The sequence below is a fragment of the Variovorax dokdonensis genome (assembly GCF_030316895.1).
In the GTDB taxonomy this organism is placed as follows: domain Bacteria; phylum Pseudomonadota; class Gammaproteobacteria; order Burkholderiales; family Burkholderiaceae_C; genus Variovorax; species Variovorax dokdonensis.
In genome coordinates this window covers 1-90,453 of sequence record NZ_JASZYV010000007.1, presented here as the reverse complement: position 1 = coordinate 90,453, position 90,453 = coordinate 1, and the positions used below count along the sequence as shown (strand labels likewise).

Here is a 90,453-nt window from a genome sequence, read left to right as displayed (position 1 = left end):
CCAGCCGCTGGGCGTGGTGGCGGGCATCACGCCCTTCAACTTCCCCGTGATGGTGCCCATGTGGATGTTCCCGGTGGCCATCGCCGCGGGCAACACCTTCATCCTCAAGCCCAGCCCGACGGACCCGAGCCCTTCGCTGCTGATGGCGCAGCTGCTCAAGAAGGCCGGTCTGCCCGATGGCGTGTTCAACGTCGTGCAGGGCAACAAGGTGGCCGTCGACGCGCTGCTGGAGCACCCGGACGTGAAGGCGGTGAGCTTTGTGGGCTCCACGCCCATTGCCAACTACATCTACGAGACCGGCGCGCGCCATGGCAAGCGGGTGCAGGCCCTGGGCGGCGCGAAGAACCACATGGTGGTCATGCCCGACGCGGACATCGAGCAGACGGTGGATGCGCTGATCGGCTCGGGCTACGGCTCGGCCGGCGAGCGCTGCATGGCCATCAGCGTGGCGGTGCTGGTGGGCGATGTGGCCGACAAGGTGATCCCCAAGCTCGTCGAACGCGCCCGCAGCCTGAAGGTGCTGGACGGCGAGAACCTGGCCGCCGAGATGGGCCCGATCGTCACGCGGGCGGCGCACGAGCGCATCACCGGCTACATCGAGCAAGGCGTCCAGGAGGGCGCGAAGCTGCTGGTGGACGGGCGCGAGTTCGACGGTGCGAAGGCCGGCGAGGGTTGCGCGGACGGCTTCTGGATGGGTGGCACGCTGTTCGACCATGTGACGCCCGAGATGCGCATCTACAAGGAGGAGATTTTCGGGCCGGTGCTCTCGTGCGTGCGGGTGCACGACCTGAAGGAGGCGGTGGAGTTGATCAACGCGCACGAGTTCGGCAACGGGGTGAGCTGCTTCACGCGCGATGGCAATGTGGCGCGCGAGTTCTCGCGGCGCATCCAGGTGGGCATGGTGGGCATCAACGTGCCGATCCCGGTGCCGATGGCCTGGCATGGCTTTGGCGGCTGGAAGCGCTCGCTGTTCGGCGACATGCACGCCTATGGCGAAGAAGGTGTGCGCTTTTACACCAAGCAGAAGTCGGTGATGCAGCGCTGGCCGGAGAGCATCGGCAAGGGGGCGGAGTTCGTGATGCCGACGGCAAAGTAGGCCGTCGCCGGATCAGTCTTGCGGATCGCCAGCGTCCGACGCGCGCTTGCCGCTGCGGCGCGCCTTGCGCTCGGCTTGCTCGGCCGCGCGGCGGGCGTTGCGTTCGGCTTCCCTGGCATTGCCTTCGGCAAGCCACTGGGCGTACTCCTCGGGCGTCTCCAGGCTGATGCGTCCGATGCCGCCGGAGCGCAGTTCGGTCAGCACGATCTCGGCCGCCTTCTGCAGGTTGACGCGCCCACCGGGCAACAGCGCGCCGCGTCGGCGGCCGATGGCCTCGAGCAGCTCGTCGTCGCTCAGCTCGGCGATCGGCGTCTTCAGCTGAAAGCGCCCTTCCAGCAGCGCGGCGTAGTGCTTGCGCAGGTAGGCCAGCAGTTCGAGCGCGACCTCTTCCTCGTCGTACGCATTGCGGCCCACCGCCCCGCTCGCGGCCAGGTTGTAGCCGCTCTGGTCGACGATGATGCGCGGCCACAGCATGCCGGGCGTGTCCCACAGATAGAAGTCGTCGGCCAGCACGATGCGTTGCTCATCGCGCGTGACGCCGGCCTCGTCGGCCGCCTTGGCCTGCCGCTTGCCCTTGAGCGTGTTGATGAGCGTGGACTTGCCCACGTTGGGCACGCCGCAGATCATGACGCGCATCGGCTTGGCCATGCCCACCCGCGTCGGCGCGAGCGCATAGCACGCGCGCACGATCTGCTGCGCGGGCGCCCGCTCTCCCGCATCGAGCGAGATGGCCTGGGTGTCCGGTTGCGCGTTGTAGTGCGCCAGCCAGCGGGCGGTGACGGTCGGATCCGCCAGGTCCTGCTTGTTGAGCACCTTCAGGCGCGGCTTTCGCGCGCTGAGTGCCTGCAGCATCGGATTGGCGCTGGAGCCGGGCAGGCGTGCGTCGAGCAGCTCGATCACCACGTCGATCAAGGCGAGCCGCTCGGCAATCGCCTTCTTGGTCACATGCATGTGACCGGGGAACCATTGAATCGGCATGTTGAGAAGGCTCGGATGCGCCTGGATTTCTAGATGGACTGCGCTGCCTTGGCGCCCTGATAGGCGCTGTACAGGCGCTGGAACACGGGGCCGGGTTTGCCTTCTCCGATGGGTCGTCCGTCGAGGTGGACCACCGCCAGCACTTCCTTGCTGGCCGAGCTGAGCAACAGTTCATCGGCACCGTGGACCTGCGCCGCGCTGATCGGCTGCAGTGAGAATGCGATGCCTTCCTGTTCGCAGAGCTCGCGGATCAGCTCGTAGCGAATGCCTTCGAGCACGTGCTGGCTCCTGGGCACGCCGAACACCGCGCCGCTTTGCACGACCCACACGTTCGACGCAGCGGCCTCGGTCAGCAGGCCGTCGCGAAACAGGATGGTCTCGGTGGCGCCGACGTCGGCCGATATCTGCCGTGCGAGCACATTGCCCAGCAGCGAGGTGCTCTTGATGTCGCCGCGTTCCCAACGAAAGTCGTCCGCGCTCACGCAGGCCACGCCTTCGCGTACCGCGCGGGTGCCGGGTCTGCGCATGGTCGAGGCCATCATGAAGACCGTCGGATCCACATCGAGCGGCATGACGTGATCGCGTGGCGCAACGCCGCGCGTGACCTGCAGGTAGACGGTCTGGTCGTCGTCAGGGTGCGCCTCGATCAGGGTGCGGCAGCGCTCCAGCCATTGCTCGCGCGTGTGGGGGTTCGAAATGCGCACCTTGTCCATGCTGCGTGCAAAGCGAGCGAGATGCTCGTCGAAGCGAAACAGCTTGCGGTCATAGACGGGCACGACGTCGTAGACACCGTCTCCGAACAGAAAGCCCCGGTCGAGCACCGAGACCTTGGCTTGGTTCAAAGGCAGATACTGGCCATCGAGATAGCACAGGGTCGCGGGCAAGGCGCTCATGTCGCGGGACGTCTGGAAGAAATGGCCGGACGCCGTCGGCTCAGCGGCGTGCCGCCGCCATGCCTTTGGCGACTTCGTTGCTGCCCTGGGCGGCGCCACTTTGCGGCACCTGCTCGCCCGTGCGGTCGGTTACCTCGGCCAACCGTGCGGCCAGGGCCTCGGGCACCTGATCGCCGATGCCGATGTAGCGGCCTTCCGTCAACGTGATGTGCGCCGCCTCGAAGGTGCCGGCGCCGGCACACAGGATGGTGCGATTGGGCGCATCCTGCCCGGCGAGCACCAGCATGGCCGGAACGACCGCCTCGGGGCGGAAAGCCTCGAGCATTTCCTTCGGGAACAGGTCTTCGGTCATGCGCGTCGCGGCGGTGGGCGCCAGGCAATTGACGCGAATGTCGTTCTTCGCACCTTCGATGCTCAGCGTCTGCATGAGTCCCACCAGCGCCAGCTTGGCGGCGCCGTAGTTGCTCTGCCCGAAGTTGCCGTAAAGGCCGGACGACGAGGTTGTCATGACGATGCGCCCGTACTTCTGCTCGTTCATCAGCGCCCAGACGGCCTTGGTGCAATGCACCGCGCCCATGAGGTGCACGTCGACCACCGAACGAAAATCTTCCAGCTCCATCTTCGCGAAGCTCTTGTCCCGCAGGATGCCGGCGTTGTTGACCAGGATGTCGACGCGGCCGAAGGCTTCCACGGCCTGCGCAACCATCGCCTGCACCGCCGCGAAATCGGTGACCGATGCGCCATTGGCGATCGCCTCCCCGCCAGCGGCCTTGATCTCGTCGACCACCGCCTGCGCGGCCACGGGCGATCCACCCGTGCCGTTGACGGTACCGCCCAGATCGTTGACCACCACCTTCGCGCCACGAGCGGCCAGCGCCAATGCATGCTGGCGACCCAGGCCGCCGCCGGCACCGGTCACGATGGCCACGCGGCCCTTGAAGTCGAGGATGGGGGAGTCGTTGCTCATGCGAATGCTTCCTTGGATGGCTGAGTTGCGCCCGCCGCGGCGGGCGAACCCCCAACTTTAAAGGGCGGCGGCCAGTGGCCGGCGGCGCAGGCCCAGGCGGCTTGGCGACACGTACTGCTGTCGATAGACCTCGAAGGGCATCGTGTCGTTCGCCTCGATCTCTTTCTGTGCCTCGATCGATTCGCGGGTGGCCTCTTCGAAGCGCGCCTGCTCCTCGGACGACCAGGGCAGTTGCATGAGTGCCTGCCGGGTCTGTTCGGAACGCTCGCGCACGAACGAGACGAACGAATCGCCGTGCTGCGCCGACATGTCCGCCAGCACCCTCGCCGAAGGCAGTCGCTCGGGCGAGCGCAGCGAGGCTTGCGCGTCGCGCACCGCATCGGCATGCAGCGTGCCGCCATGGACCGCGTCGAGCGCATCGGCAATCGGTGCGCATTCCTGAAGCAGTTCCTGCGCCCAATCGGCCAGCAGCACATCGCGCCCATTGCGACGCAACTGGAGGCCGGGCTCGCGCCCGCGTGCCGCCGTGAGCTGCTGGTTCTCTCGCAGGTCGGCGATTTCCGCGGGCGTGTCGTTCGGGCTGTCGCTCAGCAGGCAGTGCAGCAGGAAGACATCCAGAAAGCGCATCGTCTGGGCGCGGATGCCGATCGTCTCGAACGGGTCCAGATCCATCAGCCGCACTTCGAGATATTCCACCCCGCGTTCGCGCAGCGCGTGCAGCGGCCGTTCACCGGACTTGATGACACGCTTGGGGCGAATGGTGCCGTAGAACTCGTTCTCGATCTGCAGCAAGGTGGTGGCCAGCTGGTTGTACTCGCCGCCCGGGTTGTTGATGCCAATGGCTTCGTAGGCCGGCCAGGGCCTGGTGAGCGCATCCTCGAGCGAGGCGCCATAGCCTTCCAGGCTGTTGTAGCTCACCGCCAGCGATGCCTGCGCGTCGCTCTGATAACCCAGGCGCCCCATTCGCAATGACGTGCCGTGCGGCATGTACATGCTGCCTTCGCCCAGCGCCTGAAGCTCGTGCTGGCGACCGGCCACGAAGGTGGAACACAAAGCGGGCGACGCGCCAAACAGCACCAAAAGCAGAAATGCGTGGCGCCGGAAATTGCGGATCAGCGCGAAGTGCTGATCGTTGTTCAGCCCAGGCAGGGACCAGTTGTAGTGAATGCCTGAAATGGTCTGCATGCGCCGGCCATAGCGATGCGCCAGGCCCATGCGGTAGACGCTCTTGGCGCGGCCCACGTTGGAGGAACCGTAGCGGCCGATCGGAATGGTCTCGTCGGTCGGCAGACCGCAGGGCATGCTCGACACCCACAGCCGCTCATCATTCGACGCGAGCGTGCGATAGACGAACTGGTGGATGCGGGTGAGTTCGGCCAGGCATTCCTCGACGTCGGCATGCACGCCGGTGATGAGTTCGACCTGCGACTCGCTGAAGTCGGTCGTGATGTGCGGATGCGTGAGGGCAGATCCCAAGGCTGCCGGATGCGGTGTGAGCGCGAGCTTGCCATCGGGCTGAGCGCGCAGGCTTTCCTTCTCGATGCCGCGTCGGATTCCTCGCAGCCGCTCGGGCGAGAGCGCTCCGAGTCGCTCCTCCAGTGTGCTCTTGTCCATAGGCTGTTGCGTCTCTGTTCCGAAGACGGCCGAGCCGCCCCGTCGGAGTTGTGTGGGGCCGGAAGTTAGCACGCCCGCGCAAGACTTGCTTGCCCACGGACAAGCCGCCTCGTGGCAGGCAGGCGCACCGCGAGACGGGACGGGCGGCCCGCGCTCAGGCCGCGAGCACGCGCAGCAGGAAGGCGTTGATGTCCGCCACTTCTTCCATGCAGACCGAATGCGGCATCGGGTACTGATGCCATTGCACGTCGTAGCCCAGTGCCACCAGTGCGTCACGGGAAGCGGTGGCGCGGTCGATCGCCACGACGGGGTCGGCAGTGCCGTGGGCCAGGAAGATGGGCACGTCCTGGTTGGCGGGGCTGCGTTCCGCCGCCAGCATGCCCGCAAGCGGCAGGTAGCCGGACATGCCGACGATGCCCGCCAGGCGCTCGGAGTGGCGCAGGCCGGTCATCAGCGCCATGGCACATCCTTGCGAGAAGCCGGCCACGACGATGCGCCCGGCCGCGATGCCGCGCGCTTTCTCGTTGGCGATCAGGCCTTCGATGATGGCTTGCGAATTCCGCAGGCCCGCTTCGTCCTCGCGCTTGGCCAGGTCCGTACCCAGGATGTCGTACCAGGCCGGCATGCGATAGCCGCCGTTGATGGTGACGGGCATCACCGGCGCGTTAGGAAACACGAAGCGCACCGGCCCGACGCTGCGCAGGTCCAGTTGCTGGGCGATCGGCACGAAGTCGTTGCCATCGGCGCCCAGTCCGTGCATCAGCACGATCGAGGCGGTCGGATTGGGGGCGGTTTCGATCTCGATGGGCGGCAAGGACATGAGGGCTCCGGACAAGGGTGGTGAATCTGGAAGGAAAGGGACCGCGCCGGCGCTCAGCGCTTCTGGCTGCGCTGGCGCGCGCGCCGCACCTGCCGGCTTTCGGCGGCCTCGCGCTCGGCGCGGCGCTTGGCATCCTTGCGGGCGCGCCAGCGCGCCGACAGCTTGCGGCCGATGAAGAAGCTGAACGCGCCGGTGACCAGGATGATCAGCAGGCCAAGAGCTTGCGCGTCCATGGCTTACAGCACCCGGTGGATGGCCGCGGGCTTGAAGCCCAGGTCGGCGGCCTTGCCCTTGCGGCCACGCGCCGCCTTGGCATTGTTGAGCGAGCGGATCTCCAGGGTCTCATCGCGCTCCTTGCCACCGCGGCCGATGCCTTCGATGCGCACACTGCGCGTATAGGCGGCGGCGCCTGCCAGCGTGTCCTTCGCATCCAGGTCGATCAACGTGAGGCCGCGCCCACCCTTGGGCAGCGACTTGAGTTCGCTGATGTCGAAGCACAGGATTCGGCCCAGCGACGACGCGCAGGCCACGTGCGTGGCGACCGGCAACGGCTCGGCACCGCCCGCCCCGCCCACCATCGAAGGGCGATTGATCTGCCCGCCTTCGCCCACGTCGACGAAGGCCTTGCCGCCGCGCTGGCGCGAGATCATGTTCTCGACGCTCGCGATGAAGCCATAGCCGCCGCTGCTCGAAAGCAGCAGCGTGGCGCCCATCGGCCCGGCGAAGAAATGCATGACGTGCGTGCCGCTTTCCAGGTCGATCAGCGAGGTGACCGGCTGGCCGTCGCCGCGGCCGCCGGGCAGCGAAGCCACCGGCACCGAATACACGCGAGAACCGCCATCCTTCGCGCTGCCGAACACGAGCAGCGTGTCGACGGAGCGGCATTCGAAGGCGCCGTACAACCCGTCGCCCGACTTGAAGCTGTACTCGGGCGCAGCCGCGCCACTGGCCGCACGCTCGCTCGCCCAGCCCTTCTGCGTACGCACCCAACCCTTTTGCGACACGATGACGGTCACCGGCTCGTCGATCACCTTGACCTCGGCCACGGCGCGCTTCTCGGCCTGGATGAGGGTGCGGCGCTCGTCGCCGAAGCTCTTGGCATCGGCCTCGATCTCCTTGACCAGCAGGCGGCGCAGTGCAGCCGGGCTGCCCAGGATCTCCTCGAGCTTCTTCTGGTCTTCTCGCAGGTTCTTCAGTTCCTGCTCGATCTTGATCGCCTCCAGGCGCGCCAGTTGGCGCAGGCGGATTTCAAGGATGTCCTCGGCCTGCCGGTCCGACAGGTTGAAGCGTGCGATGAGCGCCGCCTTCGGATCTTCGGCCGCACGGATGATCGCGATCACTTCGTCGATGTTGAGCAGCACCAGCTGCCGCCCTTCGAGGATGTGGATGCGGTCCAGCACCTTGTCGAGCCTGTACTGCGAGCGCTTCTGCACCGTCTGGGCGCGGAACTCGACCCACTCGTCCAGCATTTGCCGCAGCGACTTCTGCACCGGCTTGCCGTCGATGCCCACCATCGTCAGGTTGATGGATGCCGAGGTCTCCAGCGACGTGTGGGCCAGCAGCGTCGTGATGAACTCGTCCTGGCTGATTCGGCTGGTCTTGGGCTCGAACACCAGGCGCACCGGCGCGTCCTTGCTCGACTCGTCGCGCACCACATCCAGCACCGAGAGCACCGCGGCCTTGAGCTGCGTCTGCTCGGCCGTCAGGGCCTTCTTGCCGGTGCGCACCTTGGGATTGGTGAGCTCCTCGATCTCTTCGAGCACCTTCTGCGTGCTTACTCCCGGCGGCAGCTCGTTCACCACCAGCTGCCACTGCCCGCGCGCCAGGTCCTCGATCTTCCAGCGGGCCCGCACCTTGAGCGAGCCACGGCCGGTGCGGTAGGCATCGGCAATGTCCGAGGCACTGCTGATGATCTGTGCCCCGCCCGGGTAATCCGGCCCGGGGATCAGCGCGAACAGCTCTTCGTCGCTCAGCTTGCCGCCGGACTTGACCAGCGCCACGCATGCGTCGGCCACTTCGCGCAGGTTGTGACTGGGAATCTCGGTGGCCAGGCCAACTGCGATGCCGCTCGCGCCGTTGAGCAGCACGAAAGGCAGCCGCGCCGGAAGCAGCGCGGGTTCTTCGGTGCTGCCGTCGTAGTTGGGCACGAAATTGACCGTGCCTTCGTCGATCTCGTCGAGAAGCAGGCTGGTGATGCGCGCCAGACGCGCCTCGGTGTATCGCATGGCGGCAGCGCCGTCGCCGTCGCGGCTGCCAAAGTTGCCCTGGCCGTCGACCAGCGGATAGCGCTGCGCAAAATCCTGCGCCATGCGCACCAGCGCGTCGTAGGCCGCCTGGTCGCCATGAGGATGAAACCGGCCGAGCACGTCGCCCACCACGCGGGCGCTCTTCACCGGCTTGGCGCCGACCGTGCCGTTGGCCCCGCCAAAGCCCAGGCCCATGCGCGACATGGAATAAAGAATGCGCCGCTGCACCGGCTTCTGCCCGTCGCTCACGTCAGGCAGTGCGCGACCCTTGACCACCGACAGCGCGTATTCGAGGTACGCCTGCTGCGCATAGTCGGCCAGCGTCAGGCCGTTCGGGTCTTCGGGCTCCTGCAGGTCAAGAACCGGTTGATTGTTGTCGTCCATCGGAATTCGTCGGAAATTGGGTGGGAAGCGGTTCGCGTGCTTTGGCGGATCACGCTCCCGGTTTGCTTGGGCTGCGCCTTGCGCCGGCTCAGACGTCGATCTCGACGTCTTCGGCGCGCAGCTCCATCAGTTCGCGCCGGGCGGCTGCCTCGCCCTTGCCCATGAGCTTGGTGATCTCGCCGCTGGTCTGGTCGAAATCGAGCCGGCCCAGCCGCACCTGCAAGAGTCGTCGGGTGTCGGGGTTGAGCGTGGTTTCCCAGAGCTGTTCGGCGCTCATCTCGCCCAGGCCCTTGAAGCGCGAGATGGTCCACTTGTTCTCGGAGACACCGTCCTTGCGCAGCTTGTCGAGGATCGCCGTCAGCTCGCCCTCGTCCAGCGCATAAAGCTTGGCCGCCGGCTTCTTGCCACGCGCTGGCGCGTCGACGCGGAACAGCGGCGGCTTTGCCACGAAGACATGGCCCGTCTCGATGAGCTTCGGAAAATGGCGGAAGAACAGCGTCAGCAGCAGCACCTGGATGTGCGAGCCGTCCACGTCGGCGTCCGACAGGATGCAGATCTTGCCGTAGCGCAGGCCTGAGAGGTCGGGCGAATCCTGTGGCCCGTGCGGATCGACGCCGATGGCCACCGAGATGTCGTGGATCTCGGTGTTGGCGAACAGGCGATCGCGTTCCACCTCCCAGGTGTTGAGCACCTTGCCGCGCAGCGGCAGGATGGCCTGGCTTTCCTTGTCGCGGCCCATCTTGGCACTGCCGCCCGCCGAGTCGCCCTCGACCAGGAAGACTTCGTTGTGCGCGATGTCGCGGCTTTCGCAATCGGTGAGCTTGCCCGGCAGCACCGCCACGCCCGAGCCCTTGCGCTTCTCGACCTTCTGGCCGGCACGCTGGCGCGTCTGCGCCGCCTTGATGGCCAGTTCGGCGAGCTTGCGGCCGTAGTCCACATGCTGGTTGAGCCACAGCTCGAGCGCCGGACGCACGAAGCTGGACACCAGCCGAACCGCGTCTCGCGAGTTGAGCCGCTCCTTGATCTGCCCCTGGAACTGCGGATCGAGCACCTTGGCCGACAGCACGTACGAGGCACGCGCGAACACGTCCTCGGGCAGCAGCTTGACGCCCTTGGGTAAGAGCGAGTGCAGTTCGATGAAACTCTTGACTGCATTGAACAGACCGTCGCGCAGGCCGCTCTCGTGGGTGCCGCCGGCGCTCGTGGGAATCAGGTTCACGTAGCTCTCGCGAACCGGCTGGCCTTCCTCGGTGAAGGCCACGCACCAGTTGGCACCCTCGCCTTCTGCAAAGCTGTCGGCGTTCTTGTCGGCATAGCCCTCGCCTTCGAACAACGGGATCACGGGATCGCCGTGGAGCGTCTGCATGAGGTAGTCGCGCAGGCCGCCCTTGTAGAGCCACTGTTGCTGGTCCTTGGTTTTCTCGTTGACCAGGGTGACGGTGACGCCGGGCATCAGCACGGCCTTGCTGCGCAGCAGATGCGTCAGCTCACCCAGCGGCAGCGCGTTCGACTCGAAGTACTTGCCATCGGGCCAGGCGCGCACCGTGGTGCCTTGCTTGCGCTCGCCTGCCTCCAGGGCCCGCAACTGCAGGGGCTCGATCACGTCGCCGGCCGAGAACGCAAGGCGCGCGACCTGGCCTTCTCGGTGCGACTGCACCTCCAGCCGCTTCGACAGCGCATTGGTGACGCTCACGCCCACGCCGTGCAGGCCACCCGAGAAGCTGTAGGCGCCGCCGGCCCCCTTGTCGAACTTGCCGCCTGCATGGAGCCGGGTGTAGACCAGTTCGATGACCGGCGCCTTCTCTTCCGGATGCAGCCCGAAGGGGATGCCGCGGCCGTCGTCTTCCACGCTCACGGAGCCATCCGCGTGCAGGATGACCTTGATCTTCTTGCCAAAGCCCGCCAAGGCCTCATCGGCCGCGTTGTCGAGCACTTCCTGAATGATGTGCAGCGGGTTGTCGGTGCGGGTGTACATGCCCGGCCGCTGCTTGACGGGCTCCAATCCCTTGAGGACTCGGATCGAGCCTTCGCCGTAACTGCCTGGTTCCTTGCTTGCCATGGCGGCGCATTGTAGACACGTCAGCCCGCGATTACTGGATGGGCATACAGACGGGACGGGACGCCTTTGCGCACGCTGATGACGTTCACGCATCAATGCTCAATCGCGAATTCAAGAATGAAGCGGCGTCTGCGCCAGCAAGCGCGGCAACTTTTCAGTACATTTGCCCGCACCATGCAATCTCCCCCCTCCCTGAGCCTGCGCCAGGTGCTGCTGTGCGGCGCCATGGTCGTCACCCTGTCCATGGGCATTCGCCACGGCTTTGGCCTGTGGCTGCAGCCGATCACGCAGGAACAGGGCTGGACGCGCGAGACCTTCTCCTTCGCGCTGGCGATCCAGAACCTGGCATGGGGATTTGCCGGTGTCTTCGCGGGCATGCTGGCCGACAAGGTCGGGGCGTTTCGCGTCCTCGTGATGGGCGCGCTGCTGTATGGCGCGGGCCTGGCGGGCATGGCTCTGTCTCCCACGCCGCTGATGTTCACGCTCACCGCGGGCATCCTGGTGGGCGTGGCGCAGGCAGGCACCACCTATGCCGTCATCTACGGCGTGATCGGTCGGCAGATCAGCGCCGAGCGTCGGTCATGGGCGATGGGCATCACCGCCGCTGCAGGCTCGTTCGGCCAGTTCTTCATGGTGCCGGTGGAAGGACAACTGATCTTCCAGTTGGGCTGGAAGAACGCGCTGCTGGTTCTGGCGGCCATGGCGCTGGTGATCATTCCGCTGGCCTACGGGTTGCGCGAGCATCGTGCGGCGGGCGTCGCCGCCCGGCGCGAGCAAACCATCATGCAGGCGCTGTCCGAGGCTTTCGGCTACCGCAGCTTCGTGCTGCTGATGGCCGGCTACTTCGTCTGCGGCTTCCAGGTCGTCTTCATCGGCGTGCACATGCCCAGCTATCTGCGCGACCACGGCATGGCCCCCGAAGTGGCCAGCTACGCGCTGGCGCTGATCGGCCTGTTCAACGTGGTCGGCACCTACATCGCAGGCTCGCTGGGCCAGCGACTGGCCAAGCGCAAGATCCTCGCCTTCATCTACATGGGGCGTGCGCTGGCGATCCTGGTCTTCATCCTGGCGCCGCTGTCGCCGATGTCGGTGTACCTGTTCTCGGCCGTGATCGGCGCGCTGTGGCTGTCCACGGTGCCGCCGACCAACGCCATCATTGCGCAGATCTTCGGCGTGGCCCACATGTCGATGCTCAGCGGCTTCGTCTTCTTCAGCCACCAGATCGGCTCCTTCCTGGGCGTCTGGCTCGGCGGCTACCTTTATGACCGCACCGGCAGCTACGACGTGGTGTGGTGGATCGCCATCGGCCTGGGCGTGGCCTCGTCGCTGGTCAACCTGCGTGTGAGCGAGGCGCCGATCGTGCGGCACGCTCCGACGCCTCAGCCCGCCTGATCGACCCGATCTCGAAGCATGGACACGCGCCACCGCCACATCCGGATCGAACGCGCCGCCTGGCTGGTGGCGGCGGTCGCGGCGCTGGGCGCGACCTTCGCGCTCTATGCGCGCCCGGCGTTCCTCGTCACCCTGATCGACCAGATCTGGTCATGCTTCTGAGCCCTTCCGCATCGCCAGCGGCCCACACCGCCCTGGCGCCTTCCCCATGGATCTGCCGCTGGACTCATCTCGTGCCGGACGGTGGCACGGTGCTGGACGTGGCCTGCGGCAGCGGACGCCACATGAGGTGGTTCGCGCAGCATGGCCATCCCACCCTTGGCGTCGACCGTTCGCCGGAGGCCATTGCCGCCGCCGGGGCGTTCGGCCAGACGCTGCAGGCCGACATCGAATCCGGACCCTGGCCGCTCGATGGGCGGCGCTTTGCCGGCGTGGTGGTCACCAACTACCTCTGGCGCGAACGCCTGCCCGACATCGTCGCGGCAGTGGCGCCGGGCGGGGTGCTGCTCTACGAAACCTTCGCGCAGGGCAACGAGACCGTGGGCAAGCCTTCGCGCCCCGACTTCCTGCTGGCGCCCGGCGAACTGCTTGCGGCCTGCGCCGATGAACTGCGCATCGTCGCCTACGAGGACGGCTTCCTGGCAGAGCCCGATCGCTTCGTGCAGCGCGTGGCCGCCGTGCGGCCGTTGCAGCCCCCCGTTTCCGCCGCTTCTGGCCCCATGCCGCCTGCCCCGGCGCGCCATCTTCTGAAACCCTGAGTCTGCGCGCCTTCGGGCGCAGCCGGAGCACCGCGCCGGCTCCTCCCCCAGTCTGATGGTCGGAGGGTGCCGGGGTCGGTAAAATGCAGACTTTTCGTCCAAAAGAGACACCCCTTGCAGCAACTGACAGGCAGCATCGTCGCTCTGGTCACGCCCATGCACGCCGATGGCAGCGTCGACTATCCCGCCCTTCGCCGGCTGATCGACTGGCACATCGAAGAAGGTACCGATTGCCTGGGCGTGGTCGGCACCACGGGCGAATCGCCCACGGTCAACGTCGAGGAGCACCAGGAGATCATCCGCGTCTCGGTCGAACAGGCCCGCGGGCGTGTTCCCGTCATGGCCGGCTGCGGCGCCAATTCCACGGCCGAGGCCATCGAACTCGCTCGCTTCGCCAAGAACGTCGGCGCCGATTCGCAGTTGCAGGTGGTGCCCTACTACAACAAGCCGACGCAAGAAGGCCAGTACCAGCACTTCAAGGCCATCGCCGAAGCGGTGGGCGACCTTCCGATGGTGCTCTACAACGTGCCTGGCCGTACGGTGGCCGACATGGCGCACGACACGGTCATGCGCCTGGCCGAGGTGCCCGGCATCGTCGGCATCAAGGAAGCCACCGGCAACATCGAGCGCGCGCAGTGGCTCATCCGCGAGAAGCCCGCCGACTTCGCCATCTATTCGGGCGACGACCCGACCGCAGTGGCGCTCATGCTTTGCGGCGGCCAGGGCAACATCAGCGTGACGGCCAACGTCGCGCCGCGCAAGATGCACGAGTTGTGCGTGGCGGCCGTCGCCGGCGACGCGCGGCGCGCCATGCAGATCCAGATGGAACTTATGCCCTTGCATCGTCATCTGTTCGTAGAGCCGAACCCCGTCCCGGTGAAGTGGGCCATGGAGCGGCTCGGTCTTTGTGGCGGCACCATGCGCCTTCCGATGACCGAACTGTCCGAAGGGGCTCGTCCCGTCGTCGAAGCAGCACTGCGCCAGTGCGGCCTGCTCAAGAATTGAGCGATCGCCAGCCAAAGTGCCGTTCGCGATCTGGCAGCAACATGGGCGGCCGTGCGGCTTGAAGGCCACACGCCGACCCGGCATCCCGCCAACCGCGTCCTATTTCTTCCAGGAAGCTAGATCTTGAAAACCTTTTCGCGTCTCGCCCTGCTGGCTCTTGTTGCCAGCCTCGCGGCCTGCTCCGTCCTCGAGAGCGACAAAATCGACTACAAAAGCACCGGCAAGGCACCTTCGCTGGATATCCCTCCCGACCTGACGCAACTGTCTCGCGACAACCGATACGCCATCCCCGGGAACGGCACGATCTCGGCCAATGCGATGCAGGCCGCGCAAACCAACGCGCCCGGCGCGCCCACGGCCGTCACCTCGGTCGGTGACGTGCGCATGGAGCGCAGCGGCTCGCAGCGCTGGCTCAGCGTCAACCGCCCGCCAGACAAGATCTGGGATTCCGTGCGCGACTTCTGGCAGGAGAACGGCTTTCTGCTGACGACCGACCAGCGCGACCTCGGCATCATGGAAACCGACTGGGCCGAGAACCGCGCCAAGCTGCCGCAGGACATCATCCGCTCCACGCTCGGCAAGCTCGTCGATTCGGTCTATTCCACCGGCGAACTCGACCGCTTCCGTACGCGCCTGGAGCGCACGCCCAGCGGCGGCACCGAAATCTACGTGACGCACCGCGGCATGGAAGAGGTGTATTCCAACAGCCAGAAAGACCAGACCGTATGGCAGCCGCGCGCCGCCGACCCGGCGCTCGAGATCGAATTCATGCGCCGCATGATGGTCAAGCTGGGTGTTTCTCAGGAACAGGCGAAGGCCATGGTCGCGGCCACCGGCACGCAGCCCGCTGCGCAGCGCGCCACCATCACCAGCATCGACGGCCAGCCCGCCGTTCGCATCAACGACAACTTCGACACCGCCTGGCGCGTGGTCGGCCTGTCGCTCGACCGCACCGGCTTCACCGTCGAGGACCGCGATCGCAGCGCCGGCACCTACTTCGTGCGCTACGTGCCGCCGGACCGCAAGGCGCCGAGCACCTGGGCCAAGATCATCAGCTTCGGCACTGCGGGTGGCGACACCAAGCCGCTCAAGCTGCGCGTGGTCGTCAAGGGCCAGGGTTCCACGAGCACGGTCACGGTGCAGAACGAGCAGGGCGCGCCCGACAGTTCCGACAACGCCAAGAAGATCGTCCAGGTCATCGCGGACGACCTGAAGTAAGGCCCCTGGCATGCTGCGCTTTCGCAGCCTCGGCAGCGGAAGCGCGGGCAATGCCACCCTGGTCGAAGCCCGCGACGGCACCCACTGCACGCGGGTGCTCGTCGACTGCGGGTTCGGCCTGAAGCAGCTTGAAGAACGCCTGGCACGCGCCGGGCTGGCGCCGACCGACATCGACGCCGTGTTCATCACCCACGAGCATGGCGACCATGTGGGTTGCGCCCACGGCTTTTCGCGCCGGCACGGCGTGACAGTCTGGATGAGCGAAGGCACCTGGCGCGCGACCGGCGAACGCGACTACGAAGATCGCCTGCGGTTCGCGCGCGACGGAGAAGCCATCGAGATCGGCGCCGTGTGCCTCTCGCCGTTCACCGTCCCTCACGATGCGCGTGAGCCGCTCCAGCTTCGATGCACCGACGGCTCCCGCCACCTCGGCCTGCTGACCGACCTGGGCCACGCCACGCCCCATGTCATCGAGCAGTTGGCGGGGCTCGATGCATTGATGCTGGAGTTCAACCACGACATCGATCTGCTGGCCAACTCGCGCTACCACCCGGCCTTGAAGCGGCGCGTTGGCGGAGACTGGGGGCATCTTTCGAACGCCACCGCGTCGTCCATCGCATCGGCGCTGGTGCATCCGAGGCTGCGCCACCTCGTGGCGGCGCACCTGAGCGAGCAGAACAATCGACCGGACATCGTGCGCGAGGCGCTGGCCCGCGTCCTGGACGCGCGCGCCGACGAGATGCTGACCGCGGATGCCGCGAACGGCACCGACTGGTTCGATCTGTAGACGGCTGTGCGTCGGCGGCTTCAGGCCGCGCTCAGAGCCCTAGCGTCGTCACTGGAAAGCCCGCGCGCGAATGCCGCAGGCACTCGTCCAGATTTTCGCGAAGCTGGCGACGGCCGAGTGCGTCGCTGCCGCTCACGCCATGGCAACGCTCGATATCGAGCCGACGCAAGTGCCAGTCGGGCGTCCAGATGCCGCTGGGTACTTCGGGCAGGCCTGGCCCTTTGCACACGCGGGCTTCGACGATGTGAGACCACATGCGCCGCCAGGTCACGAAACGCGCATGGTGGCGCTCGAAGACGCCATAGTCCTGCGCCACCAGGACGAGGCGCCGCCCTGCCCCGGCCCAACGCTGCAAGGCGTCGGCCACGGCGCGCTCACCCAGCGGCCAATCGACGAAGTCCGGGTCGGACCAGTAAACCTCGCGCCAACCGGCGCCGGCCGATGCCTCGATCGCATCGCGGATGCGCTGCGCAAAGGCTTGGGGACCGCTGAATGAGCCTTCGGGCAGGTCAGCGCCCGCGACGACTGGCAATGAGGGATCAGCGGGCATGGGCCCAACCCGCATCGCACCAGTCGCGCAGCAGTTCGAGCGCCTCCTCGCTCACCGCGGACAGTTGCCGGGCGTCGAGCTCGCGCTGGTCGGCAAGACGGCGCATCAGCGTCGCATCACGGCCGCCGGCCCTGAAACTCTCGCCATTGATGTACACGTGGCGCTCGTCGTAGAGCATGCGGGTGCGCCTGTCCAGCGTCAGGTGTTGCCAGCCCGTGTCGGGCACGGTGTCGTTCAGGTCGAACCAGACGTCGGGCTTGGGCTCCGTCATCGACTCGCCCAGCGCGCGATCGATGGCCAGCGGGTCGCGCAGGGCGCGGGCGATCGCCTCGCGCGCGAACGCCTGCAGGGCTGGCGGAATGGCGCCCGGGTTTTCGACCGCCGCCTGGGCTGGATCACGATAGTGCGCATCGGTGCCGGGAGCGCGGTCAGAAAGCTCGTCCGCCTGCGCCTCGGCGACGCGCGCCAGCAGGTCGGCGCCCAACGCAGCGCGCGCGGGCGAGCGCAGGCCGATGGAATAGGTCATGCAGTCGCCGCCTTCGGCGATGCCGTCGTGCGCATAGCGCGGCGGCAGATACAGCATGTCGCCCGGCTCCAGCACGAAGCTTTCCTCCGGCTCGAAGCCGTCGATGATCTTCAGCGGAAGGCCTTCGACCAGGCGTGCGTGGGGCTGGCGCCCGATGGACCAGCGCCGCCGCCCCGACGCCTGCAGCAGGAAGACGTCGTAGCTGTCGAAGTGCGGGCCGACACTACCCTGGTCGCTCGCATAGCTGATCATGAGGTCATCCAGCCGGGCATCCGGCAGGAAGCGGAACTGCCGCAATATCTGGTGAACACGGTCGTCATGCAGGTCGACACCTTGCACCAGCAGCGTCCATGCAGCCTGCGATGGCGACGGCAGCTGCCTGCGCGTGAAAGGCCCATGGCGCAACGACCAGCCGGGCGCCGCGCTCGTGCGCCGGACGAGTCGCGACTCGACGCTCTCCTGTCCCGCAAGGTCGAACAACTGCGAACGCGGGATCGGTGGCACCATATTCGGCACGGCAGCACGCACGAGAAGTGGCTTTTTCTGCCAATGGCGGCGCATGAACTGTTGCGGGCTGAGTCCGCCCAGTAGCGCCAGGGGTGTTCTTATGTCCATGGGAGAATTCTCGTATGGAAATCTCAAGACAATGCGTGGTGGCGCTAACGTGGACGCTGCAGGACACGCTGGGCGAAGTGCTGGATGTGCTCGAAGAGCCCGTGGAATTCCTGGTGGGCGGAGACGACCTGCTGGGCGCCATCGAGGATGCGCTTCAGGGACATGAGCCAGGAGCGACGCTGCAACTTCACCTGGAGCCCGAGCAGGCCTTCGGCGACTATGACGAAGACCTGGTCTTCCTGGAGCCGCGCGCCGCGTTCCCTAAGGAACTGGAAGAGGGCATGACCTTCGACGGCACGGCCCTCCCCAAGGGCACGAGCGAGATGCCTGCCAACCTGTTCTACACGGTGACCGAAATCTACCCGGAACATGTGGTGCTCGACGGCAACCATCCGCTGGCCGGCATTGCGCTGAGGCTCAGCCTGAAGGTGGCCGCCGTCCGTGAGGCCACCGAGGAAGAAGTGGGCACCGGAACCACCGGGTCGGGCTTCTTCAAGGTGCAAAGCACCTCGCCAGGAAGCGACCTGCTGCACTGAAACCCAGCGCCGCAGCGCCCCCCAAGACCCAAAAAAAGGCCGGGATTCACCCGGCCTTTTGCTTTTGGGGCGCCAGCTTCAGCCGCGCGCCTGCGCCCTCGAAATCTGGCCATTGGCATCGACGCGGACCCGATCGCCCTCGCGAAGGTCTCCGGGGCTGGGAACGTCGAAGGCCCGGTAGTTGCCGTCATCCATCTGCACCGAAACGCGGTAATTCTGGTACACGCGCGGCGCGTAGTTGTTCGACTCGATCGTGTTGCCCAACACCGCACCGCCAATGGTGCCGGCAATCGTGGCCGCCGCACGACCGCCGCCATGTCCGATCTGGTTCCCCAGCAGCCCGCCCGCGACCGCGCCGATGACGGCCCCGGCGCCGCTGGGCGCCGCACCGGAACTTTGCGTCTGCACCATCTCGATCTGAACCACGCGGCCATAGGCCGCATATGGCACGGGCGCAGGATACGGCGCGGCCCGATAGGCCGGCTGGTAGGGATAGGTGGTCGTCTGGTAGTACTGGGGCGGCGCCGCCACGCAGGCGGTCAATGCGGCCACGGCGCCGGCGGCCAGGCCAAGGCGGCTGAAGCGACCCAGCTTCTCGAATTGCTGCTTTGAGGGGATGTTCATGATGGATGTTCCTCTTGTTCCTCCGGGGCCGCGCGGCGCCATGCACACCAGCCGCGACGCTCCTGCGAACTCAACGTTCACGCCCCTGAATTCGAGCACAGCAAGAGGCACGCGGTTCCCACCTTTACCTGGCGGAAACAGGCGCAGCGAATGGCGACGTCAGTGCTTGCCCGTCGAGCCGTAACCGCCTTCGCCGCGCTGCGTCGACGCAAACTCGCTCACGACATTGAAGCTGGCCTGCACGACGGGAACGATCACCAGCTGTGCCAGCCGCTCCATGGGCTGCAGCACGAAGGGCACATTGCTGCGGTTCCATGCACTCACCTTCAGTTCGCCCTGGTAGTCGCTGTCGATCAGGCCCACCAGGTTGCCAAGCACGATGCCATGCTTGTGACCCAGCCCCGAGCGCGGCAGGATCATGGCCGCATAGCCCGGGTCGGCCAGGTGGATGGCGATGCCGGTGCCCACCAACTGCCAGCCATTGGGCTCCAGCGTGATAGGAGCATCGAGGCAGGCGCGCAGGTCCAGCCCTGCACTGCCGGGCGTGGCATAGGCAGGCAATTGATCTTGCATGCGGGGATCGAGGATACGGACGTCGACTTTCATGGCTTCTTGCGTTGTTGGGCGTTGCGGGCGCTGCGTTCGAGCGATTCGCGCAGGGCGCCCAGTGCGGCCGTGAGGCCGCTTGTCAAAGATTTCTGAGGAGGCATCTGGCCGGGCGAAAGCGTGCGGCCGAACTGGGCGCTTGCGCCATCCGATCTTGACGCCTGTTGTTGATCGTTCTCGTCATCGCCCGGATCGAATTCCTGCGAAGGCTGCACAACAGGCGACAAGACCGCCCGCTCCGAACGGGCCGTGAGCCGCTCCACATAGGCAGCGAAATCGCCGCCTGGCGGTGTGTCCCAATTCTTGTTCATGCCCACCTCCACTCAGGTTGCATATCAGGCTGGCTTGCGCCCGCTGGCTCGCGCGCGGACTGCGATCTCGGCGACCAGTTCGCGCGCCAGCACCTGCTTGGCGGCGCGTGGCAGCTCTCGCACGCCGTCGGCGTCCACCAGCAGTAGCGCGTTGTCGTCCTGCCCGAAGGTCAAGGGGCCGATGTTGCCGACCAGCAGCGGAATGCCCTTGCGCTCGCGCTTGGCCTTGGCATGGGCCACCAGGTTCTCGCTTTCGGCGGCAAAGCCGACGCAGAACAGCGCGCCGCTGCGGGCACGTTCGCTCTGCGCCATGGCCAAGAGGATGTCGGGGTTCTCGACGAAGGCGAGCGTGGGCGCCTGGCCGCTACCGTCCTTCTTGATCTTCTGGTCGCTGTGGTTGGCCGGCCGCCAGTCGGCGACGGCGGCGGTCGCCACGAAGATGTCGGCATCCTTGGCGGCCGCCTCGGTGGCCGCCAGCATCTGGCGGGCCGATTGGACATCGACCCGGTCGACCCCGCGCGGCGTGCCCAGGTGCACCGGTCCCGCCACCAGCGTGACGCGCGCCCCCGCCTCACGCGCCGCACGGGCGATGGCAAAGCCCATCTTTCCGGAAGAGTGGTTGGTGATGCCGCGAATCGGGTCCATCGCCTCGAACGTCGGCCCCGCGGTGACGAGCACATGCCGACCGGCCAGCACCTTGGGCTGGAAGAATGCGACGATGTCTTCCATCAACTCCGCAGGCTCCAGCATGCGTCCGTCGCCGGTTTCGCCGCAGGCCTGCCAGCCCTTGCCGACGCCCAGCACGTGCGCGCCGTCGGCCGCGACCTGCTGCAGGTTTCGCTGGGTCGCCGGATGGGCCCACATTTCGCGATTCATGGCCGGCGCCACCAGCAAAGGCACACGCTCCATCGGCCTGGCAAGGCACATCAGGCTGAGCAGTTCATCCGATCGCCCCTGCACCAGCCGTGCGATGAAGTCGGCGCTGGCCGGCGCCAGCACGATCGCGTCGGCCTCGCGGCTGAGGTTGATGTGCGGCATGTTGTTGGGCTCGCGCGTGTCCCACTGCGAGGTGAAGACGGCGCGACCCGACAGCGCCTGCATCGTCACCGGCGTGATGAACTGCGCTGCAGCCTCGGTCATGACCACCTGCACCGTGGCGCCGGCCTTGACCATCAGCCGGCACAGCTCGGCCGACTTGTAGCAGGCCACGCCACCCGTGAGGCCCAGGACGATGTGCTTTCCTGCCAGATCTTGCATGGTGTGCAAGTGTAAGAGGCGCCGCAGGCCCCGTCTGCAAAGCCTTGGAACACCCGCGCAAGACGGCCCGGATGCCGCAGCCCATCCCCGGGGCATCCGTGGCCCTCTATAATTCCAATTTCCCACTGCCCGAATCACTCGCATTCGGTACAGGCATGACCAAATTCGTCTTCGTCACCGGCGGTGTGGTGTCTTCCCTCGGCAAGGGAATCGCCTCCGCCTCCCTCGCGGCACTGCTCGAGTCCCGCGGCCTCCAAGTCACCCTGATCAAGCTCGATCCGTACATCAACGTCGATCCCGGCACGATGTCGCCGTTCCAGCACGGCGAAGTGTTCGTCACTGAAGACGGCGCCGAGACCGATCTCGATCTGGGCCACTACGAGCGCTTCATCAACACCCGGATGCGCCGGGCCAACAACTTCACCACCGGCCAGATCTACAAGTCGGTGCTCGAGAAGGAACGGCGCGGCGACTACCTGGGCAAAACGGTCCAGGTGATCCCGCACATCACCAACGAGATCCAGGAATTCATCAAGCGCGGCGCCGGCATCGGCACGCCGCACGAGGTGGACGTGGCCATCGTCGAGATCGGCGGCACGGTGGGCGACATCGAGTCCCTGCCCTTCCTGGAAGCCGTGCGCCAGATGAGCCTGCGAGCCGGCCCGAACCAGGCCGCCTTCGTGCATCTGAGCTATCTGCCGTGGATCGCCGCGGCGGGCGAACTCAAGACCAAGCCCACCCAGCACACCGCTCAGAAGCTGCGCGAGATCGGCATCCAGGCCGATGCATTGCTGTGCCGCGCCGACCGGCCCATTCCCGACGAGGAACGCGCCAAGATTTCGCTGTTCTCCAACGTCCCCGAGTGGGGCGTCATTTCGATGTGGGACGTGGACACCATCTACAAGGTGCCCCGCATGCTGCACGAGCAGGGTCTGGATGGGCTCATCTGCGACAAGCTTCGCATCAACACGCCACCCGCCAAGCTCAAGCGCTGGGACGACCTGGTCTACGAGGTGGAGCATCCCAAGCAGGAAGTGACCATCGCCATGGTCGGCAAGTACGTCGACCTGTCGGACAGCTACAAATCGCTCAACGAGGCGCTGCGCCACGCGGGCATGAAGAACCATGCGCGGGTGAAGATCGAGTACATCGACTCCGAGACGATCGAGGCCGACAACGTAACGCGCCTGTCTAAATACGACGCCATCCTGGTTCCGGGCGGCTTCGGACAGCGCGGTGTCGAAGGCAAGATCTGCGCGGCGCGCTATGCCCGCGAGAACAAGGTGCCCTACCTGGGCATCTGCCTGGGCATGCAGGTGGCCACCATCGAATACGCGCGCCACGTCGCCGGCCTGAAGGACGCGAACAGCACCGAATTCAATCCCGACACGCCCTGCCCCGTGATCGCACTGATCACCGAGTGGAAGGACGCCGACGGCAGCATCAAGAAGCGCAGCGAGCAGTCCGACCTGGGCGGCACCATGCGCCTGGGCGCGCAAAGCTCGGACGTGCAGCCTGGCACGCTCGCGCACAGCATCTACGGCGACGTGGTGACCGAGCGGCACCGCCACCGCTACGAGGCGAACGTGAACTATCTCGACCAGCTGCGTCAGGCGGGCCTGGTGATCTCGGCGCTCACGCAACGCGAGCAGCTCACCGAAATCGTCGAACTGCCGCGTACGGCGCATCCCTGGTACATGGGCGTGCAGTTCCACCCCGAGTTCAAGTCCACGCCGTGGGCCGGGCACCCGCTGTTCAACGCATTCGTCGAAGCGGCCCTGCAGCACCAGAAGGCCGAGAACAAGCAACCCCTGAAGGTCGTGGCCTGAAAAGCGCCCGAGGAGCCAGCAGCATGAAACTGACCGGATTCGAAGTCGGCCTCGACAAGCCCATCTTCCTCATTGCCGGCCCTTGCGTGGTCGAGTCCGAGCAACTGCAGATGGACACGGCCGGCGCGCTCAAGGAAATCACCGGAGCGCTGGGCATTCCGTTCATCTTCAAGAGCAGCTTCGACAAGGCCAACCGTTCGTCCGGCACCAGCTTCCGCGGACCGGGGCGGGAACGGGGCCTGGAGATCCTGGCCAAGGTCAAGCGCGAGCTGAACCTGCCGGTGCTGACCGATGTCCACAGCATCGAGGACATTGCCGAGGCCGCCAAGGTGGTCGACGTGCTGCAAACGCCGGCATTCCTTTGCCGCCAGACCGATTTCATCTACGCAGCCGCACAGTCGGGCAAGCCGGTCAACATCAAGAAGGGCCAGTTCCTGTCGCCTCACGAGATGAAGAACGTGATCGACAAGGCCCGCGACGCCGCCCGCGAAGCCGGCCTGCCCGAAGACAACTTCATGGCCTGCGAACGCGGTGCCAGCTTCGGCTACAACAACCTCGTCTCGGACATGCGCAGCCTGGCCATCATGCGCGAGACCGGTGCGCCCGTGGTCTTCGACGCCACGCACTCGGTGCAGCTGCCGGGTGGGCAAGGCACCAGCTCGGGCGGCATGCGCGAGATGGTGCCGGTGCTGTCGCGCGCGGCCGTGGCCGTGGGCGTGGCGGGCCTGTTCATGGAAACTCATCCCGATCCCAACAAGGCGCTGAGCGACGGCCCCAACGCCGTGCCGCTCAAGCACATGAAGGCGCTGCTCGAGACGCTCATGGCGCTCGACGCCGTGACCAAGAAGACACCCTTCCTCGAAAACAACTTTGGAGCCTGAATGAGCAGCGGATACGTCATCGCCCACGTCGAAGTCACCAACCCGACGCAGTACGAGGAATACAAGAAGTGGTCGTCGGCCGCCATGGTCGCGCACGGCGCCGAGGTGTGCGTGCGTGGCGGCCAGGTCGAAGTGCTCGAAGGCGACTGGTCGCCCTCACGCCTGGTCGTGCTCAAGTTCCCCAGTTTCGAGGCGGCCAAGGCCTTCTACGAAACGCCCGAATACCACAAGGCGCGCGAGTCGCGCGCTGGCGCCGCCGTGATGCGCATGGTCGCGGTCGAAGGTCTTTGATTTTTGTTTTAGGAAGCTGATTACATGAGCGCAATCGTTGACATCGTCGGCCGCGAGATTCTCGACAGCCGCGGCAACCCCACCGTCGAATGCGACGTCCTGCTGGAATCCGGCACCATGGGCCGCGCAGCCGTGCCTTCGGGCGCATCGACCGGATCGCGCGAGGCCATCGAACTGCGCGATGGCGACAAGGGCCGCTACCTCGGCAAGGGCGTGCTCAAGGCCGTCGAGAACATCAACACCGAGATCTCCGAGGCCGTGCTGGGCCTGGACGCCAGCGAGCAGGCCTTCCTTGACCGCACGCTGCTCGACCTGGACGGCACCGAGAACAAGAGCCGCCTGGGCGCCAACGCCATGCTGGCCGTCTCGATGGCCGTGGCGCGCGCCGCGGCCGAAGAGTCCGGCCTGCCCCTGTATCGCTACTTCGGCGGCATGGGCGGCATGCAGATGCCGGTGCCGATGATGAACGTCATCAACGGCGGCGCGCATGCGAACAACAGCCTCGACCTGCAGGAGTTCATGATCATTCCGGTGGGCGCACCGACCTTCCGCGAAGCCCTGCGCTACGGCGCCGAGGTGTTTCACGCACTCAAGAAGATCCTGCACGACAAGGGCATCAGCACCGCCGTGGGCGACGAAGGCGGCTTTGCCCCCAGCGTCGAGAACCATGAAGCGGCGATCCAGATGATCCTCGAGGCCATCGACAAGGCCGGCTTCGTGGCCGGCGAGCAGATCGCGCTGGGCCTGGACTGCGCCGCCAGCGAGTTCTACAAGGACGGCAAGTACGTGCTCGAAGGCGAAGGCGGCCTGTCGCTCGACGCCGCCCAATGGACGGACATGCTGGCCACCTGGTGCGACAAGTACCCGATCATCAGCATCGAAGACGGCATGCACGAAGGCGACTGGGACGGCTGGAAGCTGCTCACCGAGCGCCTGGGCAAGAAGGTGCAACTGGTGGGCGACGACCTGTTCGTCACCAACACCAAGATCCTGCAGGAAGGCATCGAGAAGGGCATCGGCAACTCGATCCTGATCAAGATCAACCAGATCGGTACGCTGACCGAAACCTTCGCCGCCATCGAGATGGCCAAGCGCGCTGGCTACACGGCCGTCATCAGCCACCGCTCGGGCGAGACCGAGGACAGCACCATCGCGGACATCGCGGTGGGCACCAATGCAGGCCAGATCAAGACCGGCTCGCTGTCGCGTTCGGACCGCATGGCGAAGTACAACCAGTTGCTGCGCATCGAGGAAGACCTGGGCGACATCGCCACCTACCCCGGCCGCGCTGCGTTCTACAACCTGCGTTGAGCGGCGCCGGTACCCAGCGGCACCTTAGAACCCCAGAAGAGCCCGACGCTTCATGCGCTTTCGCATCGTTCCGATGGTGATGGTGGTGCTGCTGATCATTCTGCAATACCAGCTCTGGAGTGGCCGGGGCAGCATTCCTGATGTGGCGCGCCAGCGCGACCAGCTGGATGCAGCCATGGCCGCCAACGCCAAGGCAGCGGCCGCCAACGAGCGGCTGGCCTCCGAAGTGCGCGATCTTCAGGAAGGCCTGGAAATGGTCGAAGAACGTGCACGGACCGAGCTGGGCATGGTCAAGCCCAACGAGGTCTTCGTCCAGTCGGCCAAGTAAGCTCTTCACGACGTCGCCCGGCCTGCGCGCCGGGTGAATGCGTGCCATGCGTCCCCAACTCACGATCGTTCTGCTGGGCGGAGCCGAGGAGGCTCGCGGCGAGTTGGCGCGCGCGCTGGAGCGTCTTGCGCGCCAGGCCGATGCCACGATCACCGTGCGTCAGCAGGTCGCTTCTGATGAAGCGGCGCATGGGCAGAGCCTTCATCTGCTGCTGCATTCCGCAATTGAGGATGGGCCATGGCGCGAGCAACTGGCACGACTCGGCCTGCCTTTTTCAGTGCTGCACGGCGATATCCGCGCGCAAATAACAGCGGCATGGACACTGGCAGCGCTGCGCCTGGGCATGTTGCCGACGGAGGCGAGGACGTTGCAGCCCGCCGAATCCCGAAGCTCTCCAGTCGGGCCGGGCACACTCTGGCGGTGCGACAAATGCTCCGACCCGGAATGCGAGCATCGCCTTTTTCGCGACCTGCTCGCAAAGCGCGAGGGCGATGTGGCCTGACGCTGCGCCCCGCTCAAGCCGTCACTGGCTGATGTAAGGCTCCGGGTCCACCGCCACCGAATTGCGCCGGACCTCGAAATGCAGCTTCACGCGGTCCGAATCGGTCTTGCCCATCTTGGCGATCTGCTGGCCGCGAGTGACCTTCTGCCCCTGCTTGACCAGGATCGCGCTGTTGTGCGCATAGGCCGTGAGGTAGGTGGCATCGTGGTCGATGATGACCAGCTGCCCATAGCCACGCATGCCGTTGGACGCGTAGACCACCGTGCCCGCATCCGCGGCGCGCACCGGATCGCCCACTGCCCCGCCGAAGTCCATGCCCTTGTTGCTGCGGCCATCGAAACGGGCGATCACGTTCCCGTTGGCCGGCCGGGCGAAGCTGCGCGAGACGTTCCCTGCGCCGTTCGAGTTCGACCCGGGCCTTCTCTTGGACACGGCCTCGGGCTTGCTCGAACCCCGATCGGAAGAATGGCCAGACGACTTGCCGCCGCCCGATGCGCCCGGGTCGCTCGCACACCCCGCCAGCGCCAACACCATCACGACCGCCGAAACCGGGAGCCACTTCCCGGCGCTGACAACACGACTCAATTTCGACAAACCCGCACCCCCGCTACTGGACCGTTCCGCTGCCAGGCAACTGATCGCCCGCCGCGGTGAAGATCTGCGCCACGTCCACCGAATCGAAGCGGTATTGCTTGCCGCAGAAATCGCAGCCGACCTCGATGTCGCCGCGCTCGGCGACGATCTCGTCGGCCTCGGTCTCGCCCAGGCCGCGGATCATGCCGATCACGCGCTCGCGGCTGCAGGTGCAGCGGAAGTGCGGCCCCAACATGCCGGCCTGCGGCGGAAAACGCAGCACCTTCTCTTCCCAGAACAGGCGGCGCAAGACCGTTTCGACATCGAGCCCGAGCAGTTCCTCGCGCGTGAGGCTGCTGGCGAGGATGGAGATGCGGCGGTAGTCTTCGTCAGGATCGGCGTCGCCCTCCAGCGAAATGCCTTCCGGCGCGGATGCGCCCTGCCCGGCCAGATTGCCGCCGCCTTCGGTGGGAAGGCGCTGGATCAACAGGCCCGCGGCCACCTTGTCGTCGGCCGCCAGCACCAGCGTGGTCTCGAGCTGCTCGCTCTGGCGCATGTAGTGCTGCAGCACCTCGGCCATGCTGTTCATCGGCCGGTTCTGGGCATCCACGAGCGGCACCACGCCCTGATAGGGCTGCTGGCCAGGCTGGCGGTCCGCCGGATCCAGCGTGATGGCGCAGCGGCCCTTGTGGACCGCGTTGACCATGTCCTGCAAGGTCGCGTCGTCCGCCACCGCCCCGGCCACGCTGGCGGTGGAGCGCAGACTCAGGTCAGGCCGGGCTTCGGCCACGGCAACGCGCACAGGCCCGTCGCCGAAGATCTGCAGGATCAACTGCCCCTGGAACTTGATGTTGGCCTGCATGAGCGCCGCCGCCGCGGTCATCTCGCCAAGCAGCTCGGCCACCGGCTGCGCATAGGCCCCGGTGTGGGTGTTCGACGCGCGACGCGCCAGGATTTCCTGCCACGTGTCGGTCAGTCGGACGATCATGCCGCGCACCGGCAGACCGTCGAACAGGAATTTGTGAAGCTCGCTCAAAGTCGTTTTCCTTGGCGGGGTTGCCGCATTCAGGATCTGTTTTTAGGAGATGCGCCGCAAGCCCTTGGCAAAGCGCTGGCTGTTGCGGACATAGTGTTCGGCATTGGCGCGCATGCGCTCGGCAGCCGCATCGTCGAGCGTGCGGACCACCTTGGCCGGGACGCCGATGATCAGCGAGTTGTCCGGAAACTCCTTGCCCTCGGTCACCACGCTGCCGCTGCCGACAATGCAGTTGCGGCCGATGCGCGCATTGTTCAAGACCACCGAGCCGATGCCGATGAGGGAGTTGTCGCCGATGGTGCAGCCATGCAGCATCACCATGTGGCCGACCGTGACGTTGTCGCCGATGGTCAGCGGCACGCCCGCATCCGAATGCAGGGCCGACAGGTCCTGGATGTTGGTCGCACGGCCGATGTGGACGGTTTCATTGTCGCCACGGACCACCACGCCAAACCACACGCTGGCGTCTTCGCCCAGGTGTACGTTGCCGATCACCTGGGCGCTGTCCGCCACCCAGGCGCCCGCTTCCAACTTCGGCGCCACGCCATCGAGTTCGTATACGGCCATTGGGGATCCTTTCGCTGCTGATGATCGCGTCGCCCAGGATCGAGCGGACGCCTGCCTAGAATTGTAGGGATGCACCCACGCCTGCGCGCCCTGGAGGCCTTGCGCCTCGCCGACTGCGATGCCAAGGTCGCCGCCACGCGCGCCCTGGCGGCGAGCGACGACCTGCACTTGATGGGCGACGGCAGCGCGATCCGATCGCCCGGCGACGATGCCGGCGTGCCCGGCCGGCCCGAGAAGCCGGCACGCGTCGCGGCGACCGCCGTACCGCGCCGCTCGCCGTTCACCGCCGACGGCCGTGCGGCGCTGGTGCACAGCATCTGCCACATCGAATTCAACGCCATCAACCTCGCGCTCGACGCGCTGTGGCGCTTCGACGGCATGCCGCCCGACTACTACCGCGACTGGCTTCGCGTGGCCGACGAGGAGGCCCAGCACTTCACGCTCCTGCATGCGCACCTACAGGCCATGGGCCATCGCTATGGCGACTTTCCCGGCCACGACGGCCTGTGGACCATGTGCGAGCGCACCGCCGGCGACGTGCTGGCCCGCATGGCGCTGGTGCCGCGAACGCTCGAAGCCCGCGGGCTCGATGCCACGCCGCTCATCCAGGCCAAGCTGCGGCGCGTGAACACGCCGGACGCCCATGCGGCCGTGGCCATCCTCGACATCATCCTGCGCGACGAAGTGGGGCATGTGGCCATCGGCAATCACTGGTATCGCTGGTTGTGCGAGCGCACGGGCCAGGACCCGGAGACGCTCTACCCGCAACTCGTGGCCCGCTACGAGGCGCCGCGCCTGAAGCCGCCGTTCAACCACGAGGCGCGAGGCCGCGCCGGCTTCAGCGAGGCCGAACTGCGCGCGCTCGACGCCCAGGCCCCTATTCGGCCTTGATGCCCGCTGCGCGAATAATGCGTTGATTGGCCTCGCGCTCGCGGTTGATGGAGCGCACGAAATCGGCCGCGCTGCCGCCCACCGCCTGGTTGTCGGTGGCCTTGAGCTTGGCGGCGATCTCCGGGCTGGCCAGCGCCTGGTTGAACTCGCTGTTGTAGCGCTCCAGCAGCGGCGCGGGCAGGCCGGCGGGAGCGAAGATGCCGAAGCGTGACGACAGGTTGGCCGCCACGTAGCCCAACTCGTCCAAGGTCGGCACGTCGGGCAGGCTCGCCAGGCGCGCAGGTGCGCCGACGGCCAGCGGGCGCAGCTTGCCGCTGCGAATGTGCGGCGCCAGCGTCGGCCCGGCATTGACCGACAGGATCTCGAACTGCCCGCCCAGCGCGTCGTTCATCTGCTGTCCACCGCCTTTGTACGGCACATGGGTGATGTCCACCTTGGCCGCCGCGCGCAATTGCGCCAGCAAGATGTGGCCCAGCGAAGCCTGGCCCGAGGTCGCCCAGCGGATCGCGCCCGGAGACGCCTTGGCTTCCTTGATCAGGGTGGCGAAGTCGGCGCCCTTGTAGGCTGGCGTGGCCAGGATCAATACGGGCGAGACCATCACGTCGATCACGGGCGCGATGTCCTTCTTCGGATCGAAGGGCGACGGATGCAGGAAAGGGTTGAGCGCCAAAGGGCTGACCGCCGAGAACCCGAGCACGCTGCCGTCGGGCGCGGCCTTGGCGACGGCGTCCATGCCGATGGTGCCGCTGGCGCCCGCCTTGTTTTCCACCACGACGGCCATGCCGGTCTGCAGCGCCAGCTTGTCGCCCAGGGCGCGTGCCACCACGTCGCTCACGCCGCCGGTCGGATAGGCCACGATCAGGCGCAGCGTCTTCGGCAACGCGGGCGCCGCGGTCTGCGCCTGCGCGTGGACACCAGCGCTCCACAGCGCCGCGCTGGCCAGGGGAAGACCCACGAAGGCACGGCGGGAAAGGACGGGTTCGTTCTTGCTTGAAGTCGTTCTCATGATGGTCCGCATGCCCTTCAGGCATGCCTGCGTTGCTGTTGGCTTGGCCGGTATGTTCAGCCGCGCGGGTGATGCTGTTCGTGCAACTGGCGCAATCGCTCACGCGCGACGTGGGTATAGATGGTGGTCGTGGAAATGTCCGCGTGGCCCAGCAGCATCTGAACGGCGCGCAGGTCCGCGCCGTGATTGAGCAGATGGGTGGCGAACGCGTGCCGCAGCGTATGCGGCGACAGCGGCACGCGGATGCCTGCCGCCGATGCGTGCTTCTTGACGATGATCCAGAACATCACGCGCGTCATGCCCGCGCCGCGCGCCGTGACGAAGAGGTCGGCCGTCTGCTGCCCGGCCAGGATCTCCTCGCGCGCCTCTTTCAGGTAGCGATCGATCCAGCGCCGTGCCTCGGCGCCGAAGGGCACCAGCCGTTCCTTGCTGCCCTTGCCCATCACGCGCAGCACGCCGTCGGCCAGACTCAGCTCGAAGACCTTGAGCAGAACGAGCTCGCTCACGCGCAGTCCACTGGCGTACATCAGCTCCAGCATGGCGCGGTCGCGCAGGCCCAGAGGGGTCGACAGGTCGGGCGCGGCTAGCAGCTGCTCCACCTGCGACTCCGTCAGCGTCTTGGGCACGCGCAGCGCCTGGCGCGCAGGCACCAGGCGCAAGGTGGGATCGACGGCAACGCGCTTCTCGCGCAGTGCCCAGCGGTAGTAGCGCTTGAACACCGTCAGGCGCCGGTTGGCCGATGTGGCCTTGCCCTTTTCCGCCAGTCGCGCGCCCATGTAGCCGTGCAGGTCGTGCTCGCGCGCAGCGTCGAGCGTGCCCCCGCGCTCGCCCAGCCATTGGGCCAGCAGGACCAGGTCGCGTCGATAGGCCGCCAGCGTGTTGCTGGACAAGCCATGCTCCAGCCACAGCCCGTCGATGAACTCATCGATGCCGGGCTGCGTGGGCGCAGCCTGAGCGCGAACAGTGGCCGATCGCCTCACTTCCCCGTCCCGCACTCGCTGGCTGCCGCGCGCAAGTTACTCGACGCTCAGCTTCTGCTTGGCAACGACGTCCTTGTAGACGCCGTACTCGGCCTTGATCTGCTCGGCGAATTCCTCGGGGCTGTTGCCGATCACCAGCGAACCCGTGTCTTCGATGCGCTTGCGCGTGGCCGGGTCGTTGAGCGCCTGCTTGGCCGCTGCGCTGATCTTGTCGACCACGTCCTTGGGCATGCCCTTGGGTCCCAGGATGCCGTAGTAGGCCATGCGGTTCACCGGCTCCAGGCCCACTTCCTTGAAGGTCGGGACGTTGGGCAGATCCTTCAGCCGCTGTGGGGCCGCCACGACGATCGGGACCAGGCGGCCGGTCTTGATGAAGGGCAGCGCGGAAGGCAGGTTGTCGAAGATGATCGGCACCTGGCCGGCCACCACGTCATTGAGAGCGGGGCCGGCACCACGGTAGGGAATGTGCGTGACGAACGTGTTCGACAGGCTCTTGTAGAGCTCCATCAGCAGGTGGCCGATGCCGCCCGTACCCGAGCTGCCGTACGAATACTTGCCCGGGTTGCGCTTGAGCTCGGCGACGAACTCGGCGTAGTTCTTGGCCGGAAAGCCCGGGTTCACGGCGATCACGTTGGGCGTGGCGGCCAGGTTGATGATGGGCGTGAAGTCGGTCACCGGGTTGTACGGCACCTTTGGATTGATGGCCGGGTTGGCCGCCGTGCTCGAGACGGTCGCCACGCCCAGCTTGTAGCCGTCGGGTGCGGCTTTGGCCGTCTCGTTGGCGCCGACGATGCCGCCGCCGCCCGCCTTGTTGATCACCACCACGGGCTGGCCGAGCGCCTTGCCCAGCGGCTCGGAGATGACGCGGGCCACGATGTCCGTCGTTCCGCCGGGCGCGAATGGCACCTGCAGTTCGATCGGCTTTTCAGGATAGGCCTGGGCCAGGCTGGAGCCGGCGGCACCCAGCAAGGTCGTTCCGGCGGCGAGGGCAATCAGCGTACGGCGATGAAGCATGTTCGGGGGACTCCAGAAGGTGTCGTAGTTTGTGGATGAAAGGTGAATGCTAGCCGCAAGCGGCGTGCCTTTCGCGCCGGCGCGAGGTCGCGTGCACGCATCGACGTGCGAGCCGCACCCCGTATGCTCGGGGCGGTGAACTACGCGCAACTGCTCTTTCCCGATTTTTCCCTCATCGCATGCGGCTGGGCGCTTTGCCGCTACACGGCACTCAATCGGCGCGTTTGGGACCAGGTCGAAAGCCTCGTTTACTACTTTCTCTTTCCAGTCCTGCTGTTCCATTCCATCGTCCGCAGCCCGCTGGACTTCGGCGCGACATCCAGCCTGCTCGGCGCGGGCGTCACGATGAGCCTGATCGGCATCGGCCTGTCGTACAGCCTGCCCTGGCTGCCCTGGCTGCGCCATTACATCAGCCGCGCGGACCATGCCGCCAGCGTGCAGGTGGCTTTTCGCTTCAACTCCTTCATCTGCCTGACGCTGTCCGAGCGCCTGGCCGGCGCGCAAGGGTTGCTGCTGATCGCGGTGCTGATCGGCGTGTGCGTGCCGCTGCTCAACGTCGCATCGGTCTGGCCCATGGCACGCCACGGCAATACCGGATTCCTGCGGCAACTGGTGCGCAACCCGCTCATCATCGCCACCGCGTCGGGCCTGCTGGCCAATGTGCTGGGCTTGACCGTGCCCAACTGGCTGACGCCCACGCTGACGCGCATCGGCGGCGCATCTCTGGCCCTGGGCCTGATGGCGGCCGGCGCGGGCATGCAGTTCGCGACGCTGGGGCGCGGCAAGGCGCTGGCCGTGTCGGTGCTGTCGATCCGACACTTCATCCTGCCGCTGGTGGCCTGGGGGCTGGTGCATGCGCTCAAGCTCGACGCGGCGCAGGCGGTGGTGCTGATGGCGTTCTCCGCCGTGCCAACCGCCTCCAGCGCCTACGTGCTGGCTTCGCGGATGGGCTACAACGGGCCGTTCGTGGCAGGGCTGGTCACCTTGTCCACGCTGCTTGCCGCGGCCAGCCTGCCGTTCGCGCTGGCCCTGCCGAGGTAGCCCGGAGGGCGGCCTCGACTCAGGTGGCGCCGTGCGCCTCGAAATACATGGCGTACAGCGAATGGCTGCTCGCCATGTACAGGCGGTTGTTCTTCGGGCCGCCAAAGCACAGGTTGGCGCACCGTTCAGGCAGTTGGATGTGTGCCAGCGGCTTGCCCTCGGCATTGAAGACGCGAACGCCGTCCAGGTCTTCGGAGCGCCCCTTCAACTGGTACACCTTGCGCCCGACGATGTCGGTGGGCTCGGCATTCAGCGCCCCGTTGCTGCCCCAGCCGCACCACAGGTTGCCGTCTCGATCGACCTTGAAGCCGTCGAGCGCGCCGAAGTCCGCCGCATCGATCAGCTTGGTCTTGTTCGACACGGTGCCATCGGCGCCGACGTCGAAGCTCCAGATGCTGCGGTTGGGCGTGCCCTTCCACTCGACGACGTAGAGCTTCTTCTCATCGGGCGAGAAAGCCAGTCCGTTGGGATTGACCAGGTCGGTGATGACCGCGCTGATCTTGCCGTCGGTGCCCACGCGGTACACATTGGTGGTGGCCTGCTCGGGCTTGGCGCGACTGCCTTCCCATTCGCCGTTGATGCCGAAGGTGGGATCGGTGAACCAGACGCTGTCGTCCGACTTGACGACGATGTCGTTGGGCGCATTCAGGCGCTTGCCCTCGAAACGGTCGGCCAGCACGGTGATCTTGCCGTCCTTCTCGGTGCGCACCACGCGCCGGGTGACCGAATGCTCGCAGGTCAGCAGGCGGCCCTGCCGGTCGCGCGTGTTGCCGTTGGCGTAGTTCGCGTTCTGGCGAAAGACGGTGAAGCTGCCGTCCTTCTCGTTGAACTTCATGATGCGGTTGTTGGGAATGTCGCTCACCAGCAGGTAGCCGGGCGCCCCACCCGCTGCCGGGAAGTACACCGGGCCTTCCGCCCAGCGCATGCCGGTGGCCACCTGCTCCAGCGTGCTGCTGTAGATGCGGTACTTGGCAAAGCTTGGGTCGAGGATCTGCACCACCGGGTCGGGGTAGCGCTGATTGGGCTTGAACGCGAAAGCCTGTGCGGCAGCGCTGCCGCCCAGGGTCGCGAATGCACTGGCGGTGCTCGCCTTGATGAGGAAGTTGCGGCGTCCGTTCCCGCTGTCCTTCTGCTCCATGTCTCGTCTCCTTCTTGTTGATGCCTGCCGATAAAAAAAAAGGGCGCCGAACCCGTTGTCCGACGCCCTTGCTTGCCGCTTTGGCTTCTCGCTCGCTCTACGCCAGCGTGTAGGCCGTCTTCACCGTGGTGAAGAACTCCTGCGCATAGCGACCCTGCTCGCGCGGGCCGTAGCTCGAACCCTTGCGCCCGCCGAACGGCACGTGGTAGTCCACGCCCGCGGTGGGCAGGTTGACCATGACCATGCCGGCCTGGCTGTGGCGCTTGAAGTGCGTGGCGTACTTCAGGCTGGTCGTGGCAATGCCGGCGGACAAGCCGAACTCGGTATCGTTGGCCGTGGCCAGCGCTTCCTCGTAGTTCTTGACCCTGATCACGCTGGCGACAGGGCCGAAGATCTCCTCGCGGTTGATGCGCATGTCCTTGCCGCTGTCGCTGAACAGAGCCGGCGCCATGTAGTAGCCCTCGGTGCCCAGCGTGAGCCGTTCGCCACCCACGGCCAGCGTGGCGCCTTCGCTCTTGCCGATCTCGACGTAGCCCAGATCCTGCTCGAGCTGGCTCTGGCTCGACACCGGCCCGACGTCCGTGCCCTGTGCCAGCGCATCGCCCACCTTGATCTTCGCCATGCGCTCCTTCATTGCCTCGATGAACTTCGGGTAGATGCCCTCGGTCACGATCAGGCGGCTCGACGCCGTGCAGCGCTGGCCAGTGGAATAGAAGGCGCTTTGCACGCTCAGCTCCACGGCCTGGGCCAGATCGGCGTCGTCCAGGACCACCTGCGGGTTCTTGCCGCCCATTTCCAGCTGCACCTTCTTGCCGCTCTTGACGCATTCGACCGCAATGCCGCGACCCACGCCCACCGAGCCGGTGAAGCTGATCGCATGCACGTTGGGGTGCTGCACCAGCGCATTGCCGATGACACTGCCGCGGCCCATCACAAGATTGAACACGCCCGGCGCGATGCCCGAGCGGCTGATGATCTCGGCCAGCGCCCAGGCACAACCCGGCACGAGGTCCGCCGGCTTGAGCACCACGCAATTGCCAAACGCCAGCGCTGGCGCGATCTTCCACGCCGGAATGGCGATGGGGAAGTTCCAGGGAGTGATGAGGCCCACGACGCCGACCGGCTCGCGCGTGATCTCCACGCCGATGTTCGGGCGCACCGAAGGCAGCACCTCGCCCGCCAGGCGCAGGCATTCGCCGGCGAAGAACTTGAAGATGTGGCCTGCGCGCGTCGCTTCCCCGATGCCTTCGGGCTTGGTCTTGCCCTCCTCGCGAGCCAACAACGTGCCCAGTTCTTCCTTGCGCGCCAGGATCTCGTTACCGATCTTGTCGAGCGCGTCGGAACGTGCCTGCACGCTGCCGGTGGCCCAGGCGGGGAACGCGGCCATCGCGGCAGCCACGGCGGCTTCCACATCCGCGGCATCGCCTTGCGCGTACTCCGCGATGGTGTCGCCGAGGTTGGACGGGTTGAGGTTCGGGCTGTAGCGCTTGCCCTTGACCCATTCGCCGCCGATCAGGTTGTCGTGTTGTTGCATGTCGAATCTCCTCGCGATAGGGCGCCCGGCAAGCCGGGCGGCTGTGGATGCGGCGTTATTGCGGACCGAGCTTGTCGATCAGCGCCTTGAGCATCTCCACCTCTTCGGGCTTCAGATCGGTCAGCGGCGCGCGGACCGGGCCGGCGCCATGGCCGACGATCTTGGCGCCCGCCTTGACGATGCTGACCGCATAGCCCTGCATGCGGTTGCGGATGTCCAGGTAGGGCATGAAGAAGTCCTTCAGCAGACGGTGCTGCGTCTTCATGTCGTCGTCGCGCACGGCGGCGTAGAACTCCATCGCAGTCTTGGGGATGAAGTTGAAGACCGCGGACGAATAGACCGGCGTGCCCAGTGCCTTGTAGGCCGCGGCATAGACCTCCGCCGTCGGCAGGCCACCGAGGTAGGCGAAGCGGTCGCCCATGCGCTGGTAGATCGAGACCATGGCCTCGATGTCGCCCACGCCGTCCTTGAAGCCGACCAGGTTGGGGTTGCGCTCGGCCAGTCGTGCCAGCGTCTCGGGCTTGAACTTGCTCTGCGCGCGGTTGTAGACCACGACACCGAACTTCACGCTCTTGCAGACCTCTTCCACATGCGCGGCCAGGCCGTCCTGGCCGGCTTCGGTGAGGTAGTGCGGCATCAGCAGGATGCCGTGCGCACCGGCCTTCTCGGCGGCCTGCGCGCATTCGATGGCGAAGCGGGTGGGACCGCCTGCGCCGGCGATGATCGGCACCTTGCCGCGGCAGGTCTCGACGGCGGTCTGGATGATCTGCGGATATTCATGGCCCGTGAGCGAGAAATATTCGCCCGTGCCGCCGGCCGCGAACAAGGCGCTGGCGCCGTAGGGCGCGAGCCATTCGAGGCGCTCGACATAGCCCTTCTTGTTGAAGTTGCCTTCGGCATCGAAGTCCGTCACGGGGAAGGACAGCAGGCCGGAGCCCATGATCGTCTTGAGTTCTTGCGGATTCATTTTTCTGCGATGTTCCGGAAAAAGGGGTCAGGGGAAAAACGTGGTGACTGCGGGCTTGATAGCGCTATCAAATCGGATCGACCCGCGCCGACATGGCGAAAGTCGGAGCGCCGGCTTGCAGCGCCCGCGCCCGTCAGTCGAGTCGGATGTCGGCGGCGCGCACGACCTGGGCCCAGCGCGCACGCTCCTTGTTGAAGAACTGCTCTTCCTCGGCCGGCGTCATCGTCACGACCTCGGCGCCCTGGCCGGCGAGTCGGGAGCGGATGTCGGGCGTGCGGATGGCTTCGATCAGCGCCTTGTTCAAGCGCTGCACGATCGCGTCAGGCGTGCCGCGCGGCGCTTTCACGCCTTGCCATGTGCCGGACTCGAATCCAGGCGCGCCCTGCTCCGCGATGGTGGGCACTTCGCCGATCAGCGGCATGCGGGTTGCCTTGGAAACGCCCAGCACCTTGAGCTTGCCGGATTGCACGTGCGGCAGCGTGGCCAGCATGCCGTTCATCAGCACCTGGGTCTGGCCGGACACCGTGTCCTGGATGGCCTGGACCCCACCCTTGTACGGCACGTAGGTCCACTTGGCGTCGACCGCGCGCTGCAGCGCCACACCTGCCAGGTGTGGCGCGCTGCCGGTAGCGGTCACAGCGAAGTTCAGGTCGCTGGTCTTGGACAGTGCGACCAGTTCCTTGAGGTTGTTGGCCTTGACCGACGGATGCACGACCAGCAGGTGCGGCGAATAAGCCAGCATGGTCACGCCGCGCAGGTCCTTGCTCGGGTCGAAGCTGAGCTTGGTGTAGACGGACGGGCTGATCGCCAGCGCGCCTACATCGCACAGCAGCAGCGTGTAGCCATCGGCCGGCGCCTTGGCCACGAAGTCCGCGCCCAGGTTGCCATTGGCCCCCGGCTTGTTCTCGACGATGACCGACTGGCCGAGCGCAGCCGAGAGCGGCACGCTGATGGATCGGGCGATGATGTCCGACGACCCGCCCGGCGGATAGGGAACGATGAGCTTGATCGGCCTGGTGGGCCAATCCTGCGCGGCATGCGCCATTCCGCCTGCCAGGGCCGCCGCGCCGAGGGCGCCGGCAACGAACACACGCCGATTCAAGGCCATTGTCTGTCTCCGAGTGAGAGTGGAAGAAAGATCGTCAGCGGCTCTGTGTCCCGCTTTTTCGATCTATGTCATCAGTCATCGTACAACATAGAACAACAGAAATCCATCGAATTGATCAAAAGATTCGTGAAAGGCGGGCTGAAGACGCTGCCCGCGGCGCGGCCTCGCCCGCGATGCCTCAGGCTGGCGTGCCGCCCTCGGTCGCCTCGCGCTGGGCAGCCTCTCGCGCAAGGCGCAGGCGTTCGCGGCTGTTGGTCAGGTGGATGCGCATGGCGGCGCGGGCCGATTCCGGATCGCCTCGGGCGATGGCCGCATAGATTTCTTCATGCTCGCGATTGACGCGGCTGAGGTACTCGCCCCGGCGATCGATGTTGCGAATGGCATTGACACGCGTGCGGGGAATCAGCGTCGTCCCCAGGTGGCTCATGATGTCCGCGAAGTAGGGATTGCCGGTGGCCTGGGCGATCTGCAGGTGGAAGCGAAAGTCCGGCGACACCGTGTCGCCGGCGACGCTGACATTGCGCTCGAAATCGTCGAGCGCGGCGCGCATGGCCGCCAGATGCTCTTCCGTCCTTCGCGACGCGGCCAGCCCGGCCGATTCGGTCTCCAGGCTGATCCGCAGTTCCAGTACCGCCAGCACGTCCACGCTGGTGGCAATGTCGGAGGGATCGAGCCGGAACATGCCGGCCACCCGCGGCTCCAGCACGAACGTACCCACGCCGTGATGGGTTTCGACCAGGCCCGCCGCCTGCAGTTTCGACAGCGCCTCGCGCACCACCGTGCGGCTCACGCCGAAGGCCTGCATGATGGCCGACTCGGTCGGCAGCTTGTCCCCCGGTTGCAGCACCTTGCTTCGGATCTTTTCGCCCAGATCCTCGACCAGCCCGTTGGCCAGTCCCCGCGCACGCTGCCTGGGCCGACCGACAAAGGCGGCGCGCACCTTCGACGCCCCGTCCACACCTGAGACGGCAGCAGGCGGAGGATCGATGACTGCGGGATTACCCGAATCGGCTGGAGGCATCTCCACATCATAATCCCGCTCAGGTTGTACGACAACCGATAACTTCCCTCCCGCTACGAATGTCACAAACAGCGCCAACTCTTTCCGCCCCCGTCGAACGCCTGCTGCTCACCGGTGCCGCCGGCGGCCTGGGCAAGGTCCTGCGCGACCGGCTGAAGCCATTTGCAAAGGTCGTCCGCCTTTCCGACATCGCCGACATGGCGCCTGCGCGCGACGCCAGTGAAGAAGTCGTGGTGTGCAACCTTGCCGACAAGGGTGCCGTCGACGCGCTGGTGGCCGGCTGCGACGCCATCGTCCACCTGGGCGGCGTCTCGGTGGAGCGCCCCTTCGAGGAAATCCTCGAAGGCAACATCAAGGGCATCTTTCACATCTACGAAGCAGCCCGCCGCCATGGCGTGGGCCGCGTGGTGTTCGCCAGTTCCAACCACGTCATCGGCTTCTACAAGCAGGACGAGAAGCTGGACAACACGGTGGCCCGCCGACCGGACGGCTACTACGGCCTTTCCAAGTCCTTCGGCGAGGACATGGCGCAGTTCTACTTCGACCGCTATGGCATCGAGACCGTGTCGATCCGCATCGGCTCTTCGTTCCCCGAGCCGGCCAACCGCCGGATGATGAGCACCTGGCTCAGCTACCGCGACCTCACGACGCTGATCGAGAAGTCGCTCTTCACGCCCGGCGTCAAGCACACCGTGGTGTACGGCGCTTCCGCCAACCGCGACGTGTGGTGGGACAACGCCGGCGCGGCGGTTCTGGGCTTCGTGCCGCAGGACAGTTCCGAAGTGTTCCGCGACAAGGTCGAGGCGCAGCCTCCCGTCGCGCCCACCGATCCCAACGCCATCTACCAGGGCGGCGCCTTCACGGCCCAGGGCCCGTTCGAATGACTGCGGCGCCATCCTGTCGCCCGCTGCCATCCAAAACCGATTCAACACCACAGCAACCCAGGAGACCTAAGATGACCCTTCGCAGAAACCTCATCGCGCTCGCATGCGCTGCCACCGCACTTGGCGGCATCGGCTTGAGCATGTCCGCCAGCGCCGCCGACAAGATGGTGCTCAAGGCGGCCGACGTGCACCCGGCCGGCTACCCGAACGTCGTGGCCATCGAGCACATGGGCGAGAAACTGTCCAAGGCGACCAACGGACGCATCAGCCTGAAGATGTTCCCGGGATCGGTCCTGGGCGGCGAGAAGGAAATGATCGAGCAGACCCAGGTCGGCGCGATCGACATCCTGCGCACCTCGCTGGGCCCCGTCGGCCCGGTGGTGCCGGAAGTGAACGTGTTCAACATGCCTTTCGTCTTCCGTGACGAGGCACACATGCGCGCCGTGATCGACGGCCCGATCGGCCAGGAAATGCTCGACAAGATTTCCGCCTCGCCGGCCAAGCTGGTGGCGCTGGGCTGGATGGATGGCGGCTCGCGCAGCCTCTACACCAAGAAGCCGGTGCGCAAGCCCGAAGACCTGAAGGGCATGAAGATCCGCATGATGGGCAACCCGCTGTTCGTCGACACGATGAACGCCATGGGCGGCAACGGCATCTCGATGGGCTACGGCGAAGTGTTCACCGCCATTCAGACGGGCGTGGTGGACGGCGCGGAAAACAACCCACCCACGCTGTACACCGCCCACCACTACCAGGCCGGCGCCAAGTACTACACGCAGACCAACCACCTGATCATCCCCGAGATCTTCGTGATGTCGAAGGTCACGTGGAACAAGCTTTCGCCGGAAGACCAGGCACTGGTCAAGAAGCTGGCGCGTGAAGCACAGTTCGAGCAGCGCGCGCTGTGGGACAAGAGCGTGGCCGACTACACGGCCAAGCTCAAGGCCGAAGGCGTGGAATTCATCAAGATCGACAACAAGGCCTTCTATGACGACACCGCCCCGGTGCGCGCCAAGTACGGCGCCCAGTTCGCCGACCTGATGAAGCGCATCGAAGCCACCAAGTCGAACTGACGCGCTACAGAAAGGCGTTGCGCCTTCGGGGCCCTTCGGGGCCTTTTCAAGTTCAGCCGACAGGCGTCAGGGAGCGACGCCGGCGGCCCCAGCCCCTCTCCAAGGCACCCATGGACCCCCTCTTCGTTCGTCTGTGCGACCGGATCTACCTCGCTTGCGTGTGGTTCGCCGGCCTCGCCATCTTCCTGATGTCGGTGATCATTCCGTACGGCGTGTTCACCCGCTACGTGCTCGGCACCGGCTCCGCCTGGCCCGAGCCCATCGCCATCCTGTTCATGATGGTGTTCACCTTCATCGGCGCGGCTGCCGGCTTTCGTGCCGGCGCGCACATCGCTGTCACCATGCTGACCGATCCCCTGCCCGCCGCACTGCAAGGCGCCTGCCGCGTGCTGGTCGATGCGCTCATGGTTCTGGTGTGCCTGTTCGTGTGCTGGTACGGCACGCGCCTTTGCATGGAAACCTGGAACCAGTCGATCAGCGAGCTCGACTGGCTGCCCGTGGGCCTCACCTACGCGCCCATTCCGCTGGGCTCGCTGGCAACGCTGCTTTTCGTGATCGAGCGCATGGTCTACGGCAGCCAGGCGAATCGCGACGTGGTCCGCTACGAAGAAGCATCCAACGAACAAGCCGAGGGAGCCCGCTGATGGACGCACTGGTTCTTCTGGGCAGCTTCGTGCTGCTGATGGCGGTGGGCATGCCCATCGCCTATTCGCTGGGCCTCGCATCGCTGATCGGGGCTTTCTGGATCGACATTCCGCTCGACGCCGTGATGATCCAGCTGGCCTCCGGGGTCAACAAGTTCTCGCTGCTGGCCATCCCATTCTTCGTGCTGGCCGGCGCCATCATGGCCGAAGGCGGCATGTCGCGACGCCTGGTCGCATTTGCCGGGGTGCTGGTGGGCTTTATCCGAGGCGGTCTGTCGCTGGTGAACATCCTGGCCTCGACCTTCTTCGGCGCCATTTCGGGCTCTTCGGTGGCCGACACCGCCTCCATCGGCTCGGTGCTCATCCCCGAGATGGAGCGAAAGGGCTATCCACGGTCGTTCGCCACCGCCGTGACCGTCAGCGGTTCGGTGCAGGCGATCCTGATTCCGCCGAGCCACAACGCGGTGCTCTATTCGCTGGCAGCCGGCGGCACGGTGTCGATCGCCAGCCTGTTCATTGCCGGCGTGCTGCCCGGCCTGCTGATGGGGCTGACACTGGCCGTGCTGTGCCTGATCATCGCCAAGCGCGAGAACTACCCCAAGGGCGAGGTCATCCCGCTCAAGCAGGCGCTCAAGATCTGCCTGGATGCCATGTGGGGCCTGATGACGATGGTCATCATCCTGGGCGGCATCCTGTCGGGCGTCTTCACGGCCAACGAGTCGGCGTCGATCGCGGTGGTGTGGGCCTTCTTCGTGACGATGTTCATCTACCGCGACTACAAGTGGCGCGATCTGCCCAAGCTGGTTCACCGCACGGTCAAGACGGTGACCATCGTGATGATCTTGATCGGCTTCGCGGCCTGCTTCGGCTACCTGATGACGCTGATGCAGATTCCGCTGAAGGTCACCACCTTCCTGACCGGCGTGTCCGACAACAAGTACGTGATCCTGGCGATGATCAACGTGCTGCTGATCATTCTCGGCACGCTGATGGACATGTCTCCGCTGATCCTGATCCTGACGCCGATCCTGCTGCCGGTGGTGAAGATGCTGGGCATCGACCCGGTGCACTTCGGAATGATCATGATGGTCAACCTGGGCATCGGCCTGATCACGCCACCGGTGGGAACCGTGCTGTTCGTCGGCAGTGCGGTGGCCAAGCTGCCGATCGGCGTTGTCACCCGCGCCTGCGCACCGTTCTTCGTTGCACTGTTCCTCGTGCTGATGATGGTGACCTACGTGCCCGCACTGTCGCTGTGGTTGCCGCGCATGCTGGGCCTGTGATCGCAAGACACTGCACGACATGACGAACGCGGTCTACGTCTCCAACGCCCAGAGCGGGAGCATTTCGGTCTTCACGCTGGACGAGCATGGCGGCCGGCTCGACCCGGTCCAGGAAGTGACGCTCGGCGGCATGCTCATGCCGATGGCCCTCAGCCCGGACCGTCGCCTGCTGTACGTGGCACGCCGCTCCGAGCCGTTGGCCGTCGTCACACTGGCCATCGATGCGGCAAGCGGTCACCTGAGCGTGCTGGGCGAGGCCGCATTGCCGCACAGCATGGCGTACCTCGCCACCGACCGCAGCGGCCGCTGGCTGTTCAGCGCTTCCTACGGCGGCAACCTAGTGGCGATCAGCCCCATCGCAGCCGATGGGTTGCCCAAGCCGGCGCAGCAGGTGATCGAGACGGGCCCCCATGCGCACTGCATCCAGGCCAGCCTCGACAACCGGCACGTCTATGCCACCAGCCTTGGCGGCAACGTGGTCATGCACTGGCACTTCGACGCAGAGACCGGCGCGCTGACGAACGCCGAGCCTTTCGCATTCGAAGCGCAGGCCGGGGCCGGCGCGCGGCACTTCGTGTTCGATGCTGCCGGCCAGAAGGCCTATCTGCTGGGCGAGCTCGACGGCTCGGTCACGGTGTTGGACGTCGACGCCCACACGGGCACGATGACGGCACGCCAGACGCTGTCCAGCCTGCCTCCGGGCTTCGCCGGCCAGCCATGGGCCTCGGACATCCACCTGCATCCGAGCGGACGCTTCCTCTACACCAGCGAGCGGCATTCGAGCACGCTGGCCATCTTCTCGGTCGATGGCGCCGACGGGACCCTCCGGCGTACCGCGCATGTCGATACCGAAACGCAGCCCCGCGGCTTTGCCATCGACCCGGGCGGCCGCTTCCTGATCGCCGCCGGCCAGCTTTCGAACCGCGTCAGCGTGTACCTCATCGACGGCGAGACTGGCTTTCTAGCGCCCTGCGCTTGCGCGCCGGCGGGCCAGGATCCAAACTGGGTCGAGATCCTTCCTCTTTCCAACTGACGCTGCAGCCCGCGCATCGCCATCTTTCCGCCCATCTGCCATGGCCGACTCCGCCCCCCTTCACATCCGCATGCATGCCGACGACAACGTCGCGATCGTCGCCAACGACGGCGGCCTGCCGGCCGGCACCACCTTCCCGAGCGGACTGAAGCTGATCGAGAAGGTGCCGCAGGCTCACAAGGTCGCGCTCGTCGACATCGCCGAAGGCGCGCCCGTGATCCGCTATGGCGTGGTGATCGGCCGTGCGCTCAAAGCCCTGCCCGCCGGCAGTTGGGTGCATGAGCGCCTGCTGGCCATGCCCGAAGCCCGCTCGCTCGAAGGCCTGCCGATCTCCACCGTTCGCCCAGCGCCGCAGGAGCCCCTGTCGGGCTACACCTTCGAGGGCTATCGCAATCCCGATGGATCGGTGGGCACGCGCAACATCCTGGCGATCACGCAGACTGTGCAGTGCGTGGCCGGCGTCACCGACTTCGCCGTGCAGCGCATCAAGTCAGAGCTGTTGCCCAAGTACCCCAACGTAGACGACGTCGTGGCGCTGGCGCACACCTACGGCTGTGGCGTGGCCATCGACGCGCCGGACGCGATCGTGCCGATCCGCACCCTTCGCAATATCAGCCTGAATCCCAACTTCGGCGGCGAGGTGATGGTGGTCAGCCTGGGCTGCGAGAAGCTGCAGCCCGAGCGCCTGCTGCCACCTGGAAGCATTCCCCTCGTGGACGAACGCAACGTGGCGGACGTGGGTGAGAACGCCACCAGCCAGCTGGACGTGGTGTGCCTGCAGGACGAAGCGCACGTGGGCTTCATGTCGATGATCGACTCGGTGATGCGCCAGGCCGAGGAGCATCTGGAGCGCCTGAATTCACGCCGGCGCGAAACCGTGCCCGCCAGCGAACTGGTGGTGGGCGTGCAATGCGGCGGCAGCGATGCGTTCTCCGGCGTCACCGCCAACCCCGCTGTGGGCTTTTGCACCGACCTGCTGGTGCGTGCCGGCGCCACGGTGATGTTCTCCGAGGTGACCGAGGTGCGCGACGGCATCGACCAGCTCACCGCCCGCGCTGCCACGCCCGAGGTGGCGCAGGCCATGATCCGCGAGATGGCCTGGTACGACGCCTACCTGCAGCGCGGCCAGGTCGACCGCAGCGCCAACACGACGCCGGGCAACAAGAAGGGCGGGCTTTCGAACATCGTCGAGAAGGCGATGGGCTCGATCATCAAGAGCGGTTCGGTGCCGATTTCCGGCGTGGTGCCGCCTGGCGAGAAGGCCAGGGCCAAGGGACTGCTGTACGCCGCCACGCCCGCATCGGACTTCATCTGCGGCACCTTGCAGGTGGCGGCCGGCATGAACCTGCATGTGTTCACCACCGGCCGCGGCACGCCCTATGGCCTGGCCGAAGTGCCGGTCATCAAGGTGGCCACGCGCAGCGACCTGGCGCGCCGCTGGCACGACCTGATGGACATCAACGCCGGGCGCATCGCGGACGGCGAGGCCAGCATCGAGGACGTGGGCTGGGAAATGTTCCGCCTGATGCTCGACGTGGCAAGCGGGCGCAAGAAGACATGGGCCGAGCAATGGAAGTTGCACAACTCGCTGGTACTTTTCAACCCGGCCCCGGTCACGTGAAGGCGACCCGAACCTGGGCCGAACCTCCAACGAAAGGATCGAGCAGATGATGGATCTCAAGGGCAAGACCGCACTCGTCACCGGTGCCAGCACCGGTATCGGCGCCGCCGTCGCCGCAGGCTTTGCGGCGCAAGGCATGCGCGTGGCGGTGCACTACAACAGCTCGGCCGACGCGGCCAACAAGGTCGTGGCCGACATTGCCGCCGCCGGCGGCGAGGCCTTCGCACTGCAGGGCGACGTGCGCGACACCGCCGCCATCGCTCGCGTCGTCAAGGAAGCAAACGCGCGCCTGGGCCGCATCGATGTCCTGGTGAACAACGCCGGCGGGCTCGTCAAGCGCGTGCCGATCGGCGACATGCCCGACGAACTGTTCGACGAGGTGCTGCACCTGAACGCGAGATCGGTGCTGGCCTTCTGCCGCGAAACCGTGCCCCTCATGAGAGCTGGCGGCCAGGGCGGCAGCATCATCAATGTCAGCTCGGTGGCAGCGCGCCACGGTGGTGGCCCCGGCGCCTACCTGTATGCCGGCGCCAAGGGTTTCGTCAGCACCGCCACGCGGGGCCTTGCCAAGGAACTGGTGGGCGACAAGATCCGCGTCAATGCGGTGGCGCCCGGCGTGATCCAGACGCCCTTCCATGACCAGTTCTCGACGCCGCAGATGCTGGAGTCGTTCCGCGCCACGATCCCGATGGGCCGCATTGGCACGCCGGACGAATGCGTGGGCGCATTCCTGTTCCTGGCCTCCGAAGCGCTGTCGGGCTACGTGACGGGCCAGATTCTCGAAGTCAACGGCGGGCAGTACATGCCCTGAAAACGGGCTCTTGCCGATCCACCTGCATCGATCACACAAAAGGAGACTCACCATGCAACGCCGCACCATCATCCACAGCGTCCTCGCTGTCTCAGTGGCCGCCTTCGGCCTGCCTGCCATCGCGCAGGGCAACTGGCCCACGGGCAAGCCCATCAACTACATGGTGCCGTTTCCCGCCGGCGGCACGACCGACGTGCTGGCACGCCTGATCAGCCAGAAGCTCGGAACGGCGCTGGGCACCAGCGTGGTCGTGGAAAACCGGGGCGGCGCCGGCGGCAGCGTCGGCTCAGAAGTCGCCTCGCGCGCGGCGCCGGACGGCTACACGATGCTGGGCGGCACCATCAGCTCGCACGCCATCAACGTCAGCCTGTACGCCAAGATCGGCTACGACCCCATCAAGTCCTTCTCGCCGGTGACGTTGATCGGCACCAACCCGACCGTGCTGGTGGTTCCCGCGAGCAGCCCCTACAAGACGCTCAAGGACATCGTCGAGGCCAGCAAGGCCAAGCCGGGGGGCCTGTCGTCGGCCTCGGCCGGCATCGGTACTTCTCAGCATTTGTCGCTGGAGTTGCTGGCGTTCAAGTCGGGCGTGAAGTTCAATCATGTGCCCTACAAAGGCAGCGGCCCGGCCATCCAGGACGTGATCGGCGGGCAGGTCGACATGATGTTCGACACCACCGTGGTCGCAGCGCCCCACATCCAGAGCGGCAAGCTGCGCGCCATCGCCGTCACCTCGGCCAAGCGCCTGCCCTCCATGCCCGACGTGCCCACCGTGGCCGAGTCAGGCATTCCCGGCCTGGCCGACTACTCGGTGCTCTCGTGGCAGGCCATCTTCGTGCCGGCCGGAACGCCCGCGCCGATTGTCGACCGGCTGCACACCGAGATCCGCAAGATCCTGGCAGAGCCCGAAATGCAGGAGAAGCTCAAGAACTTCGGCATGACGCCCGCCGACATGAGCACCACCGAGATCGCCGCCTTCCAGAAGGCCGAGGTCGAGAAGTGGGCGCAGGTGATCAAGGCGGCCGGCATCAAGGCCGAATGACGCTGCGGCGCGGGGCGGTCCAGAATGGGGCGGGGACCTAGAATCCCCAGCCCGATCCATGCCACTGCCACGAGGCCGCATCTCTTGAGCTTTTCAGAACGCCTGTCCGTCTCCTCGCAGTACCTCCTGCCCAAGCAGGCCCTGACTGCATTCGCCGGCTGGGTAGCGGGCCGCCGCCACAGCTTCACGCCCTGGGTGATCGAGCGCTTCATCGCGAAGTACGCGGTCAACATGGGCGAGGCGCTCGAGTCCGACCCGCTGCGCTACGACACCTTCAACGACTTCTTCACCCGCGCGCTCAAGCCGGGCGCACGGCCGATCGCCGACGCGGCGTTGGTCTCGCCGGTGGACGGCACGATCAGCCAGTTCGGCGCGATCGAGAAGGACCAGATCTTCCAGGCCAAAGGCCATCACTACAGCACCACCGCCCTGGTGGGTGGCGACGCGCAACTGGCCGCACAGTTCGCCGACGGCAGTTTTGCCACGCTGTACCTGAGCCCGCGCGACTACCACCGCATCCACATGCCCTGCGACGGTCGGCTGATACGGATGATCCATGTGCCGGGTGACCTTTTCTCGGTCAATCCAGCCACGGCGCGCGGCGTGCCCGGTCTGTTTGCCCGCAACGAACGCGTGGTCTGCGTGTTCGAGGCGGCGCACGGCCCGTTCGTGCTGGTGCTGGTGGGCGCCACCATCGTCGGCAGCATGGCCACCGTGTGGCACGGCGTGGTCAATCCGCCCCGCGTGGGCCAGATCCGCGAATGGCGCTACGACAACGAGCGCATCGCGCTGCGGCGCGGCGAAGAAATGGGCCGCTTCATGCTGGGCTCGACGGTCGTCATGCTGTTTCCCAAACCTAGATTGAGCTTCAACCCGCTCTGGATCCCTGGCGGACCGGTACGCCTGGGCGAGGTCATGGCACCGACCTGGCCAGCCCGCGGCACTTGAGTCGCCTGCCTGCGTTGTTTGGAAACAACTATGGCATTGTTTTGATCTCTCGGAGACCGCGCCCAGCCTGACTTCTCAGCTACAAAAGTCGTAGCAGGGCCCATTCTTTCGGGATATAGTCGCGGCCCCACCCTCTCGGCACCGGATGCCTCAGGAGTCGCCGCGCATGAGCACCAAGGAAACTGCAGCCATCAGCCAGTTGCTGGCGCTGCTGGAAGCTCGGTACGCCATGCGAGTCCTGTGGGCTCTGCGTGACGGTCATGCGCAAACCTTCCGCCTGCTCCAGGACAGCGTGGGGGGCGTCACGCCCAACACGCTCAACACCCGCATCAAGGAACTGCGAGAAGCCGGCATCGTCTCGCACGGCGGCGAGGGCTACTGCCTCACGCCAAGCGGCCTCGACCTGTTCAAGCGTCTGTCCGACCTGCAAGCCTTTGCCGTCCGCTGGCAGCAGGGCCAGACCCGAAAGAGCGCCGAGGCGCCCAGCCCGCCCCACGCCGCGTCGGTCAACTGAGACTGGCCGGAAGACGCTGTGCGGCGCCGCTTCGCCGCGCGCCCGGACGCCTGAAAAACGCCTTCCCGCCCCGGCCTTAGACTTGGAGGCTTGCCGTCGCTTCGCGAACGCCACTTAGGGCATCGAAGAATCGACGCCAAAGCGCATCCCAGATACACGAGAGGACTCAACATGCAAACCAACCCTTCCGGCCTTCAATACGAAGACACCCAAGTCGGCACCGGCGACGAAGCCAAGGCCGGCCAGCACGTGCAAGTCCACTACACCGGCTGGCTCTACAACGACGGCGTCCAGGGCGCCAAATTCGATTCCAGCCGCGATCGCAACGACCCCTTCGTCTTCTCGCTCGGCGCCGGCCAGGTCATCCGTGGCTGGGACGAGGGCGTGCAGGGCATGAAGGTGGGCGGCCAGCGCACCCTCATCATCCCGGCCGATCTGGGCTACGGCAGCCGCGGCGCCGGCGGCGTGATTCCGCCCAATGCCACGCTGAAGTTCGACGTCGAACTGCTGGCTGTGCGCTAAAGCACGACCAACCCGCTTGATATTCGGCTCCCCAGCGCCCAACTGGGAGGAACGGCCCATCCGGCCTGCCGGCACTCAAGACAGCGGCTTTCGGGCCGCTTTTTTTCTTCTTGCGTGCCACTTGGCGCCTTGAAAGCCGAGTACCCACCCCCATCTGGTGGGCAATTGTTTGCAAATCACCCGTTGACCGACATTTGCCTCGACTCTTGTCCCGACATTTCTGCCAGCCAATCGATGATGTCTGACCGCCAAAATCCCGCACAAAACCCCGCTTCGGAAGACGAAGCTCAACGCACGCAGTCCCTGGGCGACATGAGCCCCGAGGAAGCCGAGGCCGCGCAGGCCGCGAACGAGGCCGAGTTGCAGCAGGTTCTGGCGAGCCTGCAGGAAGAAGTGGCCGCCCTCCAGGCCAAGAATGCCGAGCTTTCCGAACAGGTGCTGCGCGCGCAGGCCGACATGCAGAACACCCGCCGCCGCGCCGAAGAAGAATCGAGCAAGGCCCGCAAGTTCGCCATCGAGTCCTTCGCCGAATCGCTGCTGCCCGTGACCGACAGCCTGGAGGCCGGCCTGGCCGTGCAGGACGGCACGATCGAACAGATCCGCGAAGGGGCCGAAGCCACCCTGCGCCAGCTCAAGAGCGCGCTGGAGCGCAACAAGGTGGTCGAGATCGCCCCGCCCGCCGGCGAGAAGTTCGACCCCAACCTGCACCAGGCCATCTCGATGGTGCCGGCGCCCGGCCAGGAGCCCAACACGATCGTGGGCGTGCTGCAGAAGGGCTACACCATCGCCGACCGCGTGCTGCGCCCGGCGCTGGTCACGGTCAGCGCACCCGCCTGAGCCGCACAACGCAACCCGGCACACAAATACCCACAGCCCGTCCCCAGTTCATCCCTTGAAACCGCACGGGTTATCCACAAGTTCAGCACAAGAAATTCTCTAGAAAGCAGGAGCACACAACATGGCCAAAATCATCGGCATCGACCTCGGCACCACCAACTCGTGCGTGGCGATCATGGAGGGCAACACGACCCGCGTGATCGAGAACTCCGAAGGCGCGCGCACCACCCCTTCGATCATTGCCTACCAGGAAGACGGCGAAGTGCTGGTCGGCGCCTCGGCCAAGCGCCAGGCCGTCACCAACCCCAAGAACACGCTGTACGCCGTCAAGCGCCTGATCGGCCGCAAGTTCGAGGAAAAGGAAGTGCAGAAGGACATCGACCTGATGCCCTACACCATCACCAAGGCCGACAACGGTGACGCCTGGGTCGAAGTGCGCGGCAAGAAGCTCGCCCCGCCGCAGATCAGCGCCGAAGTGCTGCGCAAGATGAAGAAGACCGCCGAGGACTACCTGGGCGAGCCCGTCACCGAGGCCGTCATCACGGTGCCGGCCTACTTCAACGACAGCCAGCGCCAGGCCACCAAGGACGCCGGCCGCATCGCGGGCCTGGACGTCAAGCGGATCATCAACGAACCCACCGCTGCGGCCCTGGCCTTCGGCCTGGACAAGCAGGACAAGCACGACCGCAAGATCGCCGTGTATGACCTGGGCGGCGGCACCTTCGACATCTCGATCATCGAGATTGCCGACGTGGACGGCGAAAAGCAGTTCGAAGTGCTGTCGACCAACGGCGACACCTTCCTGGGCGGCGAGGACTTCGACCAGCGCGTGATCGACTACATCATTGCCGAGTTCAAGAAGGAACAGGGCGTCGATCTGTCCAAGGACGTGCTGGCCCTGCAGCGCCTGAAGGAAGCGGCCGAGAAGGCCAAGATCGAGCTGTCCAACAGCGCCGCCACCGACATCAACCTGCCCTACATCACCGCCGATGCATCGGGCCCGAAGCACCTGAACATCAAGCTGACCCGCGCCAAGCTGGAAAGCCTGGTCGAGGAGCTGATCGAGCGCACCATCGCCCCCTGCCGCATCGCCATCAAGGACGCCGGCGTGTCGGTCAACGACATCAGCGACGTGATCCTGGTGGGCGGCATGAGCCGCATGCCCAAGGTGCAGGAGAAGGTCAAGGAGTTCTTCGGCAAGGAGCCGCGCAAGGACGTCAACCCTGACGAGGCCGTGGCCGTCGGCGCCGCCATCCAGGGCCAGGTGCTCTCGGGCGATCGCAAGGACGTGCTGCTGCTCGACGTCACCCCGCTGTCCCTGGGCATCGAGACCATGGGCGGCGTGATGACGAAGATGATCACGAAGAACACGACCATCCCGACCAAGTTCGCGCAGACCTTCTCCACCGCCGACGACAACCAGCCGGCCGTGACGATCAAGGTGTTCCAGGGCGAGCGCGAGGTGGCGGCCGGCAACAAGCTGCTGGGCGAGTTCAACCTCGAGGGCATTCCACCGGCACCACGCGGTACGCCGCAGATCGAAGTGAGCTTCGACATCGACGCCAACGGCATCCTGCACGTGGGCGCGAAGGACAAGGCCACCGGCAAGGAAAACAAGATCACCATCAAGGCGAACTCCGGCATCTCCGAAGAAGAGATCCAGAAGATGGTGAAGGACGCCGAGCTCAATGCCGCCGAGGACAAGAAGAAGGTCGAACTGGCCCAGGCGCGCAACCAGGGCGAGGCCATGGTCCACAGCGTGAAGAAGTCCGTCACCGAGTACGGCGACAAGCTGGAAGCCGGTGAGAAGGAAGCCATCGAATCGGCCATCAAGTCGCTGGAAGAAGCCTTGAAGGGCGAGGACAAGACAGCCATCGAGGAAAAGACCGCGGCCCTGGTCACCGCCAGCCAGAAGCTCGGCGAAAAGATGTACGCCGACCAGGCCGCCGCCGCAGGCGCCGCGCAGGGAGCAGCCGGCAATGCCGGTGCGGCCAATGAGGCTCCCGCGGGCGACGACAACGTGGTCGACGCCGAAGTCAAGGAAGTGAAGAAGGACTGATCCTTTCGCCTTCTTCGAGGCTGGACGACCGACAAACGGGTGTCCAGCCTCTTTCCGTTTCCTGACCCCTGCATTGAATTGCCCACCGCGCGAAGACCATGGCCACCAAACGCGACTACTACGAGATCCTTGGCGTTCCCAAGAACGCAACCGACGATGAACTGAAGAAGGCCTATCGCAAGCTTGCGATGAAGTACCACCCCGACCGCAACCATGGCGACGGGGCCAAGGATTCGGAGGCGAAGTTCAAGGAGGCCAAGGAAGCCTACGAGATGCTGTCGGACGCGCAGAAGCGCGCCGCCTACGACCAGTACGGCCACGCCGGCGTCGACCCCAACATGCGCGGACCGGGGGCGGAAGGCTTCGGTGGTTTTGCCGAGGCCTTCGGCGACATCTTCGGCGACGTCTTCGGTGGCGCTGCAGGCCGCGGACGCGGCGGGCGCCAGGTGTACCGCGGCAACGACCTCAGCTACGCGATGGAGATCACGCTGGAAGAGGCCGCCGACGGCAAGGACGCCCAGATCCGCATTCCCAGCTGGGATGATTGCGGCACGTGCCACGGCACCGGCGCCAAGCCCGGCACCAAGCCCATCACCTGCACCACCTGCCATGGCCAGGGCGCGGTGCAGATGCGCCAGGGCTTCTTCAGCGTGCAGCAGACCTGCCCCCAATGCCGCGGTACCGGCAAGATCATTCCCGAGCCGTGCGCCACCTGCCACGGCCAGGGCAAGATCAAGAACAACAAGACGCTGGAAGTGAAGATCCCGGCCGGCATCGACGACGGCATGCGCATCCGCTCCACCGGCAACGGCGAGCCAGGCACCAACGGCGGCCCGCCGGGCGACCTGTACATCGAGATCCGGCTCAAGAAGCACGACGTGTTCGAGCGCGACGGGGACGACCTGCACTGCGTCGTGCCGGTCAGCATGACCACCGCGGCGCTCGGCGGCGAGATCGAGGTGCCGATGCTCAAGGGCAATGCCACCATCGACATTCCCGAAGGCACGCAAAGCGGCAAGCAGTTCCGCCTGCGCGGCAAGGGCATCAAGGGCGTGCGCGCCAGCTATGCGGGCGACTTGTATTGCCACGTCCGCGTGGAAACGCCGGTCAAGCTCACCGAGCACCAGCGCAAGCTGCTCAAGGAACTGGACGACTCGCTCAAGAAGGGCGGCGGAAAGCACAGCCCCAACGACAAGGGCTGGCTGGACAAGGCGAAGGAGTTCTTCAGCTAGCCTGGTTCGCCACAAGCTGTTTCGCTGACTTGAAGAGCCGCGCACCTTTCGGGGTGACGCGGCTTTTCTCTTTTTGCGAGGGGCTGCGCAACACATTTGCCTTGGGAGCGAAGAGTGGGGAAGAATCGCGGCAATGCCGTTTGTCACCGCTGCTCGAAAGCCGTCCCTTCGTCCCCTCATGGCCATGCTCTTGCTCGTGGCGGCAACGGGGGCGCAGGGCCAGGGCGGCGCAGCAGGCGCGAGCTACAGCTTTGTCGCCGCTCAGGACCGGCTGTCTTCCACCTCCAGCGCCTTGACCGCCGCGCGCGCCGGGGTGGATGCCTCGCAGAACTCGGCGCAGGCTGTCTCGGGGCTGAACCTGCCGATCCTGTCCATCGACGCGCAGTACTTTCGCTACCAGAAGACGCTGGAGGTCTCGCTCACCGCAGCCCGCAACCTTGTGGAGTCGTCGATCAACGGCTTCCTGGCCTCGCTGCCCGTCACGCCGACGGTTCCGCCTGCCGTCAGTGGGCTGGTCGCGGGCGCGCTCAAACGGATCCCCGATTCGCTGTCGACGAAGGTGCAGCAGAACATCTGGCGGCCGACGGTCACGCTGCTTTGGCCAATCTATACCGGCGGGATGTCCGGCGCCACGCAGGATGCCGCGCAGGCCAGCGCACGGCAGGCGCAGGCGGAGCTGATGTCCGTCTCGGACCAGCTCGGGCTGCAACTGGTCGCGGCCTACTTCGGCCAGCAGCTGGCTGCGCAGGTGGTCCAGACCAGCCAGCAGAACCTCGATCGGTTCCAGCGCCATCTCGACAACGCGCTGAAGATCGAGCGTCAGGGCATGCTCAGCAAGGCGCAGCGCCTGCAAGTGGAAGTGGCGCGCAACGCCGCCGAACGGCAACTGCTGCGTGCCCGCAATGACTACGAGACGGCGCAGGCGGTGCTCACCCGCCTGCTCAATGAAAGCGGCAAGGTGCAGCCGAGCACGCCGCTGTTCGCGCAGTCGCGGCCCTTGCCACCAGCGCAGCAGTTCGTCGACGAAGGCCGTGCGAACTCCCCCGCGCTGATGCGCCTGGCGGCATTGCGCGACATCAGCAAGAGCGGGGTGAAGGCCGCGCAATCGCTGGCCATGCCGCAGGTCTACGGCTTTGGTTCCTACAACTTCAATTCCGACAATGCGGTGCTGCCCGACCCCGACTGGATCGTCGGCGTGGGGGTGCACTACACGCTCTTTTCCAACGTGGACCGCCAGGCCACCGAGAGCGCCGCCCGGGCGCGCGAGCAGCAGGCCGAAGCCGCCTGGGCGCAAGCGGGCAACGACGTGGCCACGCTGATCGAGCGCAGCTGGCAAGGCGTGGAGACGGCGCGTCAGCAGTTCCTGCTGCTCGCGACCAACATGACGGCTGCCGAAGAAAACGTGCGCGTGCACGACCTGGGCTTCCGCGAGGGGCAGGCCAACGCCACCGAGTTGATCGACGCCCAGGTGGCGCTGAGCGTGGCGCAGACCCAGCGCGCCGCAGCGGCCTACGAATACGACCTGGCCCTGGCCCAGTTGCTGGCGGCCAGCGGCCGCATGCAGGAATATGCGCAGCACGTGGCCCGAGCCGACCAGACCTTGTCACTGCCATGAACACGCCCGAATCCGATGCCCCCCCTGCCCCGCTGCGACGCCCGCTGCGTTGGGTGCTCATCGCGGCGGGCGTGGCGCTGCTGGTCTTCATCGCGGTGGGACTGTGGCTGGCCTACAAGCCCGCACCATTGCAATTCCAGGGCATGGTCGACGCCGAGGAATACACGGTGGCCACGCAGGTTCCGATCTCACGCGTCGAACGATTGCTGGTGAAGGCGGGAGACCACGTCAAGGCAGGCCAGGACCTGGTGATATTGCGCAGCCCCGAGCTGGACGCGCGGCGCGAGCAGGCCGCAGGTGCCCTGGCCGGTGCGCAGGCCGTGCAGGCACGCACCTTGGCCGGATCACGCCAGGAGAACATCGACACGCTGCGCGCCGCCGCATCCAGCGCCCAGGCGGCGCTCAAGCTGGCCGAGCAGACCTATCGGCGCACCCGGAACCTGCATCAGGAAGGCGTGGTCTCCACCCAAAGGCTGGACGAGGCGCTGGCCGCGCGCGATGCCGCGGCCGGTCAGGTCAAGGCGGCGCAGGAGCAGGTTCTTCGTGCCACGCGCGGCCTGCCGCAGGAAGACAAGGACGCGGCCGCGGCGCAGGTCGAGGTGGCGGCCGCAGGCCTGAAAGCCGTCGAGGCGCTGCAGAAGGAAACACGGCTTAAGGCCCCGGCCGATGGCGAAGTCGGGCACACCATGGTTCAGCCAGGCGAGGTGGTCGCGCTCGGCTTTCCCATCCTCACGCTGGTGGCGGTCGACGAGCCCTGGGTCTCGCTCAACGTCCGCGAGAACCAGTTGCACGGCCTGTCAGCCGGTCGCGAGCTGGTGGGTCATCTGCCGGCGCTGGACGGCAAGGCGGTGCGCTTCAAGGTACGCAGCATCGGCGTCCAGGGCGAATTCGCGACCTGGCGTGCCACGCGCCAGTCCAGCGGCTTCGATGTGCGCAGCTTCGAGGTGCGCCTCACGCCCGCAGAGCCGGTGCCGCAACTGCGACCAGGCATGAGCGTGCTGTTCGACTGGCCGCAGTCATGAGCGGTGTCGGTCCTCGGCCACGGACGCGCAATGCTTTCGTCGTGGCCCTGGGTCGCGAAATCGCCTGGCTCGCGCGAAGCCCCTGGGATCTCGCGCTGCTGACCATCGCGCCTTTGCTCACGCTGGTGGTGTTGGGCGCCATGTTCATCCAGGGCAGTGCGCGGGACCTGCCGATCGCGGTGGTGGATGCCGACCATTCGCCGATCAGCCGGCAGCTCGTGCGCAATCTTCGTGCGTCGGCGCAGGTGCAGGTCGTGGCCGAGCCGGATCAATTGGAGCAGGCCTGGACGATGGCGCGCCAAACGAAGGTGTGGGCGGTGGTGCTCATTCCCGAAGGACTTCAGCGCGACGTGCTCGCCGGCCGGCAGGGGCAGATCTCGCTCTACCAGAACGCCTCGTTCTATTCCGTCGGCGCGCTGGCCGGTCGCGGCGTGGACGCCGCCGTCTCGGCGCTGCAGCAGCAGGTGCTGCCCGAACTCGCGCGTGCCCACAACGTGCCGGCCGCGCTGCGCGTGCAGGTGCCGCGCATCCAGGCGACCATGCTGTTCAACCCTCAGCTGAGCTACGAGTGGTTCCTCGAGGCCCTGCTGCAACCCGGCATCCTGCATGTGCTGCTCAGCTGCGCCGTCGCAGTGGCCATGGGGCGCGCGATGAAGGCCGATGGACAGGCCGCCGGTCGTGGTTTCGGAGCCAACACCCTGGCGCTGGCCGGCATGCTCGCGCCTTACGTGGTGGCGTTCACGGCTTGGCAGATGGCCGGAACCGCATGGCTGTGCGGTTGGCGCGGCTGGGGCGTTCATGGCAGCCTGGCCATGCTGCTGGCTGGCCAGGTGGCGCTGTACGCCTGCTATGCCGCCATCGCCGCGGTGGTCGCACTGCTCCTGCGCGACACCTACACGACGCTGTCGGCCGTCGCGCTGTACGGTGGGCCGGCCATGACCTTTTCGGATGCCACGCTGCCCGTCCTGGGCGCGCCGGTGTTCACCCAGGTCTGGAGCCAGGTCCTGCCCTTCTCGCACTATGTACGGCTACAGATGGAGCAGATGTTCATGGGGGCGCCGGCAGCCGATTCACTGCCTTCGCTGGGTGTGCTGGTGGGCGTCGCGCTCGGGATGTTTGTCCTGGCAGCGGGCTTGCTGTGCCGCAGGCCGGTCGGCGCGACGGGCCCGGCGCCCAGTTCCGCGGGCGAGCCGTCATGAATGCGCTCGACGGCGTCCTGGCCGGCGCGGCCGATACCTTCCGCTCGGTCCTGCGCACGCGCCCTGCCCTGATGATCCTGGTGCTGGCGGGCTTCCTGTATGGCTTCTACTATCCCGCCGCCTACCAGCACCAGGTCGCCAGCGCGCTGCCGGTGACGGTGGTCGACCTGGACCAGAGCTCGGCCAGCCGCCGCATCACCGAGCATCTGCTGGCTGCGCCGCAAGTCAGCGTGCAAACGGTGTCGCAGGATTTCGAAGGCGCGCGGCGCCAGCTCGAGCGGCGCCAGGTCGACGCGATCGTGCTCATTCCCCGCGACTTCGAGCGCGGCGTGCTGTCAGGCACCCGGCCCGATGCGCTGGCCTTCTATCTCAACGGCGCCTACATCGTGCGGGCAAGCGCCATCGGCACGGCCTTGCAAGGCGTGCTGTCGGCTGCACTGGCGGAAGCCCTGGAAGGCCCGGCCCGCGCGCTGGGCCTTCAGACCCTCATGCCCGTGAAGGCGGTTGCGCATCCGCTGTTCAACACGCGCGAAGGCTATGGCAGCTATGTGGTTCCGGGCGTGGCGGTGGTCATCGTCCACCAGACGCTGCTGATGGGCGTGGTGCTGCTGATGGGCGAGCGGCGTCGAACGGCCCAGCACTTCGCGGGTGGCGCACAACTCGTTGGTGCCGGCCTGGCGTTCTCGCTCATCGGCCTGATGACCGCCTTCTTCTATTTCGGCTTCGTGTTCTGGTTCCAGGACTACCCGCGCGGCGGCCCCTTCCTCGCCATGTGCCTGACCACCCTTCTTTTCGTGATCGCCACCGTGGCCTTTGCGCTGTTCATCGGCAGCTTCTTCGATCGCGGAGAACGCTCGGCGCAGGTGCTGGCCGCTTCGTCGGCATTGATCTTCTTTCTGAGCGGCGTGCCTTGGCCGTTCGAAGCCATGCCGGCCCTGCTGGCCAACCTGGCGCACCTGCTTCCGTCCACGGCCGGCGTGCAAGGTCTGGTCAAGGTCAACCAGATGAGCGCGGGTTTGGCAGACGTTCGGCCCGAACTTCTGCAATTGCTGGGGCTGGGTGTTTTTTACGGCGCATTGGCGTGGTGGCGCTGGGTGCGCCAGAGGCCGAAGCTGTCACCGACTTGATGCACCAAGTCGCGGCGCATTCGGCCAGATGTAAATGCGCGGTCAAACGAGAAAAATGCCAGATTGCAAAGTCGTATGCACTCTGGCAGGGGGCCGTTATTTCTGCTACGTAACGCAATGCAACAGCGTATCCAGCCGGAATCCGCAATTCACCCTTTTGAGGGCACGGAAATAGCTTTTCATAAGGTTTACGGAATTGCTTATGGGCCGCAGGAATGAACGGCCATCGACCAGCCTTCTCCAGTGAAGCGACCGTGGCGCGAAGGCAACTACGCTTGCGGCGCCCGACATTCGCCTCCGTTGCCCCAACAGCCGCGCCACGCTTGGTCATTTAAGTCGTCCGTAGGATAAAACCGTGTCGATTTGTAGGGAACTTTGGCGACACAGTTGGTTCCTAAATTGAAAAATCAATTCCAAGGTTTCGTTTTGTTGACTAGGATGCGTACAAGGGGTTTTCAGGCTTAAAAGGGTTTCCCGAAGGCATGCAAACAACGCTGAGCACAGTTCTTGCGGAAGCAGTTTCGGCGTGCTGCACGGAGGTCCCGGAGGTCGCCCGCCATTGACTGTCGTTGGAGGTGTGAACATGGACGTCATCAGCAACTTCGCAGCGCGCTACGAGCGCACCCGTGAAGAGGTCCTTTCGCTGCAGGAATACCTGGAAATCTGCAAGCGAGAGCCGATGGCCTACGCCACCGCTGCCGAGCGCATGCTCGCCGCGATCGGCGAGCCGCAGTTGATCGACACGCGCAACGATTCGCGCCTGTCGCGAATCTTCTCCAACAAGGTCATCAAGCTTTATCCGGCCTTCAAGGAGTTCTACGGCATGGAGGACGCCATCGAGCAGGTGGTGTCGTACTTCCGCCATGCCGCCCAGGGCCTGGAAGAGAAGAAGCAGATCCTCTATCTGCTCGGTCCTGTGGGCGGCGGCAAGAGCTCGATCGCCGAACGGCTCAAGCAGCTCATGGAGCACGTGCCCTTTTATGCGATCAAGGATTCGCCGGTGAACGAGTCGCCGCTCGGCCTGTTCAACGCCGAGGAAGACAGCGAGATCCTCGAGAAGGAATACGGCATCCCGCGCCGGTACCTGCAGCGCATTCTTTCGCCTTGGGCCGTCAAGCGGCTCGAAGAGTTCGGCGGTGACATCCGCCAGTTCCAGGTGGTCAAGCGCTACCCGTCGCAGCTCAAGCAGATCGCGGTGGCCAAGACCGAGCCGGGCGACGAGAACAACCAGGACATCTCTTCCCTGGTCGGCAAGATCGACATCCGCAAGCTCGAGACCTATGCCCAGAATGACCCGGACGCCTACGCCTATTCCGGCGGCCTGTGCCTGGCCAACCAGGGGCTGCTGGAGTTCGTCGAGATGTTCAAGGCGCCGATCAAGGTGCTGCACCCCCTGCTGACTGCCACGCAGGAAGGCAACTACAAGGGCACCGAAGGCTTCGGCGCCATTCCGTTCGACGGCATCGTGCTGGCCCACAGCAACGAGAGCGAGTGGAAGGCATTTCGCAACAACAAGAACAACGAGGCCTTCCTCGACCGCATCTACATCGTCAAGGTGCCCTACTGCCTGCGCGTGTCGGAAGAGATCAAGATCTACGACAAGTTGGTGCGCAATTCGTCGCTCGCGCACGCTCCTTGTGCACCGGGCACGCTGCGGATGATGTCGCAGTTCTCGGTGCTCACGCGTCTGAAGGAGCCGGAGAACTCGTCCATCTTCAGCAAGATGCAGGTCTACGACGGCGAGAACCTGAAAGACACCGACCCCAAGGCCAAGTCGATCCAGGAGTACCGCGACTATGCGGGCGTGGACGAGGGCATGGCGGGCGTGTCGACCCGCTTCGCGTTCAAGATCATCTCGAAGGTGTTCAACTTCGACAGCTCCGAGGTTGCGGCCAATCCGGTGCACCTGATGTATGTGCTGGAGCAGCAGATCGAGCGCGAGCAGTTCCCGCCCGAGACCGAGCAGAAGTACCTGTCCTACATCAAGGAGCTGATCGCCCCGCGCTATGCGGAGTTCATCGGCAAGGAGATCCAGACGGCGTACCTGGAGAGCTACTCGGAGTACGGCCAGAACATCTTCGACCGCTACGTCACCTACGCCGACTATTGGATCCAGGACCAGGAGTACCGCGATCCCGACACCGGCGAGGTCTTCGATCGCGGTTCGCTCAACACGGAACTCGAGAAGATCGAGAAGCCCGCGGGAATCAGCAATCCCAAGGACTTCCGCAACGAGATCGTCAACTTCGTCCTTCGCGCCCGGGCCGGCAACAACGGCAAGAACCCGCAATGGACGAGCTACGAGAAGCTGCGCACGGTCATCGAGAAGAAGATGTTCTCGAACACCGAGGAACTCCTGCCCGTGATCAGCTTCAATGCCAAGAGCAGCGCGGACGAGTTGAAGAAGCACGAAGACTTCGTCAATCGCATGGTGAAGAAGGGCTATACCGCCAAGCAGGTGCGCCTGCTTTGCGAGTGGTACCTGCGCGTTCGCAAGAGTTCGTAGTCGTTTTTTGATGCGGGCCGCGCCCGGTCCGCCAAGGAGAGTGCTTCTTGTCCGTGCTGCAGCAGATCATCGATCGCCGCCTGTCGGGAAAGAACAAGTCCATCGGTAACCGCGAGCGCTTCCTGCGCCGCTACCGCGAGCAGATCGGCGAGGCAGTCAAGCGCGCCGTCAGCGGTCGCGGCATCCGCGACCTCGAGCGCGGGGAAGACGTCATCCTGCCCAAGCGCGATGTGTCCGAACCCGTATTCGGGCACGGCATGGGCGGCAACCGCGAATACGTCCACCCCGGCAACCGTGAGTACGTCAAGGGCGACCGGATCGAGCGGCCGCAAGGCGGCGGCGGTGGCAGCGGCGGTTCGCAAGCCTCGGACAGCGGCGAAGGCGAGGACGATTTCGTCTTTCGCCTGACCAAGGAGGAGTTCATGCGGGTCTTCTTCGAGGACCTGGCGCTGCCGCACCTGATCCGTACGCAGCTGGCCGAAGTACCCGAGTGGAAGAGCCACCGGGCAGGCTTCGTCACCGACGGCATGCCCTCCAACCTGCATGTGGTGCGCTCCATGCGCGGTGCGCTGTCACGCCGCATCGCGCTCGGCGGTGCGCCCAGGCGCGAACTGCGCGAGCTGGAAGAACACCTGCTCAAGCTCAAGCGCAATCCGCGCGCCGATGATGCCCTGGTGCAGCGCGAGATCAAGGAAACCGAGCTGTTGATCGAGGAGATGAAGAAGCGCGCCAAGCATGTGCCCTTCATCGATCCGATCGACCTGCGCTACCGCAATCGCGTGCGCGTGCCGGTGCCTTCGGCCAAGGCGGTGATGTTCTGCCTGATGGACGTTTCGGGCTCGATGGACGAGGCGCGCAAGGACATGTCCAAGCGCTTCTTCATGCTGCTCTATCTGTTCCTCACGCGGCACTACGAGAAGATCGAGCTGGTGTTCATCCGGCACCACACCCAGGCCACCGAGGTGACGGAAGACGAGTTCTTCCACACCACCGAGACCGGCGGCACGGTGGTCAGCAGTGCGCTCAAGCTCATGCACGAGATCGTGCGGGCGCGCTATCCGAGCAACGAGTGGAACATCTACGGCGCCCAGGCCAGCGACGGCGACAACTGGCACCAGGACAGCGGCCAGTGCCGCAAGATGCTCAGCGAGCAGATCCTGCCCCTCGTACGCTACTACGCCTACGTGCAAGTGGCCGAAGCCGAGCAGAACCTCTGGGAGGAATACACCCAGCTGGTGGACGACCATCCCAACTTCGCCATGCGCAAGGTGTCCGACGCGACGGAGATCTACCCGGTCTTCCGCGACCTGTTCAAGAAGGAGGGCGCAACGACATGAACGGCCCGCACGACGAGATCACGCTTCCCGCAGCCGCCCTCCATGACCGCGACCGCGATCGCGAACCGCTGCCCAGCCCATCGGACTGGACCTTCGACCTGATCGAGAAGTACCACACCGAGATCGCCCGTGTGGCGGCAGGCTACAAGCTCGACACCTACGCGAACCAGCTCGAGATCATCACGGCCGAGCAGATGATGGACGCCTATGCGTCGGTGGGCATGCCCGTCATCTACCGGCACTGGTCCTATGGCAAGCAGTTCATCTCGACCGAGAAGAACTATCGCCGCGGACACATGGGCCTGGCCTACGAGATCGTCATCAACTCCGACCCCTGCATCGCCTATCTCATGGAAGAGAACACCATGGCCATGCAGGCCCTGGTGATCGCCCATGCGGCCTATGGCCACAACAGCTTCTTCAAGGGCAACTACCTCTTCAAGATGTGGACCGATGCGTCGTCCATCATCGACTACCTCGTCTACGCTCGTAACTACATCGCCGAGTGCGAAGAGAAGCACGGGCTGGCCGCGGTGGAAGACGTGCTCGACTCCTGCCACGCGCTGATGAACCACGGCGTCGACCGCTATCGCAGGCCGCAGAAGCTGTCACTCGCGCAGGAACAGGCGCGCCGCGAAGAACGCGAGTACTACCTCCAGCAGCAGGTGAACGACCTCTGGCGGACCCTTCCCCGGCGCTCCGGCCAGGAAGCCAGCGAGGAAGCCACGCGCCGCTTTCCCGCGGAGCCTCAAGAGAACCTGCTGTACTTCATCGAGAAGAACGCGCCGCTGCTCGAGCCCTGGCAGCGCGAGGTGGTGCGCATCGTGCGCAAGGTGGCGCAGTACTTCTACCCGCAGCGCCAGACCCAGGTCATGAACGAAGGCTGGGCGACCTTCTGGCACTACACGCTGCTCAACACCCTGTACGACGAAGGCCTGCTGGCCGACGGCTTCATGATGGAGTGGCTGCAGTCGCACACCAACGTGGTGTATCAGCCGCCGATCGACCACCGCGCCTACAGCGGCATCAACCCCTATGCGCTGGGCTTCGCGATGTTCACCGACCTGCGGCGCATCTGCGAGAAGCCAACCGAGGAAGACCGGCGCTGGTTCCCCGACCTGGCGGGCACCGACTGGCTCACCACGCTCGACTACGCCATGCGCAACTTCAAGGACGAGAGCTTCATCGGCCAGTTCCTGAGCCCGAAGCTGATGCGCGACTTCCGCCTCTTCGCGATACGCGACGAGGAGGACGAACCGGAGCTGGAGGTCTCGGCCATCCACGACGACAGCGGCTATCGCCAGTTGCGCGAGGCGCTGTCTCGCCAATACGACCTGAACCATCGCGAGCCGAACATCCAGGTGTGGAGCGTCAACCTGCGTGGCGACCGGTCCCTCACCCTTCGCCACACGCAGCACAACGATCGGCCGCTGCACGAGACGGCCAGCGAAGTGCTCAAGCACGTGGCTCGCCTTTGGGGATTCGACGTCCATCTGGAAAGCGTGGACAGCCGCGGACACATCACACGGTTCAAGGCCGTCGCGTCGCAAGGCGCCTGAACCGCTGGTCAGGCTGGCGGCGAAGGCCGCAGCTTCAAGCGCAGGGCTGGCGGTACTGAGCCCAGGCCTCCTGGGTGGGCGTGGTGCCTGCTCCAGGCAGTGACGGCAACACGAAGAAGCCATCCTCCACCCTGGCCGGATCGGTGAAGCAGTGCGCGATCCAGGGGATGTACTCCAGCACCTCGCAGGCCGGATGGGCATAGTTCAGGTGGACGTGCACCTGACTCATCTCCCCGGCATGCGGCGCCACCGGAAGACGGAAGCCATGGGCCATCTCGCACACCTGCCACGTCTCGGTGATTCCGCCCAGGCGCGTGACATCGGGCTGCACCCAATGGATGGCACGCTGCGCAATGAATTCCGAAAAAGCGTCCGCGGTGTAGAGCTGCTCGCCAAGGGCGACCGGAATCGATGAGGCGCGAGCCAGCTCCGCATGACCGGCGACATCGTCATACCAGAGCGGCTCCTCGAACCAGAACACATCGTGCTCCTGCGCGCCGCGGCAAAAGCGCAGGCAGTCCGCCAGGCTCCACTTGCCATTGCCATCGACCGCCAGCGTCACCGACGAACCGATGGCCTTGCGCACGGCGGCGAGGCGGCGCAGGTCTCGGTCCACGGTCGAGCCCACCTTGATCTTGATGCCGGTGAAGCCATCCTCGACCGCGCGCTGCGCGCCCCTCACCAGCGCCTCATCGTCGATGCTGAGCCAGCCGATGTCGGTGTTGTAGGCACGCACCTTGTCGCGCACCTGGCCGCCCAGGAGCTTCCACAGGGGCACCCCGGCAGCCTTGGCATTGAGGTCCCACAGCGCGATGTCGATCGCCGCCAGCGACAGGGTGGTGACACCGGCGCGGCCGATCCATTGCAGCGCGGGATGGCGTGCCAGCTTGAGCCAGAGGCGCCGCCGGTCGCGCGCGTCCTCGCCCAGCAGCAGCGGCGCATGCGCATCGCGGATGCAGCTCGCGATGAGTTGGTCGCCCGGAAGGTGCGCATGGGTGCCGGCGAACCCGAAGCCTTCCAGCCCGTCCTCGCTGACGATCCTGGCGCCCACGACGCCCCAGTGGCTGATGGTGTGCGTGCTGTCGGCAATCTGGTTGCCGGTGACGGGCACGTGCAGGATGAATGGGCTGACCTCGGTGATTTTCACGGCGCGATGTCTCCTGTTTTTTCTGGATCCGACCGGCAGGGCCGGCGGCGGGCGCCGCTCAGGCCTTGGGCGTGCTGACCCGCAGCAATGCCTCGATGGCCAGCGGATATCCCTGCACGCCGAAGCCGACGATGATGCCGCGCGCCGCCGGCGAGATGTAGGAGTGATGGCGGAAGGACTCGCGCGCATGCACGTTGGAGATGTGCAGTTCGATCAGCGTGACGGAGGCGCCCTTGATGGCGTCATGCAGCGCAATCGAGGTGTGCGTGTAGGCGCCAGGGTTCATCACCACGCCGAGCAGCGTGCCGGCCGCCTGGTCGCGACCCGCTTGGTGGAGCCAGTCGATGAGTTGGCCTTCGTGGTTGGACTGTCGGCATTCCACCTCCAGGCCCAGTTGGGTGCCGGTTTCGCGGCACATGCGCTCCACATCGTCCAGTGTCTCGTAGCCGTAAGTGGCTGGCTCGCGCGTGCCGAGGAGATTGAGGTTGGGGCCGTTGAGAACCAGGATCTTCTTCATGGGTTGCAGTCGGTAGGTTGAGCAACGCCGGCCACGCAGGCCGGCGGCTCCCCGACTTTATCGCCGCCTGGCCGACCTCAGTAGGCCAGTTGCGGATTGCGCTTCTGCTCGACCAGTCGCTGCTGCTCCAGCACAGGCCCGCATTCGGACCGCCGTCCGTTGCCAGGCTTCATGCAGATGTCCACCTGGCAGCGGGAGCGCGAGATGAAGTTCAGCGCTTCGCACGCGGCGAAGAGCGACCCGCTTTCAGGCGCCCTTGCGACCGGCGCCTGCTTTGCGACCGGCGCTTTTGCCGGCTCGTGAGTCGCCTTGGCTGGCCGGGGCGCCGGAGCGTTCGCAACCGCCTTGACCTCGGGCGCATGCGGCGAGGCCGGTTCAGGTGCGCTGGCTGGCGAAGCCACCATGGGCGCGGCAGGCTCGGCGGACGCCACGGGCTCGGCAGGCACAGGTTCCACGCGATTCTTGGTCGCCATCGGCTCGACCGCGGCAGCCTCGGAAACCATCGAACCACCCCCGGGCCCGTCTTCGCTCGAAGCGACAAACCAGCCTGCGGCAGCCGCCAACGCGAAGCCACCCGTCAAGACGAGAAAGGCGCGCATCTTGCCCACGGGCCTTCCGGCATTGCGCGATTCGGGCGCGTGGAACGCAGTGTCCGGAAGCGGTGCGGCGGGCGCACTGCTTGGCCCGCCTGCAAAGACGGCCAGCGCTTCTGGCAGATCTTCGGAAGACGACGTTCCGGCGCGCAGTGGCAACTGCTGCGTCGGCGCAAAATCCACGGGCAGGGGCAGCACGCATTCGATGCAGAACCTGGCCGCCAGACGATTCTCTGTCCCGCAGGACGGACACAACAACGCCATCAGACTTCGTCGCGCTGGGTGATGAGGATGCCGCCCTGTGCGGACACGACGTGGCTTTCGGTGGCCAGTTGCAGCGCGGCCTGGTGTGCCGTGCGGCTGGCGCCCTTGGCGTGCGCGATGATCGTGCGCCACTGGCCGGTCAGTGCTTCGGGCGTTTCGTGCTGCGGTTCGGCCAGCAGCGCCTGCGCCACATCGATGAGCGTGGCAGCCGCCGACAGGCATTGGGTGGCGGCTTGATGGGCTGTGGTCCCGACGGGGACGCCCCAGCCGAGCGTGGCATCGCGCTTGCCCATGACGGCATCGAGCGCGACAAGAGCGCGTTCCAGGTGAACGACATCTGAGAGATTGGGCATGGTCTGCCAATCCTGCCAGTCACCGTGGCAAACCGAATGCGCATTAAGACACAAATAGAAACAAAATCATCACGCCGATCACAATTTTGAGGATGACGCCTGCCGGCGCCTTCAAAGCCCTCGCTCACGCACCCCGTGGAAGCTGCGACGCCATCGTCGATGTGGCACGATCGAAGGCACATTCATTGCAGCGCCACTGCGCCACTTCGCCACTTACGGCGTGGCTCGGCGCGCGCCCTTTTTTCACCATCCACAGACCGACCCCATGAAATCCAAAGCCGCCGTTGCCTTCGAAGCTGGCAAGCCCCTGCAGATCGTCGAGATCGACGTCGAACCGCCGCGCAAGGGCGAAGTGCTGGTCAAGATCACGCACACGGGCGTGTGCCACACCGACGCTTTCACGCTGAGCGGCGATGACCCGGAAGGCATCTTCCCGGCTGTCCTGGGCCACGAGGGCGCGGGAATCGTCGTCGAAGTGGGCGAGGGCGTGACCAGCGTCAAGCCGGGCGATCACGTCATTCCGCTCTACACCGCCGAGTGTGGCGAGTGCCTGTTCTGCAAGTCGGGCAAGACCAACCTTTGCGTGGCCGTGCGCGCCACGCAGGGCAAGGGCGTCATGCCCGATGGAACCACGCGCTTTTCTTACCAGGGCAAGCCCATCTATCACTACATGGGCTGCTCCACGTTCAGTGAGTACACGGTGGTGGCCGAGGTCTCGCTGGCCAAGGTCAACCCGCAGGCCAATCCCGAACAGGTATGCCTGTTGGGCTGCGGCGTGACGACCGGACTGGGCGCCGTCAAGAACACCGCCAAGGTCCAGGAAGGCGACAGCGTGGCTGTCTTCGGCCTGGGCGGCATCGGGCTGGCGGTGATCCAGGGCGCCAAGCTGGCCAAGGCCGGCCGCATCATCGCGATCGACACCAATCCCGGCAAGTTCGAACTGGCGCGGACCTTCGGCGCCACCGACTGCGTCAATCCCAAGGACTACGACAAGCCCATCCAGCAAGTGGTGGTCGAGATGACGGGCTGGGGCGTCGACCACTCGTTCGAGTGCATCGGCAACATCAACGTGATGCGCGCCGCGCTCGAATGCGCGCACCGCGGCTGGGGCCAGTCGGTCGTCATCGGCGTGGCCGGCGCGGGGCAGGAGATCTCCACGCGCCCGTTCCAACTCGTGACCGGCCGCCGCTGGCTGGGCACGGCCTTCGGCGGCGTGAAGGGCCGTTCGCAGCTGCCGGGCATGGTCGAAGACGCGATGGCTGGCCGCATCCAGCTGGCGCCTTTCGTCACGCACACGATGCCGCTCACGGAAATCAACGAGGCCTTCGACCTGATGCACGAAGGCAAGTCGATCCGCAGCGTCGTTCATTTCTGATCGGATCCGGAGCCTGCGCGTGAGCAACCCCTTCCGCACTCTGTCCGAACACGCCTGCTTCGGCGGCATTCAGCGTTTCCTGGAGCACGACTCGAGCGAGATCGGCCTGCCGATGCGCCTGGCGCTCTACCTGCCGCCGCAGGCAGCGTCGGGGCCCGTGCCTGCAGTGCTGTATCTCGCAGGCCTGACGTGCAACGAAGAAACCTTCGCGATCAAGGCCGGTGCTCAACGCATGGCAGCCGAGCTCGGCCTGGCCCTGATCGCGCCCGACACCAGCCCACGCGGCGCCGCGGTCGAAGGACTGCCCGGTGCCACCGCGAGTTGGGACTTCGGCATTGGCGCCGGCTTCTACCTCGACGCCACCCAGGCGCCCTGGTCCAAGCACTGGCGCATGGAAAGCTGGCTGATGAACGAACTGTTGCCGCTGACGACTGCGCAGTTCGGCATCGACGCCTCGCGCCTCGGCATCTTCGGTCATTCGATGGGCGGGCACGGCGCGTTGACGCTGGCGCTGCGGCATCCGGGACGGTTCCGCTCGCTGTCGGCGTTCGCACCGATCAGCGCGCCGACGCAGTGCCCCTGGGGCGAGAAGGCGTTCACGGGCTACCTCGGGCCGGATCGAGACGCCTGGGCGGCGCATGATGCGAGCGCACTGATGTGCTCGCAGGAAAGCGCGCCCTACCCAAGCGGCATCCTCGTCGACCAGGGCCTGGCCGACAAGTTCCTCGCCGAGCAGCTTCATCCAGAGCAGTTCGAGGCCGCCTGCCGGCAAGTGGGACAAGCGCTCACGCTGCGCCGCCACGAAGGCTACGACCACGGCTATTTCTTCATCCAGAGCTTCATGGCCGATCACCTCGCGCACCACGCGCGGGTGCTTGCGGGCTGAGCCGCCGTTCAACTGGAATCTAGAAAAGACTGCCCTGCCCCGCCGCTCCCGGCGGTCTGAAGGCAGTCAGGTCCATCTCGAAGCGCTCGCGGTTGAAGCCCAACCGACGAGTCGCTTTGGCAAAACGCTGCGCGATCAACTGCGCCCAAGGCCCACTGCCCTTCATTCGCGTAGCGAAGTCGGCGTCGTAGTCCTTGCCACCACGCATTTCGCGAATGCGTGCCATCACGCGATCAGCGCGTTGCGGGTAGTGCAGCGCCAGCCACTGATGGAAGAGGGGCGCCACCTCCCACGGCAGGCGCAGCACGGTATAGAACGCCGAACGGGCGCCGGCGGCCCAGGCGGCTTCGAGAACCTGCTCCATGTCTTCGGTGACGAACGGAATCTGCGGCGCGACGCTCACGCCCACCGGCACGCCGGCCGCCGCCAACGTTGCGATCGTCCGCAAGCGCCGCTGCGGCGAAGCTGCGCGAGGCTCCAGCTTGCGGGCCAGTTCGCCGTCGAGCGTGGTCACGGTGACGTACACGGCCGCGAGGCGCTGCGCCGCCATCGGCGCGATCAGGTCGAGGTCGCGTTCCACCGCGCTCGACTTCGTGACCAACCCGAAGGGATGCCGGCATTCCTGCAGCACTTCCAACACCGAACGGGTGAGCCGCAATTCGCGCTCGATGGGCTGATACCCGTCGGTGGCGGTGCCAATGGCAATGCTGCTGGGCCGGTAGGCGCGCCGGCCAAGCTCCGTGCGCAGGACCTGTGCGATGTTGCGCTTGGCGATCAGTCGCGTTTCGAAGTCCAGCCCGGGCGACAGGTTCAGGTAGCTGTGCGTGGGACGGGCAAAACAATAGATGCAGCCGTGCTCGCAGCCGCGATACGGATTGAGCGAGCGCTCGAAGTAGATGTCGGGCGATTCGTTGCCGGTTAGAACCGACTTCACGTCTTCGAAGCGCACCTCGGTGGCCACAGGCGGCAGGTCTTCGTCCTCGGCCTGCGTCTCGTGCAGCGTGCCCCAGCCGTCATCGAAGGCGCTGCGCTCGTCCTTGGCGAAGCGGTGCGCCAGACGCGTGGCGGCGCCGCGGCCCTTGATGGCGTGGACAGGAACGAAGGCATCTTCGGACATAACTGTATTTTCATACAGTATTCGTTGTCTTGCAGGACGGCCACAATGGGCGCATGGTTCGCCGCCCAGAAAACGTCTACGACCGCTATCACGCGCATGTTTACTTCGGCCCGGAGACGGCCACGCTGGCCCGACTGATCTGGGAGCGTGCCCCTGCCGAGTTGCCCGACGGAACGCCCGTCGGACGCTTTCATGAAAAGCCGGTGGGTCCGCATCCGCACTGGAGCTTCCAGATCGCCTTCGACGCCGCGCATTTCGACGAGGTGATCGGCTGGCTTGCCTCGCAGCGCAAGGGCCTGGACGTGCTGGTGCACGGCGATACCGGCAACGACTACGCGGACCACACAGACCACGTGATGTGGCTGGGCGATCCGGCCGTGCTGGACCTGAGCGTGTTCAGGTCTTGAAGATCGCCTCGAGGTCGACCTGCTCCTCGTTCGCGTCGAGCTTCATGCTCGACTCGATGTGCTCCAGATGCTCGAGCATGAGCTGTTCTGCGCGCGCGGCGTCGCGCTTGGAGATCGCCTCGATGATCTGCGAATGCTCATCGGCGCGGCAACTGGCGGTGGTGGGCGAGTCGTAGAGGAAGATCATCAGGCAGGTCAGCACCGACAGTTCGCGCATGCTGCGCGTGAGGGCGCTATTGCCGGCCAACTCAGCCGCCAGCGAATGGAATTCGCCCGACAGTCGAATGACGGCGCGCTTGTCGTCGCGACGGCGCGCCTCCTGCTCCAGGTCCTGATGCAAGCGCAGCTTGGCCAGCTTCTCGGGCGTCAGCGTTTCTATCAGGCGGCGCAGCACTGCCGGCTCGATCAGACGACGTGCCTCGAACACATCCAGCGCCTGCTCGATGGTGGGACGCGCCACGAACGCGCCGCGCTGCGGGTACAGCTCCACGATCTGCTCGTGAGCCAGCCTGGCCAGCACTTCGCGAATGCGAGCGCGGCTGACATTGAAGATTTCTGCCAACCGCTCTTCGACCAGCTTGGTGCCGGGGTGCAGGCGATGCTCGAGGATGGCGACGTAGATCTTTTCGTAGATTTCGTCGTTGGCGTTTTCACGCGCCAGTCGAGCCTGGTTGGCGGTGCCGCGTCGGGCGGGTCGTGTAGGCGGCATGTGCGCGTGCTTGTGCGTCGGGGTGGGTTTGGCGTCGAGCGGCTTGGCCTCCGAAACGCCGGTTCGCCCGGCATGCGCGGAAGCGCCGGCGATTGTACGAAGGTGTCCAACACCTTCGAGGGCGGTGCGCAATGCGTCGGGGCCGCCGCTCATTTCCAGCCGAACAGTTGACCCCAGCCTCGAACGACCGAGGGGTCGACGCCGGCGGCACGCAATTGGCCCCAAACGGTCGCACTGACCGTGTCCAGCAAGGGAATGCCCAGCTCCGCCTCGATCTGCTCCGCCATCTGCGCCGCGCGCAGGTTGGTGCAGTAGGTGACGATCGCCTGCGGCCGCGCGGCGCTCACCTCGCGCATCATGGCGTGCAGCTGATCGGGTGTCACCAGCGCGAAGTCGTGATTGACGCGGATGTCCAGGTGACGCTCTGCCACGACCTCAACGCCGATGGCTGCATAGTTTTCGATGATGCGTTGCTGCACGTCGCCCGTGTAGGGAGAGACCAGCGCCAGCCGCGTGACGCCGCGAAGCGCAAGCAGTTCGTTGAGCGCCAGCACCGCTGTGGTGGCCACGATGCCTGTACGGCCATGGATGCGCTCGACCAGGCGCCGGTCGGAATCGAAGCCCAGCCAACCGGCCGCAGTGCCGCTCCATCCGATCACGCTCACCTTCGCATCGGCCAGCAGTTCAGCGGCCACCAGGATCTTGCTGTCGTCGAACTGGCCCAGGGCCTGGTCGGACAGCGCGATCTCCGTGACCTTGAACCGCGAGAAGTGCGCGCTGCAGTTCGGTACGGCTGCGGCCAGGGCGCTGGTCAGCGGCTCGAGCGCCGTATTCGACGAGGGCGTGAGAACGCCCAGGCGCAGACCGTTCGAGGAAGACGTCATGGAGCGGTTCCCGTTTCTATGTGTTAGTCGACAGTAGTGTTAACACTATTCCCAAGATATGCCATTGTCAACGATTCTGTCGACATCGCGGTCAGCATATTTTTCAACATTGGCCCGAAGGTTGCATATATCGCTCTTGCTAGGGAATTCTCATGCAAAACATCACTTTCCCGCACCAGATTTTATCGTCGACATATTTGTCAACAGTAATGGCTACAATATCGCACACATGTGGTGCAAAAGGCAGCACCAAATGAGCACATTCAACTTGGTGGTGCGCAACGCCCGCGTGGCCACCGCCGCAGACACCTTCAGCGCCGACATCGGCATCCAGGCCGGCCGGATCGTGCAACTCGGGCACGGGCTGGCCAAGGGCGCGCGTGAAATCGACGCCGCAGGCCGCGTGGTCACGCCGGGCGGGGTCGATGCGCATTGCCATCTTGACCAGCCGATGGCCCCGCCGGTGCGTATGGCCGACGATTTCGACACCGGGACCCGCGCCGCCGCTTGCGGGGGCACGACCACCGTCATTCCCTTTGCAGCCCAGGAAAAGGGCCAATCGCTGCGTGCCGCCGTGGCCGACTATCACCAGCGTGCCGAGGGCAAGGCCCACGTGGACTACGCGTTCCACCTGATCGTGAGCGACCCGACGCCGCAGGTGCTCGAAGAGGAATTGCCGGCGCTGATCCGCGAGGGCTACACCTCCTTCAAGATCTACATGACCTACGACGATCTGAAGCTGGGCGATGGGCAGATCCTCGACGTGCTGGCCGTGGCACGCCAACACGGGGCCATGGCCATGATCCACGCCGAGAACGCCGACTGCATCGAGTGGCTGACCAAGCGTCTGGAAGCTGCCGGGCGAACCGCACCGCGCTTTCATGCCCATTCGCGCCCCATGCTGGTGGAACGCGAAGCCACGCACCGCGCCATCGCGCTGGCCGAACTGGTGGACGTGCCGATCCTGATCGTGCACGTTTCCGGACGCGAGGCGGTCGAGCAGATTCGCTGGGCGCGCGCGCATGGCCTGTCGATCTTTGCCGAAACCTGCCCTCAGTACCTGTTCCTCACCGCCGCGGACCTGGGCCTGGACGACAGCTATCTCGGTGCGCGCTGCGTCTGCAGCCCGCCACCGCGCGACAAATCCAACCAGGAGGTGATCTGGGCCGGCCTCAACGACGGCCTGTTCACGGTGTTCAGCTCGGATCACGCACCCTTCCGCTATGACGACCCGCAGGGCAAGAAGCCCGGCGGTGAGGAAGTGGCCTTCCGCCACATTCCCAATGGCATTCCCGGCATCGAGACGCGCATGCCGCTGCTCTACTCCGAAGGCGTGCTGGGCGGACGCATGACGTTGAACCGCTTCGTCGAACTGACGGCCACCAATCCCGCCAAGACCTACGGCCTTCACCCACGCAAAGGCACGATCGCCGTGGGCAGCGACGCCGATCTCGTGGTGTGGGACGAACGCGAATTCGTGCTGTCCAACCACCATCTGCACCACAACGTCGACTACACACCCTACGCCGGCCAGCGCCTGCGCGCCTGGCCGGGCCTGACGCTCATCGGGGGCGAGGTGGTGTGGGACGGCAAGGACTTCCACCCCCGCGCTGGACGCGGCCGCTTCCTGACCTGCGAGACGCCCAGCATCCTGCCGCGGCGAGCCGGAGTCGCCGCATGACCCGCCTGCTGCTGATCAATCCCAACATCTCGGAGAGCGTGTCCGAGCTCATCCGGGCCGAGGCGCAGCGCAGCGCCGCGTCCGACACCGAGGTCGAAGTGCTGACGGCGCCTTTCGGCGTGGCGTACATCGAAACCCGCTTCGAAGCCCTGATCGGCGCGTATGCCGCAGCCCAGCTCGCGGCTGAACACCATGCACGCTTCGACGCGGTGATCGTGGCGGCATTCGGCGACCCGGGGTTGGCCGGCCTGCGCGAAGCATTGCCCTGCCCGGTGACCGGACTGACGGAGGCCGCACTCGCGAGCGCCTGCCTGCTGGGCCATCGCTTCTCGATCGTCGCCATCTCGCAGCGCATCCGCGCCTGGTATCGCGAAACGGTGCATGCCAATGGTCTGTCCGACCGACTGGCGAGCATCCGTGCGCTGGACGAGCCGCTGGCCGACATCGGACGCGTCCAGAGCAACCAGGGCGAGCGCCTGGTGGCGCTGGCCGAACGGTGCGTGGCCGAAGACGGCGCCGACGTCATCGTGCTGGCCGGCGCCCCGCTGGCCGGCCTCGCGCGCAGCCTCCAGGGGCGGCTTCCCGTGCCGGCCGTGGACGGTGTATCGAGTGCCGTGCGCCATGCGCAAAGCCTCGTCGCCCTCCAGCCCGGCAGCGCGCGCATGGGCAGCTTCGCACCGCCACCCGCCAAGGGCAACAAAGGCCTGCCGCCTGCCATCGCCGCGCTATTGCAACGCAACCCTTCCTGAAAACCCCGCCCGTCGCAAAAGGAACTTCCAACATGACCCGCCCTTCCCGCCTTCATCGCCTCGTTGCAGCCCTCGCCCTGGCCGGCGCGCTGCTGCCCGCCGCTGCCCAGCAGAAGCTACAGATCGCCGGCAACTTTGCCACCGAGCATCCCAGCAGCGTCGCCGTCGAGCAAGTGTTCAAGAAGGAGGTGGCGCGCTTGACGAAAGACCAACTCCAGGTGGACGTGTTCCCGGCCATGCAACTGGGCGGCGCCAAGGAGAACGTCGACGCCGTGAGATCGGGCACGCTGGCGCTGACATGGGTCGGCGCCGCCTTCCTGTCGCGAATTGCGCCGGAGCTGGAAGCGGTCAGCCTTCCCTTCGTCTTTGCCGACCGGGCTTCCGCGTTTCGCGTCATCGATGGCCCCGTCGGCCAGGCCATCGACCAGAAGCTGCAGGCCAAGGGTTTCATCTCCCTGGGCTGGATGGAACTGGGCATGCGCCATGTGACCAACAGTCGCGGCCCCATCAAGACCGCCGCCGACCTCAAGGGTCTGAAGCTGCGTCTGCAGCCCAACGAAACGCATCTGGCCACCTTCCGGGCACTGGGCGCCAACCCGGTCGCGATGGACGTGAAGGAGCTGTATTCGGCGTTGGAGCAGCACGTGGTCGACGCCCAGGAGAATCCCTACACCGTGATCGCGGCGTCCCGTTACGCCGAGGTGCAGAAGTACCTGTCGAACACGGGCCACTTCTTCGACCTCATCGCCGTGGTGGCCAGCAAGAAGGCGTTCGAGCAACTCAAGCCCGAATACCAGACGGCGGTGCGCCAGGCCATGACCCAGACCATCGCCTACCAGCGCAAGCTGGCGATCGAGGCCGAAGCCAAGGTGCTGCCCGAACTGAAGGCCAAGATGACCTACACCGAGATCACCCCGGCAGACCGCGAGGAAATGCGCAAGATCGCGCTTCCGGCCGTGCTCGACGGTGTGAAGAAGCGTGCCGGCGCTGACCTGGTCGACCAGGTCCTGGCCGAAGCCGCCAAGCCCTGAGCAGCGACATGACGACGATGAGCACCACCATCCTTCCCGTCGTGTACGACACGGCATCGTGGCCCGGCCGGGTTCTGAACCTGCTGGATCGCGCCGTGACCGTTGCGCTGCTCATGGCCGTTTCAGCCATGGTCGGCGTGGTGGCATCCCAGGTCGTACTGCGCTACGGCTTCAACCGATCCATCGACTGGGCCGACGAGGTCTCTCGCCTGGCCTTCGTCTGGAGCATCTTCCTAGCCATTCCACTGGGCGTTCGTCAAGGCGCGCACATTGGCATCGACATCGTGCTGGCCAAGCTGCCGTCCACCGTACAAGATGCCCTGCGCCGCATGGCGGCACTGGTGAGCGCACTGATGATGGGCGCCATCGCGTGGGCGGCCGTCGGCGTGGCGCGCGAACAGTGGGACGAGTTGATGGCCACGCTGGACTGGAGCGTAGGTTGGTTCATCGTCCCGGTGGGCGTGGGGGCGGCGCTGAGCGCACTTCACCTGCTGCGCATCGCGGTTCAAGGTCCGCCGCCCGCGGACATCGGAGGTGCCGAATGAGCCTCGCCGTCGTCGCCGGATTTCTCCTGCTGGCCTTGTTCGGCCTGCCGATCGCCTTCGCCATGGGCAGCGCCGCGCTCGCAGCGCTCGCCTACAGCGGTGTCGATTTCTCCATGGTGCCGCAGCGCATGATGCACTCGGTCAACTCCTTTCCGTTGATGTCCATTCCCTTCTTCATGCTCGCCGGCGAGCTGATGATCAAGGCAGGCATCGTGGAACGGCTGATCGCTCTGGCCAACTCGGTGGTGGGCCGCGTGCGCGGCGGCATGGCCCACGTGACCATGCTCTCGGGCGCGGGCCTGGCGACCGTGTCGGGCGCCGCGGTATCGGACGCGAGTGCACTGTCTTCGATCCTGGTCCCCTCGCTCACGAAAATCTACGACCGCGGCTTTGCGGCCGCGATCGTCGCGGCAGCGGCCAACCTCGGCCCCATCATCCCTCCCTCCGGCGCGATGATCGTGTACGCCTTCATGGCGGGCTCTTCCGTCTCGGTGGGCGGCATGTTCATGGCCGGCGTGGTGCCTGGGCTGATCATCTGCGTCGGCTTCATGCTGCTGTGCAGCTGGATCGCCGGGCGACGCGGCTGGGCCGTGACCGGCGAGGCCTTCCAGCTGTCGCGCGTGCTGGCCGAACTCAAGCGCTCGCTCATCGTGCTGGCCATGCCGGTGATCGTGATCGGCGGGATCGTAGGCGGCGCGTTCACGGCAACAGAAGGCGCGGCCATCGCCGTCGTCTATGCGCTGGCAATCGGCTTCTTCATCACGCGCCAGCTCAATGTCTCGGACCTGCCTGGCATCGTGGTGCGAGCGGCCATCACCTCCGCAGTCGTCGGTGCGTTGATCGCCTTCGCATCGGTGGTCACCTACCTCATGACGGTCGACCTGCTGCCGCAAAAGCTCTCGGAGCTGCTGCGAGCCCTGACCTCCGAGCCGCTGGTGTTCCTGGCGCTCGTGTCCCTGCTGCTGTTCTTCGTCGGCATGTTCCTGGAATCGAACGCGGCCTACATCATGCTGGTGCCGCTGCTTCACCCGATCGCCATCGCCTACGGGATCGACCCCCTGCACTTCGGCTTCCTGTTCGTGCTCAACCTGGTCATCGGCATGCTCACGCCGCCGGTGGGCGTGGTGCTGTTCGTCGTCTGCGGCGTGACCCGCGTGCCGATGCGCGAACTGGTCAAGAGCGCCTGGCCGTTCATCGCGCTGATGTATGCGGTGCTCGTCGTTTGCATGTTGTTCCCCCCGATCGTGACGGCGCTTCCGCGTGCGCTTGGCTACTGATCCGGAGCGTATCGCCCTCGCCCACTTCCCACTCCCTCCCTTTTCATCACCAAAGGAATGTTCGCCATGCCGAAACTCAACCGCATCCTGTCCGCGTTGGCCGTCGCCACGGCGATGGTGCTGCCCGCCCATGCGCAGGACACCATCAAGTTCAAGGCCATCGGCCAACCGCTGGCCACCGGGCTGATCCAGAAGAACAAGGAGCAGCCGTTCTTCGAGAACTTCGCGGCGAAGACGGGCCTGCCCATCGAGGTGGACTACAAGCCGATCGACACGCTGGGCATCAAGGACACCGAGCAGTTGCGCGTGATGAAAGCCGGCCTGTTCGACATCGTCTCGCTGCGCATCTCGCAGAACTCGCGCGACGAACCCACGCTGCTGGGCCTGGACCTGGTGGGCGCCAGCCCCGACTACGCCACCGGGCGCAAGGTGGCCAAGGCTTATTTCGACACGGTCGACGCACGCCTGCAGCAGCAGTTCAACGTCAAGCTGCTGGGCGTATGGCCTTTCGGTCCGCAGATCCTCTTTTGCAAGAAGCCGATCAGCAAGCTGGCCGACATCAAGGGCATGAAGGTTCGCACCTATGACCAGAACCTGGCCAAGTTCATCGAGCTGGTCGGCGGCACGCCGGTGCCGATCTCGTTCGCGGACACCCACCAATCGTTGTCGCTGGGCGTGGTCGATTGCGCGATCACGGGTCCGTCGAGCGCCAATTCCGCCGGCTGGCCCGAAGTGACGACGCACCAGATGCCGCTGGGCTTCCAGATGGCGCTCAACGGCTACGCCATCTCGATGAAGGCCTGGAACAGCCTCAAGCCAGACCAGCAGGCCAAGCTCAAGACTGCGTTCGAAGGGCTGACCGACGACATCTGGACCTACTCCGAGTCACTGTTCCAGGACGCGCTGAACTGCAACACCGGCAAAGACCCGTGCACCACCGGCAAGAAGTTCAACCTGGTCAACGTCCCACCCTCGGCGGCCGACATCGAACTGGTTCGCAGCGCGGTGAGCAAGGTCTCGCTGCCGGTCTGGGCGGAGGTCTGTGACAAGTCCAATCCGACCTGCTCGCAGAAGTGGAGCGCCACTGTCGGACCGGTTCTGGGTCTGGCCGCCAAGTAGCGCCACCGCCGCCACGCGATCACCCATTGACGGGACGCAAGACATGAGCGCCGCACCCATCAGCGCGCCGGGAACCGCTTCTGCGGGGCACCCGGTCCGCCCTACCTTCGTCGCTTTCGCCACATCGAGGAGCCTTTCCATGAAGGATCGCATCGAAAACCTGCTGGCTACCATTTTTGGCGGCATCTTCCTGACCCTTTCCGTGGTGGTCGCTGTCGAGACGATCAGCCGAAAGCTGTTCAACTTCTCGCTGCAGGGGGCCGACGAATTGGGCGGCTACGCGCTGGCGGTGGGCTCCACCATCGCCTTCAGCCTGGCTTTGATGGGTCGCAATCACATCCGCGTGGACGTCTTCCAGGAGAGGTTCCCGCGGGGCATGCAGGCCGCGCTGAACTGGCTGGCGATCCTCTCGCTTGCCGCACTGGGTGCGTTCATCGCCTGGGTGGCCTTCAAGGTGATCGGCGACACGCTTCAATACCGAAGCACCGCGCAGACGCCCTGGGCCACGCCGTTGATCTATCCGCAGGGGGTCTGGTACGCCGGCCTGGTGATCTTCGCGCTGGTGGCCATCGGCTATGCGATCCGCGCCACCAGGCTGCTGTTCGCAGGCAGGTTCGACACGCTCAACCACGACTTTCATCCGAAAAGCGCCAAAGAAGAATTGAAAGAAGAGCTCGACGACCTGGCTCTGCGCCAGACCGACAAGCCGGGAGATGCAACATGAACATCGCAGTCATCGGCTTCGCCTTCTTCGCCATGATCGGCATGATGCTGATCGGCCTGCCCATCGCCGTATCGATGGCGCTGGTGGGCATCGTGGGTGGCATCGCCGCCTACGGCGCACCCTTCATGGATTCGATCGCCCCGGTGGTCTGGGGCGTGCAGAACGACAACCTTCTGACCTCCATTCCGCTGTTCGTCCTGTTGGGCGAACTGCTGCTGCGCTCCGGCATCGCCGATCGCATGTACATCGCGCTGTCGGCCTGGCTTGGCCGGCTGCCCGGCGGGTTGCTGCACACCAACATCGGCAGTTGCGCGCTGTTCGCGGCCACCTCCGGCTCTTCGGTGGCAACGGCGGCCACGGTCGGCACCGTGGCGCTGCCATCCTTGCAAAGGCGCGGCTACTCGATGCGCTCTTCGCTCGGCACGCTGGCCGCAGGCGGCACGCTGGGCATCCTGATCCCGCCGAGCGTGAACATGATCGTCTACGGATCGCTCACGAACAATTCGATCGGCAAGCTGTTCATCGCAGGCATCATCCCGGGCCTGCTGCTCACCACTTGCTTCATGCTGTGGATCTGGATCCACAGCGTCGCCAGCGGCGAGGTCAAGCGCGAGGAGAAGGTACCGCTGGACGAACGCCTGCGCTCGCTGCGCCACCTGGTCGCGCCGCTGGTGGTCTTCGGCATCGTCATGGGCAGCCTGTATTTCGGCATTGCCACCACAACGGAAAGTGCCGCGCTGGGGGTGATCGCGGCGCTCTTCTTCGTCTGGCAATCGGGCAAGCTCAATCGCGAAGTGCTGCGCACCTGCTTCATTTCCACCGCGCGAACGAGCGGCATGATCCTGCTGATCATCACCGCGGCATTCATCCTCAATCTCACCATCAGCCTGACCGGCGTGGCCGAAGCCATGACCAAGTGGGTTGCAAGCCTGGGGCTGAGTGCGACGGGCCTGGTGCTGGCGCTGATCGTGTTCTACCTCTTGCTGGGCATGTTCATGGATGTGCTGTCGATGCAGGTCGCCACCATTCCGATCACCTACCCCATCGCCATGGCGCTCGGGCTGGACCCGATCTGGTTCGGTATCTTCATCGTGCTGATGTGCGAGCTCGGCATGATCACGCCGCCCGTCGGCATGAACCTCTTCGTGGTCCACGGCATCCGCCCCGACAAGGGCGGCCTGGAAGACGCCATCTGGGGCGCATTGCCCTATGCACTCATCACGATCGCCTTCACCCTCGCGCTGCTTGCCGTTCCTGGGCTGGCCACCTGGCTGCCTTCGAAGATGTAGGTTTGCCTGCCATGCAAGAAAAGCCTACCCGACCCGACCTGTGGTCGCTGTCCGCCAACACGCTGGCAAAGCGTTTCCGCGACGGCAGCTTGACGCCTCTGGCGGTGGTGCAGTCCATCCTGGCACGCATCGACGCCGTCAATCCGAAACTCAATGCGGTGGTGGCAAGGCGCGACGCTGCCGCGCTGGCCGAAGCCGAGGCGGCTGGCGAGCGCTTTGCACGCGGCCAGCCACGCTCAATGCTCGACGGCATCCCGATCACGGTGAAGGACAGCCTCTTCGTCGCCGACATGCCAACGACCTGCGGCACGCGAGCGCTTGCCGACCATCGCCCCGGTTTCGACGAACTGGCGGCCGCCCGGGCCCGTGAGGGCGGCGCGCTGATCCTCGGCAAGACGAACGTACCGGAATTCGCTAATGATGGCTACACGGCCAACCCGCTGTTCGGCGTGACCGGCAATCCTTGGGCGCCAGACCTGACGCCAGGGGGCTCCAGCGGCGGTGCGGTGGCCGCAGTCGCTTCCGGCATGGGGCCGCTGGCCATCGCCCAGGACGGCGGCGGCTCGATCCGACGGCCTGCGTCGCACACAGGGTTGGTGGGGCTCAAGCCTTCGCTCAGCGCCTGGCCGCGCCACCGTGCATTGCCCGGCCTGTTGCTGGACTTCGACTGCATCGGGCCGGTCGGCCGCACGGTGGCCGACGTGCGCCTTCTTTTCGATGCCGTGCGCGGGCCCGCGCTGGCGGACCGGTCTTCGCAGTCCGCGGCCTGGGCCGCGTCAAGGCCGCGCCCGGAGGGTCCGTTGCGCGTGCTTTACGTGCAGCACCTGAACGCCAACCCCCTGGATCGCGAGATCGCCACAAGCTGCCACGCGGCAGTACAACGCCTGGCCGCCCTCGGCCATCGCGTCGAAGAAGGCGAACTGCCGCTCGACATCGGATTCGTGATGCAGGCCTGGCCCGAGATCGGGCAGGTCGGCCTGGCCGCCATGTTCGAGCAGCACCCCGATTGGGAAAGCGCCGCCAGCGCCAAGTACCGCGACGCGGCCGAGGCTGGTCGCCGGGTTTCCGGTGCTCGCGTCTGGCGGATCATGGAAAGCGTTCGCCGCTTGCGCAGCGAATGCGCGGCGCTGTTCGAACGTTTCGACATCATCGCCATGCCTTCGGCCGCGGCACTGCCCTGGCCGGCGCACGAACCCTACCCGACGCACATCGACGGCCAGGAAGTCGGGCCACGCGGCCATGCCGCCTACACCGGCTGGGTCAACGCCGCCGGCCTGCCCGGCCTGGCGCTGCCAGCCGATCCTTCGCGCACCGGGTTGCCGATCGGGCTGCAACTGATCGGCCCCTACGGCGGCGACGATCTGCTGCTGGATGTGGGCGCAGCCTTCGAAGCAGCCGCACCCTGGGCCGATCGCTGGCCGGCCATCTGAAACTTCATCACCACCCGTTCACCACCATGACCCTGATCGATGCTGCGGTGCAGGCCCTCGTAGCCGCCCGGGAAACCGGGCAAGCCGTCGAAGCAGCGCTCACTTCGCTGGACGATGCCGATACCGCCTATGCCGTGCAGGACGGTGTGGCCAACGCGCTCGGCTTCTTCAGCGCGTTGCCCGAAGGCGATGCGCCGCGCCATTGGAAATCCGGCGGCCCTTCGCGTGAAGCCACACTCACGCATGCGCCGCTTCCTCCCGCGGGCGTGTGGCGCAGTCCAGCCGATGCGCGCACCTGGCCTTTCCACCTGCGCGGCATCGAGGCGGAGATTGCGCTGCGACTGGGGCGTGATGTCGACGCATCGTTGGCCGCACTGCTCGAGCCGACCTCGGCCGCGTCGCTGGTCGATGCAATGTGCGTGTCGATCGAACTGGTCGATTCGCGCTGGCGCGAAGCGCTGGACGCACCGGCCCTTGCCAAGCTGGCCGACCTGCAGTCGCACGGCGCGCTGGTGCTGGGCGAATGGCAACCCTTCGAGCCGCGCGACTGGATGAACCAGCGCTGCACGCTGCACATCGGCGACCGCCCGGCCATGCATTTCACGGGCACGCATTCCCTAGGCGATCCGACCTTCCTACTGCCCACCTGGCTGCGCCATGCCACGCGCCGCGGCGCCGTTGTTCGCGTCGGCACGGTGGTCACCACCGGCACCTGGTGCGGCCTGCCGCTGGCTCAGCCCGGCGATCGCGTCGTGGCCGAATTTCCCGGCATCGGGCAGGCAGAAGTCCAGCTCTGAGCCCTTCATCCAACCAGACAGGCACAGGAGACAACGACCCCATGATTTCGCTGAACCAGCACCCCAACGGCCGCCACTTCCTGCAGATTCCAGGGCCCAGCCCGGTGCCGGACCGCATTCTGCGTGCCATCAGCCTACCCACCATCGACCATCGCGGGCCAGAATTCGGTGCGATGGGCAAGAAGGTGGTGGCGGGCATGCAGCAAATCTTCCAGACCCGGCATCCGGTGGCGATCTATCCGGCCTCCGGAACCGGTGCATGGGAAGCGGGCCCTGGTCAACACCCTCAGCCCCGGCGATTCGGTGTTGATGGTCGAGACTGGCCATTTCGCCAGCCTGTGGCGCGCCATGGCGCTCAAGCTGGGACTGGAGCCGGAATTCCTCTCACTGGCCGGCACGGACGCCGATACTGGTCTGCCCAACGCGTGGCGGCACGGCGTGAGTGCCGACCTCGTCGAGGAACGGCTTCGCAAGGACACTGCGCATCGCATCCAGGCTGTGTGCGTGGTGCACAACGAGACCTCGACCGGCGTCACCTCCGACATTGCCGCCGTGCGCCGCGCCATCGATGCCGCACGGCACCCGGCCCTGTTGATCGTGGACACCATTTCCGGCCTGGCCAGCGCCGACTACCGACATGACGAGTGGGGCGTGGACGTGACGGTCAGCGGTTCGCAAAAGGGATTGATGCTGCCTCCCGGCATCAGCTTCAACGCGTTGTCGCCCAAGGCACTGGCACGCAGCGAACAGGCGAAGCTGCCGCGTGCCTACTGGGGCTGGGAGGAAATCGTGGAGATGAGCGCCACCGGCTACTGGCCTTACACGCCGAACACCAACCTGTTGTATGGCCTGTCCGAAGCGCTGGACATGATCCTGGACCAGGGGCTTTCTCGCATCTTCGCGCGCCACAAGCGCTGGTCCCTCGGCGTGCGCGCGGCCGTGCGCGCCTGGGGGCTGCCGGTTCAGTGCGCGGACGGCGCCCTGCACTCGCCCGTCCTGACCGGCGTGATCACGCCCATCGGCGTCGATGCCGACGCATTGCGCAAGCTGATCCACGCGCGATTCGACCTGTCGCTGGGCACGGGGCTGGGCAAGGTCAGGGGCCGCATGTTCCGCATCGGCCACCTGGGCGACTGCAACGACCTGACGCTGCTCGCCACCCTGGCTGGCGTTGAAATGGGCCTCAAGCTGGCCGGTGTGCCCATCGCGGGCTCCGGCGTGGCCGAGGCCATGTCGTACTTTGCCCAGGAAGCAGCCAGCTAGCTGCCGCGGAACCTGAACGAGCCGGCTAGAACTCCGCGTCCAACTCGTCGATCTCTTCCGCCTCGGCCTTCGCCGCCTTCACCCACTCCTGCATCGCAGGCAAGTCCATGATCCGCTTGCAATAGGCGGCGCAGGTCTTGTCCAGCGCCACGTCGTAGGTCAGGAAGCGCGTCACCACAGGCGCGTACATGGCGTCGGCCATGCTCGGCACCTTGCCGAAAAGGTAGGGGCCGCCATAGGCTTGCAGGCACTCGCGCCAGATGGCCACGATGCGGTCGATGTCCGCCTGCGCCCTGGACCACACCTTGAAGCCGGGGAAGCTGGCCTTCAGGTTCATCGGCAGCGAACTGCGCAGCGCTGAAAAGCCCGAATGCATCTCGCCACAGATGGCGCGGCAGTGCGCGCGGGCCTTGGCGTCCGTTGGCAGCAGGCCGGACTTGGGCTGGATCTCGTTGAGGTATTCGCCAATCGCCAAGGTGTCCCAGACCTTGATCCCGCCATGCTGCAGCGAAGGCACGAGCATGGACGAGGACAGCAGCAGCATCTCGGCCTTCATGGCCGGATCGTCCGGCGGGATCACCTTTTCGCTGAAGTCCAGGCCAGCCAGTTTGCACATCAGCCAGCCCCGCAGCGCCCACGCGCCGTAGTTCTTGCTGCTGATCGTCAGGACGGGTTTGGCCATGCACTGCTCCAGTTTGGTCGATGTCGGCGTCCGGGACAGTGCAAGCGCTGTGCCAGAACGGTGCCAACCCGGCGCGCGTGCGCGACAGGGCGCCGGTCCGCTGGCCCGCAACTTGCCTGCTCCCGTTTCATGCTGTATCGGGCTTACCAAACCTCCATGGATGCCTCGTCGCCGATGCGGCTGGCAGCCCAGTTCCTCGGCCAGGCCCTTTGGGTCGAAAAGACCGAGGGCAGTGCCACCCGGCGCATCGCCTCGGCGCTCGATGTTTTCGCGCGCATGCGGCTCACGCACAGCAGGCCCGCCTATGGCATCACGAGCGTGATGTGTGACGGCGAGGAAGTGCCCGTCCAGGAGGTGCCGGCGCTGGTGGCGCCCTTCGGAACGTTGCTGCACTTTCGCAAGGAAACCAAGGCCAAACATCCTCCCGTACTGCTGGCTGCACCACTTTCGGGCCATTTCGCCACGCTGCTGCGCGAAACGGTGCGCACGCTGCTGCGCGATCACGACGTCTACATCACCGACTGGCACAACGCGCGCGACGTGCCGCTGTGGCACGGCGGCTTCGGTCTGGACGACTACACCCTGCAGTTGCGCAGCTTCCTGCAAGCCATCGGCCCGGGCGTACACCTGGTGGCGGTGTGCCAGCCGTGCGTGGCGGCCCTGGCAGCCACGGCGCTGATGGCCGAGGACGACGATCCCGCCACCCCGTTGAGCCTGACCCTGATGGCTGGCCCGGTGGATTGCCGCGTCAATCCGACCATGGTGAACAAGCTGGCCACCGACCGGCCCATCGAGTGGTTCGAGCGCAACCTGATCAGCCGGGTGCCCTGGCCGCACGCGGGCATGATGCGCCGGGTGTATCCCGGGTTCGTGCAGCTGACCGCGTTCATGAGCATGAACGCCAAGCGCCACCGCAACCAGTTCGAACTGCTCTACCAGCACCTCGTCGACGGCGAGATGACGCAGGCCAACGCGATTCGCAACTTCTACGACGAATACTTCGCCGTGAACGACCTGCCGGCCGAGTTCTATCTGGAGACCGTGGAACGCGTGTTCCAGACCTACGACCTGCCCCGCGGCGTGCTGACCGTGGGCGACCGGACGGTCGATCCGGCGGCCATCCGCCGCACGGCCCTGCTGACAGTCGAAGGCGAGCGCGACGACATCTGCTCGGTCGGCCAGACGGTGGCGGCACAGGACCTGTGCAGCAGCATCCGCCCCTACCTCAAGACGCACCACCTGCAGGCGGGCGTGGGGCATTACGGGGTGTTCAGCGGGAGCAAGTGGAACCAGCAGATCTATCCGCGCGTTCGCGAGACCATCCACGCGGCGGCAGAACTGAATGCGGCACGAGCCACGCCGACGCCGGCACAAAGGGTGGAAGCCGCGGCCGAGGTGCTCGCGGCGGATTGAGGGCGATCCGGCGGCGATTGGCCGCAAGCCCAGGGCGCCGACTCAGCGCTTTTCTTCGTCTTCTTCTTCGGCCGGCCAGTCGCGGATGTAGGCCTTGAGCATCTTGTTCTCGAAGTTCTGGCTGTCGACCACCGCCTTGGCGACGTCGTAGAAGCTCACGACGCCCATCAGCATTCGCTTGTCCATGACCGGCATGTAGCGCGCGTGGCGGTCGAGCATGATGCGGCGGATTTCGTCGAGGTCGGTCTCGAGCGTGCAACTGACTGGCGAATCGTCCATCGACTTGCGCACCAGCGTGTTGCCGACCGAGCCGCCGTTGGCGACGATGGCGGTGATCACTTCGCGGAAAGTGAGCATGCCCACGAGATCGCCGTGCTCCATGACCACCAGGGAGCCGATGTCTTTTTCGGCCATCACGTTGATGGCTTCGGCCAGCGGCTGGTCGGGCGTGATCGTGAACAGCGCATTGCCCTTGACTCGCAGGATGTCGCTGACTTTCATGTTGGCTCCTCTGATCTCGTGGCGTGTGCCGTTCAAATATAGCCCACAAATCACACACAATGACCAGCTTGCGTGACGTCCACGAGACCCGGCGGGCCTTGCAGACGTAACGGGTCATTGCCAAAGAGACAACGAAAGGCCTCCATGTCCGGTTACTCCGACCCCGGCTTCGACACGCTCGCGCTGCACGCGGGCGCGGCCCCCGACCCCGCCACGGGCGCTCGGGCGGTGCCGATCCACCTCACCACCTCCTTCGTCTTCGAATCCAGCGACCACGCGGCAGCCCTGTTCAACCTGGAGCGTTCAGGCCACGTCTATTCGCGCATCAGCAATCCGACCAATGCGGTGCTGGAGCAGCGGGTGGCGGCGCTCGAAGGCGGCATCGGCGCGATCACCACGGCCAGCGGACAGGCCGCGCTGCACCTGACGGTGGCCACCCTGATGGGCGCGGGCAGCCACATCGTCGCGAGCACGGCGCTGTATGGCGGCTCGCAGAACCTGCTGCACTACACGATGCGGCGCTTCGGCATCGACACCACCTTCGTCAAGCCCGGCGACCTGGACGGCTGGCGCGCTGCCATCCGCCCCAACACACGCCTGCTGTTCGGCGAGACGCTGGGCAACCCGGGGCTGGAGGTGCTCGACATTCCGGCGGTGGCGCAGATCGCACACGACGCCGGCGTGCCGCTGCTGGTCGATTCCACATTCACCACGCCCTACCTGCTCAAGCCTTTCGACCACGGCGCGGACCTGATCTATCACTCGGCGACCAAGTTCCTGTCGGGCCACGGCACCGTCATCGGCGGCGTGGTGGTCGATGGCGGCTCGTTCGACTGGGAGGCCTCCGGGCGCTTCGCCGAACTGACGCAGCCCTACGACGGCTTTCACAACATGGTGTTCTCTGAAGAAAGCACGGTGGGCGCGTTCATGCTTCGCGCGCGCCGCGAGGGCCTGCGCGACTTCGGCGCCAGCATGAGCCCGCACAGCGCCTGGCTGATCCTGCAGGGCATCGAGACGCTGCCGCTGCGCATGGAGCGGCACATCGCCAACACCGAGAAGGTGGTGCGCTTCCTGTCCGAGCATTCGTTCGTCTCGCGCGTGGGCCACCCGCTTCTGGAATCGCACCCGAGCCACGCGCTTGCAAACCGCCTGCTGCGCCACGGCGCGCGCGGCGCTGGTGCGGTGTTCAGCTTCGACCTCGCCGGCAGTCGGGCGCAGGGCAAGAAGTTCATCGAGACCTTGCGCCTGTTCAGCCACCTGGCCAACGTGGGGGATTGCCGCTCGCTGGTGATTCACCCCGCATCGACGACGCACTTCCGCATGAGCGACGAGGCCCTGGCCGGCGCCGGCATCGGGCCGGGCACCATCCGGCTGTCGATTGGTCTGGAAGATCCGGACGACCTGATCGACGACCTGAAGCGCGCGCTGCGCGCCGCCGAGAAGGCCGAGGCCTGAACCGCAAGGAAGCGCACATGGACATCCAACTGAACGGCTTCAAGCTCTTCGCCTACACCGGTGGCAAACCCTTCGACGCGGCCAAGCCCACGGTCGTCTTCATTCACGGCGTGCTCAACGACCACAGCGTGTGGATCTTGCAAAGCCGCTGGTTCGCTCACCATGGCTGGAACGTGCTGGCCATCGACCTGCCTGGTCACTGCCGCAGCGGCGGAGAGCCACCGGCCAGCGTGGAAGCAGCGGCCGCGCTCATCCCGGCACTGCTCGATGCGGCAGGCGTGAAGCAGGCGGCGCTGGTGGGCCACAGCTTCGGGGCGCTGATCGCACTGGAGGCTGCCGCGCGCTATTCGGACCGGGTGTCGCACCTCGCGCTGGTGGGGGTCGCTTTTCCGATGAAGGTTTCGGCTGCCCTGCTTGATGCGTCGCTCAACGCACCGCAGAAGGGCATCGACATGGTCAACGTCTTCTCGCATTCGAAGATGGCGCCGCCGCCGTCGGCACTGGGCCCGGGCACTTGGGTCCATGGCGGCTCGCGTGCACTGATGCGACGCGTTCTGGCCAGCAACTCGAGAGCCAACGTCTTCCACACCGGCTTCAAGGCCTGCGACAGCTATGCGGGCGGCGATGAGGCCATCCTGGCCGTGCGCTGCCCGGTGCTCTTCCTCCTCGGTCGAGCCGACCAGATGACGCCACCAGCAGCCACGCGGGGCCTGATCGAAAAAGCCACGGGCGGCCGCGTGGTGACCGTCGATGCCGGTCACTCGCTGATGACGGAAGCACCGGACGCCGTGCTGGCGGCGCTGGGGCAGTTCCTGGACGCACGCTGAACCGGGAAGCCGGCGTTCCGCGCAGCACGCGGTCCGCCTGCGCGGCCGCGCCACCGCACGGGGCTATCAGACGACGAAGTCGTCGGGCGTGCGCTCCAGCGCCTGGAGCAGCGCCTGCACTTCCGGCGTTGCCGGCTGCGGCGTCGCGAGCGCGGTGAGCATGCGCGCCAGCGTCTGCGCATTGGGCAGCACCGGGCCCAGAAAACGCGTGCCCTGCGCACCTCCGATCAGCAGCGTCGGAAAGGTCTCGACGTCGAATTCGTCGGCGATGTCCGCGTGGTCTTCGATATCGACCCAGGCGAAGCGCATCGCCGGATTGGCGCGCGCCAGTTGCTCGAACAAGGGGCGATATTCGCGGCAGGTGCCGCACCACTCGGCACACAGGCACACCACCCACAGCGCATCTTCACCGCGCTGGTCGGCAATCGGGGATTGGGGCACGGCGCTCACGGGTCGCTTCAGTCGGCGGCAGGGAAAACGAGGCAGGAAGGACGAAAGGGTAAGCCGGGATGCACAGCGTCCCGGCGCTTGCCTATTATGGACAAAAGCCTCATGCGAGCAGGAGAACAAGGACATGAACACCACGGCCCACACCGCCGCCGATGCAAGCTCGGCACCGGTCGACCCACGCGCCTTCCGGACCTTCGGCGAGTTCTACCCCTTCTACCTGAGCGAGCACGCCAACCGGACTTGCCGCCGCCTTCATTTTGTCGGCTCAAGCCTGGCCCTGGGCTGCCTGCTTATGCTCTTGCTCAGCGGCAATGCGTGGTGGCTGGTGCCGGGCGTGCTCGTGGGCTACGCCTTTGCATGGATCGGCCACTTCGGCTTCGAGAAAAACAAGCCCGCCTCGTTCAAGCGGCCGCTCTATAGCTTCATGGGCGATTGGGTGATGTACTGGGACATCTTGCGCGGGCGCATCGCGTTCTGAGCTGTCTGCGCCCCGGGAACCCCGTGGCATGAAAAACTGCCGCTGTTCGCATCTTTGGCGCTCGCTCGTTGCGCGCTAACCGACCGGCAACAAACCCGCTGCGCGGTTTGACATTGCCGCCCTTCTCCTTGGGTTAGTCTGGCGCGCGACGCCTGCGAGGGCCGGGCCAAATGCAGGCACTGGCCGGTCATCGGCGTCGATCGCCAACAAGATTCAGGGAGTTCCACATGCCCCACACGCTTCGCGTGGGCGGCCCGGGCCTGCCCGTGTTCCTGGGCCAGCCCGCCCTGGAGCCGGTGCGCCTGTCGGGCCATGAAGGCGTCAACCGCCTGTTCGAGTACGAGCTGGTGCTCAAGACGCCC

Annotated in this window: 89 protein-coding genes and 1 pseudogene; 55 read left to right on the top strand and 35 right to left on the bottom strand. The window is 65.9% G+C overall.

What is annotated here, in order from left to right; all coding sequences use genetic code 11:
* A partial coding sequence (gene mmsA, locus QTH91_RS22975; protein WP_286662495.1) for a CoA-acylating methylmalonate-semialdehyde dehydrogenase occupies nt 1-1,096 on the top strand: 1,096 nt, incomplete at its 5' end.
* A gap of 12 nt (nt 1,097-1,108) precedes the next feature.
* Here the strand turns inward: mmsA and ylqF are convergent.
* The 8 genes from ylqF to QTH91_RS22935 form a co-directional block, all read right to left on the bottom strand.
* A complete protein-coding gene (gene ylqF, locus QTH91_RS22970; RefSeq protein ID WP_286662494.1) occupies nt 1,109-2,074 on the bottom strand; it encodes a ribosome biogenesis GTPase YlqF in 966 nt (321 codons plus the stop codon).
* Nucleotides 2,075-2,103: 29 nt separating this feature from the next.
* Nucleotides 2,104-2,967 (bottom strand): D-amino acid aminotransferase, encoded by an 864-nt coding sequence (locus QTH91_RS22965; RefSeq protein WP_286662493.1) that lies wholly within the window; start codon nt 2,965-2,967, stop codon nt 2,104-2,106.
* Between the two features lie 40 nt (nt 2,968-3,007).
* On the bottom strand, nt 3,008-3,934 hold the full coding sequence (locus QTH91_RS22960) for an SDR family NAD(P)-dependent oxidoreductase (RefSeq protein WP_286662492.1): 927 nt from the start codon (nt 3,932-3,934) through the stop codon (nt 3,008-3,010).
* Between the two features lie 57 nt (nt 3,935-3,991).
* Entirely contained in the window at nt 3,992-5,548 is a 1,557-nt protein-coding gene (gene gshA, locus QTH91_RS22955) for a glutamate--cysteine ligase (protein ID WP_286662491.1), read from the bottom strand.
* 154 nt (nt 5,549-5,702) lie between these two features.
* Nucleotides 5,703-6,368: an alpha/beta hydrolase gene (locus tag QTH91_RS22950; protein ID WP_286662490.1), complete on the bottom strand. Its 666-nt coding sequence runs from the start codon at nt 6,366-6,368 to the stop codon at nt 5,703-5,705.
* Between the two features lie 53 nt (nt 6,369-6,421).
* Nucleotides 6,422-6,601: a hypothetical protein gene (locus tag QTH91_RS22945; protein ID WP_286662489.1), complete on the bottom strand. Its 180-nt coding sequence runs from the start codon at nt 6,599-6,601 to the stop codon at nt 6,422-6,424.
* Nucleotides 6,602-6,604: 3 nt separating this feature from the next.
* Complete coding sequence (gene parC, locus QTH91_RS22940; protein ID WP_286662488.1) at nt 6,605-8,998, bottom strand: DNA topoisomerase IV subunit A; 2,394 nt, start codon at nt 8,996-8,998, stop codon at nt 6,605-6,607.
* An 88-nt stretch (nt 8,999-9,086) separates the two neighbouring features.
* The gene (locus QTH91_RS22935) at nt 9,087-11,057 is read right to left on the bottom strand and encodes a DNA topoisomerase IV subunit B (protein ID WP_286662487.1); all 1,971 of its coding nucleotides are present in this window, start codon (nt 11,055-11,057) and stop codon (nt 9,087-9,089) included.
* A 174-nt stretch (nt 11,058-11,231) separates the two neighbouring features.
* Here QTH91_RS22935 and QTH91_RS22930 point away from each other — a divergent pair, with 174 nt between their 5' ends.
* From QTH91_RS22930 to QTH91_RS22905, 6 genes are all read left to right on the top strand, one after another.
* Nucleotides 11,232-12,449 carry an MFS transporter gene (locus QTH91_RS22930; protein ID WP_286662486.1) on the top strand — a complete coding sequence of 406 codons (1,218 nt, stop codon included), beginning with the start codon at nt 11,232-11,234 and terminating at the stop codon, nt 12,447-12,449.
* Nucleotides 12,450-12,467: 18 nt separating this feature from the next.
* Nucleotides 12,468-12,611: a hypothetical protein gene (locus tag QTH91_RS22925; RefSeq protein WP_286662485.1), complete on the top strand. Its 144-nt coding sequence runs from the start codon at nt 12,468-12,470 to the stop codon at nt 12,609-12,611.
* Complete coding sequence (locus QTH91_RS22920) at nt 12,602-13,207, top strand: class I SAM-dependent methyltransferase (protein ID WP_286662484.1); 606 nt, start codon at nt 12,602-12,604, stop codon at nt 13,205-13,207. The genes QTH91_RS22925 and QTH91_RS22920 overlap by 10 nt, the downstream gene beginning before the upstream one ends.
* A gap of 66 nt (nt 13,208-13,273) precedes the next feature.
* The gene (gene dapA, locus QTH91_RS22915; protein WP_390367238.1) at nt 13,274-14,212 is read left to right on the top strand and encodes a 4-hydroxy-tetrahydrodipicolinate synthase; all 939 of its coding nucleotides are present in this window, start codon (nt 13,274-13,276) and stop codon (nt 14,210-14,212) included.
* A gap of 123 nt (nt 14,213-14,335) precedes the next feature.
* On the top strand, nt 14,336-15,430 hold the full coding sequence (bamC, locus tag QTH91_RS22910; protein WP_286662483.1) for an NlpB/DapX family lipoprotein: 1,095 nt from the start codon (nt 14,336-14,338) through the stop codon (nt 15,428-15,430).
* Between the two features lie 10 nt (nt 15,431-15,440).
* A complete protein-coding gene (locus QTH91_RS22905) occupies nt 15,441-16,217 on the top strand; it encodes an MBL fold metallo-hydrolase (protein WP_286662482.1) in 777 nt (258 codons plus the stop codon).
* Nucleotides 16,218-16,248: 31 nt separating this feature from the next.
* Here QTH91_RS22905 and QTH91_RS22900 read toward each other — a convergent pair whose 3' ends face one another.
* Nucleotides 16,249-16,767: a hypothetical protein gene (locus QTH91_RS22900; protein ID WP_286662481.1), complete on the bottom strand. Its 519-nt coding sequence runs from the start codon at nt 16,765-16,767 to the stop codon at nt 16,249-16,251.
* Nucleotides 16,757-17,908, bottom strand: a complete 1,152-nt coding sequence (locus QTH91_RS22895) for a cupin domain-containing protein (protein WP_286662480.1) — start codon at nt 17,906-17,908, stop codon at nt 16,757-16,759. The genes QTH91_RS22900 and QTH91_RS22895 overlap by 11 nt, the downstream gene beginning before the upstream one ends.
* A 14-nt stretch (nt 17,909-17,922) precedes the next feature.
* Here QTH91_RS22895 and QTH91_RS22890 point away from each other — a divergent pair, with 14 nt between their 5' ends.
* On the top strand, nt 17,923-18,444 hold the full coding sequence (locus QTH91_RS22890) for an FKBP-type peptidyl-prolyl cis-trans isomerase (RefSeq protein WP_286662479.1): 522 nt from the start codon (nt 17,923-17,925) through the stop codon (nt 18,442-18,444).
* Nucleotides 18,445-18,522: 78 nt separating this feature from the next.
* On the opposite strand, the gene QTH91_RS22885 is transcribed toward QTH91_RS22890, so the two are convergent.
* The 4 genes from QTH91_RS22885 to coaBC all read right to left on the bottom strand — a co-directional run bounded on the left by QTH91_RS22885 (nt 18,523) and on the right by coaBC (nt 21,242).
* A complete protein-coding gene (locus QTH91_RS22885) occupies nt 18,523-19,068 on the bottom strand; it encodes an outer membrane lipoprotein (protein WP_286662478.1) in 546 nt (181 codons plus the stop codon).
* Between the two features lie 159 nt (nt 19,069-19,227).
* Nucleotides 19,228-19,674, bottom strand: coding sequence for a dUTP diphosphatase (gene dut / locus QTH91_RS22880; protein ID WP_286662477.1), 447 nt, complete (start codon nt 19,672-19,674; stop codon nt 19,228-19,230).
* Complete coding sequence (locus tag QTH91_RS22875; RefSeq protein WP_286662476.1) at nt 19,671-19,985, bottom strand: hypothetical protein; 315 nt, start codon at nt 19,983-19,985, stop codon at nt 19,671-19,673. The genes dut and QTH91_RS22875 overlap by 4 nt, the downstream gene beginning before the upstream one ends.
* A gap of 24 nt (nt 19,986-20,009) precedes the next feature.
* Nucleotides 20,010-21,242 (bottom strand): bifunctional phosphopantothenoylcysteine decarboxylase/phosphopantothenate--cysteine ligase CoaBC, encoded by a 1,233-nt coding sequence (gene coaBC / locus QTH91_RS22870; protein WP_286662475.1) that lies wholly within the window; start codon nt 21,240-21,242, stop codon nt 20,010-20,012.
* Nucleotides 21,243-21,397: 155 nt separating this feature from the next.
* On the opposite strand from coaBC, the gene pyrG reads away from it, so the two are divergent.
* The 6 genes from pyrG to QTH91_RS22840 are packed head-to-tail and all read left to right on the top strand — an operon-like array spanning nt 21,398 to nt 26,384.
* Complete coding sequence (gene pyrG, locus QTH91_RS22865; protein ID WP_286662474.1) at nt 21,398-23,071, top strand: CTP synthase; 1,674 nt, start codon at nt 21,398-21,400, stop codon at nt 23,069-23,071.
* A 23-nt stretch (nt 23,072-23,094) separates the two neighbouring features.
* Complete coding sequence (gene kdsA, locus QTH91_RS22860; protein WP_286662473.1) at nt 23,095-23,952, top strand: 3-deoxy-8-phosphooctulonate synthase; 858 nt, start codon at nt 23,095-23,097, stop codon at nt 23,950-23,952.
* Nucleotides 23,953-24,243 (top strand): DUF1330 domain-containing protein, encoded by a 291-nt coding sequence (locus QTH91_RS22855; RefSeq protein ID WP_286662472.1) that lies wholly within the window; start codon nt 23,953-23,955, stop codon nt 24,241-24,243. It abuts the gene before it with no gap.
* A 24-nt stretch (nt 24,244-24,267) separates the two neighbouring features.
* On the top strand, nt 24,268-25,554 hold the full coding sequence (gene eno / locus QTH91_RS22850; protein ID WP_286662471.1) for a phosphopyruvate hydratase: 1,287 nt from the start codon (nt 24,268-24,270) through the stop codon (nt 25,552-25,554).
* A 52-nt stretch (nt 25,555-25,606) separates the two neighbouring features.
* The gene (gene ftsB / locus QTH91_RS22845; protein ID WP_286662470.1) at nt 25,607-25,882 is read left to right on the top strand and encodes a cell division protein FtsB; all 276 of its coding nucleotides are present in this window, start codon (nt 25,607-25,609) and stop codon (nt 25,880-25,882) included.
* A gap of 37 nt (nt 25,883-25,919) precedes the next feature.
* The gene (locus tag QTH91_RS22840; protein WP_286662469.1) at nt 25,920-26,384 is read left to right on the top strand and encodes a hypothetical protein; all 465 of its coding nucleotides are present in this window, start codon (nt 25,920-25,922) and stop codon (nt 26,382-26,384) included.
* 21 nt (nt 26,385-26,405) lie between these two features.
* Here QTH91_RS22840 and QTH91_RS23130 read toward each other — a convergent pair whose 3' ends face one another.
* Genes QTH91_RS23130 through QTH91_RS22825 form a run of 3 tightly spaced genes read right to left on the bottom strand, consistent with a single transcriptional unit; the run spans nt 26,406 to nt 28,560 of the window.
* Nucleotides 26,406-26,969, bottom strand: a complete 564-nt coding sequence (locus QTH91_RS23130) for a murein hydrolase activator EnvC family protein (RefSeq protein WP_368389484.1) — start codon at nt 26,967-26,969, stop codon at nt 26,406-26,408.
* Between the two features lie 22 nt (nt 26,970-26,991).
* Nucleotides 26,992-27,993, bottom strand: a complete 1,002-nt coding sequence (gene hslO / locus QTH91_RS22830; protein ID WP_286662468.1) for an Hsp33 family molecular chaperone HslO — start codon at nt 27,991-27,993, stop codon at nt 26,992-26,994.
* A gap of 42 nt (nt 27,994-28,035) precedes the next feature.
* A complete protein-coding gene (locus tag QTH91_RS22825; RefSeq protein ID WP_286662467.1) occupies nt 28,036-28,560 on the bottom strand; it encodes a gamma carbonic anhydrase family protein in 525 nt (174 codons plus the stop codon).
* A 69-nt stretch (nt 28,561-28,629) separates the two neighbouring features.
* Between QTH91_RS22825 and QTH91_RS22820 the strand changes: the two genes are divergently transcribed.
* The gene (locus QTH91_RS22820) at nt 28,630-29,451 is read left to right on the top strand and encodes a ferritin-like domain-containing protein (RefSeq protein WP_286662466.1); all 822 of its coding nucleotides are present in this window, start codon (nt 28,630-28,632) and stop codon (nt 29,449-29,451) included.
* Here the strand turns inward: QTH91_RS22820 and QTH91_RS22815 are convergent.
* Genes QTH91_RS22815 through QTH91_RS22805 form a run of 3 tightly spaced genes read right to left on the bottom strand, consistent with a single transcriptional unit; the run spans nt 29,438 to nt 32,451 of the window.
* Nucleotides 29,438-30,457 (bottom strand): Bug family tripartite tricarboxylate transporter substrate binding protein, encoded by a 1,020-nt coding sequence (locus tag QTH91_RS22815; RefSeq protein WP_286662465.1) that lies wholly within the window; start codon nt 30,455-30,457, stop codon nt 29,438-29,440. The two genes, QTH91_RS22820 and QTH91_RS22815, sit on opposite strands and share 14 nt — an antisense overlap.
* A 56-nt stretch (nt 30,458-30,513) precedes the next feature.
* Complete coding sequence (gene xerD / locus QTH91_RS22810) at nt 30,514-31,437, bottom strand: site-specific tyrosine recombinase XerD (protein WP_286662464.1); 924 nt, start codon at nt 31,435-31,437, stop codon at nt 30,514-30,516.
* Nucleotides 31,438-31,473: 36 nt separating this feature from the next.
* A complete protein-coding gene (locus QTH91_RS22805) occupies nt 31,474-32,451 on the bottom strand; it encodes a tripartite tricarboxylate transporter substrate binding protein BugE (protein ID WP_286662463.1) in 978 nt (325 codons plus the stop codon).
* 123 nt (nt 32,452-32,574) lie between these two features.
* Between QTH91_RS22805 and QTH91_RS22800 the strand changes: the two genes are divergently transcribed.
* Nucleotides 32,575-33,492, top strand: coding sequence for an AEC family transporter (locus QTH91_RS22800; protein WP_286662496.1), 918 nt, complete (start codon nt 32,575-32,577; stop codon nt 33,490-33,492).
* Nucleotides 33,493-33,511: 19 nt separating this feature from the next.
* Here QTH91_RS22800 and QTH91_RS22795 read toward each other — a convergent pair whose 3' ends face one another.
* The 5 genes from QTH91_RS22795 to QTH91_RS22775 all read right to left on the bottom strand — a co-directional run bounded on the left by QTH91_RS22795 (nt 33,512) and on the right by QTH91_RS22775 (nt 39,260).
* Nucleotides 33,512-34,630, bottom strand: a complete 1,119-nt coding sequence (locus tag QTH91_RS22795) for an SMP-30/gluconolactonase/LRE family protein (RefSeq protein ID WP_286662462.1) — start codon at nt 34,628-34,630, stop codon at nt 33,512-33,514.
* A gap of 97 nt (nt 34,631-34,727) precedes the next feature.
* Complete coding sequence (locus QTH91_RS22790) at nt 34,728-36,164, bottom strand: aldehyde dehydrogenase family protein (protein ID WP_286662461.1); 1,437 nt, start codon at nt 36,162-36,164, stop codon at nt 34,728-34,730.
* Nucleotides 36,165-36,219: 55 nt separating this feature from the next.
* Nucleotides 36,220-37,131, bottom strand: coding sequence for a 5-dehydro-4-deoxyglucarate dehydratase (gene kdgD / locus QTH91_RS22785; protein ID WP_286662460.1), 912 nt, complete (start codon nt 37,129-37,131; stop codon nt 36,220-36,222).
* Between the two features lie 133 nt (nt 37,132-37,264).
* Nucleotides 37,265-38,239, bottom strand: coding sequence for a Bug family tripartite tricarboxylate transporter substrate binding protein (locus tag QTH91_RS22780; RefSeq protein WP_286662459.1), 975 nt, complete (start codon nt 38,237-38,239; stop codon nt 37,265-37,267).
* A 178-nt stretch (nt 38,240-38,417) separates the two neighbouring features.
* A complete protein-coding gene (locus QTH91_RS22775; protein ID WP_286662458.1) occupies nt 38,418-39,260 on the bottom strand; it encodes a FadR/GntR family transcriptional regulator in 843 nt (280 codons plus the stop codon).
* Nucleotides 39,261-39,319: 59 nt separating this feature from the next.
* Here QTH91_RS22775 and QTH91_RS22770 point away from each other — a divergent pair, with 59 nt between their 5' ends.
* The 21 genes from QTH91_RS22770 (at nt 39,320) to QTH91_RS22670 (ending at nt 64,128) form a co-directional block, all read left to right on the top strand.
* The gene (locus QTH91_RS22770; protein WP_286662457.1) at nt 39,320-40,144 is read left to right on the top strand and encodes an NAD-dependent epimerase/dehydratase family protein; all 825 of its coding nucleotides are present in this window, start codon (nt 39,320-39,322) and stop codon (nt 40,142-40,144) included.
* A gap of 71 nt (nt 40,145-40,215) precedes the next feature.
* Nucleotides 40,216-41,217 carry a TRAP transporter substrate-binding protein gene (locus QTH91_RS22765; RefSeq protein WP_286662456.1) on the top strand — a complete coding sequence of 334 codons (1,002 nt, stop codon included), beginning with the start codon at nt 40,216-40,218 and terminating at the stop codon, nt 41,215-41,217.
* A gap of 110 nt (nt 41,218-41,327) precedes the next feature.
* The gene (locus tag QTH91_RS22760; RefSeq protein WP_286662455.1) at nt 41,328-41,861 is read left to right on the top strand and encodes a TRAP transporter small permease; all 534 of its coding nucleotides are present in this window, start codon (nt 41,328-41,330) and stop codon (nt 41,859-41,861) included.
* Nucleotides 41,861-43,144 (top strand): TRAP transporter large permease, encoded by a 1,284-nt coding sequence (locus QTH91_RS22755; protein WP_286662454.1) that lies wholly within the window; start codon nt 41,861-41,863, stop codon nt 43,142-43,144. The genes QTH91_RS22760 and QTH91_RS22755 overlap by 1 nt, the downstream gene beginning before the upstream one ends.
* A 19-nt stretch (nt 43,145-43,163) precedes the next feature.
* Nucleotides 43,164-44,177: a lactonase family protein gene (locus QTH91_RS22750; RefSeq protein ID WP_286662453.1), complete on the top strand. Its 1,014-nt coding sequence runs from the start codon at nt 43,164-43,166 to the stop codon at nt 44,175-44,177.
* Nucleotides 44,178-44,217: 40 nt separating this feature from the next.
* Nucleotides 44,218-45,798 (top strand): galactarate dehydratase, encoded by a 1,581-nt coding sequence (gene garD / locus QTH91_RS22745; RefSeq protein ID WP_286662452.1) that lies wholly within the window; start codon nt 44,218-44,220, stop codon nt 45,796-45,798.
* Between the two features lie 46 nt (nt 45,799-45,844).
* Nucleotides 45,845-46,609 (top strand): SDR family NAD(P)-dependent oxidoreductase, encoded by a 765-nt coding sequence (locus QTH91_RS22740; RefSeq protein ID WP_286662451.1) that lies wholly within the window; start codon nt 45,845-45,847, stop codon nt 46,607-46,609.
* 52 nt (nt 46,610-46,661) lie between these two features.
* Nucleotides 46,662-47,651, top strand: coding sequence for a Bug family tripartite tricarboxylate transporter substrate binding protein (locus QTH91_RS22735; RefSeq protein ID WP_286662450.1), 990 nt, complete (start codon nt 46,662-46,664; stop codon nt 47,649-47,651).
* 84 nt (nt 47,652-47,735) lie between these two features.
* Complete coding sequence (gene asd / locus QTH91_RS22730) at nt 47,736-48,599, top strand: archaetidylserine decarboxylase (protein ID WP_286662449.1); 864 nt, start codon at nt 47,736-47,738, stop codon at nt 48,597-48,599.
* Nucleotides 48,600-48,765: 166 nt separating this feature from the next.
* Nucleotides 48,766-49,113, top strand: a complete 348-nt coding sequence (locus tag QTH91_RS22725; protein WP_286662448.1) for a winged helix-turn-helix transcriptional regulator — start codon at nt 48,766-48,768, stop codon at nt 49,111-49,113.
* 171 nt (nt 49,114-49,284) lie between these two features.
* A complete protein-coding gene (locus QTH91_RS22720; RefSeq protein ID WP_286662447.1) occupies nt 49,285-49,635 on the top strand; it encodes an FKBP-type peptidyl-prolyl cis-trans isomerase in 351 nt (116 codons plus the stop codon).
* Between the two features lie 237 nt (nt 49,636-49,872).
* Nucleotides 49,873-50,472, top strand: a complete 600-nt coding sequence (gene grpE, locus QTH91_RS22715) for a nucleotide exchange factor GrpE (protein WP_286662446.1) — start codon at nt 49,873-49,875, stop codon at nt 50,470-50,472.
* Nucleotides 50,473-50,593: 121 nt separating this feature from the next.
* On the top strand, nt 50,594-52,531 hold the full coding sequence (dnaK, locus tag QTH91_RS22710) for a molecular chaperone DnaK (RefSeq protein WP_286662445.1): 1,938 nt from the start codon (nt 50,594-50,596) through the stop codon (nt 52,529-52,531).
* A 98-nt stretch (nt 52,532-52,629) separates the two neighbouring features.
* Complete coding sequence (dnaJ, locus tag QTH91_RS22705) at nt 52,630-53,763, top strand: molecular chaperone DnaJ (protein ID WP_286662444.1); 1,134 nt, start codon at nt 52,630-52,632, stop codon at nt 53,761-53,763.
* Between the two features lie 178 nt (nt 53,764-53,941).
* The gene (locus QTH91_RS22700; protein ID WP_286662443.1) at nt 53,942-55,378 is read left to right on the top strand and encodes a TolC family protein; all 1,437 of its coding nucleotides are present in this window, start codon (nt 53,942-53,944) and stop codon (nt 55,376-55,378) included.
* Nucleotides 55,375-56,400 (top strand): HlyD family secretion protein, encoded by a 1,026-nt coding sequence (locus QTH91_RS22695; protein ID WP_286662442.1) that lies wholly within the window; start codon nt 55,375-55,377, stop codon nt 56,398-56,400. Before QTH91_RS22700 ends, QTH91_RS22695 begins: the two co-directional genes overlap by 4 nt.
* Complete coding sequence (locus tag QTH91_RS22690; protein ID WP_286662441.1) at nt 56,397-57,599, top strand: ABC transporter permease; 1,203 nt, start codon at nt 56,397-56,399, stop codon at nt 57,597-57,599. The genes QTH91_RS22695 and QTH91_RS22690 overlap by 4 nt, the downstream gene beginning before the upstream one ends.
* On the top strand, nt 57,596-58,726 hold the full coding sequence (locus QTH91_RS22685) for an ABC transporter permease (RefSeq protein ID WP_286662440.1): 1,131 nt from the start codon (nt 57,596-57,598) through the stop codon (nt 58,724-58,726). The genes QTH91_RS22690 and QTH91_RS22685 overlap by 4 nt, the downstream gene beginning before the upstream one ends.
* 583 nt (nt 58,727-59,309) lie before the next feature.
* A complete protein-coding gene (locus tag QTH91_RS22680; RefSeq protein WP_286662439.1) occupies nt 59,310-61,232 on the top strand; it encodes a PrkA family serine protein kinase in 1,923 nt (640 codons plus the stop codon).
* A gap of 47 nt (nt 61,233-61,279) precedes the next feature.
* Nucleotides 61,280-62,569: a YeaH/YhbH family protein gene (locus QTH91_RS22675; protein WP_286662438.1), complete on the top strand. Its 1,290-nt coding sequence runs from the start codon at nt 61,280-61,282 to the stop codon at nt 62,567-62,569.
* A complete protein-coding gene (locus tag QTH91_RS22670) occupies nt 62,566-64,128 on the top strand; it encodes a SpoVR family protein (RefSeq protein WP_286662437.1) in 1,563 nt (520 codons plus the stop codon). The genes QTH91_RS22675 and QTH91_RS22670 overlap by 4 nt, the downstream gene beginning before the upstream one ends.
* Before the next feature lie 34 nt (nt 64,129-64,162).
* On the opposite strand, the gene QTH91_RS22665 is transcribed toward QTH91_RS22670, so the two are convergent.
* The 4 genes from QTH91_RS22665 to QTH91_RS22650 all read right to left on the bottom strand — a co-directional run bounded on the left by QTH91_RS22665 (nt 64,163) and on the right by QTH91_RS22650 (nt 67,002).
* Nucleotides 64,163-65,275, bottom strand: coding sequence for a mandelate racemase/muconate lactonizing enzyme family protein (locus QTH91_RS22665; protein WP_286662436.1), 1,113 nt, complete (start codon nt 65,273-65,275; stop codon nt 64,163-64,165).
* A 58-nt stretch (nt 65,276-65,333) separates the two neighbouring features.
* Complete coding sequence (gene aroQ, locus QTH91_RS22660; RefSeq protein WP_286662435.1) at nt 65,334-65,792, bottom strand: type II 3-dehydroquinate dehydratase; 459 nt, start codon at nt 65,790-65,792, stop codon at nt 65,334-65,336.
* A 77-nt stretch (nt 65,793-65,869) separates the two neighbouring features.
* Nucleotides 65,870-66,583: a hypothetical protein gene (locus tag QTH91_RS22655; protein ID WP_286662434.1), complete on the bottom strand. Its 714-nt coding sequence runs from the start codon at nt 66,581-66,583 to the stop codon at nt 65,870-65,872.
* 65 nt (nt 66,584-66,648) lie between these two features.
* Nucleotides 66,649-67,002 carry a hypothetical protein gene (locus tag QTH91_RS22650; protein ID WP_286662433.1) on the bottom strand — a complete coding sequence of 118 codons (354 nt, stop codon included), beginning with the start codon at nt 67,000-67,002 and terminating at the stop codon, nt 66,649-66,651.
* Between the two features lie 265 nt (nt 67,003-67,267).
* Between QTH91_RS22650 and QTH91_RS22645 the strand changes: the two genes are divergently transcribed.
* Nucleotides 67,268-68,377 (top strand): S-(hydroxymethyl)glutathione dehydrogenase/class III alcohol dehydrogenase, encoded by a 1,110-nt coding sequence (locus tag QTH91_RS22645; protein ID WP_286662432.1) that lies wholly within the window; start codon nt 67,268-67,270, stop codon nt 68,375-68,377.
* A gap of 19 nt (nt 68,378-68,396) precedes the next feature.
* Complete coding sequence (fghA, locus tag QTH91_RS22640) at nt 68,397-69,263, top strand: S-formylglutathione hydrolase (protein WP_286662431.1); 867 nt, start codon at nt 68,397-68,399, stop codon at nt 69,261-69,263.
* A gap of 19 nt (nt 69,264-69,282) precedes the next feature.
* On the opposite strand, the gene QTH91_RS22635 is transcribed toward fghA, so the two are convergent.
* Complete coding sequence (locus QTH91_RS22635; protein ID WP_286662430.1) at nt 69,283-70,380, bottom strand: PA0069 family radical SAM protein; 1,098 nt, start codon at nt 70,378-70,380, stop codon at nt 69,283-69,285.
* A 53-nt stretch (nt 70,381-70,433) separates the two neighbouring features.
* Here QTH91_RS22635 and QTH91_RS22630 point away from each other — a divergent pair, with 53 nt between their 5' ends.
* Nucleotides 70,434-70,787, top strand: a complete 354-nt coding sequence (locus QTH91_RS22630) for a DOPA 4,5-dioxygenase family protein (RefSeq protein WP_286662429.1) — start codon at nt 70,434-70,436, stop codon at nt 70,785-70,787.
* On the opposite strand, the gene QTH91_RS22625 is transcribed toward QTH91_RS22630, so the two are convergent.
* Together QTH91_RS22625 and QTH91_RS22620 are read right to left on the bottom strand one after the other, a co-directional pair.
* On the bottom strand, nt 70,777-71,496 hold the full coding sequence (locus QTH91_RS22625; RefSeq protein ID WP_390367241.1) for a GntR family transcriptional regulator: 720 nt from the start codon (nt 71,494-71,496) through the stop codon (nt 70,777-70,779). The genes QTH91_RS22630 and QTH91_RS22625 overlap by 11 nt on opposite strands.
* Nucleotides 71,497-71,645: 149 nt before the next feature.
* Nucleotides 71,646-72,380 carry a maleate cis-trans isomerase family protein gene (locus QTH91_RS22620; RefSeq protein WP_286662427.1) on the bottom strand — a complete coding sequence of 245 codons (735 nt, stop codon included), beginning with the start codon at nt 72,378-72,380 and terminating at the stop codon, nt 71,646-71,648.
* A 253-nt stretch (nt 72,381-72,633) separates the two neighbouring features.
* Between QTH91_RS22620 and hydA the strand changes: the two genes are divergently transcribed.
* The 11 genes and pseudogenes from hydA to QTH91_RS22565 all read left to right on the top strand — a co-directional run bounded on the left by hydA (nt 72,634) and on the right by QTH91_RS22565 (nt 84,285).
* The gene (gene hydA, locus QTH91_RS22615; RefSeq protein ID WP_286662426.1) at nt 72,634-74,061 is read left to right on the top strand and encodes a dihydropyrimidinase; all 1,428 of its coding nucleotides are present in this window, start codon (nt 72,634-72,636) and stop codon (nt 74,059-74,061) included.
* Nucleotides 74,058-74,810 carry an aspartate/glutamate racemase family protein gene (locus QTH91_RS22610; RefSeq protein WP_286662425.1) on the top strand — a complete coding sequence of 251 codons (753 nt, stop codon included), beginning with the start codon at nt 74,058-74,060 and terminating at the stop codon, nt 74,808-74,810. The genes hydA and QTH91_RS22610 overlap by 4 nt, the downstream gene beginning before the upstream one ends.
* Nucleotides 74,811-74,842: 32 nt before the next feature.
* Entirely contained in the window at nt 74,843-75,841 is a 999-nt protein-coding gene (locus QTH91_RS22605) for a TRAP transporter substrate-binding protein (RefSeq protein ID WP_286662424.1), read from the top strand.
* A gap of 17 nt (nt 75,842-75,858) precedes the next feature.
* A complete protein-coding gene (locus QTH91_RS22600) occupies nt 75,859-76,386 on the top strand; it encodes a TRAP transporter small permease (RefSeq protein WP_286662423.1) in 528 nt (175 codons plus the stop codon).
* Nucleotides 76,383-77,663: a TRAP transporter large permease gene (locus tag QTH91_RS22595; protein ID WP_286662422.1), complete on the top strand. Its 1,281-nt coding sequence runs from the start codon at nt 76,383-76,385 to the stop codon at nt 77,661-77,663. Before QTH91_RS22600 ends, QTH91_RS22595 begins: the two co-directional genes overlap by 4 nt.
* 66 nt (nt 77,664-77,729) lie before the next feature.
* Complete coding sequence (locus QTH91_RS22590; RefSeq protein ID WP_286662421.1) at nt 77,730-78,782, top strand: TRAP transporter substrate-binding protein; 1,053 nt, start codon at nt 77,730-77,732, stop codon at nt 78,780-78,782.
* A gap of 139 nt (nt 78,783-78,921) precedes the next feature.
* Nucleotides 78,922-79,506 carry a TRAP transporter small permease subunit gene (locus QTH91_RS22585; protein ID WP_286662420.1) on the top strand — a complete coding sequence of 195 codons (585 nt, stop codon included), beginning with the start codon at nt 78,922-78,924 and terminating at the stop codon, nt 79,504-79,506.
* Nucleotides 79,503-80,795 carry a TRAP transporter large permease gene (locus QTH91_RS22580; RefSeq protein WP_286662419.1) on the top strand — a complete coding sequence of 431 codons (1,293 nt, stop codon included), beginning with the start codon at nt 79,503-79,505 and terminating at the stop codon, nt 80,793-80,795. Before QTH91_RS22585 ends, QTH91_RS22580 begins: the two co-directional genes overlap by 4 nt.
* An 11-nt stretch (nt 80,796-80,806) precedes the next feature.
* On the top strand, nt 80,807-82,225 hold the full coding sequence (locus tag QTH91_RS22575; protein WP_286662418.1) for an amidase: 1,419 nt from the start codon (nt 80,807-80,809) through the stop codon (nt 82,223-82,225).
* 26 nt (nt 82,226-82,251) lie between these two features.
* A complete protein-coding gene (locus QTH91_RS22570) occupies nt 82,252-83,022 on the top strand; it encodes a fumarylacetoacetate hydrolase family protein (protein WP_286662417.1) in 771 nt (256 codons plus the stop codon).
* Between the two features lie 41 nt (nt 83,023-83,063).
* Nucleotides 83,064-84,285: pseudogene (locus QTH91_RS22565) on the top strand (pyridoxal-phosphate-dependent aminotransferase family protein).
* 25 nt (nt 84,286-84,310) lie between these two features.
* Here the strand turns inward: QTH91_RS22565 and QTH91_RS22560 are convergent.
* Nucleotides 84,311-84,967 (bottom strand): glutathione S-transferase, encoded by a 657-nt coding sequence (locus QTH91_RS22560; RefSeq protein ID WP_286662416.1) that lies wholly within the window; start codon nt 84,965-84,967, stop codon nt 84,311-84,313.
* Nucleotides 84,968-85,096: 129 nt separating this feature from the next.
* Between QTH91_RS22560 and QTH91_RS22555 the strand changes: the two genes are divergently transcribed.
* Nucleotides 85,097-86,380: a polyhydroxyalkanoate depolymerase gene (locus QTH91_RS22555; protein WP_286662415.1), complete on the top strand. Its 1,284-nt coding sequence runs from the start codon at nt 85,097-85,099 to the stop codon at nt 86,378-86,380.
* 42 nt (nt 86,381-86,422) lie between these two features.
* Here QTH91_RS22555 and QTH91_RS22550 read toward each other — a convergent pair whose 3' ends face one another.
* Nucleotides 86,423-86,881 (bottom strand): CBS domain-containing protein, encoded by a 459-nt coding sequence (locus QTH91_RS22550; protein ID WP_286662414.1) that lies wholly within the window; start codon nt 86,879-86,881, stop codon nt 86,423-86,425.
* Between the two features lie 144 nt (nt 86,882-87,025).
* Here QTH91_RS22550 and QTH91_RS22545 point away from each other — a divergent pair, with 144 nt between their 5' ends.
* On the top strand, nt 87,026-88,336 hold the full coding sequence (locus QTH91_RS22545; RefSeq protein WP_286662413.1) for an O-acetylhomoserine aminocarboxypropyltransferase: 1,311 nt from the start codon (nt 87,026-87,028) through the stop codon (nt 88,334-88,336).
* A gap of 17 nt (nt 88,337-88,353) precedes the next feature.
* The gene (locus QTH91_RS22540) at nt 88,354-89,163 is read left to right on the top strand and encodes an alpha/beta fold hydrolase (protein WP_286662412.1); all 810 of its coding nucleotides are present in this window, start codon (nt 88,354-88,356) and stop codon (nt 89,161-89,163) included.
* A 66-nt stretch (nt 89,164-89,229) separates the two neighbouring features.
* Here QTH91_RS22540 and QTH91_RS22535 read toward each other — a convergent pair whose 3' ends face one another.
* Nucleotides 89,230-89,613 carry a thioredoxin domain-containing protein gene (locus QTH91_RS22535; protein WP_286662411.1) on the bottom strand — a complete coding sequence of 128 codons (384 nt, stop codon included), beginning with the start codon at nt 89,611-89,613 and terminating at the stop codon, nt 89,230-89,232.
* Between the two features lie 124 nt (nt 89,614-89,737).
* Between QTH91_RS22535 and QTH91_RS22530 the strand changes: the two genes are divergently transcribed.
* Entirely contained in the window at nt 89,738-90,091 is a 354-nt protein-coding gene (locus QTH91_RS22530; protein ID WP_286662410.1) for an Mpo1-like protein, read from the top strand.
* Nucleotides 90,092-90,453: the final 362 nt, after the last annotated feature.

Coding starts and splice junctions, on each gene's coding strand:
- QTH91_RS22935 (WP_286662487.1), bottom strand. CDS start 11,057: ATGGCAAGCAAGGAACCAGGCAGTTACGGCGAAGGCTCGATCCGAGTC.
- QTH91_RS22900 (WP_286662481.1), bottom strand. CDS start 16,767: ATGCCCGCTGATCCCTCATTGCCAGTCGTCGCGGGCGCTGACCTGCCC.
- QTH91_RS22950 (WP_286662490.1), bottom strand. CDS start 6,368: ATGTCCTTGCCGCCCATCGAGATCGAAACCGCCCCCAATCCGACCGCC.
- QTH91_RS22600 (WP_286662423.1), top strand. CDS start 75,859: ATGAGCACCACCATCCTTCCCGTCGTGTACGACACGGCATCGTGGCCC.
- QTH91_RS22550 (WP_286662414.1), bottom strand. CDS start 86,881: ATGAAAGTCAGCGACATCCTGCGAGTCAAGGGCAATGCGCTGTTCACG.
- QTH91_RS22685 (WP_286662440.1), top strand. CDS start 57,596: ATGAATGCGCTCGACGGCGTCCTGGCCGGCGCGGCCGATACCTTCCGC.
- QTH91_RS22595 (WP_286662422.1), top strand. CDS start 76,383: ATGAGCCTCGCCGTCGTCGCCGGATTTCTCCTGCTGGCCTTGTTCGGC.
- QTH91_RS22890 (WP_286662479.1), top strand. CDS start 17,923: ATGGAAATCTCAAGACAATGCGTGGTGGCGCTAACGTGGACGCTGCAG.
- QTH91_RS22700 (WP_286662443.1), top strand. CDS start 53,942: ATGGCCATGCTCTTGCTCGTGGCGGCAACGGGGGCGCAGGGCCAGGGC.
- QTH91_RS22770 (WP_286662457.1), top strand. CDS start 39,320: ATGTCACAAACAGCGCCAACTCTTTCCGCCCCCGTCGAACGCCTGCTG.
- QTH91_RS22725 (WP_286662448.1), top strand. CDS start 48,766: ATGAGCACCAAGGAAACTGCAGCCATCAGCCAGTTGCTGGCGCTGCTG.
- QTH91_RS22760 (WP_286662455.1), top strand. CDS start 41,328: ATGGACCCCCTCTTCGTTCGTCTGTGCGACCGGATCTACCTCGCTTGC.
- QTH91_RS22965 (WP_286662493.1), bottom strand. CDS start 2,967: ATGAGCGCCTTGCCCGCGACCCTGTGCTATCTCGATGGCCAGTATCTG.
- QTH91_RS22555 (WP_286662415.1), top strand. CDS start 85,097: ATGCTGTATCGGGCTTACCAAACCTCCATGGATGCCTCGTCGCCGATG.
- QTH91_RS22695 (WP_286662442.1), top strand. CDS start 55,375: ATGAACACGCCCGAATCCGATGCCCCCCCTGCCCCGCTGCGACGCCCG.
- kdsA (WP_286662473.1), top strand. CDS start 23,095: ATGAAACTGACCGGATTCGAAGTCGGCCTCGACAAGCCCATCTTCCTC.
- QTH91_RS22825 (WP_286662467.1), bottom strand. CDS start 28,560: ATGGCCGTATACGAACTCGATGGCGTGGCGCCGAAGTTGGAAGCGGGC.
- QTH91_RS22780 (WP_286662459.1), bottom strand. CDS start 38,239: ATGGCCTTGAATCGGCGTGTGTTCGTTGCCGGCGCCCTCGGCGCGGCG.
- aroQ (WP_286662435.1), bottom strand. CDS start 65,792: ATGAAGAAGATCCTGGTTCTCAACGGCCCCAACCTCAATCTCCTCGGC.
- gshA (WP_286662491.1), bottom strand. CDS start 5,548: ATGGACAAGAGCACACTGGAGGAGCGACTCGGAGCGCTCTCGCCCGAG.
- QTH91_RS22800 (WP_286662496.1), top strand. CDS start 32,575: ATGCTCGGGGCGGTGAACTACGCGCAACTGCTCTTTCCCGATTTTTCC.
- eno (WP_286662471.1), top strand. CDS start 24,268: ATGAGCGCAATCGTTGACATCGTCGGCCGCGAGATTCTCGACAGCCGC.
- QTH91_RS22795 (WP_286662462.1), bottom strand. CDS start 34,630: ATGGAGCAGAAGGACAGCGGGAACGGACGCCGCAACTTCCTCATCAAG.
- QTH91_RS22645 (WP_286662432.1), top strand. CDS start 67,268: ATGAAATCCAAAGCCGCCGTTGCCTTCGAAGCTGGCAAGCCCCTGCAG.
- QTH91_RS22875 (WP_286662476.1), bottom strand. CDS start 19,985: ATGAACAAGAATTGGGACACACCGCCAGGCGGCGATTTCGCTGCCTAT.
- QTH91_RS22610 (WP_286662425.1), top strand. CDS start 74,058: ATGACCCGCCTGCTGCTGATCAATCCCAACATCTCGGAGAGCGTGTCC.
- QTH91_RS22670 (WP_286662437.1), top strand. CDS start 62,566: ATGAACGGCCCGCACGACGAGATCACGCTTCCCGCAGCCGCCCTCCAT.
- ylqF (WP_286662494.1), bottom strand. CDS start 2,074: ATGCCGATTCAATGGTTCCCCGGTCACATGCATGTGACCAAGAAGGCG.
- QTH91_RS22820 (WP_286662466.1), top strand. CDS start 28,630: ATGCACCCACGCCTGCGCGCCCTGGAGGCCTTGCGCCTCGCCGACTGC.
- kdgD (WP_286662460.1), bottom strand. CDS start 37,131: ATGAATCCGCAAGAACTCAAGACGATCATGGGCTCCGGCCTGCTGTCC.
- QTH91_RS22930 (WP_286662486.1), top strand. CDS start 11,232: ATGCAATCTCCCCCCTCCCTGAGCCTGCGCCAGGTGCTGCTGTGCGGC.
- QTH91_RS22570 (WP_286662417.1), top strand. CDS start 82,252: ATGACCCTGATCGATGCTGCGGTGCAGGCCCTCGTAGCCGCCCGGGAA.
- QTH91_RS22545 (WP_286662413.1), top strand. CDS start 87,026: ATGTCCGGTTACTCCGACCCCGGCTTCGACACGCTCGCGCTGCACGCG.
- QTH91_RS22945 (WP_286662489.1), bottom strand. CDS start 6,601: ATGGACGCGCAAGCTCTTGGCCTGCTGATCATCCTGGTCACCGGCGCG.
- QTH91_RS22750 (WP_286662453.1), top strand. CDS start 43,164: ATGACGAACGCGGTCTACGTCTCCAACGCCCAGAGCGGGAGCATTTCG.
- QTH91_RS22680 (WP_286662439.1), top strand. CDS start 59,310: ATGGACGTCATCAGCAACTTCGCAGCGCGCTACGAGCGCACCCGTGAA.
- pyrG (WP_286662474.1), top strand. CDS start 21,398: ATGACCAAATTCGTCTTCGTCACCGGCGGTGTGGTGTCTTCCCTCGGC.
- QTH91_RS22585 (WP_286662420.1), top strand. CDS start 78,922: ATGAAGGATCGCATCGAAAACCTGCTGGCTACCATTTTTGGCGGCATC.
- parC (WP_286662488.1), bottom strand. CDS start 8,998: ATGGACGACAACAATCAACCGGTTCTTGACCTGCAGGAGCCCGAAGAC.
- garD (WP_286662452.1), top strand. CDS start 44,218: ATGGCCGACTCCGCCCCCCTTCACATCCGCATGCATGCCGACGACAAC.
- QTH91_RS22575 (WP_286662418.1), top strand. CDS start 80,807: ATGCAAGAAAAGCCTACCCGACCCGACCTGTGGTCGCTGTCCGCCAAC.
- QTH91_RS22905 (WP_286662482.1), top strand. CDS start 15,441: ATGCTGCGCTTTCGCAGCCTCGGCAGCGGAAGCGCGGGCAATGCCACC.
- QTH91_RS22775 (WP_286662458.1), bottom strand. CDS start 39,260: ATGCCTCCAGCCGATTCGGGTAATCCCGCAGTCATCGATCCTCCGCCT.
- QTH91_RS22925 (WP_286662485.1), top strand. CDS start 12,468: ATGGACACGCGCCACCGCCACATCCGGATCGAACGCGCCGCCTGGCTG.
- QTH91_RS22530 (WP_286662410.1), top strand. CDS start 89,738: ATGAACACCACGGCCCACACCGCCGCCGATGCAAGCTCGGCACCGGTC.
- QTH91_RS22960 (WP_286662492.1), bottom strand. CDS start 3,934: ATGAGCAACGACTCCCCCATCCTCGACTTCAAGGGCCGCGTGGCCATC.
- QTH91_RS22790 (WP_286662461.1), bottom strand. CDS start 36,164: ATGCAACAACACGACAACCTGATCGGCGGCGAATGGGTCAAGGGCAAG.
- ftsB (WP_286662470.1), top strand. CDS start 25,607: ATGCGCTTTCGCATCGTTCCGATGGTGATGGTGGTGCTGCTGATCATT.
- QTH91_RS22755 (WP_286662454.1), top strand. CDS start 41,861: ATGGACGCACTGGTTCTTCTGGGCAGCTTCGTGCTGCTGATGGCGGTG.
- dnaJ (WP_286662444.1), top strand. CDS start 52,630: ATGGCCACCAAACGCGACTACTACGAGATCCTTGGCGTTCCCAAGAAC.
- QTH91_RS22540 (WP_286662412.1), top strand. CDS start 88,354: ATGGACATCCAACTGAACGGCTTCAAGCTCTTCGCCTACACCGGTGGC.
- QTH91_RS22855 (WP_286662472.1), top strand. CDS start 23,953: ATGAGCAGCGGATACGTCATCGCCCACGTCGAAGTCACCAACCCGACG.
- QTH91_RS22720 (WP_286662447.1), top strand. CDS start 49,285: ATGCAAACCAACCCTTCCGGCCTTCAATACGAAGACACCCAAGTCGGC.
- QTH91_RS22735 (WP_286662450.1), top strand. CDS start 46,662: ATGCAACGCCGCACCATCATCCACAGCGTCCTCGCTGTCTCAGTGGCC.
- QTH91_RS22815 (WP_286662465.1), bottom strand. CDS start 30,457: ATGAGAACGACTTCAAGCAAGAACGAACCCGTCCTTTCCCGCCGTGCC.
- QTH91_RS22630 (WP_286662429.1), top strand. CDS start 70,434: ATGGTTCGCCGCCCAGAAAACGTCTACGACCGCTATCACGCGCATGTT.
- dnaK (WP_286662445.1), top strand. CDS start 50,594: ATGGCCAAAATCATCGGCATCGACCTCGGCACCACCAACTCGTGCGTG.
- QTH91_RS22805 (WP_286662463.1), bottom strand. CDS start 32,451: ATGCTTCATCGCCGTACGCTGATTGCCCTCGCCGCCGGAACGACCTTG.
- QTH91_RS22580 (WP_286662419.1), top strand. CDS start 79,503: ATGAACATCGCAGTCATCGGCTTCGCCTTCTTCGCCATGATCGGCATG.
- QTH91_RS22625 (WP_390367241.1), bottom strand. CDS start 71,496: ATGCCGCCTACACGACCCGCCCGACGCGGCACCGCCAACCAGGCTCGA.
- QTH91_RS22635 (WP_286662430.1), bottom strand. CDS start 70,380: ATGTCCGAAGATGCCTTCGTTCCTGTCCACGCCATCAAGGGCCGCGGC.
- grpE (WP_286662446.1), top strand. CDS start 49,873: ATGTCTGACCGCCAAAATCCCGCACAAAACCCCGCTTCGGAAGACGAA.
- coaBC (WP_286662475.1), bottom strand. CDS start 21,242: ATGCAAGATCTGGCAGGAAAGCACATCGTCCTGGGCCTCACGGGTGGC.
- QTH91_RS22605 (WP_286662424.1), top strand. CDS start 74,843: ATGACCCGCCCTTCCCGCCTTCATCGCCTCGTTGCAGCCCTCGCCCTG.
- QTH91_RS22620 (WP_286662427.1), bottom strand. CDS start 72,380: ATGACGTCTTCCTCGAACGGTCTGCGCCTGGGCGTTCTCACGCCCTCG.
- hydA (WP_286662426.1), top strand. CDS start 72,634: ATGAGCACATTCAACTTGGTGGTGCGCAACGCCCGCGTGGCCACCGCC.
- QTH91_RS22920 (WP_286662484.1), top strand. CDS start 12,602: ATGCTTCTGAGCCCTTCCGCATCGCCAGCGGCCCACACCGCCCTGGCG.
- QTH91_RS22840 (WP_286662469.1), top strand. CDS start 25,920: ATGCGTGCCATGCGTCCCCAACTCACGATCGTTCTGCTGGGCGGAGCC.
- QTH91_RS22740 (WP_286662451.1), top strand. CDS start 45,845: ATGATGGATCTCAAGGGCAAGACCGCACTCGTCACCGGTGCCAGCACC.
- QTH91_RS22765 (WP_286662456.1), top strand. CDS start 40,216: ATGACCCTTCGCAGAAACCTCATCGCGCTCGCATGCGCTGCCACCGCA.
- QTH91_RS22590 (WP_286662421.1), top strand. CDS start 77,730: ATGCCGAAACTCAACCGCATCCTGTCCGCGTTGGCCGTCGCCACGGCG.
- QTH91_RS22895 (WP_286662480.1), bottom strand. CDS start 17,908: ATGGACATAAGAACACCCCTGGCGCTACTGGGCGGACTCAGCCCGCAA.
- dut (WP_286662477.1), bottom strand. CDS start 19,674: ATGAAAGTCGACGTCCGTATCCTCGATCCCCGCATGCAAGATCAATTG.
- QTH91_RS22560 (WP_286662416.1), bottom strand. CDS start 84,967: ATGGCCAAACCCGTCCTGACGATCAGCAGCAAGAACTACGGCGCGTGG.
- QTH91_RS22690 (WP_286662441.1), top strand. CDS start 56,397: ATGAGCGGTGTCGGTCCTCGGCCACGGACGCGCAATGCTTTCGTCGTG.
- QTH91_RS22885 (WP_286662478.1), bottom strand. CDS start 19,068: ATGAACATCCCCTCAAAGCAGCAATTCGAGAAGCTGGGTCGCTTCAGC.
- QTH91_RS22650 (WP_286662433.1), bottom strand. CDS start 67,002: ATGCCCAATCTCTCAGATGTCGTTCACCTGGAACGCGCTCTTGTCGCG.